Raw genomic sequence first — 115,343 nt, forward strand, 5'->3', positions numbered from 1 at the left:
CTTGGGCGAAGTCGGCGTTTTCGGCGAGGAAGCCGTAGCCGGGGTGGACGGCGTCGGCGCCTGTCTGTTCGGCGATGGTGAGGATCTTGTCGATGTTGAGGTAGGAGTCGGCGGGGGTGTGGCCGCCCAGGGCGTGGGCTTCGTCGGCGACCTTGACGTGCAGCGCGTCCAGGTCCGGCTCAGCGTAGACGGCGACGCTGGTCAGGCCGGCGTCGCGGCAGGCGCGCGCGATCCGTACCGCGATCTCGCCCCGGTTGGCGATCAGAACTTTACGCACGGTCGAAATTCCTCCTGACGGCGTCGGGCGGTTGCTCGCGCCTGATGCTGAAAGTCTAGGTAGAGGGGATGGGCGACGGCTCGTCCGGCGTTCGCGCGGCGGTCGGAGCAGGTGCCGTGGGCGCGTGCCGGGCGACGGCCCGGCGCTCCGGACCGCCCCGCCCGCCGGTCGGCGTCAGCGCAGGCTGGTGCGCCACGCGTCGGGGCCGGGGCGCAGCGGAGCGCGCAGCAGCCGGGACCGGTCCTGCCACGCGGACCGGCGCGGCGCACCTGCGGACTCCGCTGCGGCGCGGGCGGCCCGGGCGCGGGCCGTCAGCACCGCGACCAGCGCGGCGACCTCCTCCGGAGTCGGGTCGCCGCGCACGACGCGCAGGTGCCCCGCCGGCCGGGGTTCCTGCCCGCTCACAGCGGGATGTTCCCGTGCTTCTTCGGCGGCAGCTGGGCGCGCTTGGTCCGCAGCGAGCGCAGCGCCTTGGCGACCGCCGTGCGGGTCTCCGAGGGCAGGATCACGCCGTCCACGTAGCCGCGCTCGGCGGCGGCGTACGGGTTGAGCAGGTGGTCCTCGTACTCCTGGATCAGCCGGCCGCGCTCGGCCTCGACGTCCTCGGCGGCGGCGAGGGCGCGCCGGTGCAGGATGTTGACCGCACCCTGGGCGCCCATGACCGCGATCTGCGCCGTCGGCCACGCCAGGTTGATGTCGGCGCCGAGGTGCTTGGACCCCATGACGTCGTAGGCGCCGCCGAACGCCTTGCGGGTGATCACGGTGATCAGCGGGACGGTGGCCTCGGCGTAGGCGTAGATGAGCTTGGCGCCGCGCCGGATGATGCCGTTCCACTCCTGGTCGGTGCCCGGCAGGAAACCGGGCACGTCCACGAAGGTGAGCACCGGGATGTTGAAGGCGTCGCAGGTGCGGACGAACCGGGCGGCCTTCTCGGAGGCGTGGATGTCAAGGCAGCCCGCGAAACTCATGGGCTGGTTGGCGACCACGCCGACCGCGCGTCCCTCGACCCGCCCGTAGCCGACCACGATGTTCGGCGCGAACTGGGCGTGCACCTCCAGGAACTCGCCGTCGTCCAGGACGTGCTCGATCACCCGGTGCATGTCGTACGGCTGGTTGGCGGAGTCCGGCACGAACGTGTCGAGCTCCAGGTCGGCCTCGGTGATCTCCGGCTCGGCCTCGACGTCGTCGTAGACCGGCGGGTCCTCCAGGTTGTTGGACGGCAGGTAGGAGAGCAGCGTCCGGACGTAGTCCAGCGCGTCCTGCTCGTCGGTGCCCATGTAGTGCGCGACCCCGGACCGGGTGTTGTGCGCCCGCGCGCCGCCCAGGTCCTCCATCGTGACGTCCTCACCCGTGACGGTCTTGATGACGTCCGGCCCGGTGATGAACATCTGCGACGTCTGGTCGACCATGACGATGAAGTCGGTCAGCGCGGGAGAGTAGACGTGCCCGCCGGCTGCCGCGCCCATGATCAGCGAGATCTGCGGGATGACGCCGGAGGCGTGCACGTTGCGCTTGAAGATCTCGGCGTACAGGCCGAGCGCGACGACGCCCTCCTGGATCCGCGCGCCGCCGCCCTCGTTGATGCCGACGACGGGGCACCCGGTCTTCAGCGCGTGGTCGAGGACCTTGACGATCTTCTCGCCGTACACCTCGCCCAGCGAGCCGCCGAAGACGGTGACGTCCTGGCTGAACACCGCGATCGGCCGCCCGTCCACGGTGCCGTAACCGGTGACGACGCCGTCGCTGAAGGGGCGGTTCCGCTGCAACCCGAACTGGGTCGACCGGTGCCGCGCCAGCGCGTCGAACTCGACGAACGATCCGGGGTCGAGCAGGGCGTCGATGCGCTCGCGGGCGGTCATCTTGCCTTTGGCGTGCTGCTTCTCGATGGCTCGCTCGGACCCGGCGTGCACGGCCTCGTACCGGCGGCGCCGCAGGTCGGCGAGCTTGCCCGCGGTGGTGTGGATGTCGATCTCCCCCGGGGGCAGGGGTTCAGGGGCTTCGGTCGCCATGAAACACCAGCGTAGTGCGGGTAATGGCTAGGCCACTCGGATGGCCGGGGGTTACCGGGAGGTATGTGGGGATGGGCACAGGTCGCCGCAGGTCACAGGTGGCCGGTGCGGCCGGGTCGCGCGACGGTCCGGCGCCGGGCCCGGAGGAAGAGCGGGAACGCGCGCAAGAGTTGGCCGTTCTGGCAAATCGGGACTGTCGGATATGGCCACACCGTCCCTATTCTTGGGGGACCCGTCCGCAGCGCCGTGGACGGATGGTCCCGACCGGACAGGGAGACAGCGCATGGGAGAAAAACGAAAAGGGATCAAAGAGGCGTTCAAGGCCAGGTTCAACCCCGACATGCCGGAGATGCCGCAACCGTCGTCCACGTCCGCCCCACTCAGCGGGGATGACGCGCGGAGGGCTGTGCGGGGAGCGCCGGCGAGGAACCTGCAGCAAGCCATCGACAACAGCCTTCAGACCGGAGAGAGCAACATCGAGAGGACCGGCGGAAGGCGCCCGGGGCAGAGCTTCCGGCAGATGCGCCGCAACAACAGCAAGCCACCCACAGCCTGATCTCTGATTGCCGCGGCGGCCGACGGCGCGCTGCACGGCCCATCGACGGTTCCCGCCGTCGGCCGTCCCCCGGCATCCTGCCCGTCGGTCGATGAACACCACGCAAATCCGCCGCCCCACCCCGACCCCGCCCTGGAATGGTCTGAACCAATCTCGCTATCGTGATCAGCATGACAGCGGTAAGTGCGGAACGCGACAGCGCGCGGCATGAGATGCCCGACCAGTTGCGGAGCGACGTCCGCCTGCTGGGCGGGATGCTCGGCACGATCCTGGCGGAGAGCGGCGGCGAGGACCTCCTGGCCGACGTCGAGCGGCTGCGGCACGCCGTCATCGGCGCGCGGGCCGGGTCGGTGTCCGGGGACGAGATCACCCGGCTGGTGGCCTCGTGGCCGCTGGAGCGCGCCACGCAGGTGGCGCGGGCCTTCACCGTCTACTTCCATCTGGCGAACCTCGCCGAGGAGCACCACCGGATGCGGTCGCTGCGCGAGCGCGACGACGCCGACAACCCACCGCGCGAGTCACTCGCCGCGGCCGTCGGCGACATCCGGTCCGAGCTCGGCGACGCCCGGCTGCGCGAGCTCGTGGCCGGGATGGAGTTCCACCCCGTGCTGACCGCGCACCCCACCGAGGCCCGGCGGCGGGCCGTGTCGACCGCGATCCAGCGGGTGAGCGCCCAGCTGGACCGGCTGCGCGGCGCGCACCCGGGGAGCTCGGAGGAGGCGGAGGCGCGCCGTCGGCTGCTGGAGGAGATCGACCTGCTGTGGCGGACCTCCCAGCTGCGGTCCACCCGGCTGGACCCGCTCGACGAGGTGCGCACCGCCATGGCGGCCTTCGACGAGACGATCTTCCGGGTCGTCCCCGAGATCTACCGCGCACTGGACACCGCGATCGACCCCGAGGGCGTGGGGCGGCGGGCCCCGCTCGCCAGGCCCTTCGTCCGCTACGGGAGCTGGATCGGCGGCGACCGCGACGGCAACCCGTTCGTCACTCACGAGATCACCCGCGAAGCGATCGCCATCCAGTCCGAGCACGTGCTGCGCGCCCTGGAGAACGTGTGCGAGCGCATCGGCCGCACCCTGACGGTGTCGGCCGAGCTGACCCCGGCCAGCGCCGACCTGCTCGACACCCTGGCCGCCGCGCAGGCCGGCTACCCGCGGGTCCTCGGCCGGATCGCCAAGCGTTCCCCGGAGGAACCGCACCGCCAGTTGCTGCTCTACGCCGCCGAGCGGCTGCGCGCCACCCGCGAGCGCAACGCCGACCTCGCCTACCCGGCCCCTGACGCGCTGCTGGCCGACCTGCGGGTGGTCCAGGAGTCGCTGGCCGCCGCCGGCGCGGTGCGGCAGGCGTACGGCGAACTTCAGCACCTCATCTGGCAGGTGGAGACGTTCGGTTTCCACCTCGCCGAGCTGGAGGTCCGCCAGCACAGCGCGGTGCACGCCCGCGCGCTCGCCGAGCTGCGCGAGGGGGCGGAGCCGTCCGAGCAGACCGCCGAGGTGCTCGCCACCCTCCGGGTCATCGCCTGGATCCAGGAACGCTTCGGGGTGGACGCCTGCCGCCGCTACGTGGTCAGCTTCACCCAGTCCACCCAGAACGTCGCCGACGTCTACGAGCTGGCCCGCCGCGCGCTGCCGACCGGCCGCGCCCCCGTGCTCGACGTGGTGCCGCTCTTCGAGACCGGCGCCGACCTTGCGGCCGCGCCGCAGGTGCTGGACGGCATGCTGGAGCTGCCCGAGATCCGGCAGCGTCTCGCCGACACCGGGCGGCGGCTGGAGGTCATGCTCGGCTACAGCGACTCCGCCAAGGACGTCGGGCCGGTGAGCGCCACGCTCCGGCTCTACGACGCCCAGGCCCAACTCGCCGGATGGGCGGAACGCCACGACATCCGGCTCACCCTCTTCCACGGCCGGGGCGGCGCGCTCGGGCGCGGCGGCGGGCCGGCCAACCGTGCGGTGCTCGCCCAGGCGCCCGGCTCGGTCGCGGGCCGGTTCAAGGTGACCGAGCAGGGCGAGGTCATCTTCGCCCGCTACGGCCAGCGCGCCATCGCCCGGCGGCACATCGAACAGGTCGGGCACGCCGTCCTCATGGCCTCGACCCCGTCGGTGCAGGACCACGCCTCCGCCGCGGCCGACCGGTTCCGCGGCACGGCCGACCGCATCGCCGACGCCGCGCACGCCGCCTACCGCGCGCTCATCGACACCGACGGCTTCGCCGAGTGGTTCTCCCGCGTCAGCCCCCTGGAGGAGCTGGGCGACCTGCGGCTGGGCTCCCGGCCGTCCCGCCGCTCGGCGGCGCGCGGCCTGGAGGACCTGCGGGCCATTCCGTGGGTGTTCGCCTGGACCCAGACCCGCGTCAACCTGCCGGGCTGGTACGGCCTGGGCAGCGGCCTGGCGGCGGTCCCCGACCTCGACGAGCTGCACGCCGCCTACCGCGAGTGGCCGCTGTTCGCCTCGCTGCTGGACAACGCGGAGATGAGCCTGGCCAAGACCGACCGGGTGATCGCCGAACGTTATCTGGCGCTCGGCGACCGGCCGGAGCTGAGCGAACGGGTCCTCGCCGAGTACGACCGCACCCGCGAACTGGTGCTGCGGGTCACCCGGCACGCGCGGCTGCTGGAGAACCGCACCGTGCTCTCGCGCGCGGTCGACCTGCGCAACCCCTACGTGGACGCGCTCTCCCACCTCCAGCTCCGGGCGCTGGAGGCGCTGCGCACCGAACCCGAGGGACTTTCGGAGGAGGACCGCGAGCTGCTGGAGCGGCTGCTGCTGCTCTCCGTCAACGGCGTGGCGGCCGGGCTGCAGAACACCGGCTGACGGCGCGCACCATCGTGGGACGCGGGGCGGGACGGACGCCCCGCGCCCCCGGTCGTCCCCGCAACGGGGGCGGCCCCGCCCGGCCCGGCCACCACCGGAAACGCGGTTCAATGGAGGTATGGCCCTGGGACCCGATCCGTCGCCCTACACCGACCTCCTCCGGCCGCCGCTGCGGGCGGCCGCGCTGAACCGCGCGCTGGTGCGCCCCGGGGAGCTGTGGAGCGGCATCGAGGTGGTTCCGGCGCTGGCGTCCACGAACACCGAGCTGGCCGCGCGCGCCCGGGCCGGTGCGGCGGACGGGACGGTGCTCGTCACCGAGCACCAGACCGCCGGGCGCGGACGCCTGGACCGCACGTTCCATACCCCGCCGCGCGCGGCGCTCACCTTCTCCGTGCTGGTCCGCCCGCACGTGCCCGCCGGCCGGTTCGGCTGGCTCCCGCTGCTCATGGGCGTGGCGGCGGTGCACGCCGTCCGGCGGGTGGCCGGCATCGAGGCCGGGCTGAAGTGGCCCAACGACGTCCTCGTGGGCGAACGCAAGCTGGCCGGCATCCTGTCCGAGGCGGCGTTCACCGGCGACGGGCCGGCCGTCGTCATCGGCATGGGGCTCAACGTCGGCCAGAACCGCGACGAACTGCCGGTGCCCACGGCCACCTCCCTGGTGCTGGAGGGAGCCGCGCACACCGACCGCGACCCGCTGCTGCGGGCGGTCCTGCGGAACTTCGCCGAACGCTACCGGACCTGGCAGGACGGCGACGGCGACGCCGAGGCCACCGGCCTCGCCGCCGAGTACCGGGCCTGCTGCACCACGCTCGGCCGCGCCGTCCGGGTGCACCTGCCCGGCGACCGCCGCGCCGACGGAACGGCCGACGACGTGGACGCCGACGGGCGGCTGGCGGTGCGCTCACCCTCCGGAGAGCGGACCGCCCTGAGCGCCGGTGATGTCGTGCACGTCCGCCCGGCCGACCCGGCCACCCGGTGAGCCGCCGTCCGGCGGACGCCGCCCCAGGTGGGAGCGCGGTTTCTTGACGCGCCGTGCCCCCACGTACTAAACCGGCAGTCACACGCGCGGGCGTCCGCGCACCACCGGTCACCCGATGGCGGGCGGATCCCAGGTATCCGGCGGCATCGTCCTGACCTCGACCACGAGAGAACGTATGCCGTCGCGTCCCGACCCCAAGGAGATCGAAGCCGCCCTGTTGGGAGGCGAGGCGCGATACACCCGCGCGGAGGCGGTGAGCCGGTCCGGAGCCGACGCGGAGTTCGTGGCCCGCGTCTGGCGGGCGCTCGGGTTCGCCACGGGCGGTGAGGACGCAGTGGTCTTCACCGACAGCGACGTGGAGGCGCTGCGCACCACGTCGGAGCTGCTCCGGCACAAGGTCCTCGACGAGGAGGCCGCGGTGCGGCTCGCCCGCGCCATGGGCCAGACCATGGCGCGGCTGGCCGAGTGGCAGACCAGCATCCTGACCACCCTCTCCTACGCGCCGCAGACCGTCGCCGAGCACGAGCGGCTCGGCCCGCTCGTGGGCCTGACCAAGGAGCTGCTGCCCGACATGGAGCTGCTCCTCACCCACATCTGGCGGCGGCAGCTCGCCGCCGCGGCCACCCGGACGCTCGCCGTGATCGAGAACAGCGAGGACGCCGCGCCGAACTACTTCCCGCTGGTCGTCGGATTCGCCGACCTGGTGTCCTTCACCACGCTCAGCCGTGAACTGGACGAGGTGGGGCTGGCCGAGGTGGTCGAGGGGTTCGAGGCGACCTCGGCGGACATCGTCGCCGCGAGCGGCGGCCGGGTCGTCAAGACCCTCGGCGACGAGATCCTCTACGTCACCGAATCCGCGCGCCAGGCCGCCGAGATCGCGCTGCAGCTCGCCGACGGCGTGAAGACGCATGTGGAGGTGCCCGACGTCCGGGTCGGCCTGGCCTACGGGCCCGTGCTCGCGTTGCTCGGCGACGTGTTCGGCACCACCGTGAACCGGGCCAGCCGGCTCACCTCCTTCGCGCGTCCCGGCACGGTGCTCGTGGACGACGCGCTCGCCGGGCTGCTCACCGATGAGGACCCGTTCCAGGTCGTGCCGGTGCGGGCACGGCACGCCCACGGCCTGGGCCAGCTGCAGCCGCACGCGCTGCGGCGCGCCTTCGAGCCCCGGCCGGGCGGGCCGGGCGCCGGACCGGCCTGACGGAGCGGTCGCCGGGCCGGGTCCGGCCGGAAGCGGCCACCGGTTGTCCACAGCCCTGCGGAAGATCTTCCGTCCGGCCGCGAAGTCGGGCATGTTGGAGGCGGACACGAACCGTAGTCGCCAGCCTCACCAACGAAAGGGTGGGACATGCCGCACGAAGTCCGCGCCGTCGTCTCCCGGGAGAAGAACGCCCCGGTCAGTGTCGAGTCGATCATCGTTCCCGACCCCGGTCCCGGTGAGGCGCTGGTCCGGGTCCAGGCGTGCGGGGTCTGCCACACCGACCTCCACTACCGCGAGGGCGGCATCAACGACGAGTACCCGTTCCTGCTCGGCCACGAGGCCGCGGGCGTGGTGGAGGCGGTCGGCGACGGCGTGACCGAGGTCGAGGAGGGCGATTTCGTCATCCTCAACTGGCGTGCCGTGTGCGGCAATTGCCGCGCCTGCCTGCGCGGCCGGCCGTGGTACTGCTTCGCCACCCACAACGCCCGCCAGAAGATGACGCTGGCCGACGGCACCGAGCTGTCGCCGGCGCTCGGCATCGGAGCGTTCGCGGAGAAGACCCTGGTGGCGGCCGGCCAGTGCACGAAGGTCGACCCGCAGGCGAGCCCGGCGGTGGCCGGGCTGCTCGGCTGCGGGGTCATGGCCGGCATCGGCGCCGCCATCAACACCGGTGGTGTCACCCGCGGCGACTCGGTGGCGGTCCTGGGCTGCGGCGGGGTGGGCGATGCCGCCATCGCGGGCTCCCACCTCGCCGGGGCGAGCACCATCATCGCCGTTGACATCGATGACCGGAAGCTGGAGCTGGCCCGCGGATTCGGTGCCACGCACACCGTGAACTCCCGCGAGGCCGACCCCGTCGAGGCCGTCCGGGAACTCACCGGCGGCAACGGCGCCGACGTCGTCATCGAAGCCGTGGGCCGTCCCGAGACCTACCGGCAGGCGTTCTACGCCCGCGACCTCGCCGGCACGGTCGTGCTGGTGGGGGTGCCCACACCGGAGATGCGCATCGACCTGCCGCTGCTCGACGTGTTCGGCCGTGGGGGAGCGCTCAAGTCGTCGTGGTACGGCGACTGCCTGCCGTCGCGGGACTTCCCGATGCTCATCGACCTGTATCTTCAGGGACGACTCGATCTCGCGAAGTTCGTGACCGAGACGATCGCTCTGGACGACGTCGAGGAGGCGTTCAGCAAGATGCACCACGGAGAGGTGCTGCGTTCGGTGGTGGTGTTCGAGTGACGGATTCGGGCCCGGCCATCCCGGTCGACAAGCTCGTCACCTCGGGCGTGTTCCGCCTTGACGACGGCGAGTGGGACGTCGACAACAACGTCTGGATCGTCGGCGACGAGCGCACGGCCGTCGTCATCGACGCCGCGCACGACCACCAGGCCATCGCCCGCGCGCTCGGCGACCGCGAGCTGATGGCCATCGTCTGCACGCACGCGCACAACGACCACATCAATGCCGCGGCGGCCCTGGCCGACCTCACGGACGCGCCGATCCTGCTGCACCCCGACGACGGGGTGCTGTGGGACATGGTGTACCCGGACCGCGAGCCCGACGCCCCGCTGCTCCAGGGCGAGCTGCTGCAGGCCGGCGGGGTGGAGCTGCAGGTGCTGCACACCCCCGGTCACTCCCCGGGCGCGGTCTGCCTGTACGCGCCGGAGCTGGGGGTGCTGTTCGCGGGCGACACGCTCTTCCGGGGCGGGCCGGGTGCCACCGGCCGGTCGTACTCGGACTTTCCCACCATCATCGCGTCCATCCGCGAGCGGCTGCTCACGTTGCCGGCCGACACCGTAGTGCACCCCGGCCACGGCGAGTCCACCACCATCGGAGCCGAGGCACCGCACCTGGAGGAGTGGCTGGCCCGGGGCCACTGAGCACCGGTCTCCGGGCCGCCGGACATCCGGTCCGGCGGCCCGGCGGCCCGGCTAGACCGGCCCCGTCACTCGCTCCATGCCGCCGGTCGCCGGCGGCAGGAACAGCGCGAACGTCGTCGGGTGGCTCTGCACCAGTTCCACCCGCGCCCCGCCGGACTCCGCGATGTGCCGGGCGAGTGCCAAGCCGAGCCCGGTGCCCTGGCCGCCGGACACCTCGCGCTCGAAGATGCGCGGTGTCAGCTCCTCCGGGACCCCGGCGCCCTCGTCGCTGACCTCGATCCGCACCGTCTGGCCGGTCGCCAGGCGCCGGATGGTGACCGTGCCGGCACCGTGCTGGTAGGCGTTCTCCACCAGGGTGGCCATGATCTGCGAGAGGTCGCTGGGCACGGTCATCGCGGTGAGCCCGTCGGTGCCGGTCATGCGCAGCTCGCGTCCGGCCTGGGCGAACACCGGGGACCACTGCCGGACGAACTGTTCGAGAACATCGTCGATGGCCACCTGTTCGACCTCGGGGTTCTGGCTCTTGCGGGCCCGGCCGAGCAGGCTCTCCACGATCTCGACCAGCCGCTCGGTCTGCGCGAGCGCGGCCTCGCCCTCCTGACGCACCACCGAGGGATCGTTCGCCTCGGCGATGATCTCCTCCAGCCGCATCGTCATGGCGGTCAGCGGGGTGCGCAACTGGTGCGAGGCGTCGGTGGCGAAGTGGCGTTCGGTCGCGATCAGGCTGGCGATGCGCTCGGCGCTGCGGTCCAGCACCTCGGCCACCCGGTCCGCCTCGGGGATGCCGTAGCGGTGTCCCCAGGGGGTGGCCTGCCCCGAGCCCAGCCGTTCGGCGGTCGCGGCGAGGTCGACGAGCGGCAGGGTGAGCCGCCGGGCCTGGAGCATGGCGAGTCCGACCGCCACGCCGATGGCCAGCAGCGAAAGCGAGGCGATCCCCAGCCAGGCGTTGACGATGCTGTCCCGGATGGCCGTGGTGTCCCGCCACACGTGCACGGTGACGTCACGGTTGGAGGTGGCGGTGGCCTCCAGCGTGGGCGTCTGTTTATCGGTGCGGGGGTTGTAGTCCCATCCGCCCGTGGACACCGTGCGGTCGCTGTTGGGCGGCTTGATCTCGATGTGACGCTGGGGGTAGACGCTGGCGAAGTGGTCGGCGTTGATGGTTCCGCTGTGCTGCAACTGCACGTCCGCCTCGGCCCCGATGACCTCGGCCTCGCGTTGCAACTGGTTGACGGTGTCGTCGTAGATCGTCTGGTAGGTGAGCGCGCCCAGAGGCAGGCCGAGCAGCATCACCGCGATGATGGTGACCACCAACGTGGAGAAGAGCATCCGCCTGCGCATGTCACCTCTTGTTCGCGTGACCGCCCGGCGCGCGGCGCGGGGTCACACTGCGGGACCAGCGTCTCCCGCTGTTATTCCCGCTCGAACCGGAATCCGACGCCACGCACCGTGGTGATGTAGGACGGCTGGTTCGCGTCGTCGCCGAGTTTGCGGCGCAGCCACGAGATGTGCATGTCCAGGGTCTTCGTGGAGCCCCACCAGTTCGTGTCCCACACCTCGCGCATGATCTGCTCGCGCGTGACGACCTTGCCGGCGTCGCGGACCAGGACCCGCAGCAGGTCGAACTCCTTGGTGGTGAGCTGGAGCTCGCGGTCGCCGAGCCAGGCCCGGCGGGAGTCGTTGTCGATCCGCACACCGTGCACGACCGGGACCTCCGCTCCGCCGCGGCGCAGCAGGGCGCGTACGCGGGCCAGCAGTTCGGCGAGCCGGAACGGCTTGGTGACGTAGTCATCCGCGCCCGCGTCGAGCCCGACCACGGTGTCGACCTCGTCGACCCGGGCCGTGAGGATGAGTATGGGCGTGCCATGACCTTCGGCTCGGAGCCGCCGCGCGACCTCCAGGCCGTCCATTTCGGGCAGTCCGAGATCGAGGACGAGCAGGTCGACGTCCCCCGCTCGGGCACGGTCCAGGGTCTCAACGCCGTCGACGGTCACGTCGACCGAGTACCCCTCCCGGCGAAGCGCACGGGCCAGTGGCTCGGAGATCGAGCTGTCGTCTTCGGCCAGCAAAACGCAGGTCATGCCACTGATCGTAAGTCGAGTTAGCGGGTTTTCCCTATTATGCGCGCCGCTTGGCGAAGGGTTGACCGAAAATGCGCAAGTCTCATAACCGACATAGTTCCCTAACGTCGCGGGGTGTCCGATCGCGCGCGGAGAGTAGCCGAGAAAGCGCAGGTCACAGCGGCTTTGCCGTCTCGTTGGCCGGCGCCTCGGCCACGGCCGCCACGGCCGGATCGTCCGCCGCCGGAGCGGGGAAGACCCAGGTGCGGTACGACCAGAACCGGAACAGCGACCCCAGGCCGACTCCGACCACGTTGCCGGCGATGTTGCGCGCCAGCGGGCCGTCCAGCCCGAGCACGTCGACGCTGAACCACAGGCAGCCCAGCTGGATCAGCAGCCCCACCCCGTTCATGACGAAGAACAGGGCGTACTCGCGCACCAGGCCGGTGCGCGCCCGGTGGCCGAACGTCCAGTACCGGTTGCCGAGGAACGCCACCACGGTCGCGCACAGCGTGCCGAGCGCCTGCCCGGCCAGCGGCGGCATGCTCAGAACGCTCCAGAAGAGGTTCGTGGTGGCGATCTGCACCACGTAGGCCACCGCGCCCACGGTGCCGAACTTCGCCACCTCGCGGAGCAGGAGGGAGAAACGCTGGTAGAGCGTCCGTACCAATCGCACGAGCCGTTCCGATCCGTCGCCGTGATGGTCACTAGACTTCCTGGGGGCCACGTCCGTGCGCGCGGCGCCGACTGCCGCGGCCGACGCCCCCTGCCAAGACGTGTTGAGAATGAGGAACTGTGAGCGAGCGTAATCGGTTCGTCCCGTCGGTCGGAATGGTCGGCGGCGGCCAGCTGGCCCGGATGACGCACCAGGCCGGGATCGCGCTGGGCGTGGACTTCCGGGTGCTGGCGGCCTCGGCCGACGACAGCGCCGCCCGCGTCTGCGGCGACGTGCACCTCGGCGACGACCGCGGACTCGCCGACCTGACGGCCTTCGCCAAGTCCTGCGACGTGCTGACGTTCGACCACGAGCACGTGCCCGAGCCGGTGCTGCGCGAGCTGGAGCGCGCCGGCGTGACCCTGCGGCCGGGACGCGCGGCGCTGCGGTACGCACAGGACAAGCTGCGGATGCGGGTCCGCGCCGAGGAGCTGGGGGTGCCGTGCCCGCGCTGGCGCCCCGTCACCGCGCCGGAGCAGGTCGAGGCGTTCGCCGCCGAGTGCGGCTGGCCCGTGGTGCTCAAGGCCGCGCGCGGCGGGTACGACGGCAAGGGCGTGTGGATGGCCGGCACCGCGGAGGAGGCGGCCGAGGTGGTCCGGCGGGCCGCCGAGAGTGACGTACCGCTGCTGGTGGAGGAACGGGTCGACTTCGTCCGCGAGCTCGCCGTGCAGGTGGCCCGGTCGCCGTACGGCCAGCTCGCGGTGTACCCGGTCGTGGAGACGGTGCAGCGCGACGGCATCTGCCACGAGGTGATCGCCCCGGCACCCGGCCTGGACGACGAGAAGGCCACCCACGCCCAGGAGCTGGCCATCGAGCTGGCGCACGCGCTGGACGTGGTCGGCATGCTCGCGGTCGAGCTGTTCGAGACCCCGTCGGGTGTGGTGGTCAACGAGCTCGCCATGCGCCCGCACAACTCGGGACACTGGACGATCGACGGCGCCCGCACCTCCCAGTTCGAGCAGCACCTGCGGGCCGTCCTGGACCTTCCGCTCGGCTCGCCGCGGACCACCGCCCCGGTCACGGTGATGGCGAACGTGCTCGGCGGCGCCGACCCCGATGTCTACAACCGCTACTTCCACGTCATGGCCAGGGACCCCGAGATCAAGGTGCACTTCTACGGCAAGGCGGTCCGGCCGGGCCGCAAGATCGGCCACGTCACGGTGTCCGGCACCGACCACCACGACCTCCTCGCCCGCGCCCGTGACGCCGCGGCGTACCTCAAGGGAGACCCGCAGTGACAGACCCCACCGGATCCGCCGAGAGCGCGGCCGCCGTCGGCATCGTGATGGGCAGCGACTCCGACTGGCCCTTCATGAAGGAGGCGGCCACGGCCCTGACGGAGTTCGGCGTCGGTTTCGAGGCCGATGTCGTGTCCGCGCACCGCATGCCGCACGAGATGATCGAGTACGGCGTACGCGCCGAGGAGCGTGGCCTGAAGGTGATCATCGCGGGCGCCGGCGGCGCCGCGCACCTGCCGGGGATGCTCGCCTCGGTCACCCCGCTCCCGGTCATCGGCGTGCCGGTGCCCCTCAAGTACCTGGACGGGCTCGACTCGCTGCTGTCCATCGTGCAGATGCCGGCCGGGGTCCCGGTGGCGACGGTGGCGGTGGGAGCGGCCCGCAACGCCGGTCTGCTCGCGGTCCGGATGCTGGCGGCGCACGACGCCGGGCTCCGGGAGCGGATGAAGAAGTTCCAGGACGACCTCAAGGCGCAGGCGCAGGCCAAGGGCGAGCGGCTGCGCCGTCAGGTCCGTGAGGGGTCCTCGCCGGTCGGGTTCGGGCTGGGCGGCCGGTAGCCGAGCAGGTCGCCGGGCTGGCAGTTCAGCACCTCGCAGAGCCGGGCCAGGGTGGAGAAGCGGATCGCCCTCGCCCGGCCGTTCTTCAGCACCGACAGGTTGACCACGGTCACATCGACCCGCCGGGAGAGCTCGGCCAGCGTCATCCCGCGCTCGGCCAGGAGTTCGTCCAGACGCACCGCGATGGGAGGCGGTGTGTCGTCGGCGGGGTTCTGGTCGGGGGGCACGGTCAGACGGTCCCCTCGACGTCCTCACGCAGCGTGACGCCGTGTGCGACGATCTCGGCGACCACGAGCACCCCGAGGCCGCACGCGATGGGAACCAGCGGGAACTGCCACGACAGGGCGAATCCCGAGGCGAGCACGGCGTGGGTGAAGGGCAGGTCCGCGACCAGGGACACCACCGAGGCGCCGAGCGCTCCGAGCACGGTGAGAACGCCGAGGCCGCGCAGCCGGGCGGCGACGGCGGCGGTGAACGGCCCGTCGGCCAGCACCATGCGGACGATGCGGCGCAGCATGATGATGCCGATCAGCAGCAGGACCGGTGGCAGCCCGGCGGCGACCATCGCGAGCAGTGTCTGCCACACGTTCGGCTCGGCGAGGGTCACCCCGACGTCGCCGGAGAACTCCACGCCGGGCCGAAGCACCCCGGGGTCGGCCCGGAGCCCGTCGAGCCGGTCGGCCGGGATCGTGACCTCGTACGGCAGCCGCGCGTGACCGGAGGTCAGCAGCGCGACGATGGGGTCGGCGACCACCGCGGCCACGCCCACGGCGGTGAACACGCCGACGACGGCGAGCAGGCGGTCCAGCGGTTTCAGCCAGGATTCGGTTCGGGGGGACATGGTGGCGCTCCTCAATGGCATATCGTTCATCGATGTTATCGAAAAACGATACGTATCGAAAATCGATATGTCAATGCGGTCGCTGGCCGAGGGAGGCCGGGCTCCTCGGCGGGCGGGGCATGCGCGTGACCAATGCCCGTGCGTGGGGGTGGGCGGTGCGCGATCGGTACGCCGGGGAGCCATCTGGGACGCGCGACGGGGACGCGGGGCGGGCGGCCCCGGAACCCCGCTCCGGCGTCCCGATCGACGGCCGGGGCCGGCCGGCGAGCGTGCTTCGGCGGCGATGAACGGCCCGTCGGCCAGCGGCATGCGGATGGTGCGCGCCGCATCGTTTGCGGCGATCCCCAGAATCAATGGATCGTCCGGCCGGGGGCGACGTGATACCTGTGGGCGGCAGAGTCCGCCTTCACCTGAGGCGACTCTGGCCGGCCATCGCCGTGCGGAGGAGCGGCATGACGATGTCGTCGATGATCCCGGTCACCGTATCGGCTGGTAGCGGTCCGCGTGACATCAGGTACTCATTGCGCAGCAGGTCGATGGGCAGCCTGAGGATGCGCGCGGTCGGCAGGCCGGATTCGACCTGGCCCCGGTCGGCCGCGCGCCGCAGGATCACCCGGGTGACGTCGTGCACCCCCTCGCCCATCACATAGGCCCGCATCTCGTCGAAAAGAGCGGGATCGTCATGGGTATCGGTGCTGAGGCCGCTGATGAGGTCCCCGGGGCAGCAGGTGACACCGATGCCTACACCACCATGCGGTTCGAGCGGACCGGACGGCTCCTCACCGTCTTCTTCCGCGACCCGGCCGAAGTGGACGCCCCAGACCTCGCCGTCCATGAGGAAGTCGGCCGCCTCATCCACGACCTTCGCGAGGAGCGCGAATCACGGGCGGCCATCCTGACCGGCTCCGGGCAGGCCTTCTTCACCGGACTGCAAGACCCGGTCGGCTCACTGCTGTGGCAGCGCGAGCAGGGACTGCGGGTGATCGACGCCGGCCGACAGGTGGCCAAGCGGATCGTCTGGGATCTGCTCGACGTCGAGATTCCGATCGTCGCCGCCCTCAACGGCGACGCGACCGGCCTCGGGGCGACGATCGCGCTGTTCTGCGATGCGATCTTCATGGCGGACACCGCGACCATCGCGGACCCGCACGTGCGGATCGGCGTTGTCGCGGGCGACGGTGGCGCGGCCATCTGGCCGATGGCCATGGGACCCGCCTTGGCCAAGCGCTCCCTGCTCACTGGTGACCCCGTCACCGCGTCACAGGCCGCCCACCTGGGCTCATCACGCACGTGTGCCCCGTCGGCGAGGTGCCGCCTGCGGCGACCGCGTTCGCCCAGCGTCTGGCCGCAGGCGCCCCCCTGGCCGTGCGCTACACCAAGATGGCCGTCAACCGGCTGCTCAAAGACACCATGGCAGGGGCCATCGAGCAAGGCCTCGCCCATGAGCTGCTGACGTTCACGAGCGACGACATGGCCGAGGCGCTGACCGCCGCACGCGACGGCCGGACGCCCACCTTCCACGGCGGGTAGCCTGCCGCGACGGTGAACACGTGCCGTGGTCCGCTCCGTGCTCCTCGTGACGGGACGCTCGGGTGCGCGGACCGTGTTCCTGAGGCGCTTCTCGCTGGGCCCGGTCGCCCCGTCACGCCTGCCGCCAGCGCTCCCAGAACGCGTCCGGAATGCCGTCCAGCAGGTCGGCCAGCGCGTCCAGCATCCCCGGGAGACGCCGTGGGCCGCCGCCCTGGTCGGTGCAGATGAGGTGCCGGCCGTCGAGATGGAAGCGGGTCAGGCCGTGCCGGCGGATCGCCGCGCACACCTCCGCCGACAGCAGGTCGAACGCGTAGCGGACCTCCGGGCTCTCGGCGTACACGTCGTGCGCGCCGCCCTCGGGATCGCGGACCTCCACGTAGGGTACCTGTGCGGGCAGCCGTACCGCGCAGACCTGGATGTTCTGCCACGCACCGCTGTCCGGCGCCAGATGCACGTAGTCGAACGCGATGAACGCCCGGCCGCGATGCCTGCCGGAAATCGCGTTGCGGACCCGCCCGAGGGGGCCGGGTGGCAGTACCGGGCGCGGCCAGCCCTGGATGAGCCGCTGGTCGCCGGTGCGGTACTCCCAGCCGTGGGCGGCCGCCAGCGCCCGGCGCCTACCGGCCAGTCCCTCGTCCAGGGGCGGTGGCACCCGCCCGGGCGGCCGGTCCGGGGCGCGCCGCCGGCCGGGCCCGCCGAGGGCCCGCAACAGACTCCTCGCGGCTCGCATACCGCCCCACTACCCCGGTGGGCGGTGCGGAACCGGCGCCGCGCTGACCGGCGCGAACGGCTTCAGAGCGGGCCGAGCAGCCGCGGCCACTCGATCGCGGGGCAGCGGTCCATCACCATGACACGCCCGGCCGCGCGCACCCGCTGCGCGGCGGCCTCGTCGATCACGCCGAGCTGGAACCAGACCGCGGCGACGCCGGGCAGGGCGAGCGCCTCGTCGGCGACCGCTCCGGCGTCCGCCGAGCGCCGGAACACGTCCACGACGTCCACCGGGAACGGGATGTCGGCGAGCGAGGCGTACCCCGGCTCTCCGTGCACGGTCGCCGCGCTGGGATGCACGGGGACGATCCGTTTGCCCCGCGACTGCAGGAAGCGGGACACCCGGTAGGCGGGGCGGTCCGGGTTGTCACCGAGCCCGACCACGGCCCACACCCGGGTCCCGGTGAGGATCCGCCGGATCTCGTCGTCCGTCGGCTCGGGGCCGACGCCGCCCCCGCTCATGGCCGCCCCAGCGCACGGTAGGTCCAGCCGCGTTCCCGCCAGTACTCCGGATCCAGCGCGTTGCGGCCGTCCACGATCCGCTGCTCGGCCACGACCTTGGCGAGCTCGTCGGGGTCGGCGTCGCGGAACTCGGCCCACTCCGTCAGCAGCAGCACGACCTCGGCGTCGCGCACGGCCTCCAGCATGGAGTGCGCGAAGTTCAGTCCCGGGTGGGCGCGCCGGGCGTTCTCCAGCGCCTCGGGGTCGTAGACGGTGACGTGCGCGCCCATCGAGCTGATGGACTGCGCGACGTCGAGGGCGGGCGAGTCGCGGATGTCGTCGGAGTTCGGTTTGAACGCCGCGCCCAGGACGGCGACCGTCCGGTCGGCGAAGCTGCCGCCGATCAGGCCGCGCGCGATGTCGATCGTGCGGGCCCGGCGCCGCTGGTTGATGGCGTCCACCTCGCGCAGGAACGACAGCGCGGGCTCGACGCCCAGTTCGTCGGCCCTGGCCATGAACGCCCGGATGTCCTTGGGCAGGCAGCCGCCCCCGAACCCGAGCCCCGGACCGAGGAACTTGCCGCCGATGCGGTCGTCATAGGACAGCGCCTCGGCCAGCTTGATCACGTCCGCGCCGGCGGCCTCGGACACCTCGGCCATGGCGTTGATGAAGGAGATCTTGGTGGCGAGGAACGCGTTGGCCGAGACCTTGACGAGTTCGGCCGTCTGCAGGTCGGTGACCAGGAAGGGGATGCCCTGAGCGATCTGGTTGGCGGAGATCTCCCGCATCACCCGCTCGACCCGGGGCGAGTCGGTGCCGATGACGATCCGGTTGGGGTGGAGGGTGTCCTGCACCCCGAAGCTCTCCCGCAGGAACTCCGGGCTCCAGCCCAGCTCCACCTCGGCGCCGGCCGGGGCGAGCTCGGCGACGCGGGCCGCCACCCGCGCGGCGGTTCCCACCGGGACGGTGGACTTGCCGATGACCACGGCCGGTCGGGTGAGGAGGGGGGCGAGGCTCTCGACAACGGCGTCGACGTAGCTCAGGTCGGCGGCGTTGGAGTCGGCGCGCTGAGGGGTGCCCACACAGATGAAGTGCACGTCGGCGAACTCGGCGGCCTCGGCGTAGTCGGTCGTGAAACGGAGCCTGCCGGTGGCGAGGTTGCGGACGAGGACCTCCTCCAGGCCGGGTTCGTAGAACGGCACCCGGCCGGCCGACAGGGCGTCGACCTTTGCCCTGTCCACGTCGAGGCCCAGCACGTCGAAGCCCATCTCCGCCATGCAGGCGGCGTGCGTGGCGCCCAGGTACCCGGTGCCGAGTACCGAGAGCTTCAGACGCTGTTTCGCGACCAATGGTTCGTCCTTCCTTCGACCGGCCCTGGCATGCTATCGGCGGGTTGCCGGGTCGATGCGGGCTGGTGATGGGTGCGGAGCTGCCGTCGGAAGGCGGCATGGGGACCACCCCGGCGGCACCACGTGGCCGAGCGCGGCGGCACACCGGGCGGCGAGCCGCGCGCTTCCATGGTGCGCTGCTTCATCGTGCCAGGTCAGGACCTCTGGGGGAGAGATTGCCGAACCCGGACCCGACGCGACCCGGCGGCGGCCACGACCGTCACGGGCCCCGGAAGGGGCGGCTTCTGCTGTTGTGCGGCTCCGTCGCGCAAGGCGGCACAGCGGGGATCACCGGCCGGCATTTCCCGTTCGGCATTCTCTCTGAAACCGTGCGGCGACGCCAGAGCGGGCCGGGCGTGCGATCACGCACCCCCGGCCCGCTCTCGCCCCTGCCCTGAGGGCATGCGCAATGGGTCCCGCCGCTGATCAGCCGTCCGTGCCCGGCGGGCGCGGGGCCCGTTGCGGGTCGGCCGGGGGCTCCGGTATCCGGGGAAGCGGACCGGTGCCGTACAGGTGGGGTTCGTCCGTCGTTCGCCTGTGCCGGGGTTCGGCGGCCGGCGGCATCTGCGGCATCGGGCCGGTCCCGTACAGGTGCGGCACGTCCTCCTCCGGGCGCCGGTGGCCGGCCGGCCTCCCCGTCCACTCGGGAGCCTCGGCGCCGGGCGGCGGGTGGTCCGGCCCGCCCGGCCGTCCGGTGGGCGGCTGCGGACCGGTACCGGCGAGCCCGGTCATGCCGTGCTGCCCGCCCGTCGCCGGGCCGGGCGGGTAGGGCGGCTCGCCGGCCCGCGGCGGCCGGGCCTGCTGCCCGGGATGGTGCACGTGGACGGACGGCGGTGGCCACTCCGTGCGCTCGGGCCGCGTCTGCACCGGTGGCACCCAGGAGTCGGGCAGCGCGTCGTTGTGCACCGGGCCGGTCGGCTGCGGAGCGGGCGCCGCGGGCGCGACCGGAGGTGCCGCGGGCTGCCGCCGGCCGGCCCGTGACGGCCGGCGGCCGGATCGCCAGCGCGACACCGGCAGCGACGCGGCCAGCAGCAGCACGCCGAGCAGCGGATAAATGGTCACCCCGTTCCACCAGAAGTCGAAGGGAATGACCTGGTTGAAGAAGTCATAGCCCGCCGGCTGCGACCCGAAGCCGCCGAGCACGGCGAGCGCGATCCCCGGGATCAGGGACGCGAGCGGCGACATCCGGGAACCCACCGCCAGGCCCAGCACGATGCCGAGGACGAGCAATCCCGCCATCCCGATGAGGAACCCGCCGGCGTAGTCGAACCGCGCCATGGCGAGTTGCAGGTTCCACTGGCTCCAGCCCAGCGCGACCACGGTGACGGGCACCAAGACGAGCCCGACCACCGCGCCGATCACATGCCGTACCGTGTTGGACACGAAAACCCCCTCGGTCCGTCCTGCCAGGGCAGCCGGACACCAACCTAGCCGCGCTGACCTGGCCGGACCAGAAACCGGGCGGCGAAATCGGCCGTGTTGGCACCCCCTGCCCGCGGCGTGCCCTCCGCGGTGGGGATCCGGATCAGCGCGGGTCGTCGCCGAGGGCGCGGGTCGGCGCGTCGTCGCCGGGCGCCTCGGGCCATGGCGCCGGTTCGAACCCGTCGCCGGTGCGCCGGAACGGCGTGGTGGTCTTGGCGTGTTCGTCGAGGTCGGGCTCGGGATAGGCGGGCGCCGTGCGCTGGCCGGGCGCCCGGTCCACGCCGCCCGCCTCGGCCGGTCCGGCCGCCGGGGGCGTCAGGCCCGGATCGGCGGCCCGCCGCCGGGACCGCCAGCGGGACGGCATCAGCGCGGAGATGAACAGCAGGGTGCCCACCACGACGTTGACGGGCAGTGCCGGCCCCAGCGGGTGCAGCATCGACCCCGCAGCGAGCACATCGGGGACCAGACGGTTCATCGACGCGTAGTCGAGCAGTGGCCACACCGAGGCCGCGAGGATCGCCCCGCCGGAGACGAACGCCGCCAGCGGCGAGAGCCGTGACCCCGCGAGCAGCCCCACGACGATGCCCACCACGATGAGGACGGCGACGCTGGTCAGCAGCATGCCGTTGCCGTAGTCGCGCGCGGCCAGCAGCGGCTGGAGTTCGCTCACGGACCACCCGGTGCCGGCCCACAACGCGGGGGTGATCATGATCCCGGCCAGGAGGCCGAGCGGATGTCGGAACACGGCGTCCTCCTCTGGCCTCGCCCCACGCTCCTCATACCACTATGACGGGATATCTAACGTGATAGTGCCCGAGGTGGACGGGGGCGACCGAGGTCAGCGCCGGTGCGGCCCGCGCCGGTGGCGGATCCGGCGGCGGGTCGCGCGGCCGGGGGGTTCCCGGCTCAGACCGGCTGGAGCCGGGCGGCCAGGAAGGGCAGCAGCACGTCGGCCACCTCGTCCGGTACCTCCTCGGCGAGATCGTGGCCGGCGTCGAAGACGTGACCGGTGACATCGCGCGCGAGCAGCCGCATTTGCGCCTCGTTCCGGTCTCCGATGAAGTCGGCGCCGCCGAGGGCAAGTACCGGGATGTCCAGCTTCGTCTTCGCCGCCTCCCGGTTCTGGTCGGCGTCGACGAGCATCGCGCGGTAGATCGCGAGCATGGAGCGGATGCCGCCGGGCATGGAGTAGCAGCGCACGTACTCGTCGACCGCGTCGGCGGTCGCGGTGTCGGGATGGCGGCGTTCGGTCTTGAGCATGTAGCTGATGAGCTCACGCTCGTGGCCGGCGATCAGCATCTCGGGGACGTCCGGCTGGAAGTAGAACCCCAGATGCCACAGGAACATGCCACCTGAGACGTTCTCGCGGGTGAGGGCGGTGTGGTCCTCGAAGCCGAACCCGGGCAGCAGCGCCTCGGCGAACACCAGGGCCTCGACGTGGTCCCGGTGCCGGACGGCGAGTTGGTAACCGACCACCGCTCCCCAGTCCTCACCCATCACGGCGTAGGAGTGGTGCCCGAGGTGGGCCATCAGTGCGGCGATGTCGTCACTCATCGTCGCGCAGTCGAACCCGTCGGCGGGGCGGGCGGAGTCGCCGAGACCGCGCAGGTCCGGCACCACGACCGTGTACCGGGCGGTGAGCCTCGGGACGAGGTGCCGCCAGTGGTGGCCGGTCTTGGGCACGCCGTGCAGCAGGACCACCGCCGGGCCGGACCCGGCCGTTCGGTAGTGCAGGCTGGTCCCGTTGACGGCGGCGCGGCCGGTGCGGACGGGGTCGCCGTGATGGTCGAGGATCATTTCGTCGCCTTTCCGGGGTGCTCGGCGGCGTGGGTCGCCGCACGGGTGTGCATTGATTCGGGACTGAACAGTCCCGAATGTGGGCGTGCGGGAGCCCACGGTTACGGGGAGGTCGGCCGCGGGCCGTGCCGGCGGCTCGCCGTTGGGTGTTGCTGGTCGCGCTCGCCGTCTCGCTTTCTTGCGCTGGCGACGCGGTTGGGCCTTCGGCTTCGGGCGTCGACGGCTTCAGGCGCTCGGCGGCTCGCCGTTGGGTGTTGCTGGTCGCGCTCGCCGCCTCGCTTTCTTGCGCTGGCGACGCGGTTCGGCCTTCGGCTTTGGGCGTCGACAGCTTCAGGCGCTCGGCGGCTCGCCGCTCCGTCAGCCGCTGCTCCCGGCCGCCGGGGCGGTCAGCATCGCCATGACCGCGTCCACCGTTGTGGTGATGCGGTCCTTCTGGTCCGCGCCCGCACGCGACAGCACCTTCAGGCCGTTGTTGAGCGTGGCCAGCATGGTCGCCGCCGACCTCGGGTCGACGCCGGACGCCAGTTCGCCGTCCGCGCGGGCCCGCAGCAGGGCGCCGTACAGTGCCGTCTCCAGGCGGCTGCGGTTGCCCTCCAGCCGCCGGGCTATCTCGGGGTCGGTGTCGCCGTGCTCCACCGCGGCGTTGACCGCGAAACAGCCCTCGGGTGTGCCCGGCTCGGGGGGCGTTGCGCTCGCCACCAGCAGGTCGCGGATGGCCTCCAGGCCGGACTCGCGGGCGGCCAGAGTGTCGGCCGGGCTCGGCACGACGCCGCCGGAGATGAATCGGTCCAGCGCGGCCAGGTACAGGTCGCGTTTGGAACCGAAGGTTCCGTACAGGCTGGCGCGCGCGATGCCCAGTTCGTCCGTCAGGTCGCTGGTGGACGTCGCCTCGTAGCCCTTGCGCCAGAACAGCCGCATGGCGGCGTCCAGCGCGGCCTCCGGGTCGAACTCCTTCGGTCGTGCCATGGCGGCACTCTACGGCGTTCTGGATAGATCGGTCAAATATCGGCCCGGCCGCTCGGCCGCACCGGCCGGACGGCCGGGCCGTACCGGCCGGTCAGACGAGTCCGCCGTTGGCGCGGACGACCTGGCCGTTGACCCAGTGCCCGGCCGGGGAGGTGAGGAAGGCGGCCACCTCGGCGATGTCCGCGGTCGTCCCCAGACGTTCCAGCGGCGGCTGGGCGGCCAGCCGGTCCACAGTCTCCTGATCCTTGCCGTCGAGGAACAAGGCGGTCGCGGTGGGACCGGGTGCGACGGTGTTGACCGTGATGTTCCGGCCGCGCATCTCCCGGGCGAGGATCATCGTGATGGCCTCCACGGCGCCCTTGGTCGCCGTGTACGGCGCGTACCTCGGAAGGGCCGTGCCGATCACGGAGGTGGAGAACAGCAGGATCGCCCCGCCGTCGCGAGTGCGGCGGGCCGCCTGCTGGGCGACGACGAAGGTGCCACGGATGTTCGTGCGGTGCAGCGCGTCCAGCTCGGCCAGGTCCACCTCGGCGATCGGGGCCAGGTACATGCGGCCCGCGGCGTGCACGACCACGTCGACGCCGCCGTAGGTCCGCTCGGCCGTGTCGAAGAGCGCGGCGACGGCCTTCTCGTCGGCGACGTCGGCCTGGACGGCGATCGCCTGCCCGCCGGCCGCGATCGCCTCGTCGACGGCCGCCCGGGCCTCCCCGGCGTTGCCCGCGTAGTTCACCACGATCGCGTGGCCGTCGGCGGCCAGCCGGCGCACGGTCTCCCGGCCGATCCCGCGCGAGCCACCGGTGACGATCGCGACCCGGCGCACGCCGCCGGCAGAGTCGGTGCTCATGGATGGAACGTCCTTTCGGTCCTGGTCGGGCCGACGGCACACCGCCGGCCCTTCGCTCCCCTCTACCCTCGCCGGGACCGCTCCGCGCTGCCACGGCTCTCCCGACCCGGGGGTCGCCACCCCCTGGATAACTCCGTCGCGACGCGCGACCCTGGGGGAATGGATCTCGCAGAGCTCGCCGCGTTCCTCAGGTCGCGCCGTGACCGGCTCCAGCCCGCCGACGTCGGCCTCGCCACGGGCTCCCGCCGCCGGGTGCCCGGGCTGCGGCGCGAGGAGGTCGCCCAGCTGGCGGGGGCCTCGGTGGACTACTACACCGAGCTCGAGCGCGGCCGCAGCGCCCGGCCGTCCGAGCAGATGCTCGCCGCCCTGGCACGCGCGCTGCGCCTGACCGGCGACGAGCGCGACCACCTCCACCATCTGGCGGGCTACCCCCGGCCGCCCGTCCACGGGCCGCTCAGCCACGTCAACCCGGCTCTGCTCGGTCTGCTCGACCGGCTGGAGGGCACCCCCGCCCGGATCATGACCGACCTGCACGAGCCCCTGGCGCAGAACCGGTTCGCCGCCCCGCTCCTCGGCGAGATCCCCTCCGACGGCGACCGGCGGGGCTACCGGACCAGCTTCGCCTACCTCTGGTTCGCCGACCCCCGGGAGACGCGTTCGCGCTACCCGGCCGAGGACCACGCCTACCACTCGCGCACGCTCGCCGCCGACCTGCGCGCGGTCACCGCCCGCCGCGGCGGCGACGCCGACGTCCGCGGCATGGTCGCCGAGCTGCGGCGGTGCAGCGCGGAGTTCGCCGAGCTGTGGGACCGGCGCGACGTCGCCGTGCGCCGCCGCACCCGCAAGCGCCTGGTCCACCCCGCCGTGGGCGTGATCGAGGTGGACTGCACCAACCTGTTCAGCGAGGACGGCCGCCAGCGCCTGATGTGGCTCTCCGCCCCGCCCGGCGACGCCGTCGCCGCCGACCAGCTCCGGCTGCTCGGCATCATCGGCGCCCAGGACCTGGGCACCGAAGGGCATGCGCCCCCGGTCGGCGCCGACGGCCGGCCGCGGACCTACTAGGCGGTGTTCGTTGTACGGGCGAGGTCGGTGCCGCCTCGCTGATGGCAGGGGCCGGTGATGGCCAGGCGGCGCAAGCCGGGCGGGCAGCTGGATCCAACGGTTCAGTGCGCGGCCTGCCCCAGGGGAACGACCGGGCGCTTCGGGTCCGCGCGGCGGCTCTCTCCTTGGCGGTCCCTGGGCCGTAGCGTCGGGCAGGCCGCGCCGGGGGATACCGGCGGAGAGGATGGCGCTGATGACGCGCGGTGGTCGGCCCACCGCTTGCCTCTGCGGCGGTGGGCGGGCATGAGCGGGGCGGGCAGGTCACACTCGAAGGGCCGGTGGGTGCATGCCGCCGGGCCACGTCACCCGGCGATTCCCGATACCGGCCCACCCCACGGACGTTTCAAAAACCACGCCTTAGCCAGTGCCGCGGCCGGCCGGATCGCTAATTCCGGTGCCCGTCGGCAGGGGCCGCCAGTAGCCGGTCCAGCTCGTTCCCGGCCTCGTCGTACCCGGCGTCGGAGATCCGTTGCAGCTCGCGGAGGTCACCGTTCGCGACCGCGCGCCGAGTCAGCAGCGATCCGGCGCGCATGCACCCCTCGTCCAGCAGGTCACTCAGCTCCGCAAGGTCGCCGGCCTCGTCGGCGAGGTCGGCCAGCCTGTCCAGAGCGGCCTCGTTTCCCGCATCGGCCAGCTCGCGCAGGGTCTCCCGATCGATGTTCATGTTCGCCATGACGCCATCCTGCAACCCTGCCCCAGGGGAAAGGTCAAGTGGGACGATGGCCGGGTGATCACCATCGGGCAGCTGGCCGGGTACATCGGAGTGTCGACCAAGACCATTCGCGTCTATCACGACAAGGGGCTGCTCCCCGAGCCCGGCCGCGATGCGTCCGGCTACCGGCGATACGGCGCGAACGACGCCATTGACCTGATCAAGATCCGGACCCTCGCCGAAGCGGGCGTCCCGCTGGCCCGTATCCGGGCCCTGCGATCAGCGACCGGCGAGGAGTTCCAGCAGGCGCTGCGCGAGATCGACGACGACCTCGCCGCCCGTATCCGCCGCCTGCGGAAGACGCAAGGGCGCTTGCGCCGGCTCGCCGCCGGTCAGTTGACACCGCTGCCCCCCGAGGTCGGTGTCCACCTGGAGAACCTGGCCGGCTGGGGATTCACCCCTCGATGGGTCGACCTGCAACGTGACCTGTGGATCCTCGTGTTCGCCACCCACCCCGATCGCGCGGGCGCACTGTTTCAGGACCAGGCCGAGATGCTGGCCGAGCCCGAGCTCCGGCGGCTCTTCCTCGACTACGACCACGCGCACGACCTCGATGCCGACGATCCCCGCATCGACGGCCTCGCCCGCCGGATCGTCGAGGCGACCCGGGAACGCTACGGATCCGGCGAACTTCCCCAGATGGGCGCGGCCACCGAGATCCCCGCTCTCATCCAGAGCACGGTCAACGCCGCGTCCCCGGCATGGCAGCGACTCGACACGCTCATTCGCGCACGCCTGGACGCGTGACCCGGCGGGACGGCACACCGTCCCGGCCGTGTGCGGGAGCCGGTCGGCGCGCCGCGCCGCACAGGGCGATCGTCGCCTGATAGGGCCCTTATTCGCAGACGTTGTCCGCGGCGGTGCTCGTCCGCACGGTGTCGCGGCCGGTGCCGCCCTCCGGCGTGGCCTCGGGCGCGGGCTCCGTGGCGGGGGTCGGGGGCGTCACGCCCTGGTAGTTTGCGCCGACCACGACCTGCATCGGGCCGGTCAGGGCCGGGTCCGCCTCCACCCGCGCGCCCGGGATGGCGGCGGCCACCGTCTCGGCCGCCCGCTCCTGGCCGGGGCCGTACCGGACCAGGGTCTCGGCGACGTCGTGGCTGAACCAGTTCTGTGCCTGGCCGGGCACCTGGAACCCCGCGCCGGCCAGCTCACCGGCCACCCGACCGCCGAGGCCGGACGTCCCGACACCGTTGAACACCTGGACGGAGATCTCACCGGCCGGCACGGGATCCTCCTCGGCATCGGCCGGTCCTTCGGACCGCTCGGCCGGCTCGTCCAGCGGCCGGTCGGCCGCGATGCGCGCGAACACCTCGCGGGCGGCCGACTCGTTCCAGGTGACCGCGACGTCGCCATGCGGGGTCCAGTACTCCATGTTCGCGACCGGCACCTGGGTGAACGCGACATCGGTCAGGCTGATGTCGCGAAGCTGGTTGCCGAGCTGGTTGATGGTCCCCGTGTCCAGCCCCTCGTCCACGGTCAGCGACCGCAGGGCGGTATCCAGGAACCGCGTGAACCGGTCCGGGTCGCTCAGCGTGTCCGTGCTCAGGACCTGGTCCAGCAGCGCGGACATGACCTGCTGCTGGCGGTCGATCCGGTCGAGGTCGCCGTTGCTGGTCTGCCGGGTACGGGCGAACGCCAGCGCCTCGGTGCCGTCGACGTGGTGGGTGCCGGCCTCCATGCTCAGGTGCGCCTTGTCATCGTGGATCGCCTCGGGCAGGCAGACCTCGATGCCGCCGACGGCGTCCACCACGTCGACGAACCCGCCGAAGTCGATCTCGACATAGTGGTCGATCCGCACCCCGGTCGCGGACTCGACCGTCTGCACGGCGAGCTGCGGGCCGCCGAACGCGTACGCCGCGTTGATCTTGTTGCCGCCGTGCCCGGGGATGTCCACCCAGGAGTCGCGCGGGATGCCGACCACCGTGATGGCGTCGCGGTCGCGGTTGAGGTGGACCAGCATCATCGTGTCGGAACGCTGACCCTCCACGTGGCCGACCCCCAGGTCGGACTGCCGGCCCGAGTCCAGCTCACCACGGCTGTCCGAGCCGATGACGAGGAAGTTCAGGGCGCCGCGCGCGCCGGCGTCCGGCCGGTCGGTGAGCCCGCCGAAGACGTCGAACCGGTTGATGAGCCCGGACGCCCACCCGGTGACCGCCCACGCGCCGCCCGAGGCGAGCAGCACGACGATGGACATCGCCCCGGTCAGCAGCAGCATGACCCGCTTGCGCCGGACCCGGCGGCTCGGGAGCGGGAACGGGGGAGCGGCGGCGCGGTTTCGCGAGCCGCGGCGGCCCTGGGGACGGCGGCCGTCATCGGCGGCACGCCGCCGCTTCGGGCGGGGCCGGTGGGCGTCGCGCGGGGCGTCCGCGGGCGGCAACGGCCCGGAGCGCACGCGGCGGAACCCCGACGTGCCGGGCGGTTCGGCGGTGTCGCCGTGCGTCCGGCTGCCGTCCCCGTCCTCGTTCATCGGGTGACCTCCCGCCCCGTGCGGCCGTCTGGCGCAGCTGGTGCGCTCCGAAACTGATGATCCCCAAGGGTCTCAGGAATCCCGACAAGGGGCATCGGATGCCGCGTCACGGCGTGTTGGGGGGCGAGTCGCGCAAGCGGCGCCATACGGGCGGCCCACGAGGGTGACGGGTACCGGCTGCGTCGTCCGAGGTCAACGGACGTACGGGCATGGTGGACCGCCCCGGCCCCAGATGAGGAAAGGCCGGGGCGGCACTTCTGAAGGTACCGCGAATCCCGGCGCCGTAGGCCGCTTTCGGCATCCTTTCGGGGGCCGGATGTGGCCGGGAGTGCAGTACCGTTGGCTGCGCGTTCCGGTGCGGACCCTCGCGACCCCCTCCGGACCGCACGCCGCCCCGCGGGTCCGCTCCTGCCCGGCTCGCCGGTGGCGCTCCCACCCGTCGTCCGCTCACTCCGCGACCCTTGGATATGCCCGTGACCTGGCCGGCCGTATCGGTAGTCATGCCCATCCTGAACGAGGAACGCCATCTCGCCGCCGCCGTCCGGCACGTCCTGAGCCAGGACTACCCCGGCGAGCTGGAGGTGGTGCTCGCGGTGGGCCCGTCGAAGGACCGCACGCAGGAGGTCGCCGACTCGCTGGCGGCGGCCGACCCGCGCGTGAAGGTGGTGGCGAACCCCAGCGGCCGGACCCCGTCCGCGCTGAACGCCGCCATCGCCGCCTCCTCGCACTCGATCGTGGCCCGGATCGACGGGCACGCGATGATGCCGTCGGACTACCTGCGCGTCGCCGTGGAGACCCTGGAGGAGACCGGGGCGGACAACGTCGGCGGCATCATGGCGGCCGAGGGCGAGACGCCGTGGGAACGTGCGGTCGCCGCCGCCATGACCTCCAAGATCGGGGTGGGCAACGCCAGGTTCCACACCGGCGGCGAGGGCGGACCGGCCGACACCGTGTACCTCGGCGTGTTCCGGCGTTCGGCGCTGGACCGGGTGCAGGGGTACGACGAGGCGTTCCTCCGGGCACAGGACTGGGAGATGAACCACCGCATCCGGCAGAGCGGGGGCGTGGTGTGGTTCCAGCCGCGGATGCGGGTCTCCTACCGCCCGCGCCCGAACGTGCGGGCGCTCGCCCGGCAGTACTTTCACTACGGCCGCTGGCGGCGCGTGGTGGCGCGCCAGCACAAGGGCACCATGAACCTCCGCTACCTGGCGCCGCCGGTGGCACTGGTGGCCATCGTGCTGGGGCTGGTGGGCGGCTGCTTCTTCTGGCCGGCCTGGCTCGTCCCGGCGGCGTACGTGCTCGCGGTGGCGGGCGCGTGCGTGCCACTGGGCGGCGGGCTGCCGCTGTCCGCGCGGGCGGCCATCCCGGTGGCACTGGCCACGATGCACATGGCGTGGGGGGCGGGCTTCCTGACCAGCCCGCCCGGTCTCGGGGCCGACTCCCGGACGGCGCGCGCGCAGCGGCAGGCGGCGTGACACGGGCGCGCGGGGGAGTGGGTCAGAGTTCCTCGCGCTGCACGGCGGTGAGGAAGGCGGTCCACTCGGCGCGGGGGAGGAAGAAGGCGCCGGCATCGCGGAGGGCATAGGAGCGGACGCCGTCAAGGGTCGGTCCTGCCTCGACGCACTGGCCACGGCTGTTGACGCTATGGCTGCTGGTGCGCCGAGCGAAATCGCTGAGGGGAGCCCTGTACTCGCTCACGGCGATTCCTTCTCCAAGGCCGCAATGAAGGCGACTGATTCCGTGGGACTCAGGCTGATGGCCTGCAAGCGACCGCACACACGCACCGATCGATCCATGTCGTCCCGTTTGAGATGACGGCCGCCGCTCAGCCCTGCTGCCCGTCCGGCTCCCCGCCCTTCAGCGCGGCCACGACCCCCGGAACGTCGTCCACCACCACCGCGTCCACGCCCGCCTCCGCGAACCGGGCCGCGTCCACCGGGTCCGGGCACCACGAGACGACCTCCAGGCCCGCGCGGTGCGCCACGTCCACCGTGTAGCCGACCGGACGCCGCCCCGGCCGCTCCGGGGCGCCGGTCAGGCCGAACGACCGCGCGTCGATCGCCACGATCGCGCAGCCCATCCCCGCCGCGCCGGCCACCGCCTGGTCCAGTGGGTTGCGCACGAACGGCATCCACGCCGTGGGGACCTCCGGCGCCTCCGCCTGGACGGCGAGCAGCACGGCCGGGTCGAAGGAGCACACGAAGACGCGGCGGCGGCGCGCCTCGCGGCGCAGGTACGGCAGCAGCAGCGCGGCCGTGCGCCGGTCCGGCGCCGCCGTGGCGTCCTCCATCACCGTCTTGACGTCCACGTCCAGCCCGGTCTCCGGCGGGATCACGTCGAGCGCCTCGTCCAGGGTGAGCAGCCCGGCCGCGCGGCTCTCGGCCGCGGGCAGGTCCACGATGACCCGGCCGTCCGGCAGCGCGGCGTCGTGGTGGATGACCAGCACGCCGTCGGCGCTGCGCCGGACGTCGATCTCCACCCATGACGCGCCGTCGGCGACGGCGGCCCGGAAGGACGCCGCCGTGTTCTCCAGGGCGCCGTTCACGGTGCCGCGACCGGCGCCGCGATGGCCGATCACCTCGGGGGCGTGGAAGATCATCGCGCCCCCCGGTCCGGCTGCTCACGGTGGCGCAGCAGCGCCTCGGCGACGCCGAGGTCACCGGGGTGCGTCACCTTGATGTTCGACTCCGCGCCGGGCACCAGCCGGACCGGGACCTCCGGCAGGTAGCGCAGCACCACGCCGCAGTCGTCGGTGGCGACCAGTTCCGGATCGGCGAGCGCCAGCCGGTAGGCGCGGCGGATCACGCCGAGCCGGAACCCCTGCGGGGTCTGCATCCGGCGCAGCGAGGCGCGCGGCGGCACCTGCCGGATGACCTCGCCGCCGGACGTCCCCGGCGCGGCCTCGACCACGGTGTCGCTGGACGGGATGGCCACCCCGATCGCTCCGGCGGTCTCCAGCGCCGCGATGCACGCCCGGATGATGTCCGGCGTCACCAGTGGCCGCACGGCGTCGTGCAGCAGCACGATCTCGTCGTCACCGGCGCCCTCCAGCGCGTGCAGCGCCGCCGCGGAGGTCTCCGTGCGCGTCGCGCCGCCCGGCAGCACCCGGGACACCTTGGTGTGCCCGCCCTCGGCCACGATCTTCTCGACCTCGCCGACGTAGTCGGCGACCATCAGCACGATGACGTCGTCGACCTCCGGCGCCGCGCAGAACGCCGCGATCGCGTGCTCGATGACCGGCCGCCCGGCCAGGGGGAGCAACTGCTTGGGACGCGGTCCGCCCATCCGCGTGCCCACCCCGCCCGCGAGCACCGCGGCGGTCACGCGCGGCCGGGTCCGGGGCGGGGGGCCGGAGTCAGCGGGCATCGGGTTTTCCTCCGGGTGGTTCGGTTCCGGGTGACCGGTCGGCCACGGTCGGGGCCGAGACTAGCGGACCCGCGACCGCGACCGGCGGGGATCCGCTCCCGGGAACCGGCGGGCGCGGACGAAACCGCACGGCGGTCGGTGGCGTACGGCCGTTCCGGCAACAAACTCCGAACAATCGGCTCTCCCGGATCCGCGCGCGTCCCCGCCCCGGTACCCTGAAAGGCGCCTGGATGGGTGTCTGGTGGGCGAATGTGAAAAGATCGGGCGCCGGGCCCCGGGAGCGTCGCCGCGGCGACGACCGAGGCGCACCCCACTTCTCGGACACCCGACCCCGGAGCCTGCCGCCGCCGCTTCCCGACGCGGTGCCGCGCGGGCCCGCGTGAGCACCCGTGTTTCAGGACCGCCGTCGGCGGAGTCGAAGCCCAATCCCGTGTCGTGTCCCAACCGCAGTCGGCGTGGCCGAGGCGACCAGCGGGACACCCCAAGACACGACTGCATCCCCGGAGGAGGTGACGGTGGCGTCCAGGGCGCTGTCCGTCTGGCAGAACCGGCAGGTAGTTAACCTCCTGGTCCGACGTGACCTGAAGGTCAAGTACCAGAAATCCATCCTCGGCTACGCGTGGTCGTTGCTGGACCCGCTGGCACAGGCGGCCATCTATTTCTTCGTGTTCGGCATCCTGTTCAACGCCCGGGTCGCGCCCGGCGGTGCCGACGCGCCGGGCGGGTACGCGCTGTTCCTGCTCTCGGGGATCTTCCCGTGGATGTGGATGAGCACGGCGCTCAACGACGCCAGCCGGGCGCTCATCACGCACGCCAAGCTCATCACCACGATGAAGGTGCCGCGGGAGATCTTCCCGATCGCCGTGGTGCAGACCAAGTTCATCGAGTACGTGCTGACCTGGCCGGTGCTGCTGCTGTTCGTGGTGGGCCTCGGCGGCCAGACGGGATGGACGCTGCTGTGGCTGCCGGTCGCCATCGCGGTGCAGTTCGTCTTCACCCTGGGCATCACGCTGCTGCTCGCGTCACTCAACGTTCTGCTCCGTGACGTCCAGCGGATCGTACGTATCATGAACCGCGTACTGTTCTACTCTTCGCCGATCATCTACCCGATCCACCAGGTGCTGGGCACTGAGGCATTGCCGGGCTGGTTCAAGACGCTGTATGAGATGAACCCGCTGGTCGGCATCTTCCAGATGCACCACGCGGTCTGGTATCCGAGCGAGGCCCCGAACCAGCTCATGCTGTGGTGCACCGTGGGGGGTGCGGTGGCCATGTTCGTCATCGGATACTGGACGTTCCGGCGTCTTGAGACAGCGGTCCTGAAGGAGTTGTAAATGGCGGATCCGGTCATCGAGGCCAAGGGGCTCGGCGTCAAGTTCGCCATGAACCGGCGCCGCAAGCTCACCCTGCGCGAGATGTTCATCCACGGCAAGAAGCGCGACCCCAACAAGGCGGGCAACGACTTCTGGCCGGTGCGCGACGTCTCCTTCGAGATCGCCCGGGGCGAGTGCGTCGGCATCGTCGGCAAGAACGGCACCGGCAAATCGACCCTGCTGAAGCTGATCGCCGGGGTGCTCATCCCGGACGAGGGCACCGTCACCGTGCGCGGCAAGGTGGCGCCGCTGCTGGAGCTGCGGGCCGGTTTCTCCGACGACCTGACCGGCCGGGAGAACGTCCACCTGGTCGGCTCGCTGCACGGCATGACGCCCAAGACGCTGGAGGAGAAGTTCGACGAGATCGTCGACTTCGCCGAGCTGCGCGAGGGCTACATCGACAAGCCGGTACGCCACTACTCCAGCGGCATGAAGGTCCGCCTCGGCTTCGCGCTGATCTCGCAGCTGGAGCACCCGATCATGCTGGTCGACGAGGTGCTCGCGGTCGGCGACAAGGCGTTCCGCCGGAAGTGCTACGACGCCATCGAGAAGATGCTGGCCAACAACCGCACCATGGTGCTCGTCTCGCACAACGAGGGCGATCTCAAGCGGTTCTGCAACCGCGGCCTCTACGTCAAGGACGGCACGCTGGCCATGGACACCGACATCAAGGCCGCGCTGGACGCCTACAACGCCGACACCAAGGCGGAGATCGAGGCGCGGGAGCAGAAGGCGGCCAAGAAGAAGGACGACGGCAAGGCCGCCTGAGCGGCACCACTCGGCACCACCACTACGACACGACGGCGGGAGGCCGTGCGGGGAGCCCGCACGGCCTCCCGCCCGTAAGGTCCCGCGTCGGTCCTTGCCAGGCGCCCCCGGCTGGGCAACGCTGCCGTGGGGTCCAGTCGGGAGGTAGCCTCCGTGGCGAGTGAACGTGACGATGTCGCCTCCGTGGCGCGTGAACGCGGCCAGGTGACGCCCGTGGCGAGTGAACACGGTGAGGTGGCCTCCGGGGCCGGTGCACCGGCCCCGGAGGCCACGGCCGTGCCGGAGACCGGCGTGCTCGCCGCGCGGGCGTTACGGCCGGTGTCCCGGCCGGTGGCGCGCTGGGCGGCCCGGTCGTCGGTGTCGCTGTCGGCGCTCGGCCGGGTGGCGCTGCTGCTCGGGGTCCTGGCCGCGCTGTGGTTCACCGAGGGTGGACCGCGCGGCGCCCTCGTCGGCTCGCTGCTGCTCGGTGCGGTGCTCCTCACCGACGCGGTCGCCGCCGAGCTGGACGTCCGCCGCACCGCGCTGGACGTGTGGCTGGCCGCGCTGCTGGCCCGGCTGCGCGAATACGCGGTCTACGCCGGGCTGGCCGTGGGGGGAACGGCCGCCGGGGTGCCCGGCGTCTGGCCGTGGGCGGCCGGCGCGCTCGTCGCGCACGCGATGCTCGACACCGTCCGGGCCGCCCGGGCCGCCCGGCCCGGCCCCCGTGACCCCGCAGCCGGTCCCGCACCCATGGAGCGGCGTCCCCCGGCGCTGATCGCCACGGTGGACCCGAGCCGGCCGGCCGCCGAACCGCCGTCCGCCGGCGACCCGGGCCTCCTGGACGAGCTGTTCGGTCCGCCCGCCGCCGAGCCCGCACCCCGCCGGTCCGATCCGCACGGCCGCTGGGAGCCGCGCACCCGGCGCGCCGGTCGTTCGGGCGGCGTCCGGGCGGCGCGCCGCCCCGGCCCCAGGGACGGCCGGCCGGCGCCTCGGCCGGAGAGCGCCGACGAACCGCAGCCGCCGCACCTCGCCGGGCGGGGCGCGTTCGCCCGCCGCCGGGCCTCCCGGACCGCGGGGCCGCGGCTCGGTCCCGGTGCGGTGCTGCGCGATCTGGCGGCCTTCGGCACCGCCGAACGGTTCGCGGTGATTGCCGGAACGCTAGCTGTTTGCAACGTTAGGGTGACGTTTCTCGCACTGATCATCGGTCACGCCGTGGCGCTGGCCGCCGCCCTCTCCGCCCCGTCCGATCGCGCCACCGCGAGGTGAACGCCGAGGTGAACGAGCCGCCCATGCCCCGCCCTGGACCGGCGCGGGAGGCTGACCTGCGTGTTCTCCGTGACGACGGCCACCTTGCGACCGCGCTCGGCCGGTTGACCGGCGACGCGTTGCCGCCGCTGCTGCCCACCGTCACGGGCGCGGCCGTCACCCTCGTCCTGCTACTCGCCGGACTCGGGGAAGTATCAGGCATTACCCTGTTCGCACCGGCCGCCGTTCTGCTGCTCTCCGGGGTGGCGGCGGGACACCCCCATGACGGCCGGTTTGATTGGATGGCTCCGCCGGTTCTGCGCGCGACGGAGTACCTTTACCTCCTCGCGCTCGGTCACCAAGCAGGCGTGCCCGGGCCACTGGTGTACGTACTCTTGACGACAGTCGCCCTGCACCACGGCGACGTCGTGCACCGCACGCGATGGGCGGCGGGACCGCCGGCCTGGGTCATGCGGGCCATGCTCGGCTGGGACGGGCGGATGCTGCTCGTCGCCGCCGGAGGGATGCTCGGCTGGCTGCCGTTCACCTACGGCCTGCTCGCGGGCTACCTCACGGTGCTGCTCGTCTGGGAGACCACGACGAGCTGGCTCGCGACCCCGGTCACCACGGCGGGGGAACCGCCGCGAAACGGATGGGGAGGCGTCGCCTCCACACCCCAGACATAGGGAGGAAGGCGCATACATGCTCGGTATGGTTCTTGCCGCGGGAGCGGGCCGCCGGCTGCGCCCATACACCGACACCCTGCCCAAGGCACTGGTGCCGGTCGATGGTGACACCACCATCATGGACATCTCGCTGCGCAACCTGGCCGCCGTCGGCCTGACCGACGTGGTCGTCGTCGTCGGCTACTGCGCGGCCGCGGTCGAGGAGCGCAAGGAGCTTCTGGAGAAGCGCCACGGCGTCAAGCTCACTCTCGTCCACAACGACAAGGCGGAGGAGTGGAACAACGCCTACTCGCTGTGGACGGCGCGGGAGTACTTCTCCGAGGGCGTCCTCCTCGTGAACGGCGACACCGTACACCCGGTGAGTGTGGAAGAGACGCTACTCGCCGCAAGGGGGCCGGAGCTCCTCCTTGCGGTGGACAACGTCAAAACCCTTGCCGACGAAGAGATGAAGGTGACCCTGGACGACTCCGGTCACCTGCGGCGGATCACCAAGCTGATGGACCCGGCCACCGCCGCCGGGGAGTACATCGGGGCGACCCTGATCGAGGGCACGCTGGCCGACGCGCTCACCGACGCCCTGAAGACCACCTGGGAGCGGGACCCGCAGCTCTACTACGAGGACGGCTACCAGGAGCTCGTCGACCGGGGCGGCAAGGTGGCCGTGGCACCGATCGGCAAGGTCGACTGGGTCGAGGTGGACAACCACGACGACCTCAGCCGTGCCCGGGAGATCGCATGCCGCTACTAGCCCGCACGCTCACCTCCCCCCTCGCGATCGACGTGCGGCGCGGCGCCATCGCCGACCTCGGCAAGGTGCTGGCCGATCGCCGGATCGCGAACGAGGGCCGTATCGCCGTCGCGGTCGGCCCGGGCCAGGGCTCCCAGATCGCCGCCGACCTCGACCTTCCGCACTGCGAGGTCTTCCAGGTCGACGGCGGCAGCGTCGACGTCGCCACCGAGCTGGGCAAGCGGCTGCGGGCCGGCGCCTACGAGGCGGTGGCCGGCATCGGCGGCGGCAAGACGATCGACGTCACCAAGTACGCCGCCACGATGGCGGGCATCCCCATGGTGGCGGTCGCCACCAACCTCTCCCATGACGGCATCGCCTCCCCGGTCAGCTCCCTGGAGCACGAGAGCGGCAAGGCGTCGATCGGCGTGACCATGCCGATCGCGGTGGTCGTGGACGTCGACTACGTACGGGCCGCCCCCGAGCGGCTGGTGCGCTCCGGCATCGGCGACGTGGTGAGCAACCTCTCGGCCATCGACGACTGGGAGCTGGCCGGCCGCGAGCAGGGCGAACCGGTGGACGGCATGGCCGTCACCTTCGCCCGGGTCGCGGCCGAGGCGGTGCTGCACCGTCCCGACTCCATCGAGTCGCAGGAGTTCCTGACCGCGCTGGCCGAGGCGCTGGTGCTGTCCGGCATGGCGATGTCGGTAGCCGGCTCCAGCCGGCCGGCCAGCGGCGCCTGCCACGAGGTGCTGCACGCCATCGACCAGCTCTTCCCGGGCACCAGCAACCACGGCGAGCTGGCCGGAATCGGCGCACTGTACGCCTATTTCCTGCGGCACCGTTACCTCGACCACGGAGAGTCGCGGATGGCCGCCATCCGGGAGTGCCTGCTGCGCCACGACCTGCCGATCGTGCCCGGCGACGTCGGGCTGGACGAGGACCGGTTCGCGCGGGCGGTGGCGTTCGCCCCGTCCACGCGTCCGGGGCGCTACACGGTCCTGGAGCACCTCAACCTCTCGGACGACGACATTCGGCGGAGCGTCGGTGAATATGTCAAAACCGTCGGTCGCTGAGGTCCGGGCGGGCGGCCAGCCGCCGGGCATCAAAGAACGCCGCAACGAGGAGCACTGGGCCGGACGGCTGTACATGCGGGACATCTCGCCGTACGTGAGCATGGTGTTCATCCGCCTCGGCGTGCCGCCGAACCCCATCACCTACCTGATGATGGGCTTCGGCGTCCTCGCCGGTTTGGTGCTGGCCTTCGGTGGGCTGTGGTCCGCGGTGCTGGCCGCCGTCCTCGTGCAGATCTACCTGCTGCTCGACTGCTCCGACGGCGAGGTCGCCCGGTTCACCGGGCGGACCAGCGTCGCGGGGATCTACCTGGACCGCATCGGCCACTACCTCGCCGAGATCGCGCTGCTCATCGGTCTCGGTGTCCGCGCCCAGGGCGGATTCGAGGCGGGCGGCTGGGTGATCGCCGGCATGGCCGCGGCGATCGGCGCGGCGCTGATCAAGGTGGAGACCGACAACGTCGTCGTCGCTCGTGCCAAGGCGGGGCTGCCCGAGCAGGTCTCCGAGGCGGCCATGCAGCCGCGCTCGGCGGGGCTCGGCCTGGCGCGCCGCGTGGCCGCGGCGCTGCGCTTCCACCGGGTGATCCAGGCGGTGGAGCTGTCCCTGCTCGTGGTCGTCGTCGCGGTCGTGGACGCGGTCCGCGGCGACCTGATCGCCACCCAGGCGCTCACCGTCGCGTGCGTGGCCGTCGCCGCGCTGCAGACGGTGCTGCACCTGGTCAGCGTGCTGGCCTCGCGCCGGCTGCACTGACCCGCCGGCCGGTCCCGGCACCGGGGCCGGCCGCCGTCCCGCCCGCGCGTCGCGCGACCGCGGCGCCGCCGGGGCTTTACTCTCCCGTTAGCCGGGCTCTGCGAATGTTGGCCACTGTTCCCGGTGTAGTCCATCTGTCGTCACGTCCACGAACGGTTCCCATGACCACTCCAGTTTCTTCGGGCGCCCCCGCGGAGGCCGTCGCACCCCGCGGAACCGAGGTGCCTTCGCGTACCGATGCCGGCGTCGAGCGGCTACCCTCCCGTACCAGCGACCGCGGCGAGGACCGCGTGGACCAGGGAGGTGCGCAGCGAGTGACCGTCTCCTGCGTGCTCCTGACCATGGGAAACCGGCCGGCCGAGCTGCGCCGTGCGATCAACAGCGTGCTGGAGCAGGAGGGGGCGGAGGTCGAGGTCGTCGTCGTCGGCAACGGCGCTGACCTGCCGGAGCTGCCCGACGGGGTCGTCACGCTGCGGCTGCCGGAGAACGTCGGCATCCCCGAGGGGCGCAACCACGGCGTCAAGGTGTGCACGGGCGACATCGTGCTGTTCCTCGACGACGACGGCTGGTACCGCTCGCGCAATCTGGTCCGGCACGTGCGGGAGAAGTTCGCCGCCGACCCGAAGCTGGGCGCCATCTCCTTCCGCATCGCCGACCCCGACGGCGGTCCCGACCAGCGCCGGCACGTGCCGCGGCTGCGGGTCGGCGACCCGCAGCGGTCCAGCCGGGTGACGACCTTCCTCGGCGGCGCCTGCGCGATCCGGCGCGCCGCCTTCGACCAGGGCGGCGGGCTGCCGGGCGCGTTCTTCTACGCCCACGAGGAGACCGACCTCGCCTGGCGCATCCTGGACGCCGGGTACGACATCGAGTACGACGCTGAGGCGGTCATGTACCACCCGGCGGTGGCGCCCACCCGGCACGCAGACTTCTACCGGCTCAACGCCCGTAACCGGGTCTGGCTGGCGCGGCGCAACCTGCCGTGGCCGCTGGCCGCGGCGTACCTGGGCACCTGGATCGGGCTGACCCTGCTGCGCGAGCGCTCCGGCCCCGCGCTGCGGTCCTGGTTCGCGGGGTTCCGTGAGGGCTGGCGTACCGACGCCGGACCGCGCACCCCCATCCGGTGGGCCACGGCGTGGCGGATGACGCGAATGGGCCGCCCGCCCATCATCTGAGCGGCCGGCCGGCGGGGGAACGGTGCCGGCCGGCACCCGGGAGCCCGGCGCGGCCCTGCGGGCACCGGCCGAGAAGGCCGCCGCCTACAGTTCGGTGACGACGTCCTCGTAGCCGAGCCGGGGCAGCCGCTGCGGGAACCAGGCGTTCTCGCCGGGGCGGCCGATGTTGACCACCACGAGCGTCTTCAGCCGGCCGTCGGTGAAGAACTCCTTGTCGATGGCCTCGGCGTCGAACCCGGTCATCGGGCCGGCCGCGAGTCCGGCGGCGCGCACGGCGATGATGAAGTACCCGATCTGCAGCGACGCGCTGAGCTGGCCGACCCGCCTGCGGGCCTCCGGGTCGGTGAACGATTCGCGGATCGCGGCGGCGCGGTCCGGGAAGAACGTGCCGGCCTTCTCCGGGAAGTCGGTGTCGACGGCGAGGATCGCGGTCAGCGGCGCGGTCCGCGTCTTGGCCTGGTTGCCCTCGGCCATGTGCCGCACCAAGCGTTCGCGGCTTTCGGCGGAGCGCAGCAGCACCACGCGCAGCGGCTGGGTGTTCATGGCCGTCGGGCCGTACTTGACGAGGTCGTGGATGGCGCGCACCTGCTCCTCGGTCACCGGTTCGTCGGTGAAGGTGCTGGCGGTACGGGCCTCGCTGAACAGCAGCTCCCGGTCCTGCGGACTCAGGTGCAGCGGCGCGGTGACGTCGGCCATGTCTCTCCCGGATCGTTCGTCCAAGCGTGAACGCTTCCCAGAACTTATTTGACCCGGAAGCTATTCCGGCCCGGTGCCGCGAAACCGGGCAGAGTGACGGACGCCACCCGGACCGGCCGGGTGGCGGCAGCGGAGGTCCGTGGCGGTCGCGCGCCTCACAGCCCGGTGGGCGACCAGACCGGGTCGGGCCCGGCGGTGGGCAGCACCGGCATCCGGCCGCCGAGGTCACGCGGGTCGCGCGGCCGGTCCTGTGTCGGCAGCGCCGCGCCGGTGGGCGCCGAGGCGCCGGCCGCACCGGCCCACTCTTCCAGCTGCCGGACGAAGGCGCGCGCCTGCACCGGCCAGTGGTAGCGGGCGCGGGCGATCGCGTGCCCGGTACGCGCGTACTCCTCGCGGAGCCGCGCGTCGTCGCGTAGCCGCAGCACCGCGTCGGCGGCGGCCGCCGGGTCGCCGAACGGGACCACCATGCCGCAGGGCCCCTGCGGCTGACCGGTCACGAGGGAGACGGCGGCCGGGTTCGGCGAGGTCACCACCGGCAGGCCGTGCGCCATGTACTCGACCACCTTGGTGGGCATCGAGTGCCGGTAGTTCGGCGTGTCGTGCAGCAGGCAGATGCCGGCCATAGCGCCGCTGACCATCCGCAGCGCCTGGTCGTTCGGCACGAACCCGTACCAGCGGATCGCGTCGTCGAGCTGGGCGTCCCGCAGCAGTTGCTTGGTCTGCGGGTCGGCCGCGCCGATGATCTCCACCCGCACCCCGTGCGGGCGCAGCAGCCGGCCCAGTTCGACCAGCTCGGCGGCGCCGCGCGCCCGGGAGATCTGGCCGAGGTAGACGACGCGGTCCGCGCCCGGCGGGCGGCTCGGCTCATCCGGCACGTTCGTGGTGTTGGGCACCACCGGGTGCGGCAGCGCGAACCGGTCGCGGTACCCCTCCTCGGCGAGCAGCAGGTGCATACGGCGCTCGGCCCGCCGCTCGACCGAGCGCACGATCGGGGCGAGCGGGCGGCGCAGCGGACGCGGCAGCCACGGCTTGGTGAGCAGCGCGGCGGCGGTGTCCTCGTGCACGTCCCAGACCGTGGGCGGGCGGTGCCGCGGCAGGGCGAGATGCAGTTCGGGGTCGTGGAAGAGGAGGAGGTCGGCCTGCGGGGCGTGCTCGGCCAGCGCGGTGCGGGCGGCGCGCAGGGCCGCGAGCCGACGGCGGCCGGCCGCGCGTGGGACGTCGATCGCGGTGAGTTCGGGCCAGGGCGTGACGTTGCGGGCGGTGAACGGCGCCAGGTAGGTGACGCGGTGCCCGGCGTCGAGGAGCGCACGGATCTGGCGGTGCAGGATGCGCGCGTCCTCGGGATGGTGGACCACGGTGGCCACGAGTGCGTGCATGGGGCTCCTCACCTGCCTCCTCCGGTTGCCGCCCAGGCCGGGCGGCGCGCCTCCCGCCACGCTAGGTAGCCGGGGAAACAGCGGGTGAAAACGGGGGTTACGGCAAGGCGTGACCGGGGTGAATCCCCGGATCACGGATGCGGTCGGCGTGTCCGCCCACAACCGGCGACACTACGCGAGAACCCTCGGGAACGCGCGAAAATCCGCGGGAACCCGTAAAACCGTCCGCACCCGCCGAACGGGCTCGACCAGCCGAAACCCGCGAGTGGACCGCCGCCCGGCGGCCGGGGCGGCCGGACGGCGGTCGGGGAGGACGGCGTGCTCGACGGCGGGGGGAGCCGTCAGAGCACCTGCACGCCCTCGCGGGTGATGGTGGCCGTGGTCCGCAGGTCGCCGGTGCCGTCGGCACCGAGGCGGCGCAGCACCCCGCGGGTGTCCAGCAGCAAGCGCGCGTGCTCGGTGAGCAGCGCGGGCCGGTACTCGCGGTGGTCGGTCAGCAGGATGGTCAGGTCGGCCTCGGCGAGCGCCCGCTCCAGGTCGGTGGCGCGCTCGACCGGGGCGCCGTTGACCGACCACTCCGCCACGCGCGGGTCGTGGTAGGTCAGGTGCGCACCCTTGTCGGCGAGCTTGCGGGCGACCGGCCGGGCCGGCGACTCGCGCTGGTCGGCGATGTCGGCCTTGTAGGTGACACCGAGCAGCAGGATCTTGGACCGGGAGAGCGCCAGGCCCGCGTCGTTGAGCATCTCCTGGGCGCGCTGCAGCACGTAGGACGGCATCCGGGCGTTGATCTCCTGGGCCAGCTCCACGAAACGGAACGGGTAGCCCAGCGTCTTCACCTTGTAGGACAGGTAGTTCGGGTCGATCGGGATGCAGTGGCCGCCGACCCCCGGGCCCGGGTAGAACGCCTGGAAGCCGAACGGCTTGGTGGCGGCGCAGGCGATGGCGTCCCACAGATCGACGTCGAGCTCCTGGCAGAAGATCGCCATCTCGTTCACCAGCGCGATGTTCACGTGCCGGTAGGTGTTCTCCAGCAACTTGGCCATCTCGGCCTCGCGGGTCCCGCGCGCCTGCACCACGGTCTGCACGAACTTGCCGTAGAACGCCGCGGCCGTCGCGCCGCAGGTCTCCGTCAGGCCGCCGACCACCTTGGGGGTGTTGGCCACCCCGAACGCCGGGTTGCCCGGGTCGATGCGCTCGGGGGAGAAGGCGAGGTGGAAGTCCTCGCCGGCGACCAGGCCCGACTCCTCCAGGATCGGCCGGACGACCTCCTCGGTGGTGCCCGGGTAGGTGGTCGACTCCAGGATCACCAGGGTGCCGGGCCGCAGGTGGGCGGCGATGGAACGCGCCGCCGCGGTGACGGCCCCGAGGTCGGGGCCGCCCTCGGCGGACAGCGGGGTGGGCACGCAGATGACGATCGTCTGGGCGGCGGCGAGTACCGCGGCGTCCGTCGTGGCCGAAAAGCCCGCCTGGCGCATGGACGCGATGTCGTCCGCGGACAGGTCGTCGATGTGCGACCGCCCCGCGGTCAGCCCCTCGACCACCCGGTCGCTGACGTCCAGCCCGACGACCTTGAGGCCGACCCGGGTGGCCTCGTGTGCCAGCGGAAGACCCACGTAGCCGAGCCCGATGACGGCCAGATCGTGGGTGGAGGTTGCGACGTCCACGGAGGTCCCCCTCGCGTCTTGAGGTCAGGCGGCGGGACGGCCCGTGCGGACGCCGGGCGTGGTCCGGAGCGGTCGCCCGGCCTCACTCCGACGCCGGCTGTCCCATCACGCGGTGGCCTGGTCTGGACAACTGGTCGGAAACTGCGGTGTACGCCGCGATGTAACGGTGCGCCGCCGCGGTCCAGGTCCGATCGCGCCCGACCCGTTCACGTGCGGCTTCGCCGTACGCGGCCCGCAGTTCGGGACTGTAGAACAGGCGTTCCAGACAGTTCGACAGAGCTTCGGACTCGTCCGGAGGAATTAACTCGCCGGTCACTCCGGGTTCCACCACCTCTCGCAAGGCGGGAAGGTCGCTCGCCACGACCGGCAGGCCGCCGGCCATCGCCTCCACCGGCTTGAGCGGGGTCACCAGCCGGCTGACCCGCTCGTCCCGCCGCGGCACCGCGAAGACGTCCATGGCGGCGTGGTGGCCGCGCACCTCCCCGGCCGGCACCCGGCCGGGGAAGAGCGCCGCGTCCCCGAGCCCCGCCTCGTCCGCCCGGCGGCGCAGCGCGGCCAGTTCGGGGCCGTCGCCGACCACCAGCGCGAACGCGGGCACGCCCCGCCCGCGCAGCAGCGCGACGGCGTCGACCAGCGTGGTCAGTCCCTCGTACCCGTAGCAGCTCGTCGTGGTGCCCACCACGAAGGCGCCGGCCGGAATCCCGATCCGCGCCCGCTGCTCGGCGCCGTCGGGCAGCGGCTCCAGGAACGCCTCGTCGACGGCGTTGGGCACCACGATCACCCGGTCCTCGGGCACCCCGCGCGCCACGATGTCGGCCCGCATGGTCTCGCCCAGCGTCACCACCAGGTCGGCGGCCAGCATGCAGGCCGTCTCACGTTCGCGCTCGGCCCGGTAGAACGCGTCCGCCGTGCTGCGGGACGGGTCGCGTGACAGCCACGATTCCTCCAGAAAGCCGCGCACCTCGTACACCACCGGCAGGCCGTACCGGCGGCCCAGCTCCAGCGCCAGCCGTCCGTTGCGGTGGTTGCTCGCCGCGTGCAGCACCTGCGGGCGCAGCCGCTCCACCAGCCGCCCGGCCATGCGCAGCGAGGTGCGCAGCTCCGCGGCGGTGTCCCGGGGCGCGGTCCACGGCAGCATCCGGTGGTAGGCCACGCCGTCCACCTCCACCCGCGGGCGCGGGTCGGGCACCCCCTTGGTGAGGGGGTAGCCGAGGCGGGTCAGCACCTGCGGGTCCAGCCCGGCGGCCCGCTGGCCCAGGGCGATCCGGTGCGTGCGCTGGGTGTATCCGGCGTTGGTGTGCGGCAGCGCGTTCGTGACCACGTGCAGTACCCGACCGTTCACCACGTCGTCGCGCGGCGTTCGCTCCGGCACGGTTACGCTGACGGCGTTAGCGTTCCACTGGTCAGGTGGGTCGTTCGGGGCGACGCGTCCCGTTCTGACCGCCAATCGGTGCGCCAGTCCGGCTCGGCGCCGCCCTTCGGGCAGCCTCGCCAGAAGTTCGGCCGTGAGCTCGGGCTGTTCGACGGCTATGGTGAACGCGGCCAGCTGGGCCAGGTGTCGGGGGGAAGCGTCATGAGCGGCGCGGCGGACGGTCTCCAGGACTTCCGCGCGACGACCCGCGTCCCACAGCGCGTAGGCCCGGGGCAGCCCGCCGAGGCGACCGCCCATGCCGCGGGCGCCACGGCGCAGCGGGCCCGGCAGCAGCCGGAAGGCCAGCAGCGGCAGCCGCGCGGGCTCGTCCCGCAGGTGCCGCCAGGTCAGGGTCGCGGTGAAAGTGCCCGCTTTCACGAAGTTGCGCACGGCCAGGAATGAAACCACGCCAGGGTGACCTCCCGGTGACGCCACGGCGTCGCGCACGGGACGTCGGAGGATGTTCGTGAAGGGAAACCGATAACCGATGGCGTCTGCACCGAGCCGCCCCGCGGAGGCCGCGACGGCCGAGGTCGTGCACATCGTTGGAGCACGTCCCAACTTCGTCAAGGCGGCGCCCGTGGTGGCCGCGCTGGCGGAGCGGGGTGTCCAGCAGGCCGTGGTGCACACCGGCCAGCACTACGACGACCGGATGTCGGCGGTCTTCTTCCGCGAACTGGGGCTGCCCCGGCCCGACGTCGACCTGGGTGTCGGCTCGGGTTCGCACGCCGAGCAGACCGCCGCGCTGATGGTCGGGCTTGAGCGGGAGTTCATCGAACGTTCACCCGGCTTCGTCATCGTGTACGGCGACGTGAACTCCACCCTCGCCGCCGCCCTGGTCGCCGCCAAACTGCACATCCCCGTCGCCCACGTGGAGGCGGGGCTGCGGTCGTTCGACATGACCATGCCCGAAGAGGTCAACCGCCGGGTCACCGACCAGCTCTCCGACCTGTGCTTCGCCACCAGCCCCGAGGCGGTCGGCCACCTCGCCAACGAGGGCGTCGACGTCGAGCGGGTGCACCTCGTCGGCAACCCGATGATCGACACGCTGCTCGCGCACCTCGATCGGTTCGACGTCGACGCGCTGCGCTCCCGGCTCGACCTGCCCGGCACCTACCTGACCGCGACGCTGCACCGGCCCGCCAACGTGGACGACCCCGCGATCGTGGCGCGCCTGGTGGCGCGGCTGCACGAGGTGGCCGACGACGTCGACATCGTGATGCCGGTGCACCCCCGCGGACGCGCCGCCTTCGAGGCCGCCGGGCTCGGCCGGCACGAGCGGGTGCGGCTGCTGGAGCCGCTGGGCTACATCGACTTCGTGACGCTGGTGCGTGGCGCCGCCGCCGTCGTCACCGACTCCGGAGGGGTGCAGGAGGAGACCACCATCCTCGGCGTCCCCTGCCTCACGCTGCGGCCGAACACCGAACGGCCGGTCACCATCACGCACGGCACCAACCGTCTCGTGGTGGACTCCGAACTGCCGGGCCTCGTCGCCAAGATCCTGGCCGGAGACGGCTTGGGGGGCACCTCGATCTCCGACGTGCCCCCGCTGTGGGACGGGCAGGCCGGCCGGCGCATCGCCGCGGTCCTCGCCAGCGAACTGGTGTGATGCCGATGGACACCACTCCCGTCGGCAGACCGCCGACGGAGAGCGGGGGCACGGTACCTCTCATCCCCCGTCGAACCTCGCGAAGTAGGGAAACCCCGTGAAACGGCGTGAACAGAGCCAGACCGAACAGCTCCGTCGGGCGCTCTCGGAGCGGGAGGCACAGCTCCAGGAGGCGCAGGCCCGCCTGGCCGCCCTGGAGGCGTCCACCTCGCTCCAGGTCGGCCGGGCGCTCGCCGAGGCCGCCAAACGGCCCGGCCGCGGCCTCGTCCGGCTGCCCCGCGACCTGTTCCGGCTCTGGCGCGGCGCCACTCGCACCACCCAGGCCGGCGGCGCCCGGCGCCGCCGCTCCGCCCAACCGGTCCGCTCCTACGACGCCGAGCGGCAGGAGACCCGGCTGCTGTCCGGCACCGCCGGTGCCCACGGAGACCGGCTGGTCGTCGCCGGCGTGCTCTCCCCCGAGGCGCACGCCGCCATCGAGCCCTACGTCCGGGTGGTGCCGCTGCGGCCGCACGACGCCCAGGTCGTGTTCGACACGATCGACGCCGACGTGGTCCTGGTGAGCGCCTCCGCGGCGTCGCCCGGCTCACCGTGGGCGCACGTGGGCGACCCCGCCGCCGCCGACCGCACCCGGGCGCTGCACTGGGTGGTCTCGGCCGCGGCGTCCCGCGGCGTTCCCGCCGTGCTGGTCCGCGACGCCCCCGCGCCACCGGGACTCGCGACCGTCGGCTTCGACCACGTCCACGACGGCGACCTCGGCGTTCCGCTGCACCGCTTCAACCCCATCGCCACCGAGCCGGAGCGGGAGACGGCGCCCAGCTACCTGCCCGCCGCCGCCCGCCCGCGTCCCGCGGTGGCCGCGCTGCTCGACCAGCTCACCGCGGACGGCCTCGGCCAGCGCACCCCCGACTGGCGGACGCTCCCGGAGGCGCTGCGCGGCGCCGCCGGGGTCGTGGTGGCCGACCCCGGGCTCGCCCAGCGGGCCCTGGCCTGCGGCACCCGCGCGCTGCTGCTCGACACCCCCAACTCCGATGCGGACGCCGGGCTGCCGGACGGGGTGCTGCGCACCGCCGCCGTGCACGCCGGGTCGCTGCGTTCCGGCGAGACGCAACGTGAGCTGTCGGTACTGCGCACCTCCGGCGCGCTCACCCCGGAAGAGGTGCGGGCGACCCTGCGCACCCTCTTCCTCGAACGCGCCACCCCGGCCCGGCTCGCCGACATCCTCGGCAGGGTCGAACTCGCCCCCGGCGCCGGCGGCGCGGCCCGCACGCTCCGGCACCGTTCCGTGGCGCTGCTCGCCCACCCCACCGACGACGTCGCGTCGCTGGCCCTCGCGGACGACGTGCTCAACCAGCTGCACGCGCCGGCGGAGGTCGTGGTCCCGCGTGGGGCCGAACACCTCACCGGCATCGAGCGGCTGCGCTCGCACGGCGTGCCGCTGCGCACCGCCGACGTCGAGCCGACGGCGGAGCCCACCCCCGCCCACTGGGCCGGACTGGCTGCCGCGGCCGACGCGCCGTGGACCGCGCTGTGGCGCGCCTCCAGCGGAGCCGGATACCTCGCCGACCTGCTGTGCGCCGCGGAGTGCTCCGGCGCCGACGCGGTCGGGCCGGCGATCGCGCCGTGGAGCGTGGCCGCCGACGACGGTTCCGCAATGAACTGGGCCGACCAGGACTACGTGTTCGTCAGCGCGATCGAGCCGGAGCTGGCCCGCCGCGAGCTCGTGCTGCGCGGCCTGCACCCGGGGGTGTGGAACCGGCACGGCGCCCGGCTGCTGGCGCTCGGCCCCGCCCGCGAGTCCGGACGCGATGCGGAACACGGCCGGGTGCACAGCGCCCCGAGCACGGGGTGACGGGCGTGGGTGGGTCACCGGACGCACTCGCCTCCGGCGTGCGGCGGCGCCGGTTGCGTTCGCTCGTCGGCTCACCGTTGGGTGGTGCTGGTCGCGTTCGCCTTCTCGCTTGCTGCACCGGCCCCGTGGGAATGGCCTCCGGCGCGGGGCGGCGCCGGTTGCGTTCGCTCGTCGGCTCACCGTTGGGTGGTGCTGGTCGCGTTCGCCTTCTCGCTTGCTGCACCGGCCCCGTGGGAATGGCCTCCGGCGCGGGGCGGCGCCGGTTCCGCTCGCTCGTCGGCTCACCGCTCCGTCCACAGGCAGTCCGCTTCCATCCGCGGTCGCCGCTTCCCCGAGCGGCGGCGCCCGCGTACAGTTCACCGTGCTCCTTTCGCGGTGGATCGGTTTCGAAGGGAAACACGTGACCATTCGCGCACTCGTCTACGGGGACGTCGACCTCAATATCATCGACGGCTCGGCGATCTGGGCGCAGTCGATGACCCAGGGCCTGGCGGCTGCCGGGTGTGAGGTCACCCTGCTGCTGAAGGCGCCCGTGAAGACCGACCGGCTGGTGGCGCCGCTCACCGGCGTGCCCGGGGTCACGGTGCGCCGGCCCTACGAGGAGTCGCTGCTCTCCGACCTCGGGCCGCGCGGCCTCACGCCGGAGCAGGCGGTGGGCCTGATCAACCGGCTGGACGGCGAGGCCCGGTTCGACCTCGTCGTGGTGCGCGGGCGGCGGGCGGCCATCGCGGCGGCCCAGGCCGAGGAGCTGGCCGGGCGGCTGTGGACCTACCTCACCGACGTGCCGCAGAACGTCGCCGAGCTGACCTCCGCCGCGGTCTCCGAGCTGACCGACATCGCCGTGGCCTCCCGGTTCCTGCTCTGCCAGACCGAGGAGCTGCGCGACTTCCTGGAATCCTCCGTCCCGGCCGCGTGCGGCAAGAGCGTGCTGTTCCCGCCGGTGGTCGTGGTGCCAGAGGGCGTCGCCGGTTCCGGCGTGCCGCACGAGCCGCTGAAGCTCGTCTACACCGGCAAGTTCGCGCCACGGTGGAACACGCTGGAGATGACCGAGCTGCCCGCCGCGCTCGCCGCGCAGGGGATCCCGGCCGAACTGCACATGATCGGCGACAAGATCCACCGGGACTCCCCGGACTGGGCCAAACGCATGGCCAAAGCGCTGGAGGACACCCCCGATCTGGTCTGGCACGGCGGGCAGTCCCGCGCCGAGGCGCTGCGGCTCTCCGCGCAGTGCGACATCGGCCTGTCCTGGCGCGACCCCGAGATGGACGCCAGCCTGGAACTGTCCACCAAGGTGCTGGAGCTGGGCGCCCTCGGCCTGCCGGTCGTGCTCAACCGCACGCCGATGCACGAGGAACTGCTCGGCGCCGACTACCCGCTCTACGCCGGTGAGGACATCGAGTCCGTCGCCGACGTGCTCGCGCTGGCGGCCGACCCCGACGTCTACCGGCGGGCCGCCGAGCGGTGCGCCGCCGCCTCGGCCAAGTTCACGCTGGAGCGCGCCGCCGAGCGGCTGCGCGGCTACCTCGATCTCGCCTTCCCGGCCGCACCAGCCGGCATCAGCACCGAGCGCCCGCTGCGCGTCGTGGTCGCCGGCCACGACCTGAAGTTCTTCACCCGGCTGGCCGACCACCTCATGTCGCTGCCCGGCCTGGAGGTACGGCTGGACGAGTGGGAGGCGCTGCGCACCCACGACCAGTACCGCAGCAAGGAACTCGCCGCCTGGGCCGACGTCGTCATCTGTGAGTGGTGCGGGCCGAACGCGCTGTTCTACGCCCAGCACAAGCGGCCCGGCCAACGGCTGCTCGTGCGGCTGCACCGATTCGAGCTGTACGCGGAGTGGCCGCGCAAGCTCGACATCGACAAGATCGACGCGGTCATCTGCGTCAGCCCCTACTACGCCGACCTCACCCGCGAGCGGGTCGGCTGGCCGGCCGACAAGATCGTCGTGCTGCCGAACTGGGTCGACGACGAGCAGCTGTACCGCCCCAAGCTCCCCGGCGCCGAGTACACACTCGGGATGATCGGCATCGCGCCGTCGCGCAAGCGGATCGACCGCGGCCTGGACGTGCTCGCCGAACTCCGCCGCCGCGACCCGCGCTACACCATGGTCGTCAAGACCAAGCAGCCGTGGGACTACTGGTGGATCTGGAACCGGCCGGAGGAGCGCGAGTACTACGAGCGCACCTACCGCCGGATCCAGCGCAGCGACCTGCTGGCCGACGGAGTCATCTTCGACCCGTTCGGCCCCGACGTCGCCGCGTGGCTGCGCCGGGTGGGCTTCGTGATCTCCACCAGCGACGACGAGAGCTTCCACCTGGCCCCGGCGGAGGGCGCCGCCTCCGGCGGAGTCCCGGCCGTCCTGGCGTGGCCCGGCGCGGACACCATCTACTCGCGGCGGTGGGTGCACGAGGACACCGACGCGATGGCCGACGCCATCCACCGCGTTGTGAGCGAGGGCCGGTTCGACGCGGTCCGTGCCTCCGCGCGGGCGGAGATCACCGGGCACTACGCGCTGCGCCGGGTCTGCCAGATGTGGACCGACCTCGTGGTCGACGGCACCGCGCCGCAACGGATCCAGCTCGACCGGTTCGCCACGGTGGGCCAGCCGGCCTCCTGACCCGGAAACCGCCGACGGCCCGGCGCGGGAACTCCCGCGCCGGGCCGTCGATGCATTCGGGGGCTCCCGGGCCGCGATCAGCCGCAGGCGTTCTCCGTCTCCTCCGCGGTCCGCGCCGACTCCGCTCCGGGCAGCTCCGCCGCGCCGGACCCGCCGGCGTCCCCGGCGAGGACCAGGAGCACCGTCTCACCGAGCGTGGCGTCCTCCTCGATGCGAGCGCCGTCCACGTGCTCGGCCACCGCCGCGGCGTGCGACTCCTGGCCGGGGGCGTAGTAGACGGTCGTCGCACTCGGCGTCTCGCCGGACGGGTTTCCGGTCCCCGCCACCTGGAAGCCCGCGGCGGTCAGCTCCGCACCCGTGTCGGCGCCGAGCCCGTCCACGTCGGTGGCGTTGAGCACCTCCACGGCGACCGCCGACGGGTCGGCCGGAGTGACCTCGGCCTCGGCGTCCTCCTGTGGCGCGTCGCCCGAGTCCGGCTCCGACCCGGAGTCCTCCGGCTCGGACAGCTCCACATCGGTGGCGATCGCCTCGAACAGCTGCGAGGCGTCCGGCTCCCGCCACGCGATGCGGTTGGTGTCCAGCGGATGCTGGCCGTTGGGCACGGTGACGAACCGCACGCTGGCCATGTCGACCTCGCGCATGGCGATGGCGACATCGGCCATGGCGTCGACGGTGAACTCGTCGTCGGTGGTGATGGAGTCGGTGACCGAGCCGAGGAAGGCGTACAGGTTGCCGGGACTGGCCAGCACGTCGCTGCTCATCACCTTGCGGAGCATGGCGCCCATGAACTCCTGCTGGCGGTCGATCCGCGAGATGTCGGTGCCGTCGCCCTGGGCATAGCGGGAACGCACGTAGGCCAGCGCCGTCTCGCCATCAAGGGTCTGCTCGCCGGCCTCGATGTCGAGCTTGGCCTTCTCGTCCTGCACGGCCGCCGGGACGCACATCTCCACGCCGCCGATCGCGTCGACCATCCCCTTGAAGCCGGTGAAGTCGACGCTGACGAAGTGGTCGATGTGGATGCCGGTCAGCTGCTCCACCGTGGTCCACAGGCAGCCGACCCCGCCGAGGCTCATGGCCTCGCCGATCATGCCGAGGTGCGGGTCGTAGCCGGGTTTGTCGTCGGTGGCCGCGCAGGCCGGCAGATCCAGATAGCTGTCGCGGGGGATGTTCACCAGTGTCGCGCCGTCATGGTCCGGGGAGACGTGCGCGATGATCAGCGTGTCCGGGCGCTCGCCCTCGGCGGCGCCGTAGTCGGCGTTCTCGCCGGTGCGCACGTCGGAGCCGATCAGCAGGATGTTCACCGCCCCCTCCACCTTGGTGGGGCGGTCGCCGAAGGCGTCGGTGTCGACGCTCTCAGCGTTGATGTTGCCGTAGATGTCGTAGTACGCACCGTAGGCGGTCAGGCTGCTGGCGATGACCAGGGCCGTCGTGCCGATCGCCACCCAGCCGCCCCGGGTGAGCTGCTCCCAGGGCCGAGCCGGAGCGTCGGGCGCCGACCTGCGGCGCCCCCGGTCATTCGCCATGGGAGGCTCCTCCACTCGCGACGGGAGGCTGTGCTTTCCCGTGCACTCGCCACGGAGAGCGCGCTTTCCCGTGCACTCGCCACGGAGACCGTGCTTTCCCGTGCACTCGCCACGGAGACCGTGCTTTCCCGTGCACTCGCCACGGAGGCTCCACACATGCGGGCATTCGGCACCAACGATCTGGTCAGAGGGGGACGAAAACCGCGCCGGCGCGGGAAACGCCGACGCGGTGATACGCGGGATGTTACGCCGAAAACGCGGCCAGGTGATCAGTGTGGTGCGGGCCGGCCGGGGTCAGCCGGCCCGCGGTACGCATCAGCCGCACTGGGTCTGCTCCTCCTCGGCGCTGCGCGCGTTGTCGCGCACCGAGTCGGGGACGCCGGCCGAACCCTGCATGCCGTTCCAGTCGGCGCCCAGTACGAGCTGGACCGTGGTGCCCAGGGCGGGGTTCTCCGCCGTGGTGGCGCTGGCGAGCTGATCGGCCACTGCGGTGGCGTGCGACTCCTGGCCGGGGCCGTAGTAGACGGTGGTCGTGTCCGATGGGCCGTCGGCGGGGTTGCCGGTGCCGGCGACCACGAAGCCCTCGGCGCCCAGCAGTTCGGAGACCTGACCGGCCAGCCCGCTGATGTCGGTGCCGTTGAGGATCTCCACGGAGACGTCACCGGGCGAGACCTCCGGAGTCTCCGCCGCCGCTCCGCCGCCGGAGCCGCCTTCCTCGCTCTGGCCGCCTCCGCCGCCACCGCCTCCGCCGCCGCCCTCGTCCTCGCCGGACAGGTCGACGTCCTGGGCGATCGCCTGGAACAGTTCGCCGGCCTCCGGCTCGGTCCAGGCGATGCGGTTCTCGTCCATCGGGTGCGGGCCGTTCGGCACCGTCATGAACCGCACGCTGGCCATGTCGACCTCGCGCATGGCGATCGCGATGTCGGCCATGGCGTCGACGGTGAACTCGTCGTCGGTGGTGATGGAGTCGGTGACCGAGCCGAGGAAGGCGTACAGGTTGCTCGGGCTGGCCAGGACCTCGCTGCTCATCACCTGGCGCAGCATGGCGCCCATGAACTCCTGCTGGCGTTCGATGCGGCCGATGTCGCTGCCATCACCTTGGGCGTAGCGCGACCGCACGTATCCCAGCGCCTGCTCACCGTTCAGCGTCTGCTCGCCGGCCTCCAGATCCAGATGGGCCTTGTCGTCCTGGATGGCCTGCGGGATGCACATGTCGACACCGCCGATCGCGTCGACCATCCCCTTGAAGCCGGTGAAGTCGACGCTGACGAAGTGGTCGATGTGGATGCCGGTCAGCTGTTCGACGGTCGTCCACAGGCAGCTCACGCCGCCGAGGCTCATGGCCTCGCCGATCATGCCGGTGTGCGCGTCGTAGCCGGGTTTGTCGTCGGTGGCCGCGCAGGCGGGCAGATCCAGATAGCTGTCGCGCGGGAGGTTGACGAGGGTCGCGCTGTTCTGGTCGGGTGAAATGTGCGCGATGACGAGGGTGTCGGGACGCTCACCTTCGGCTTCGCCGTAGTCGGCGTTCTCGCCGGTGCGCACGTCGGAGCCGATCACCAGGATGTTCACCGCGCCGTCCACCTTGGTGGGGCGGTCACCGAAGGCGTCGGTGTCGACGCTCTCCTGGTTGATGTTGCCGTAGATGTCGTAGTAGGCGCCGTAGGCGGTCAGGCTGGAGCAGATGACCAGCGCCGTGGTGATGACCGCGACCCAGCCGCCGGTGGTGAGGCTGTTCCGGACGGAGCGGAACGAGGGGAGGGGGGAGGCTTTCTGGGCTCTCCGCGCGGACCTTCGGGACGAGGAGCGGGATCTGGGCATTGCGCACCAAAGGGTCGGTGTCAGGTCAACGGCCTGATGGAGCCCGAGAGCGAGGGGGATTCGGGCGGGGGGCCGGCGATCGCCGTGACACGCTCCATGCCAAGCCGTGCTTGCAGGTTAGCCGAATCGGCACCGGGCGTTAGCACCAGAGAGGACGCGGGGGCGATCAGTGCCAGAAATCCCGACAGATCGGGACCGAACGCGGTGGGGAGATTCGGCGCGGAAGCGATCATAGCCACCCGGTCCGCCGCTGTCAGCCGCCAGTCCGCGGCCCGGCGATCGGCCCGCTCCGCGAGTTCGGCCCCGGTGAGCCGCACCGGGCCGTCCAGTGCGACGGCGGCCGGATCGACCGGCACGGGGGAGTGGAACCGGTCCGCGAACCCGCGCACCTCCACCGCGTAATCCAGGACCGTGGGCGGGCAGTCCGCGAGCGGGGCGCCGAGCGGATGCAGCGAGGCGCCGACGACCTCCCGGGCCCCGCTGTCCAGGGCGGCGGCCAGGCGCGGGGCGTCGGCCACCACGATCTCGCCCTCCGGCAGATCGCCGGAGCCCTCCGCCGCCTGCGGCGTTCCCCCGGCCGGGACCACCGCCACCCCCGCCGACCAGCAGGCGAGCACCCAGACGAGGCTCTGCCAGTGCACGGGAAGGGCGAGCACGACCCGTTCCCCCGGCTCGGCGCCGAGGCCGTCGACGATCAGGTTCGCGGTCTTGGCGACCCAGTTGTCGAACGTCGCGTAGGAGAGCTCGACGCGGCCGTGATCGTCGTAGGCGGTGACGAAGGGCCGCGCCCCGTCCACCGCGGCGGCGGCCCGCCACATCTCCTCAGGGGTCCGCGCTGGCACGTGCGCTCCTTCCGGACGGGCGGGACGGCGGGCTGACGGGAGGTCACATGCTACTCGGCCGCTGTCGCGTGCGCGGGCGGCCCGGCAGACCAGTGCGTTATGTCGGGTCTGCCTGATGTGTCGGGATGGTCAGGGGAGCGGAGGCCCGCCGCGTCCCGACCGCCGCGCGGAGCTGGCATCGTGGCTGCATGCGCCTGACACCCGGACGCCTCCTCGCCCGCCTCACCGTCGCGCCCGTCGTCGTACTCGGTGCCTGGCTGCTGGTCGCGTTCCCGCTCCTCGTGGCCGGCCAGTTCACGCCGCTCGCCGGCGCCGTATTGGGCCTGCCGGCGGTGGCCGCCGCGGTCGCGATCGTCCCCCGCTGGGTGCCCGACCTGCCAAGCCACCCGGGGCGTGTGAACGGGCAGGAGCGGGAGACCCCGTGGTGGCCGGTCGTCGCCGTGGTGCTGATCACGCTGGCGTTCGCCGCCGTGCAGATCCTGTACCACTCCGAGCAGATCGTCATCCGCCGCGACCCGGCCTCCTACGCGCAGTTCACCGCGTGGATCGCCCAGCACGGATCGCTGCCGATCCCGCAGCAGCGCGACCTCATCGCCGGGGACGACCCCGCCCTCTCCTACGACAGCGCCGCCTTCTACCAGGTCGGCGATGTCATCTGGCCGCAGTTCCTGGCCGGGATGCCGCTCATCCTCTCGGTCGGGTACTGGATCGGCGGACTCGACGGAATGCTCGTCACGGCGCCGCTGATCGGCGCGCTCGGGGTGCTCACCTTCGCCGGCCTGGCCGCGCGGCTCATCGGGCCGCGCTGGGCGCCGCTGGCCGCGCTCGCGCTCGCCGTCTGCCTGCCCGAGCAGTGGGTCAGCCGCTCCACCTACAGCGAACCGGCCGCCCAGGTCCTGCTCGTCGGCGCGCTCGTCCTGGCCTACGACGCCCTGGCCTATCGAGGAGCCTCCGTGGCGAGTGAACGGGCTTGTGGGGGAGCCTCCGTGGCGAGTGAACGGCCGTTCGTGGCGGCACGGGAGAGATGGGGCGTGCCGCACGCCCTGGCCGCGTCCGCCGGCCTGGCGTTCGGGCTCGGACTGGTGGTGCGTATCGACGCGCTGCGCGACGTGCTGCCGGTGATCGCGTTCGCCGCGCTGCTGCTGCTCGCCCGCCGGGCCCAGGCGGTGCCACTGCTCGCCGGACTCGCCGCCGGGCTCGGGTACGGCCTGGTCGCCGGGTTCGGGCTCTCCCGGCCCTACCTGGAGTACCTGTCCGACTCGCTGCGCCCCCTGCTGCTGATCTGCGGCCTGGTGGTGGCCGCCGTGGCGCTGGGCACCGCCCTGCTGTGGCGGCGCGGGCTGCCGCGGCTGAGCGGACCGCGGCGGGCGTTCGTGTCCAACGCGGCGGCGGTCCTGGTGGTGCTGGTGATGGCCGGCTTCGCCGTGCGCCCGCTCCTCTACGTCCAGCGCGGACACGGCGACGACGCCACGGGCATCTTCGTCGGCCAGGTACAGCAGTACGAGGGGCTGGCGGTGGACCCGGACCGCACCTACGAGGAGATGACCCTGTACTGGGTCGGCTGGTACGTCGGGCTCGCCACCGTCCTGCTGGCCACGCTCGGGGCCGCGCTGCTGCTGCGCCGCGTCCTGCGCGGCCGGGACCCGCAGTGGGTGCTGCCGCTGATGCTGCTCGTCTGGACGGTGGCGGCCACGCTGCTGCGTCCCGCCATCACCCCCGACCACCCGTGGGCCGCCCGCCGGCTGGTCGTGCTGGTACTGCCGGCGTTCGTGCTGCTCGCCGTGTGGTTCCTGGCCTACGCCGTGCGGTGGCTGCGGACCCATCCCGTCCGCCCGCCCACGTGGCTGTCCGGCGCGGTCGCCGCGGTGGGCGCCGCGGCGGTCCTGGTGCCCACCGCGGTCACCGCGGGCGGCATCATGTCCTACCGGATGGACGTCGGCACGGTGGCGGACACCGCGTCGAGGTGCGGCGGTTCGGTGGCCGCCGACGACGCGTTCGGGCAGCTGCTCCGCAACGTGTGCGGCGTGTTCATGACCTATCGCACCGGCGACGGTTCGGTGGCCGGGGCCGAGCGGTTGTGCGCGGCCATCCCCGAGGACGGCAGCGTGCTCATCGTGGACGCCGCCACCAACAGCAAGTTCGCGCAGCTGATCCGCGGCATGTGCGGCGCACCGACCGCGCACGTGGAGCCGGCCGACCCCGAGACCGTGCGGCGCGTGGCGGCCGAGGTGCGCGAACGCGGCCGCACGCCGGTCCTGGCCGGCGACTCCCACGAGAGGCTGCTCGGCCACCTCCCTGAGCCGGTCCGCGTCGAGCACGCCTTCGACGTGCACACCGACCAGGACCCCAGCACCCTCATGCGCCCGCCGGCCGGTCCGTGGGCGTTCAACGGCGACGTGTGGGTGGCCGTGGTCCCCGCCGATGACGCCGCCCGCGCGGACCGCTGAGGACCGCGCGCCGCCACTACGATGGCAGCACCCCCGCCCCCGTGACCGACCCCCAGGGAAGGCGAGTCGTGGCCGACGACGTGACCTCCGACGACGCCCCGTACGTCACCATCGTCCTGCCCTGCTACAACGAGCAGGACCACGTGGTCACCGAGGTGGAGCGCATCTGCGCGGCGATGGACGGCTCCGGCTACTCCTACGAGCTGCTGGCCGTGGACGACGCCTCCACCGACGAGACGCTGTTGCGGCTGCGCGATGCCGAGCCGCGGTTCCCCCGGCTGCGGGTGATGTCGTTCGAGCACAACGGCGGTGCCGGAACGGTGCGCCGCATCGGCAGCCAGCGGGCTCGCGGCGAGATCGTCGTGTGGACGGACGCCGACATGAGCTACCCCAACGAGCGGATCCCCGAACTCGTCGCCATCCTGGACAAGGACCCCGACATCGACCAGGTGGTGGGCGCCCGCACCCAGGAGGCCGGCACGCACAAGCTGCTGCGCGTCCCCACCAAGTGGCTGATCCGCAAGCTCGCCGAACGGCTCACGAACACCCGGATTCCCGACCTCAACTCCGGACTGCGGGCGTTCCGCCGTGACGTCGCCCGGCCGTACCTGCGGCTGCTCCCGCCGGGGTTCTCGTGCGTCACCACGATCACCCTGGCGTTCCTTTCCAACCAGCACCCCGTGCGGTACGTGCCCATCGAGTACGCCACCCGCTCCGGCAGCTCCAAGTTCCACTTCGTGCGCGACGCCTACCGTTACATCCTGCAGGTGCTGCGCATGGTCATGTACTTCAACCCGCTGAACGTGCTGATGCCGCCCGCGCTGTGGCTGCTCGGCATCGGCGCGCTCAAGGGCGTCTATGACGTGGTCAGCGACCCGGTGTACATCCGCAACAACACCATCATGCTGGTGCTCACCGGACTGATGATCGCCTCCATGGCGCTGCTCGCCGACCTCATCGTGCGCTCGCGGAACAACGGAACATGACGCACTCCGGGCCCGGCGGCGGCCGGCGGGTGGTGCTGGTCGGCCCGGCGCACCCGTACAAGGGCGGCGGCGCCCGGCACACCACCGAGCTGGCGCACCGGCTGGCCGCGGCCGGGCACGACGTCGTGATCGAGTCGTGGCGGGCCCAGTACCCGGCGTTCCTGTACCCGGGTCGCCAGACCATCGACACCCCGGAGGGCGCCCCCTACCCGCGCACGCGGCGGCGGCTGGCCTGGTACCGGCCCGACGGCTGGTGGCGGACCGGCCGTGAGCTGCGGCGCGCAGCCGACCTGCTCGTCCTCACCGTGCTGTCGCCGGTACAGGTCCCGCCCTACTTGGGGCTGCTGGCCGGTGCCGGGCGGGGGGTGCGCACGGTGGCGCTCTGCCACAACGTGCTGCCGCACGAGCGGCGCGCCGCCGATGTCGCGCTGGTCCGCCGGCTGCTGCGCCGAGTGGACGCCGTCCTCACCCACGCGCCGGGGCAGGCTGATCTGGCGCGTGGACTGCTCGCCGGGCGCGACGCCGACGTGCGCACCGCCGAACTGCCCCCGCACCTGCCGCGGACGCCGGCCCCGGCGGCCGGTGCGGCGCCGGAACAGCGGGTGCGCCGGCACCTGCTGTTCTTCGGCCTCGTGCGGCCCTACAAGGGGGTCGACGTGCTGCTGCGCGCCCTCGCCGCGGGTCCGCCCGACGTCACGCTGACCGTCGCGGGGGAGTTCTGGGGCGGCCCGGAGGCACTGCGCGGCCTGGCCGAAAAGCTCGGCATCGCCGACCGGGTCGAGCTGCGCGACGGTTACGTGCCGGCCGCCGGGATCGCCGACCTGATGGCGGACGCCGACGCCCTGGTGTTGCCGTACCGCTCGGCGACGGCGTCGCAGAACGTGTGGCTGGCCCATGAGCACGGCCTCCCGGTCATCGCCACCCGCACCGGCACGCTGCCGGACCACGTGCGCGACGGCGTCGACGGCCTGTTGTGCGCGCCGGATGATGTGGCGGATCTCGCCCGGGCGCTGGCCGCCTTCTACGCGCCGGGAGCGGCGCTGCGGTTGCGCGCCGGAGTCCGTCCGGTCGATCCCGAACCGTACTGGCGCGGTTATCTGGCGGAGCTGCTGAGGTAGCACCGGCCCGGTCCGCCACCTGCGCGGCACCGGCCGAGGTGAGATCTTCGGCACAGGGGATGGCCCGGCCCCGCCACGCCTCCCGCGCCCCTGGGACCGCGAAGTCGATCACCGTCGGTGATCTTGGTCGGGCGGCCCCCGGGCGCGGAACCGGACCGAATCGGCGGAGGGGTCCGCGCGTGGCGCCGTCTCCCCGTGCCCGCGCCGTGGCGGCGGTGCGCCACAGGGCGCCGAGTGAGACCCGTGTCACTCCCTCCGCGGCGGATCCGCGCGGCCGGAACCCGGGACGCCCGTACGGATACACCCCGGTTGACCTGCGCATTCGCCGCGCCGATTCGTGGCAGGCGATGTTCGGCGGGCGGCGAGTCGCCATGAGAGCGCTCCCATATCAGATGAAACTGTGATCTGGAACACATCACAACTGCGCTACCAGCAGCAACATGAACAAGTTTCATAACCCACTCATTCGCGGATTGACGCGGTCACGCGGAGTCGCCAGATTGGTCCGCACTCCCCCCGCTCGAAGGAGAAGCGACATGATCAGCCGAAGAACTCTGCTGGGAACCGCCTCCGCAGCAGCCCTGGGCATCCCCCTGCTCGGCGCCTCCGGGTGCGCGAGCTCCACCAGCGCCGGTCTGACCAGTTCGCAGGCGGCAGCGGGCGCGCTGCCGCTGACCGTGGTGAACAACAGCGGCCGGTTCCCCGACAGCGCGGTCCGGCTCTACATCGTCGGCACCAACCTGGAGACCGGCGAGCAGTCCTACGTCAACCGGGACGGCGCTCTGACCCCGGTCCGGGAGTCCGACAACACCGACGGCGGCTTCACCGACTACGCCATCCCGCTCTCCGAGGCCGGCGATCTCGCCCTGCCCTTCATGTCCGGGCGGATCTACGTCGCCCTGGAGGACAAACTCCGGTTCAAGGTGGTCACCGGCGGCGACGGGCGCGCCGCGCTGCAGTACCCGGCCGGCTGGGTGAGCAGCGACCCCAACTTCGGGGTGCTGCACGACACCGTCGAGTTCACCCACAACGACACCGGGATGTACTGCAACACCACCATGGTCGACCAGTTCAGCGTCCCGCTCGCCATCGAGCTGAACGGGGAGCAGGACCAGACCACCGGCACACTGGTGGAGGGCGGACGGGAGGCCATCTTCGCGGCCATCGCCGCCGACCCGGTCTTCTCCTCGCTCGTCGTCGCCGACGGCCGCCGCATCATCGCTCCCGGCCACGGCCTGGACGCCGGCCTGTTCCCGGCCGACTACTACGCGCCCTACATCGACGAAGTGTGGTCGCACTACGCGAGCAACGACCTGCGGGTCACCACCAACGCGGGCACCTTCACCGGGCGGGTCGACGGCTCGGGGCAGTTCGTCTTCGACGGCGGGGTCGCCCCCATCGGCAAGCCGTCCACCCGCGACGTCTTCTTCTGCGACGGCGCGCTCGCCGCCCCCAACGACGGAATCACGGGCCCGGTCGCCGCCATCCTGGGCGCCGGGTTCAACCGGTCCACCCTGGTGACGGCGAGCGAACAGCCCACGCGGGACCCCGCGACCTTCTACCAGGCCGACGTGACGAACCGCTATTCCAAGGCCTTCCACGACCACACCGAGGACGGCAAGGCCTATGGGTTCGCCTTCGACGACGTGGCCGAGTTCGCGTCCTACATCCAGGACCACGCGCCCGCGTCGTTCACCGTGACCCTCACCCCCTACTAGACCGCGCCGCGCCGAACCCCGGCGCCCGCTCGCCGCGGGCCCGGACGGCGCGCATCCCACGGCGGCGGGCAATCCCCCACCCGCCGCCCCGATCCGGTCCGGCCGCGCGCCTCCCCTCCGCTGCGGCCGGACCGGTGTCGTTCGGCACCGGCCGCCACATCCCCCACGGAAAAGGACCTTCCACCATGGCCACTCGCTGTCCCGCCCCGGTCCCGGTACTCCTCGTGACCGCCCTCACGGCGACCTTGGCCGGCTGCGCCGTCCCCGAGGCCGGCACGGTCTCGGCCACCGCGGCCGACGCCCCGCTCGCCTCGTGCGGGGTCTTCTTCGACGACTTCGCCTACAGCGGCGGCGACGACCCGGAGCTGGCCGGGCACGGCTGGAACGTGCGCGACTACCAGGGCGGCCCCGGAGTCCCCGGCGCCGGGTGGACGGCCGACGCCGTACGGTTCCCCAACGGGCAGGACGCGACGCTGCTCAGGCTGCACGCCGCCACCGACGGCACCCCCGCGGGGACGACCCAGGCGGAGCTGGCCTTCGGTGAACGCAAGTTCTTCGAGGGCACCTACGCCGCGCGCGTCCGCTTCACCGACGCCCCGGTCACCGGCCCGGACGGCGACCGGCTCGTCCAGACCTTCTTCACCATCACCCCGCTGGCCGCGGACAACGATCCGGCCTACAGCGAACTCGACTTCGAGTACCTGCCCAACGGCGGCTGGGGCGAGACCGGCCCGGCGCTGTTCTTCACCTCCTGGGAGACCTACCAGCGCGAACCCTGGCAGGCCGATAACACCCACGACGTGGCGCGCGGCTCGTTCGACGGCTGGCACGACCTCGTCGTCCAGGTGTCCGGCGGGACGGTCCGCTACCACGTCGACGGCGAACTGGTCGCCGAGCACGGCGGCCGGTACTACCCGGACTCACCGATGTCCATCAACTTCAACCAGTGGTTCATCGACCTGGACGCGCACAGCGGCGGTGGACGCAGCGAGTACACCCAGGACGTGGACTACGTGTACTACGCGGGCGACGAGGTGCTGTCCCCGGCCGAGGTCGGCGACCGTGTGGCGGCCCAGCGCGCCGCCGGCACCGAGCGCACCGACACGGTGGACGGCTGCGCGGGCTGACCCCGGGCGGTGCCGGACGGGCCGCCGGTACCCGCCGCACGCGAGCCGGCTCTAGCCTGGGACGACCATGCAGACCGTGCTGAGGATGCTCACCAGGCTGGGCCGGCTCCGCGGCAACCGCTGGCTGCGCGCCGCCATCGTCGCCCTCGTGCTCGCCTGCGCCGCCGTCGCGCTGCGCGCCCGATGGGCCGAGGCGCGCGACGCGCTGCTCGCGCTCCCGCCGTGGGCCCTCGCCGCCTCGCTGGCCGCGGGCCTGGCCGGGCTCGGGGCGCAGATGATGGCGTGGCGGGCGCTGCTCGCCGACCTCGGCTCGCCGCTGCCGGTGCCGGTCGCGGCGCGGATCATGTTCGTCGGCCAGCTCGGCAAGTACGTGCCGGGGTCGGTGTGGGCGTTCGTCGCGCAGGTCGAACTGGCCCGGGACCGCGACGTGGCGCGGCGCCGCGGGGTCACCGCCACGGTGCTCGCGGTGCTGGTGACACTGACGGTCAACCTCGCGGTGGCGGCGGCCACCCTGCCGCTGGCCTCGGGACAGGCGGCACGGCAGTGGTGGTGGGCGCTCGCGCTGGTGCCCGTGCTGCTGGCGATGCTGCACCCGCGGATCGTGACGTGGGCGCTCGGCCTGCTCACCCGGCCGACCCGGCCGGACGACGGCCGCCCTCCCGAGCGGGTCGGCGGCCGGGGCATGGCCGCCGCCGTCGGATGGTCGGCCCTGGCCTGGGTGCCGCTGGCGATCCACGTCTGGGCGCTGGTGGCCGGGACCGGTGGCGGCGGAGCGGCCGCGCTGCCGGTGGCGGCCGGCGCCTACGCCCTCGCCTGGACGCTCGGCGTCCTCGTGGTGGTGGCCCCCGCCGGGCTGGGCGTGCGGGAGGCGGTGCTCGTCGTCGGTCTGGCGCCGGTGCTGGAGCCCGGCGCGGCACTGGTGGTGGCCGCGCTGTCCCGGCTGGTCATGACGGTCGCCGACGTGCTGTGGGCCGGCGCCGCGATGCTGGCCGGTCCCCGCGGACCGTCCCGGCGGTCCGGCGGCGCGGTACCGGCACCGGAGTGCGCGCGGGGACCGGCCGGACGCGGCCGGCAGGGACGGATTTTCCGGGGCGGCCGCCCCGGGCGGCCGGACTCGCTAGGGTGAACCCCGTGCGGATGCCTGACGTCGTCGCCTTCGCCGGCCACCAGATCCACGTGTGCCGTTACCGCGAGGCCGGAACCCTGTTGCGCTGGCTCGGTACGGACCTGCGGGGCCAGGTGGTGCTCGACGTCGCCGGCGGCGACGGGTACTGGGCCGGGCAGGCGCGCCGCCGCGGAGCGCACGCCGTGTCGATCGACCTGGCGCGGCACAAGATGCTGCGCGGGCGGCGGCTCCGCAACGCCCCGGCGCTGCTCGAAGGCGACGCCCTGCGGCTGCCGCTGCGCGACGCCTCCGTGGACAAGGTGATGTCCATCTGCGCCATCGAGCACTTCGACGACGGGCCGGCCGCGCTGCGCGAGATGGCGCGGGTCCTGCGGCCCGGCGGCGACCTCGTCATGTCGGCCGACTGCCTGTCCCGCCGCGGTGAGTGGCCGGCGCTGTTCGAAGCGCACCGGCGCCGGTACCACGTCCAGCGCACCTACACCCACCAGACGCTGACCGCGCTCCTCGGCGAGTGCGGGCTCGACGTCCAGGAGTACCGCTACCAGTTCCGCGCCCGCGCCGCCGAACGCGGCTATCTCACCCTGTCGGCGCGCGGCGGCCGGTTCGGATTCAACGCGGCGGCGCCGCTCATCCCGCTCGTCTCGCTCAGCGACGCCCGCACGCCCAACGACCGGGGCAGCATCGTGCTGCTGAGAGCCCGCAGGCGCGCCGACGGGGAGTGACCCGCGGGGCGGCCCGGCCATCGGCCGTGCCCGGGGGACCGTCCCGCACGGAACCCGCGTGGCCCGGCGCGCGAATACCATACGGGGCGGTAGTGGTCACGCTCCGTGGACATCGCTGCTCCGAATCTTAACTACCCTTTAACCGTGGGGCGATAGCGTGCGCAGTTACATGGGTTACGGACGGTCGGCTGCCCGCCGACCGTCCGGTGTGCCGCAATACAGGACCGTCCCGCTCACGGCCGATGAGTTCACTGAAGCCCGGGCAGTGGTATGACCCCCGATCCAGGTCGGTCACCGCGTGCCCCGGACGCACTGGGGGGACCGTGCAGGCAGAGTTGAGTCGCATCGACTCTCGGAACGTGCTGCGACTGCGATTCCGGGAGTTCGGAACGGACAGATCCGAAGAGGGTGCGCCCCGGCTGGCGTTGCGTTCGCGGGGCGACCGACCCAAGACGGTACACGTGCCGGGGCTGCGGCGTGAGGGCGACCAGATCCGCGCCGACCTCGCCACCGTCTCGCTGCCCGACGGCACCTGGGACGTCATGCTGCTGTCCCGGGACGGCGAGCCCGAGCCGGTGGCCACCCGCGACCCGGGCTTCAGCCTCGCCGAGCGCGCCGCCTACCTGGCCGAACCCCGCGAGCGCGAGCTTCGGGTGATCCGTGGCCCCGAGGGGCGGCTGCGGGTGCGCAGTGCCACCGCGAAGCCCTACGCCGAGGTCGAGTGGGTCGACGTCGCCGACGGCCACGTCGAGCTCTCGGGCGTGCTCGCCTACGTCCCGCGCCGTGCCGGCCGCCAGGAGGCCCGGCTCGTCGCCCGGCAGCGCGAACTCTCCGGCGTGTGCACCGTCGACGCCGAGGTGACCGACGGCGCCTTCCGCGTGCGCGTCCCGCTGGCCGACATGGTGGCCGCCCACGAGCCCGCCCGCGCCCACAACGAGTGGGACCTGTGGCTGTGCACCCCCGAGGGTGAGCTGCGGCTCGCCTCGCTCGCCGACGACATCGTCGGCAAGAAACGGCGGATCAGTTTCCCGGCCACCGTCCTGCCCGGTGCCGGCCGCCGGGTGCGCATCCGGCCGTACTACACGGTGCACGACCACCTGTCGCTGCTCGCCACGCTCGCGGGGGCCGAGCGATGAAGATCGCCCTGGTCATCGCCAACGCCTACGGCATGGGCGGCACGATCCGCACCGTCTTCAACCTGGCCGGCGGCATGGCGGCCCGGCACGACGTCGAGATCGTGTCCCTGATCCAGCACCGGGAGCGGCCCTTCTTCACCGTGCCCGAGGGTGTGACGCTCCGAACGCTCGCCCCCTCGCGCGAGTGGGCCGCCCGCCCGAAGCAGAGCATGATGGCACGCTGGCGCGAGGCGCGAGGCTGCCGGGGCGTCCCCGCCTCGGAGACCTCGCGCAACGGCGCGTTCAACGGGCGCACCGAGTACGAGCTGCGCCGCTACCTGCGCGAGACCGACTCCGACGTGGTCGTGGGCACCCGCCCCGGTGTCAACATGCTCATCGCGCAGTGGGCGCCCGAACGGCTGATCACCATCGGCCAGGAGCACGTCCACCTCCGCGGGCACAAGGCCGACGTCCGGGCCGCGGTGCGCCGGCTGTACCCCAAGCTGGACGGCCTGACCGTGCTCACCGAAGCCGACCGCGCCGCCTACCAGGAGTTCCTGCCGGTCTCGCCCGACTGGCTGTGCACCATGCCCAACGCCCTGCCGCCCGGCGAGTACCCTCGCTCCACCCAGGAGAACCCCATCATCGCGGCCGCCGGCCGGCTCTCGCCGATCAAGCAGTACCCCAAGCTGCTGGAGGCGTTCGCCGAGGTCGCCCGCGAGCACCCGGAGTGGCGGCTGCGGATCTACGGCGGGGGCGGCAACGAGACCGAGCTGAAGGACGAGATCACGCGGCTCGGGCTGCACAACCAGGCCACCGTCATGGGCCGCACCAAGGATCTCACCGGCGAACTGGCCAAGGCGTCCATCCTCGCGGTCAGCTCGCGCACCGAGGGTTTCGGCATGACCATCATCGAGGCGTTCTCGGTGGGCGTGCCGGTGGTGAGCTTCGACTGCCCGCACGGCCCCAGGGAGATCATCACCCACGAGCACGACGGCCTCCTGGTGCCGCACCAGGACGTTGGCGCGCTGGCCGCGGGCCTGCTGCGCCTGGTGCGCGACGGTGATGAGCGCCGCCGCATGGCGGAGGAGGCGCTGCGCTCGGCCCGCCGCTACGATCTCGCGCCGATCATCGAACGCTGGGAGGAGTTCCTGAACGGCCGGCTGGCGGCCCGTTCCCGAGGCCGCCTCGCCGGAAGGGCGGCCTGACCGCCGCCCTTCCAATTGACCTTCAGTTAGGTCGAGGTTGCAGACTCCTCGAACGTGCCGCGGACGAGCCGCGGCGGGATCGAGGGGCAGGGCGACATGCGCGTGGTGCGGGCGACGGCGTTGGGCGGTCCGGAGGTACTGGAGCCGGCGGAACTTCCGGACCCGGTGGCCGGCCCGGGCGAGGTCGTGGTCAAGGTGGCCTACAGCGACACCCTTTTCGTGGAGACGCAGATCCGTGCCGGGGCTCCCGGCTTCCCGGTCGAGCCGCCCTACGTCCCCGGCGGCGGGATCGCCGGCACGGTGCTCGCCACCGGGGACGGGGTGGACCCCTCCTGGAGCGGCCGGCGGGTGGTCACCACCCTCGGCTGGAGCGGCGGATACGCCGAGCAGGCGGTCGCCGCGGCGACCGGCCTGGTCCCCGTCCCCGGCGGCCTCGGCCTGCGCGAGGCCGCCGCGCTCGTGCACGACTCCGCCACCGCGATGGCCCTGACGGACGCCGTGGCCGCCCGCGAGGGGGAGACGGTGCTGATCCTGGGCGCCACCGGCGGCATGGGCGTCCTCCTGGTCCAGCTGGTCCGGGCCACCGGCGCACGGGTCCTGGCGGGTGTGCGTGGCGAGCGCAAGCTGCGTCTGGCGGCCGAGCTGGGTGCGGACCCCGTGGACGTCTCCCGCCCGGATTGGCCCCGGCAGGTGTCCGAGGCCACCGCCGGAGCCGGAGCCGACGCCGTTCTCGACGGAGTGGGCGGCGCCATCGGCCGGGCGGCCTTCGAGGTGACGGCCGACGGCGGCCGCTTCTCCGCCCACGGCACCCCGGCAGGCGGCTTCGCCGGAGTCGCCCCGGAAGAGGCGCGGCGGCGGGGGATCGACCTGTTCGGCATCACCGACGTCCAGTTCGACCGGCCGACCCGCAATCGCTGGACGGCGCTGGGGCTGCGGGCGGCCGCCGAGGGGCGCATCAGGCCGATCATCGGCCAGACATTCCCGCTCGCGCGCGCCGCGGACGCGCACGCGGCCATCGAGGCGCGCACGGTCGTCGGAAAGACGCTCCTAGAGGTGTGACCGAGACCCGGACGGCGCCGGCACCTGCCGACCGACCGGGCACGTCCGCGCGAGCGAAGCCCCGCTGGACCGCCGGGCGACCGACGCACGCGCGGTCCTCCGGAACACCCTGTTCCCCTGGGTGCGCCTGATTCCCGGCGATGCCGGCGGCCGGCTTCTCACGGACCCGTTCACGGACATGGCCCACAGGCTGCACACCCATGCGGGCCGGGCCCCCGCTACGGCCACTACGGCCCGAGTGCGTCGAGGAGGTTCGTGGCCGACGCGGGAGACGGGCGGTGGCGGCACGGGGATTCGCGCGTTCGGCCGGACCGCCACCCCGGCCGTTCCCGTGTCGCCGCGTCGTCCGGAGGGCCGCCGAGGGAACGGCGAAGCGGCCCGGCGCGGCGCTCGCGGTCGCCGGGCGCGCCGCGTCCCGGAACACGGACCGCCGGTCCGGCCCCGGGTGGTGCCCTGTCGATCGTGAGCGCCGCGCCCGTGCGGTGCCGGTGCCGTTGCGGCACCAAAGGATCCGGGCAGCCGCTGCCGTGTGCCGCACGGCCGGTGGACGGCGGGCGTGTCGCGTCCTGGGGTGCGGTCGGCCGATCCGGCTTCAGGCGGTGCCGTGTTGACCGTCGGGCCGTCTGGTGCCGATGCCGGGCGCGGTCGAGATCCTGGGGTAGCCGCCGAGGGAAGGGCGGTGGGTCGGCCCCTGGTCCCGCGCTCGCGGTTGCCCGGCGCGCCGTGTCCCGGGACACGGACACCGGTCCGACCCCGGGTGGTGCCCCGTCGATCGTGAAGGCCGTGCCCGTCCGGTACCGGTGCCTTTTCCGGCATGTTGGCGAAGGCCTGGGGCGGCGCCGGGAGGAGTCGCGGAACGGAAATCCCGCCTGCTGTCCGGCGGTTTCGGCCGGAGCTCCGCCCGGCCGTACCGCAGCGGATGTCCCGCCACCGCCCCGAACGGTGTGCGGGCCGCGCAGCCCGGCTGCCTCCGCCGCGTCCGGCCGCCCTGCCGCCCCCGGGAAGGCCGGTCGACGCCCGCCCTCACCCAGCGACGGTACCCGGCCGCTCCGCGGACTTGGGGTTCTCTTGACCCGGCCGAATGGCGTGGCCGATAGGGCGGACGCGCCCCCGGAACCTAGGCTGGCCTGGTCGGATGCCACCGTCTCGCGCCGGTTCCGGAGGTGGTACATGCGCGTCCAGACGAGCCGGGTCCGGGCCGACGACATTCTCGAACTCGACCTCGCCGAACCCGCCCGCGCGGGCGCGCAGGTGGTGTTGCGGCCGCTCGGCGGACGGGCCACGGTGGTGCGGGGGCGCCGGATGCGGACCTGGGTCGGCGCCCGGCGGGCGTACGTCGACCTGCGGTGGGCGCCGCTCGCCGAGGGGACGTGGGCGGTCCGCTGGGCCGACCCCGGGCGGACGTCCCGGCCCGTGTGGACCGACGACCCGTGCTACGACCTCGCCGCCCGCCGCGAGTACGCGGCCCGGCCGTCCCGGCGGGAGGTCGCCGCGCTGCGCGGCGGTGACGGCCGGCTGCTGATCCGGGTGCGCCGGGTCCGGCCCTACGCCGAAGTACGCGAGGTCACGGTGCGCGACGCGACGGTACGGCTGACGGGGTTCCTCGCCCACGCGGCGCCGCCCCCGCCGGGCGCCCGGGTCGAGCTGCTGGTCCGGCAACGCGAGCGCGTCACGGAGTTCGCCTTCCCCGCCGGGCAGTCCGACGAGGTCTTCCGCTGCGCCGTGCCGCTGCCGCCGCTCGCCCACGCACACGACCACGGCCGGGCGCACAACGAGTGGGACCTGTGGCTGCGGGTGCCCGGCCGGGACCGCGGCTACCGGCTCCGCGGGCTGTGCGACGACATCATCGGGAAGAAGGGCCGCATCGTCTTCCCCGTGACCGCGGTGCGGACCGGCGCCGGACCGGTCGACCTGCGGCCCTACTACACGATCGCAGACGGTCTCTCGCTGCTCGGGACGGCGGCCGAGCCACCGGAGACCGGCGTTCCGGGCGGTCCCGGCGCGGGGGACTGACGTGCGCATCACCTTTCTCGTCGGCGACCTGCACGGCACGGGCGGCACCATCCGCAGCACGGTGACCCTCGCCGGCGGCCTCGCCCGGCGGCACCGGGTACGGATCGTCGGTCTGGTCCGCGGTGCCGCGCGGCCGTTCTTCCCCGTCGACCCCCGGGTGCGGGTGAGCGCCCTGACCGACAGCCGGGCCTGGGCCGACCGGCCGGAGCCGAGCCGGCGGGTCCGCGAACTGGAGCTGCGCCCGGCCACGCTGGTGCCGCGGAGCGAGGCGCGCAGCAGCACGGTGTTCAACGCCGCCACCGAGGAGGCGCTGAGCGCCTTCCTCGCCCGGGCCCGCACCGACGTCGTCATCGCCACCCGGCCCGGGCTCAACTCGCTGCTCGCGCTGCTCGGTTCCGACCACTACCTGCGCATCGGACAGGAGCACCTCAACCTGCGGCAGCGCACCGACGACGTCCTCGACCACGTCCGGCGGCACCACGGGCGGCTGGACGGGCTGACCGTGCTCACCGACGCCGACCGCCGGGACCACGCCGCCCTCCTGGACCGCCCCGACGGCTGGGCGGTCACCATCCCCAACCCGCTGCCGGACGTGCGCTACCCCCGCTCGCGGCTGATCAACCCGATCATCGCGGCGGCCGGCCGGCTCATCCCGGTCAAGCAGTACCCCGTGCTGGTGCGGGCGTTCGCGCGGGTGGCCGCCCGGCACCCGGACTGGCAGCTCCGCGTCTACGGCCACGGGCCCGAACGCGGCGCGATCCGCGCCGCGGCCGGCGAGCTCGGCCTCCTCGACCGGGTGGTGCTCATGGGGCGCACGCGCGACGTCACCGGGGAGTTCGCGAAGGCCTCCCTGGTCGCCCTCAGCTCCCGGCACGAGGGCTTCGGCATCAGCATCGTGGAGGCGTTCGCCGTGGGCGTGCCGGTGGTCGGCTTCGACTGTCCGCACGGGCCTCGCGAGCTGATCACGTCGGGGCGGGACGGCCTGCTCGTACCCGGCCAGGACGCCGACGCGCTGGGCGAGGCGCTGCTGCGGCTGGCCGGCGACGCCGCCGAACGGCAGCGGATGGGCGCGGCGGCGCGGGAGACGGCGCGGCGGTTCCACGTGGACCACGTCGCCCACCGCTGGGAGGAGTACCTGGTCGAGCGGCTCGGCTGACCGCGAGCGGGCCGTCCGAGGCGTGACACCGAGTGTGCGTGCCGCCACGAAAGGCGGCATGCCACCGGGCGTCCGGGTTATCGTGCGCGGTATGACGAGCGCGCGAAACGGTACGACGGAACAGCGCCCGACCCCCTCCGCGATGCGACGCGCACTGGCGCGGGCACGGGACGGGAAGACGCTCGACGCGAGCGAGGCCGAGGTGCTGCTGCACGCCCGCGGCGACGACCTCGACACGCTCCTGGACCACGCCGGGCGGGTACGCGACGCCGGTCTGGAGGCGTCAGGGCTGCCCGGCGTCATCACCTACAGCCGCAGCGTCTTCATCCCGCTGACCCGGCTGTGCCGGGACCGCTGCCACTACTGCACGTTCGCCACCGTCCCCGGCGATCTCCCGGCGCCGTTCCTCTCACCCGACGAGGTACTGGAGATCGCCCGGCAGGGCGCCGCCCTCGGGTGTAAGGAGGCGCTGATCACCCTGGGCGACCGCCCCGAGGACCGCTGGTCGGCGGCCCGCACCTGGCTGGACGAGCGGGGGTACGACGACACGCTCTCCTACGTGCGGGCGGTCTCCGTCATGGTGCTGGAGGAGACCGGGCTGCTTCCGCACCTCAACCCCGGCGCCATGAGCTGGTCGGACCTGCAGCGCCTCAAGCCGGTGGCGCCCTCCATGGGCATGATGCTGGAGACGACCTCCCGGCGGCTGTTCACCGAGCGCGGCCAGGCGCACTACGGCAGCCCCGACAAGGACCCGGCGGTGCGGCTGCGGGTCCTGGAGGACGCCGGACGCAGCAGCGTGCCGTTCACCACCGGGATCCTGGTCGGGATCGGCGAGACCACGGCCGACCGCGCCGAGTCGATCTTCGAGCTGCGCCGGATCGCGCGCGAGTACGGCGGCATTCAGGAGGTCATCGTGCAGAACTTCCGGGCCAAGCCCGGCACCGCGATGATGCACCGCCCCGACACCGATTTGACCGAGCTGGCCGCCACGATCGCCGTCACCCGGCTCGTCCTGGGACCGCGCGCCCGCCTGCAGGCCCCGCCCAACCTGATCGGGGACCAGTACGAGCTGATGCTGCGCGCCGGGATCGACGACTGGGGCGGCGTCTCCCCGGTGACCCTCGACCACGTCAACCCCGAGCGGCCGTGGCCGCGGATCGAGACCCTCGCCGCCCGTACCGAGGCCGCCGGTTTCGAGCTGCGCGAGCGGCTGTGCGTCTATCCCGAGTACGTGCGCCAAGGCGAGCCGTGGCTGGACCCGCGGGTCAGCGGGCACGTGGCCGCGCTCGCCGACCCGGCGACCGGGCTGGCCCGCCCCGACGCGGTGGTGACGGGGCGGCCGTGGCAGGAGCCGGAGACGGCGCCGTCCGCCGCCGGGCGCACCGATCTGCACGTCGCGGTGGACACCGAAGGCCGTACGGGTGACCGGCGCGGCGACTTCGACGCCGTCTACGGCGACTGGGATCGGGTGCGGGAACGCGTCCCCGACCCCGCACCCGGCACCGCGGCGCCGCCCCGATCCGCCCCCGAGGTCCGCGCCGCCCTGCGCCAGGCCGAACGTGATCCGGCGGGGCTGAGCGACGAGCAGGCGCTCGCCCTGCTGCACGCGGACGGCCCGGAGCTGGCCGAGCTCGCCGCCCTGGCGGACGCGGTGCGCCGTGACACGGTGGGCGACGACGTCACCTTCGTGGTCACCCGCAACATCAACTTCACCAACGTCTGCTACACGGGCTGCCGGTTCTGCGCCTTCGCGCAGCGGCGCACCGACGCCGACGCCTACACGCTCTCCCTCGGCCAGGTCGCCGACCGCGCCGCCGAGGCCTGGCAGGCCGGCGCCACCGAGGTGTGCATGCAGGGCGGCATCCACCCCGACCTGTCCGGAACCGCCTACTTCGACATCGCGCGGGCGGTGAAGGAACGCGTCCCCGGCATCCACGTGCACGCCTTCAGCCCCATGGAAGTCGCCAACGGCGCGGCACGCACCGACCTGCCCGTCCGCGAATGGCTGATCCGCGCCCGCGAGGCCGGGCTGGACTCCCTGCCCGGAACCGCCGCGGAGATCCTGGACGACGACGTGCGCTGGGTGCTCACCAAGGGCAAGCTGCCCACCCGCGCGTGGGTGGAGGTCGTCACCACCGCGCACGACCTGGGGATCCCCACGACGTCCACCATGATGTACGGCCACGTGGACACCCCGCAGCACTGGGTCGCCCACATCCGGCTGATCCGGTCGCTACAGCAGCGCGCCCTCGAACGCAACGGCCGGCCGGGGTTCACCGAGTTCGTGCTGCTGCCCTTCGTGCACACCAACGCCCCGATCTACCTGGCCGGTCTGGCGCGGACCGGTCCGACGGTCCGCGAGAACCGGGCCGTCCACGCGCTGGCGCGGCTGCTGCTGCACGGCCACATCGACAACATCCAGTGCTCCTGGGTGAAGCTCACCGACGCTACCTGCCGCCAACTGCTCGCGGGCGGCGTCAACGACGTGGGCGGCACCCTCATGGAGGAGACCATCAGCCGGATGGCCGGCTCGGCGAACGGCTCGTTCCGCACGATCAGCGACATCGAGGCCCTGGTCGGTCCGACCGGCCGCCCGGTGCGGCAGCGCACCACCCTCTACGGCGAGGTGCCGGCCGAACGCCGCGCGGCGGCCGCGGCCAGCGACGGGGTGGCCGAGAGCGTCCGCCGGACGCGGCGCATGCTGCCGCTGGCCGGGAACGCGGCCGGCGGGTGCCAGTCGTGACCGGCCGGCCCGGGGGTCACATCGTCCAGGGCACGTTGAGCCACGGGCTCTGCGGGTTGGTCATGAGCGCGTGGTGGGCGGCGACCGTGTCGGTGTAGTAGGGGCCGTACTCGCCCTCGTCGAATCGCAGCACCCGCCCCATCAGGTAGCTGGTGGACAGGTCCAGCCAGGAGGTGAAGTACCGCAGGCACTGTTCCCCGGCCCGCATCACGTACCACTCGGCGATGCGCGGGTCGGTGAACTCGGCGTGCACGCCCCAGCGGGCCATGTTGACCGCGCGGCCGAAGTCGTAGCCGATCATGTGGGTGACGAACGCGCCGGGCGGCAGCACGCCGTCGGCCGTCATGCGCTTCTCGTAGTCGAGGATCATGCCGGCCACGCCAAGCAGTCGCTGGTAGACGTCACCGCCGCGGTTGTTGTGCGTGCACCAGCGCTCGATGGCCGAGCGCCACGTGCCGGCGTCGACCGGGCCGCCGTACTGGTGGGCGAGCTGGCGGCGCATGCCCAGCAGCAGGGTGGCCGCGTCGTCACTGCTGGTGTCGTCGAGCAGCCGTTCGAGCGTCCGCCGCCACTCCTCGACGTTGGTGACGCCCCAGCTTTCGCGCAGCATGTTCCGCTTCTGCTCGGGTCCGCAGCAGGAGCACGACTTGACGATGGTGTTCCACGGTGCCTCGTTGTTGACGGCCATCTGCGCACCGCACGCGAAGGCGTGCGCCATGGGACCGTGGAAGTAGCCGTAGGGCTCGGCCAGGACGGCCGGAAGCTGTTCACCCTGTCTGGACGCGTCGCGTCGGAACGAAAACGGCACGGCTCCCCCGTAGAGCTGGGCCGCCGGCGCGCGGCTCCGGCGGCGGTGGCGAGCACCGAGGGTACAGCACCGGACGCATCGGTCCGGACCGCCGGAATCCGGCGCGGATCCTCCCGTTCCGGGGTCGGCGAAAGCGGCGGCTCAGCGCGGGCGGTGCGGCTCCTGCAGGTCGAGTTCGCGCTGCAGCGCCTGGTACACCTCGTGGCTGATCTCGCCCTTGCGGTACAGCTTCGACAGCGCTGCGCGCTGCGCGGCGGCCAGTTCGTGCTTCAGGAACACCGTGCCCTTCACGTGGTGCAGGGCCGAGCGGTCGCCGCCGGTCATCTCCAGCATCGCCCGGGACTGCCGCACCCGCAGCTTGTACATCTGGCGGTAGGTCTCGGCGGCCAGCGAGTCGACCTGGTCGTCGGCCAGCAGTTCGTCGATGCGGGTCAGCGCGGCCCGGCCCATGGCGACCTCGGCGAGCGCGATCTCGTGCCGCGCGCGGCTGTCCTGGGTGATCCGCAGCCGTCGCAGTACCAGGGGCAGCGTCATGCCCTGGCCGACCAGCGTCGCCAGGACCACGCCGGCGGCGAGGAAGATCAGCACGTTGCGGTCGGCGAAGGGCGCGTCGCCGATCGTCAGTGGCAGGGACAGCGCGATGGCCAGCGAGATCGCGCCGCGCATCCCGCTCCACCCGATGATGATCCGGTGCCGGATCGGACCGGGGTCCAGGCGCAGCCGATCCGGGAGGTGCCGCGCCACCGGTGTCACCACGACCTCCCACAGCAGCCGGAACGCCACGGCGGTGCCGATGACCGCGACCGACGTGACCGCCAGCTCGGCCATCGACCGGCCCACGACCTCGTCCAGCACCTCGTGCAACTGCAGCCCGAGCAGGACGAAGAGGATCGACTCCAGCAGCATCACGAGTCCCTGCCAGACGGTCCGTCCGGTCACCCGCACCCGGGGCGGCAGGATGCCCTCGCCGCGGGTGCCCAGCAGGAAACCGGCGACCACGGCCGAGAGCACGCCGGAGAACCCCAGCAGTTCGGCCGGGATGTAGGCGACGAACGGGGTGACCAGCGACACCACGAGCTGGGTGTTGCCGTCGTGCAGCCGGCCGCGCGACCACATCACCAGCTTGGCGATGACCAGGCCGAAGGCGACGCCGCCGAGCACCACCTTGACCAGCTCCAGCAGGCTGTCCCCGAAGGTGAGCTCGGCCGTCATGGCGGTGATGGCCAGGCTGAACAGGGTGAGGGCCACCCCGTCGTTGATGAGACTCTCGCCCTCCAGGATGGTGACGACGCGGCGGGGCGCGCCCACCCGCCGCAGGACCGCCGAGGCGGCCACGGCGTCGGTGGGCGCGACGGCGGCGCCGAGCGCGATCGCCGCGGGCCAGTCGGTGTTCGGCAGCAGCATGAACGTGACCGCGGCGACGGCGAACGCCGTCATCAGGGTCATGCCCACGGCGAGCGTCACGATGGGGCGCGCCTCGGCCCGCATCTCGCGCGGCGACGAGAAGAACGCGGCGTTGTAGATGAGCGGCGGGAGGAAGACCAGCAGCACGACCTCCGGCGATACGTGCAGGCCGCGCATCCCCGGCAGGAAGCTCACCGCGAAGCCGAGCAGGACGAGCACCACCGCGTCCGGCAGCCGCAGCCGCGGCGCGAGCAGCCGTCCGACGAGCACCACGAGGATGACGAGCAGGCCGGCCAGGATGTACTCGTCTTCGGTCAAGCGTGCCTCCCCGACGCCGGAGCCGCGCCCCGCCCCCGTGCAGCCTCTACTCCTTGACTCTATGCGGATCGCCAGGTCACCGGGCACGGGATCCGGCCCGGGCCGCCGAAGTGGCGCGGGCGGCGCCTCCCGCGAACCGTGCCGCGGACCGGACCCGTCCGGCCGCTCTCTTGCCCGGATCGGCCATTCGCGGACGGGGGGGGGCGGTGCGTGCCGCGCCGTTGGCGACTTCCATGGGGCTGAAGGCGTGGACGTGGATGCCGGGGACGCGTTCGTTCAGCGCCCGCGCGATGCCGCATCCGCCGGGGCGGCCCGAGGGGCGCCCCGCGCCGACCCGGCGGGGGCCGCTCCCATGGCGAGGTGACGGGCGCGGAGCCGGTTACGCGATGGCGGATCACGGCGGGCGGCCGGTCCCGCCCGGCCGAACGCCCCGATCGCCGACGGCGCCGGACTCACCCGGCTACCGCACCTCGATGAACGCCTCCGGGTCACGGGGCGGGCGTTCCCCCGGGGGCGCGGCCGGGTGGCCGACCGCGACGGCGCCCATCGGCCGCCAGTCGGCCGGCAGTGCCAGCGTCTCGCGAACCGTGCCCGGGCAGAACAGCGTCGAGGAGACCCAGGCCGAGCCCAGCCCCTCCATCGCCAGGCCGACCAGCAGGTTCTGCACGCCCGCCCCCATGGCCACCAGGAACATGGCCTCCTCGGCTGCGGCCCGCCGCTCGTCGGGGTAGGCGTGGGCGCCGTCGGCCACCAGGCACGGGACCACGAGGTAGGGCGCGCGGCGCAGCACATCGCCGCGCCGGGTCCGCCGGGCGACGGCCGCCTCGTCCCACCCGTCGGCCCGCAGGTCGGCCTGCCAGGCGGCCAGCATGGCGTCGAGCAGCCGTTTGCGCGTCTCGGCGGACTCCACCAGGATGAACCGCCACGGCACCGTGTGGTGCGGCGCGGGCGCGGTCAGCGCCGCGGCCACCGCCCGGCGCACCGCCTCTGGGTCGACCGGGTCGGCGGTGAACTCCCGGACCGTCCGCCGCGCGGCCATGACGTCGCGCGAGCCGTACCGGAACATGTCCTTGTCGGCGGTGCGCACCAGCGCCGCGGCCCCCGGGCCGTCCTCCTCGGTCACCAGGTGCGCCAGGCCGCGCAGCACCGCCACCGGCACCCCGCTGAGCTTGCCCTTGACCAGTTCACCGGCGGCGGCGATCTCATCGGCGACCGCGTTCACGGTGACGTCGAGCACGTTGCCGAACGCGTCGGCGCGGCCACGCAGGTCCTCCAGCGGGTTCAGCCCGGCGGCGCCGATGGCGATGTCAGTCTGCCCGACCCGCCACGGCCGACCGAAGGTGTCCGACACCACGACCGCGACGCGCACGCCCAGCCGGTCGCGCAGCTCGGCGCGGAGCCGGCGGGCCGAGGCGTCGGGATCCTCGGGCAGCAGCAGCACATGACCGGGCGGGACGTTGGAGGCGTCCACCCCCGCGGCGGCCATCACCAGGCCGTGCCGGGTCTGCACGATGCGGGTGCGCCCGCGCCGGGCCACCACCCGTACCGCCTCGGCGTCCACCGCGGCGGCGCGCTCCATGCGGCGCAGCCGCCCCTCGGCCTTGCTGACCACCTTGGAGGTGACCACCAGGATGTCGCCGTCACGCGGCTGCGCCGCCGCGGCGACCATGCCGGCGAGGTCGTCGCCCGGTCCGATCTCGGGCAGCCCGGTCACTCCGTGGACGCTGACTTCGGTCACGCGCGGCGCTCCTTCAGCTCGACCGCGAGGTCCAGGGCCGCCCGGGCGATCGCGGCGGTCGCCTCGGGGCCGGTCATGTACAGCGGGCGGGACCGCACGGCGATGCCCGCCACCTCGGTCCCGGCGTCGGCATCGTCCACCAGCCAGCCGTCCAGCAGGTCCGCGCCGTAGTGCCCGGCGACCGCCCCGGCGGTGCTGGCCACGCCGATCGCGGACAGGCAGGCGTCGGCCATGCCGCGCACCGGCGCGCCGCCGATGATGGGGGAGACACCGACGACCGTCTTGGCGGCCACCGCGTCGCGGATCCCGGGCACGCCGAGGATCGAGCCGACGCTGACCACCGGGTTGGACGGCGGCAGCAGCACGACGTCGGCCTCCGCGATCGCCTCCAGCACCCCGGGGGCGGGCTTGGCGTCGGCCGCGCCCACGCTGACGATCTCCCGGGCCGGGATCGCGGCGCGGTGCCGCACCCACCATTCCTGGAAGTGGATGGCCCGCCGGCCCTCCTCGTCATCGACCACCACGTGCGTCTCGACCCGGTCGTCGGTCATCGGCAGTAGCCGGACCCCGGGCCGCCAGCGGTCGCACAGCGCTTCGGTGACCGCCGAGAGCGGGTAACCGGCCGCCATCATCTGCGTGCGCACGATGTGCGTCGCCACGTCACGGTCGCCCAGGCCGAACCACTGCGGCCGCATGCCGTAGGCGGCGAGTTCTTCCCGGACGGTGAAGGTCTCGTCGGAACGGCCCCAGCCCTGTTCCTCGTTGATCCCGCCACCGAGCGTGTACATGACGGTGTCGAGGTCGGGGCAGATGCGCAGGCCGAACAGGGTGATGTCGTCACCCGTGTTGCCGATGACCGTTATGATCCCGCTGCCCGGGTTGTTCGTCTCCTCGGCCAGGGTCGACCGGAGGCCGCGCAGGAAACGCGCCCCTCCGATACCGCCTGCCAGCACGACTATCCGCATGGGCACAAGTCTGGCAGGGTGGAGCGGTGTATGTGCCGTGCCCCCTGAGGCCGGTGCCGGTGATGCCGCTCCTCCCACCGGAGTCACGCGGGCGGCATCGTGGGGCGCACGGCGGACACCCGGCGCCGTGGTTCCACGGCCGCCCGGCCGCCGATCCGCCGCTCCCGCGGCAGGGACGATCCCACGGGTCCGGGCCGGACCGGCGCCGTCGCCCTTTTTCCGCGTCTCCCGCCCGATTCACTGACAACCTGACGATATGCAAAGCTTCCACCGACGCGACAGCGAAGCAGCGGAGGGGAACCCTCTCTTGAACAACGACACCATCCAACGGTTGCGAGAGCCCGCCGCGTGGGTGCTGCTCGGCGCCGTGGCCGTGCAGATGCTCGCCGGCCTTATCTTCGTGTTCGGGTCCGCCGGTGCCTACGGCGGGACGAACATCCCCGGCCAACTCGTCTCCCAGCGCGAGACCTTCCTCGGCGTGGTCACGGTCGCCATGATCCTCGGGGCCGTGGCCCTCGTGGTCACCCAGCGCGAGAAGTCCCCGCGCGTGTTCGGGATCGTGCTCACCGCCCTCATCCTGCTGGGCGTGGGCGCCGTCTTCGGGCTCATCACCCTGATCATGGGATTCGTCGCCAACGTCGACGCCATCGCCGTCGGCTTCGGTCACTTCTTCCGCACCGGCGCCCAGCTGGGCGTGCTCGCCTTCGCCGGCCTGGTGCTGCTGCGGGTCTTCGGCGACCAGAACCTGGTCCCGCGGGTGCCGCAGCAGGCGGCCGGTCCGTACGGGCAGAGCGGCCCCCAGGTGGGGTACGGGCCGCCGACCGGCGCCCAGGGTTCGTTCGCGCAGCCCAACCCCAACCAGACCGGCCAGGGCTTCCAGGTCGGCGCGCAGGGGTACCAGCAGCCGGGCTACGGCGACCCGAACCAGACGGGCGCCGGCCGCCAGGGCTGGCCGCAGGAGGGCTACGCCCAGCCGAGCGGGGCCCAGCCGTCGTACGCGGCCCAGCAGCAGGAGGCCGCCGCCGACCCGCAGCAGAGCCAGCCCGGCTACCCCCAGACCGGGGCCCAGCCGTCCTACGGGCAGCAGTACGCGCAGGCCGCCGGCTACCCGCAGACGGGCGGGCAGCAGCAGGGCCAGGACTGGAGTTCCGCCTCCTCCGCGGAGTCTCAGCAGTCGCAGGGCTGGTCCGCCCAGCAGCCGCCCTACGCCGGCCAGCCCGGTTACACCGGCGCGGAGGCCGGGTACGGCGGCTACGGATCGGCGCCCGGCTACACCGCCCCGTCCGGCGAACAGCGCGGCTACGGCGACCAGCCGTACACCGGGCAGCAGCCGGCGGACGCCTCCGGCACGTCCGGAACGGGCGGCGCGGGTTACGGCACCGCCGATTCCGAGGCCACCATGGTGCAGTCGCCGTTGGCCGGGAACACCGGCGCCTTCCCGGAACAGCCGCCCGGCTCCTCCGGCGAGCGCGCCGCGCAGGACGCCATCCAGTACGGCTGGTACCAGCAGGGCGCCCCCGGCGGCGGTCAGGCGCAGCCCGGCGGCCAGCAGGGCGACCAGGCCGACTCCGAGGCCACCATGCGGGTCGACCCCGGCTACGGTGCGCAGTACGGCGCCGCCGGGTCGTACCCGGGCCAGCAGCCGCACGAGACCCCCGCCCCCTACGGCGGCGAGCAGGGCGGCTACGGTGGTGACCAGCAGCGACGCCCGGGTGCGGAGCGGGACGACCGTCCTCAGGGCTGGTACCGCGACGACGACCGGCGCTGACCCGGTCGGCCCTCGACACGCCACGGAAAACGTGTGGTAATCCGCTGAGTCGCCGCGCGCGAACGAGATCCATTGTTTGTTACGTGATATTCAGGGGATTACCACGCAACGTGCTTGACGTATAGCGAGACACGCGCGTGTAATTTCATGGTGTGATTCCACCCTCCCGGGGGCCGAATGGGAGGGTACATCGAGGGGGGCAATAGGAGGTGCGCATGAGCGAGGTTATCCCGCTGGCGCACGGCGCAGATGAAGATCTGGGCTGGCAGGAACGTGCCCTGTGCGCGCAGACCGATCCCGAGGCGTTCTTCCCCGAGAAGGGCGGCTCGACACGGGAGGCGAAGAAGGTCTGCCAGTCGTGCGAGGTACGGGCGGAGTGCCTGGAATACGCGCTGGAGCACGATGAGCGCTTCGGCATCTGGGGGGGACTCTCCGAACGCGAGCGCCGCAGGCTGAAGAAAGCGGCCGGTCAGGATTTCGATTTTCTGACGGACATGCTGTAGCCGGCGGGGGACGCAGCCCGCGTTCCGGACGTTTTGTCCGGGACGCGGGTCTTTTTTTGGCCGCTCTTTACCGGAATGAATGGTGATGCGGCATCCCGAAACGGCCGCCGACCTCGGATGATCACCGGATCGCCGCTCCGCGCTTCCGTCCGCCTTCCGCGCGGCTTGCGTGCCGGTTCCGGCCGGGTTCCGGAACGGTTCCGGTTCGGCCGTGGCGCCGACGGACCCGGAGGAGCAGCCACGGGGACACGCGCGGTGGCGTATCGTGATCTGCCGTTAGCGTCATGACCGCAATGGTCGTTTCGTCCACACACTGATCCCGAGAGCCGAACACCCGACGTGCTACCCCAGGACCCCGCCCGTCACATCGTCACGGCCGTCGTGGTCACGCATGACGGCGCCCGCTGGTTGCCCGAGACACTGGAGGCCGTACGCGGACAGTCGCGGCCGGTGCAGCGGGTGGTGGGAGTCGACACCGGCAGCCGTGACCGCAGCGGCGCCATCCTCGCCGAGTACATCGCCCCCGAGGCCATCCTCACCCTCCCCCGGGACACCGGTTTCGGGGAGGCCGTGCGCGCCGCCCTGGAGCACCCGCGGTCCCGGACGGAGTACCCGGCGGCGGAGGGGGCCACCGAGTGGGTCTGGCTCGTCCACGACGACTGCACCCCCGAGCCCGACGCCCTGCGTCACCTGCTCGCCGCGGCCGACGACGACCCCCGAGCCGCCATCCTCGGCCCCAAACTTCGCGACTGGTTCGACCGGCGGGTGCTCGTGGAGGCCGGCGTCACCATCGACGGCGCCGGCCGGCGCGAGACCGGCCTGGAGCCGCGGGAGTACGACCAGGGCCAGCACGACGGCACCCGCCAGGTGCTCGCCGTCTCCAGCGCCGGCATGCTGGTGCGCCGCGACGTCTGGGAGACGCTCGACGGGTTCGATCCCGGCCTGCCGCTCTTCCGGGACGACATCGACCTGTGCTGGCGGGCCGGCGGCGCCGGGCACCGGGTGCTCGTCGTCACCGACGCGGTCGCCTACCACGCCGAGGCCGCCGCCCGCCGGCGCCGCCGCCTCAGCGCCACCAGCGACCACCCGCGCCGGATCGACCGCCGCAACGCGCTCTTCGTCCTGCTGGCCAACATGCCGTTCGGCGCGATGGTCGGCGCGCTGCTGCGCAACTCCGTCGCCTCACTGCTCCGGGTGCTGATGTACCTGGTCGCCAAACAGCCGGCCAACGCGCTGGACGAGGCGGTCGCGATCACGCTGGTGTACCTGACGCCGTTCCGGCTGGTCCGCGCGCGGTTCCGGCGGCGCCGCAACCGGCGGCGCACCTACAGCGCCATCCAGCCGTTCCTCGCCCACGGCATCGCCATGCGGCAGTTCGCCGACCTCGTCGGCAACGTGCTCTCCGGCTCACCGGCGCTGGACACACCGGGCCGGCACCAGGCCGTCACCACCGGCCCGCCGGAGGAGGACGACCCGCTGCGCGACGACCAGAGCCTGCTGCGCCGCGTCATCACCCACCCCGGCGTGCTGCTCGTCACCGGCCTCGTCGTCGTCTCGCTGGTGGCCGAGCGCTCGCTGCTGCTCGGCGGCCGGCTGGCCGGCGGCGCGCTGCCGCCGGTGACCGGCGACGCCGGCGACCTGTGGAGCATGTACTTCGCGAGCTGGCACGACGTCGGGCTCGGCTCCGCCGCGGTCGCGCCCCCGTACGTGGGCATGCTGGCGGTCCTGTCCACCATCGCCCTCGGTCAGCCGCAGCTCGCCGTCACCGTGATCCTGCTCGGCTGCGTGCCGCTGGCCGGCTTCACCGCCTACCTGCTGGCCCGCCGGGTGCTGCACGTCCGCGCCGCGCAACTGTGGATGGCCGGGTCCTACGCCCTGCTGCCGGTAGCCACCGGCGCGGTCGCCCAGGGCCGGCTCGGAACCGCGCTCGTGCACGCGATCTTCCCGGTGCTCGGCATCCTGATCACCCGCATGATCACGCTGCCGCCACGCCAGTCGCGGCGGTCGGCATGGGCGCTCGCCCTCTTCCTCTCCGTGGCCATGGCGTTCGTGCCGCTGGTGTGGGTGCTGGCCCTGGTCACCGGCGCGCTCATCGCCGTGGCGTTCGGGCACGTGGGCCGCCGGCTGCTCGTCAGCCTGGCCATCGCGCTGCTCGCCCCGCTGGTGCTGCTGCTGCCCTGGACCCTCGACCTGTTCCGGCACCCCTCGCTGTGGCTGCTGGAGGCCGGGCTGCACCGCCCGGACCTGTCCGATGCCGGGCTCTCGGCGTCGGCGCTGCTGCTGCTGTCGCCCGGCGGCCCCGGCCTGCCGCCGATCTGGATCACCGGCGGGTTCATCGCGGCCGCGCTGTGCGCCCTGCTGCTGCTTCGCCGGCGCATGCTCGTCGCCGTCGGCTGGAGCGTCGCGCTGTTCGGCGTCCTGGTGGCGATCGTGGTCAGCAGGATCACGCTCGCCCCGCCGCAGGGCGGCCCGGTCGCCGCCGCGTGGCCGGGCGTGGCCATCGCGTTCGCCGCCACCGCCATGCTGCTGTCCGCGGCCATCGCCGCGCAGTCCTTCGGCGATCTGTACCGGCTGGGCGGCCTGCGCCGGATCTTCTCGCTGGCGCTCGCGGCGCTCGCCCTCACCACGCCGGTGGCGGCGGCCGGGGTGTGGATGTGGAACGGCGTGCAGGGGCCGCTCACCGGCGACGCCCGCCCGGCCATCCCGCCGTTCCTGGCGTCCCTCAGCGACGACGGCACCCAGGCGCGCACCCTCGTGGTGGCTCCCGCCGCCGACGGGACCGTGCAGTACAGCGTGCTGCGCGGCAGGGAACCCCGGATGGGCGAACCGCAGATCCCCACCGATGAGAACGTGCGGGCCCACCTCGACTCCGTGGTGGCGGCCCTCAGCGCCGGCCGCGGCGGCGACGAGGCCGGGACCCTCGCGCAGTTCGGCATCCGCTACGTGCTGGTTCCCGCGCCACAGGTCGACGACGGCGTGGACGTCACGCTGGTGGACACCATGGACGGCACGCCCGGCCTCAGCCGGTTGCAGCTCAACACCGACTTCGCCCTGTGGCGGCTGGACGAGCCGACCGGGCGCCTGCGGATCCTCGACACCGGGACCGAAGGCGCACCGGACGTGCTGGCCGGTGACGGTGCGGACACACCGGAGGCGGCCGAGGCCGCCGAGCCGGTCGTGCTGGAATCCGGAGCGGTCGACGCCGCGGCCGAGGTTCCCGCGGGGGACGGGCCGCGCACCCTCGTCCTCGCCGAACCCGCCGACGGCGGCTGGCGCGCCACCCTGGACGGAGCCGAACTGAGCGGAGCGGCGTCTCCGCTGGGATTGCAGACCTTCGAACTCCCCGAGTCCGGTGGGCAGCTGGAGATCACCCGCACCGGTGCGGCCCGGCAGGTCTGGCTCGTGGTGCAGGGAGTGCTCTTCCTCGCCGTCGTGGTGCTCGCGCTCCCGGGCGCGCGCACCGAAGAGGAGACGCGGCAGCAGGCGGAACACCAGCGCCCCCGGCCCCGCCGGCCGCGGCGCCGGCGTGCCGCGGGAGGCACCAAGTGGTGGACGCGGGGACGCGGCGGCAGGGGACGCCGCGCGGTACAGCGAGGGAGCAGGAGCGCAGTCAGGTGAGGCTGATCGTCGAGAACCGGTTCGCGCTGCTCGCGCTGGTCATGGTCGCGCTCGCGGCGCTGTTCGGGGTCGCCGCGCTGACCGCACCGTCGGCGGCCGACCGCGCCGCCGAGGAGCGGTCGGGAGTCGTCACCCGGGTGGAGTCGGCGGTGCGCGCCTGCCCGGCGCCGCGTGGCGGTGACGGCGCGCGGAGCGAGACCGCCGCATTCGCTCCCGTCGGCGACGGCGAAGACGGCGGCAGCCTGGTGGCGGTCCGCAATGAGGCGGCCGCCACGCCCGAAGGAAGCGACGGCGCGGCCGGGCGGCCGTGGAACAGTGCGGCCGACGACGACCGGCACACCGTGCTGCGCGCCGACGGCGGCGCCGCGGCCGGACTGGAGGTCGTGCAGACGACGGTCGGCCACGGGGACGACCCGTTCGCCACCGAGGTGCGCTGCCCCGAGCCGTCCGTCAGCACCTGGTTCACCGCGCCCGGCGGCGAGGAGCTGGACGATCTGCGGCTGTTCCTCGCCAACGTGGACGACACCGCCGCCACCGTCAACGTCGACGTCTACGCCACCGACGGCCCGGCGTTCTCCGACGACACCCGAGGCGTGACCGTCGCCGCCCACGACGAGCTCGAACTCCCGCTCAACGACCTCGTGGAGGTCACCAACGCGGTCGCCGTCCACGTGCGCACCAGCTCCGGCCGGGTCGCGGCCTCGTTGTTCGCCGAGCGCGGCGACACCGGCGCGGACTGGGTTCCGGCCACCACGCCGCCCGCCGAACGGCACGTCATCACCGGCATCCCGTCCGGCGAGGCCGACAAGCAGCTCATCGCGGCCACCCTCGGCGACGATCCCGCCACCGCCACGGTGCGGGTGATCACCGACGAGGGCGAGGTCACGGACGCCGTACAGCGGCTGGAGATCCCGCCGGCCGCCTCCAGCACGCTCGTCATCGAGGGGCCGCTCGGCCGGCGGCCCGGCACGCTCGTCGTGGAGTCCGACCGGCCGGTGGTGGTCGGAGTCGCCTACCAGCGCTCCGGCGACACCGCCTACACGGCGGCCACCCCGCCGCTCGCCGGCCCGCTCGACGGCCGGGCCGTCGTCCCCGCCACGCCGGACGGCACCGCCACGCAACTGGTCTTCGGGGCCCCTGGCCGGGGCGGCAGGGTCGTCGTCACGCCGGTCTCGGCCCGCGGTCAGCAGGGCACCCCGCAGGAGGTGGAGATCGCGGACGGTCACACGGTGGCGCCCGAACTCGACCTGCCGGGCGCCACGCGGGTGCTGCTCGTGGAGGTGGCCGACGGCTCCGGCGACGTCCACGCCGCGCGGGTGCTCCGCCAGGGCTCCGGAGACGGGCAGGCCACGGCCGTGCAGCCGCTGTGGCCGGCGCCGTCGGCGGTGCGGCTGCCCTCGACCTCGGACAGCCTGATCAGCGTGGTGCGGTGACCGGAGGGAACGGGCGCGGGTCGTGCGGGGAGAGCCGGGACGCCCGCCGCCTCGGCTCCGGCGGCGCCCGGGGTGAGCCCGGACCGCTTCGGTCGGCTCACGGTGTCACACCACGCCGGTCATTCAGCCGGATCACCACCGGCCATAAGACCCTTGTGTCAGCCGAGCCCTAGGCTTCGGGATCGACCGTCTCGGGCTCCAGGCCGAGCAGGTTGGCGACCTCCTCGACCACGGTGTCGTACACCAGGAGCGCCATTTCCTCGGGGTCCTTGGTGCGGATCTCGACCGGGCGGCGGTAGACGACGATGCGGGCCTGGCCGGACCTGGCCGTCTCCAGACGGGAGAACGGGATGCCGTCCTCGGCCGTCACTCCGGGAGGCACGCGCGGAACGTCCTCGACAAGGAACTCCACGTTGGCCAGCTCGCGGGCCCACACCCGCTCCAGTCGTTCGACGGCGTCGAGCACGAGGTCGTCGAACATCTGGGCCCTGCTCCGCGACATGGGGAGCTCGGGCGGCGTCATCGGGCCGCGGATCCCGCGTCCACGGCGGTCTCTGCGTCGCACTGGGTTGGCTTGAGGCCGGTGAAGGCGCACTCGTCGCACATATACGAGCGTAAGCCATCGGCGCCCCCTCGTGCAGCCCCTGCGCCGATCCAACGTGTCGGTCGCGGAACGGGTGTGGTCCGGGCTCCGGACACAGCCGGTGGATGCTGGCGCACCGGACGGTAAAGGCATACAGTCTGTGCCCGTGAGCGTTGTACGACGCTGCTCACGCACCGCGTGCAGGCAGCCAGCCGTCTTCACGCTCACCTATGTCTACGCCGACTCCACCGCCGTCCTCGGCCCGCTCGCCGCCTACGTCGAGCCGCACTGCTACGACCTGTGCGCCATGCACGCCGAGCGCCTCACCGCCCCGCGCGGCTGGGAGGTGGTCCGGCTGCCCGCCGACAACACCGGGGGCGGGCCGGGCAGCGACGATCTGGAGGCGCTGGCCAACGCCGTCCGTGAGGCCGCGCGTCCGCCGAAGGGCGCCGAGCCGGTGGGCCAGGGGGTCGAGACGCACCGCCGCGGCCATCTGCGGATGGTGAAGTCCGAGACGGCCCGGCCCGAGCGCGACCACCGCGACCAGCACCGTCCGCAGCGCGACGCCTGAGCCGGACCGGCGGCACCCGCGCGCGAGGCGGCCTCCGCCCGGTCTTGTACGTTGGACTACTGCGGGCCGCCGCCCGCACTTCGGTCCGTCCATCGACCCGTCCGGAGCAGCTGTGGGTGACCTCGGTCAGATCTTCAAGGCATATGACATCCGGGGGGTGGTCCCCGACACCCTGGACGCCGACACGGCGCGGGTCATCGGCGCCGCCTTCGCCCGGGTCGCCGGCGCGGACCGCGTCGTGGTGGCCCACGACATGCGCCCCTCCTCGCCCGGTCTCGCGGCCGCCTTCGCCGAGGGCGTGACGGGACAGGGCGTCGATGTCGTCGCGGCCGGTCTGGCCTCCACGGACCAGCTGTACTTCGCCGCCGGCAGCCTCGGCATCCCCGGCGCCATGTTCACCGCGAGCCACAACCCCGCGCAGTACAACGGCATCAAGATGTGCCGCGCGGGCGCGGCGCCGATCGGTTCCGACAGCGGGCTGGCCGAGATCCGGGCGCTGGCCGAGGAAGGCGTCCCGCCGCACGACGGACCGCGCGGAACCGTCACCGAGCAGGACCTGCTGGCCGACTACGCCGCCCACCTGCGCTCGCTGGCCGACCTCTCCGGCATCCGGCCGCTCAAGGTCGTGGTGGACGCCGGCAACGGTATGGGCGGCCACACCGTGCCGGCCGTGCTCGGCGACCAGCTGCTGCCGGGCCTGCCGCTGGAGATCGTGCCGCTGTACTTCGAGCTGGACGGCACCTTCCCCAACCACCCGGCCAACCCGCTGGATCCCGACAACATCGTGGACCTGCAGGCGGCCGTGCGGGAGACCGGCGCCGACATCGGGGTGGCCTTCGACGGCGACGCCGACCGCTGCTTCGTCGTCGACGAGCGCGGCGAGCCCGTTCCCCCGTCGGCGATCACCGCCCTGGTGGCCGTGCAGGAGCTGGCCAAGGAGCCGGGCGCGACCGTCATCCACAACCTGATCACCTCCCGGGCCGTCTCCGAGATCGTGCGCGAGCACGGTGGGAACCCGGTGCGCACCCGGGTCGGCCACTCGTTCATCAAGACGACGATGGCCGAGACCGGCGCGGTGTTCGGTGGCGAGCACTCCGCGCACTACTACTTCCGCGACTTCTGGCGGGCCGACACCGGCATGCTCGCGGCCATGCACGTCCTGCGGGTCCTGGGCGGCGACACCCGGCCGCTCTCGGAGATCACCGCCGAGTACTCCCGGTACGCCGGGTCCGGCGAGATCAACTCCGAGGTCGATGACCAGGCCGGCCGCATGGCCGCGGTCGAGAACGCCTACGCCGGCACCGCCGGGGCCTCCGTCGACCACCTCGACGGGCTGACGGTCGAGTTCGCCGACGGCAGCTGGTTCAACCTGCGCGCCTCCAACACCGAGCCGCTGCTGCGGCTCAACGTGGAGGCGCCGGACCCGGCCGCCATGGCCAAGCTCCGTGACGACGTGCTCGGCATCATCCGCGGCTGACCCGCCGCATCCGTCTCGGAGACCGCTCCGAGATCCACCACGAACCGGGAAGCACAGGGACTCCGACCCATGACCACCAAGATCGACGCCTGGCTGCTCGACATCCTGGCCTGCCCCAAGAGCAAGGCCCCGCTCCGCCTGGACGAGGAGGCCGGGGAGCTCGTCTGCGACGAGAGCGGGCTGGCGTACCCGATCCGCGACGGCATCCCCGTGCTCCTCGTCGACGAGGCCCGCAGCATCCGGTAGCCGCTGGGCGTCCGGCCGCCCGGAGGCGGGCGGGCGCCCCGCCGGTCCGGGGCCGGTTCCCGGCCGCCCGGGGCCGTCGAGGTGTGTCAATCCCGGCTTCTGGGGCAAACTGGGAGAACCGAAAACCGCGCCCCCGCGGATTCGCCGGTCGACGTGAGTGAGGGGGAGGCCGATGCCTCCGGAATTCGACGAGTCCCGTCTCGACGACCTCTCCGCGGAGACCACGCACGGCGCGGGCGGACTGCTGCGCCAGGCCGCCTCGGCCGCGGCGCAGGTCCGGGTCGCCCGGTCCGCCGCGCTGGAGGCGCCGCTGCACGTGCTCGCCGACGACGGCCGCCCGCGGTCGATCGTCGTCGTCGGCAGCGGGCCGGCCGCGTTCGCCGGCGAGATGCTCGACGTGCTGCTCGGCCCCGGTTGCCCCGTCGCCGTGCACACCGTGCGCGACCACCCGCTGCCCGGCTGGGTCGGCGGTCACGACCTGGTCATCGCGGTCGCCGCCGGCGGGAGCGACCCCACCGAACAGACCGTCCGGCTGGCCGCCGAGGCGATCCGCCGCGGCTGCCGGCTCGCGGTCGTCGGGCCGGCCGATGAGCGGCTGGCCGCCCTCGCCGACCAGGGACGCGCGCCGCGTGTGGTCGTCCCCGAGAGCGGCGAGGAACGGATGTCGCTGTGGGCGCTCGCCGTGCCGCTGCTCACCGCCGCCGCGCACGTCACGGGCGGCGCGGTGCCGGGCGAGACCTACGAGGCCACCGCCCGGCAGCTGGAGCGCATCGCGCACGAGTGCCGGCCGACCGCCGAGACGTTCGAGAACCCGGCCAAGAGCCTCGCCCTCGAACTCGCCGGGACGCTGCCGCTGGCGTGGGGCGGCGGCCCGGTCGCCGAACTCGCCGCCCGCCGGTTCGCCGCCCAGCTGGCCGCCAACGCGCGCTACCCGGCGCTGAGCGGCCGGGTGCCCGGGGTCGAGCACGACCAGCTCGCCGCCCTCGACGGGCCGCTCGGCGGCACCGGACCGCGCAGCATCTTCGACGACCCCGTCGAGGAGGGGCCGGTCCGGCTCCGCGCCGTCCTGCTGCGCGATCCCGTCCACGCGGAGGGCTCCGAGGAGACCGCCCGCGCCCTGAGCGCCGTCGAGCAGGCGGCGGCCGAACGCGGGGTGCCGGTCAGCACGGTTTCCACGGAAGGACGCCATCCGATGGAACGGCTGGCCGGTTTGATCGCTCTAACGGATTACGCCACTCTGTATCTTGCTGTGGCATATGGCGTTGATCCGCTGACACGTACGCTGGTCGTGCGCTAGGGAGTGTTCGTCGGAGGCTTCCGGGCCCGGAACGCCGCGAAGGCCACGTCCAGCGTCGCCCACCACCGCTCTGGAGGAGATTGATGCCCGGTCCCGAATCGCTGTCGCCGAACGACCCCACGGCGTTCGGCGACTACAGCGTGGTCGGACGCCTGGGGCGTGGCGGTCAGGGAATCGTGTACCTCGCCCGCGACCGCGACGGCGATGAGTACGCCGTCAAGGTGCTCAACGAGGAGTGGTCCCAGGACACCGACCTGCGCAAGCGGTTCGAGAAGGAGGTGCGCGCCGCCCAGAAGGTCGCGTCATTCTGCACCGCCGCCATCCACGAGGCCAACCTCGACGCCGAGCCGCCGTACGTGGTCAGCGAGTACGTCGCGGGGCCCTCGCTCCAGGAGGCCGTGGCGAAGGAGGGGCCGCGCAAGGGCGCCGGGCTGCAGCGGCTCGCGGTGTCGACCGCCACCGCCCTGGTCGCCATCCATCAGGCCGGCATCGTGCATCGCGACTTCAAGCCCGGCAACGTGCTGCTCGGCCCGGACGGGCCGCGGGTGATCGACTTCGGCATCGCCCGGGTCGTGGACGGCACCGCCACCATGACCAACTCGATCGTCGGCACGCCCTCCTACATGGCCCCGGAGCAGATCGAGGGCCGCGGGATCACCGACAAGGTCGACGTGTTCGCCTGGGGCTGCGTCATGGCGTACGCCTCCACCGGCAACGCGCCCTTCGGCACCGACAGCGTCCCGGCGGTCGTCCACCGCGTCGTGTCCGCTCCGCCGGACCTCACCGGAGTCACCGGACCGCTGCGCGCCATCATCGAGGACTGCCTCAACAAGGACCCCGGCCGGCGCCCCACGGCCCAGCAGCTGCTCATGCGGCTGCTCGGCCACGAGGACCCCGCCGCGGCCCCCTCCACCGACGAGGTGGTGGCGGAAGGCGAGCGCATCGCCGAGTCCGGCGGTGTCAGCGGCCCGCAGTACCCGCCCTACGGGCCGGCCACCCCCAGCGGACCGCAGACCCCCTTCCCCTACGGCACCCCGCCGCACGGCGGCATGGGCATGGGACCCCGGCCCATGACCGGCCCGCAGACGCCGCCGCAGAACGGCTACGGCCCGCCGCACGCGCAGCCCCCGCTGGGTCAGCCGATGCCGGGCCCGGTGAACCCCGGCGTCACCGGGCGGATGGGCATGGCGCCGCCGCCCATGACGGGGCCGAACGCGCCCTACCCGAACCAGCCGATGCACACCCAGGCGCCCCGCCCGCCGATGCGGCCACCGGCCAAGCCGGCCCCGCGGCCGCAGGCCCGGCCGACCGAGGATCCGGTGCTGAGCCAGGGCTGGGTCATCCCGGCGGTGCTCATCGCCATCATCATCCTGCTCCTGCTGCTGTTCCTGGTGGCGCTGAGCGGCTGACGCCATTCGGCCGTGCCACCGACTCGTGGTCGGCGGCACGGCCGACCGCGTTCAGCGCATCGTTCAGCGCATCGCCTGGGTCAGGCTGTGCACGGCCTGGGAGACGGCGTCATCGACGAACTCCGCCACGTCCGGCCACCGCTCGTCGGCGCCGTCGGTGGGGATGAGCGTCACGCAGTCGGTACACGCCAGGTCCAGTGCGTCGCCCTGACTCCCGGCCGTGCGCAGCAGCGCGTCGGCGGTCACCGCGAGAACCCCGGTCGCCGGATTCCCGACGTCCTGCACCGCGATCAGCAGCCGCAGGGTGCCGTCGGTGACGGTCAGGTCCAGCGCCGCCCACCAGCAGCCGGGCCCACGGGTGAACAGCGCGCGCTCGGCGGCGGCGTCCAGCCGCTCCTCCAGGACCGGGTCCCCCTCCGGAACCCCCGCGCTCACCGCGAACCGTGCTGCTGAGTCCAGCTCCCGCAGCACCAGCGCCAGCGAGGCGGCCTGGTGGCGCAGATGCTCCACGACGCGGCGCTGGATGGCGGTGGCCAGCGGGGCCGTGTTCACCGGCGGCTGGTCCCGCTGCTGGGCGCTCCAGCTCAGCTCGCCGCGCAGGGAGGCCGTCTCCAGGTCGGCGAGCAGCAACGTCAGCTCCACCAGGCGCTCCCACTCACCGGCCTGGAACCGGGCCCGCTCGTGCTGCCCGGCCAGCCGGTGGTCCATGACGAGCGGCGGATAGTTCGACCGCATCAGCGCCAGCGACGCCATCGCCCACGGCAACGGCCGCCGGTGCGCCGGAGGCCCCGGAGCGGGCCCGGCCGTGACGGCCGGCTCCAGGGCGGTCTCGCAGATGAGCTGGATGTGCGCCGCGCGGATGACGGGGTGCGTCTCCACCGACGCCGCCTCGGCGAGCGAGGCACCGGCCAGCTCGGTGGGGGAGGGCGGCCCGTCGAAGTCGGGGATCTCGCGGGCGAGCGCCTCCAGATAGTCCGCCGTGAGCGGCTGACCCGCGGTGCACTCCGAGGCCATGCGCACCAGGGCCTCTTCCTCCTGGCTCAGCCGCTCCCGCAGCTCCGGGCTGACGTCCAGCCGCTCCCAACCCCGCGAAAGCCGCTCCGCCCGAGCCACCTTCGCATCCAGCAGCCCGGCGAGCGCCCGCAGTTCGACGACATGCCGACGGAAGAATCGCCGCCGATCCTCCGCCCACCGATGCCGAGGCCGACGGGTCTGGTGTTCCGCCCAGATCTCCCGAAGCCGATCCAACGCCGCGAGCCTACGGCGCACATTGTCGGGGAACCGGCTCAGAGCAAGGTCAAGGCCGCGTGGGGTGTTCACGCCTGGAACCGTAACCCGCGAAACGCCCCGGAAACCTGAACGGCCGGAACCGGCAGCGGGACGGGAGGAATGGGAGTGGGCGGCGCGGACGGGCGCTAGGGTGAGCGGGTGGCAAAGTTGCGGGAATGGGCTTTCCCGGGTGAAGGAGCAGCAGGTCAACGAGAGTGCGCCCCGCACGCGCGGGGATGATCCCCAGGGCCTCGCCAGGAAGCCGCACTCGGCGTGGTGCGCCCCGCACGCGCGGGGATGAACCCGGCTTCACACGCCGCTGCCACTGGTCCGGGTCGTGCGCCCCGCACGCGCGGGGATTAACCCCTCGATCTGCTGGCGGACGGCCCGAGCATCCCCGTGCGCTCGCGTATGCGGTGGAGAGGCCAGCGATCGAGGCCATTGGCCAGACGGTCGCGATAACCGCGAGCGTCGCTGCCACGCGATGGGTGTTCCCTCGGGGCTGACTTCGCGGTGGCTCGGACTCCCGGGCTTCGCCGCGAGGTCGTGACCGGCCGTCCACCGTGGGATCCGGGCCGTGCGTGACAAGTGGGACCAGCACCCGGCACGCGGCGGGTCGGTGAGCCGGGCGCGGGGCCTCTCGGTGGCCCGCCTTCGTTGCTTATCGGGGGTCCGCCGTTCACCCCGTCACCCAGCGCATACCGCGCCACGCCGTCCGGCGATGCCCCGCATCCCGTCATCCTTCCGTGACCGCACATTCACCACTGGTTGGCGCTGTACACCCCGATATGTCATGGTTCTCGCGCATCATGGTCGGCCGACATGGACGCGGTTCCGGCCGGGTTTCCCCACCCGCCGCCGTGTTCTGGTGCCTCTCGCCGTGCCCTCCGTGCGGCGTCTCCCGTCCACGAAGGTGATCCGCCGCAGTGGTGCAATCCCCGTCGAGTACGTCGAGTACCTCGTCCGAGACCGGCCCGGCGCGGCCGTCCGAGTCGCCGAGGCCGGTTCCGTCGGCGGCGCAGGGCGGGTACCGGCCCGAGATTCAGGGGCTGCGGGCCGTCGCGGTGCTGCTGGTGGCCGTCTACCACATCTGGCTGGGGCGCGTCTCCGGCGGGGTGGACGTGTTCCTGCTGCTCACCGGCTTCCTCATCACCGGTTCGCTGGTGCGCATGGTGGAGCGGCGCGGCCGGATCGACGTGGTCGCGTTCTGGACGAAGCTGGTCCGCCGGCTCACCCCGGCCGCGGCGGTGGTGCTCGGTGGTGTGCTGGTCGCCACTTTCCTGTTCCTGCCGCCGGACCGGTGGCGGGCCGCGATCGCGGAGGTGGTCGCGGCCGGGCTGTACTACGAGAACTGGAAGCTGGCCCTCGACGCCGTCGACTACCTCGCGCAGAGCAACTCCGCCAGCCCGGTGCAGCACTTCTGGTCGCTCGCCATCCAGGGGCAGTTCTATCTGCTGTGGCCGCTGGTCATCGGGGTCGCGGCGTTCGTGGCCGCCCGGGCCGGGCGGTCGCCGCGGCTGGCGGTGGGGATCGCGCTCTCCCTGGTGTTCGTGGTGTCCCTCGGCTACTCCGTCGTCTCGACCGAGCTGAACCAGCGGTGGGCCTACTTCGACACCGGCGCCCGGCTGTGGGAGCTGGCCCTCGGCGGGCTGCTCGCTCTCGCGCTGCCGTACCTGCGGGTGCCGGCGTGGCTGCGGGTGATCTTCGGCTGGGCGGGCCTGGCGCTGCTGCTGTCCTGCGGGCTGCTGCTCCAGGTCTCCACGATGTTCCCCGGCTACATCGCCTTGTGGCCGACCGGCGCCGCCGTGCTGGTGATCGTCGCCGGGACCACCGGCAGCCGGGTGGGTGCCGACCAGCTGCTCCGGCTGCGTCCGCTGCACTACGTCGGCGACATCTCCTACGCGCTGTACCTGTGGCACTGGCCGGTGCTCGTCTGCTACCTCGCCGTCACCGGGCGGACGACGCCGAGCCTGACCGGAGGCGCCGCCGTCCTCGCGCTGTCGTTCGCGCTCGCCGCGGCGACCACGTGGCTGGTGGACGCCGGGGTCGGCCGGCTCGTCCGGGACCGGGCCACCCCGCTGCGCTCGCTCGCGATCGGGCTGGCCTGCCTGCTGCCGGTCCTCGCCGGTGCCGGGGGCTGGTCCTGGCGACTCGCCGAGGAACAGCGGGAGCGGGAGGCGTTCGTCGCCGACGTCGGCAACTACCCCGGCGCGCAGATCCTCACCGACGCCGGAGCGGACGCACCGCTCCGCGACCTCCCGGTCTACCCGGACCCGGCCACGGCCGCCGACGACGTCCCCGCCACCTACCCGGACGGCTGCAACCAGGGCACCCAGTCGGCGGAGGTGCTCACCTGCGCGTACGGGGCGGACGACCCGGAGCGGACGATCGCGCTCGTGGGCGGCTCGCACGCCGCGCACTGGTTCCCCGCGCTGGAACGGATCGCCGACGACAACGACTGGCGGATCGTCAATATCATCAAGGGCGCCTGCCTGTTCACCCCGGCCGAGCAGCGCTACCGCGGCGAGGTGTACACCACCTGCCACGAATGGAACGACGGGGTGATGGCCGAGCTGGCGGAGCTGCGCCCGGACGCGGTCTTCACCACGGCGACCAGCACGAGCATCGACACCGACGCCGGGTTCGGCGGCGAGGTGGTGGTCGACGGCTACCTGGAGCGGTGGGCGGAACTGGACCGGCTCGGCATCGACGTGCTGGCGATCCGGGACACGCCCCGTTTCGACTTCCAGGCCCCGGAGTGCGTCGCGACGCGCGGTCCCGACGAGTGCGTCGGGTCGCCGGCACCGTCGATGGCCGAGACGTCGCCGCTGGAGTCGGTGCGCGGCGTCCCGGAGAACGTTACGTTCCTCGACCTCAGCCGCTACCTGTGCACCGGTGACCGCTGCCCGGTCGTGATCGGCAACGTCCTGGTGTACTGGGACAACGCCCACTTCACCGCGACGTTCGCCCGGACCCTGGCACCCATGCTGGAGCGCGACATCCAGCAGGCCACCGGCTGGTGAGCCGCGCCGTGCCTCCGGCGCCGCTAGTGCCGGCCGAGCAGCCGGAGCGCCTTCTGCTGGTCGAAGTCCAGCGCACGGGCCGGCGGCGGTGCGAGCCGGCCGAGGCGCTCGCCGTAGCCGCGCACCCGCGCCATGGTGGCCGGTTCGGCGAGCACCCGCAGGGCGAAGGCCAGGGCGGCCGGGGTGACGTCGTACTGCCGCTCCAGCTCCAGGCCGGCTGAGACGGTGCGCAGGTCGGCCTCGGAGAAGCGGCGGTGCCGGTGACCACGCCCGGACGGCGGCTCCTTGGTGACCGGGAGCAGGCCGAGGCTCTCCCGGTAGCGCAGCATTCGGGGGGTCATGTCCAGCCGCTCGGCCGCTGCGGAGATCGGGATGTCACGCTCCATGGCGCGAAGCTAGTCAATCTGACAAAGCACTGTCAATCTCGTGCCCGGGCGCGTGCCGGATCGCCGGATCCGGGCCTAGACTCGGGACGCACCCAGAGGAGGAGTACAGACGCATGGCATTCGACTTCAAGGTCGCCGACCTGTCCCTGGCCGAGTTCGGCCGTAAGGAGATCCGGCTCGCCGAACACGAGATGCCCGGACTCATGGCCACCCGCGCCGAGTACGGCCCCTCCCAGCCGCTCCGGGGCGCCAAGATCATGGGCTCGCTGCACATGACCGTGCAGACCGCCGTCCTCATCGAGACGCTCGTGGCGCTCGGCGCCGAGGTGCGCTGGGTGAGCTGCAACATCTTCTCCACCCAGGACCACGCCGCCGCCGCCGTGGTGGTCGGCCCGGACGGCACCCCCGACGACCCCAAGGGCGTGCCGGTGTTCGCCTGGAAGGGCGAGACCCTGGAGGAGTACTGGTGGTGCACCGAGCAGGCGCTCACCTGGCCCGGCGGTGACGGCCCCAACATGATCCTCGACGACGGCGGCGACGCCACGCTGCTCGTCCACAAGGGCGCGGAGTACGAGAAGGCCGGCGCCGTCCCCGCCCCTGAGAGCGCCGACAGCGAGGAGTTCGCGGTCGTGCTGCGGCTGCTGGGCGCGAGCCTGGCCGCCGACCCGCAGAAGTGGACCAACATCGCGGCGCGCATCAAGGGCGTCACCGAGGAGACCACCACCGGCGTGCACCGGCTGTACGAGATGCAGCGCGACGGCAAGCTGCTCTTCCCGGCCATCAACGTCAACGACTCGGTCACCAAGAGCAAGTTCGACAACAAGTACGGCATCCGGCACTCGCTGCCCGACGGCATCATGCGCGGCACCGACGTCCTCATCGGCGGCAAGGTCGCGGTCGTCTGCGGCTACGGCGACGTCGGCAAGGGCGCGGCCGAGGCGCTGCGCGGTCAGGGCGCCCGAGTGGTCGTCACCGAGATCGACCCCATCAACGCGCTGCAGGCCGCCATGGACGGCTACCAGGTGACCGTCCTTGAGGACGTCGTCGAGACCGCCGACATCTTCATCACCACCACCGGCAACTTCAACATCATCACCGCCGACCACATGACCCGGATGAAGCACCAGGCCATCGTCGGCAACGTCGGCCACTTCGACAACGAGATCGACATGGCCGGGCTCGCCAAGGTGCCGGGGATCCAGAAGATCGAGATCAAGCCGCAGGTCCACGAGTGGCGGTTCGAGGACGGCCACTCGATCATCGTGCTGTCCGAGGGCCGGCTGCTCAACCTGGGCAACGCCACCGGCCACCCCAGCTTCGTCATGTCGAACAGCTTCACCAACCAGGTGATCGCGCAGATCGAGCTGTTCACCAAGCCCGCCGAGTACCCGACCGGCGTCTACGTTCTCCCCAAGATCCTGGACGAGAAGGTCGCCCGGCTGCACCTCGACGCCCTCGGCGTCAAGCTCACCACGCTCACCAAGGAGCAGGCCGCCTACATCGGCGTGGACGTCGCCGGGCCGTACAAGTCCGACCAGTACCGGTACTGACGGGCGGACGCCGGCCGCATGGCACTCCCTTCGCATGACGTCGCGGACCTCGGCCTCGCGCAGGCCGGGGTCCGCCGCGTGGAATGGGCCGAGCACACGATGCCGGCGCTGCGCAGCATCCGCGAGCGGTTCGACCGCGAGCGCCCGCTGGCGGGGCTGCGCATCGCGGCGTGCATGCACGTCACGGCCGAGACCGCCAACCTGCTGCGCGCGCTGCGCGCCGGCGGGGCCGAGGTGGCGCTCGCCGCCTCCAACCCGCTCTCGACCCAGGACGACACCGCCGCGGCGCTCGTGGCCGAGTACGGCGTCATGGTGCACGCCCGCGCCGGCATGGACGTCGCCACCTACGACCGCAACCTGGTCACCGTGCTGGAACACCGCCCGCACCTGCTGCTGGACGACGGCTGCGACCTGGTCAACACCGCCCACCTGCGCCGCCCCGACCTGATCGCCGAGACCGTGGGCGGCTGTGAGCAGACCACTACCGGCGTGATCCGGCTGCACCGGATGAGCGCCGAGAGCGCGCTGCGGCTGCCGATGGTGGCGGTGAACGACACCGCGACCAAGCGGATGTTCGACAACCGGTTCGGCACCGGGCAGTCCACCCTCGACGGCATCATGCGCGCCACCAACGCCCTGCTCGCCGGGCGCACGATGGTGGTCGCCGGGTTCGGCTACTGCGGCCGCGGCCTGGCCGAGCGCGCCCGTGGCATGGGGGCGCGGGTGGTCGTCACCGAGGTCGACCCGGTCAAGGCGCTGGACGCGGTGATGCAGGGGTACACCGTGCTGCCGATGGCCGAGGCGGCGCGGATCGGCGACGTGATCGTCACCGTCACCGGCAACCGCGACGTGCTGCGCGCCGAGCACATGGCCGAGCTCAAGGACGGCGTGATCCTGGCCAACTCCGGCCACTTCGACATCGAGATCGACCTGCCGGCCCTGGAGGCCCTCGCGGTCGAGATCCGCCGCGAGGTGCGCCCGCAGGCCGATGAGTACGTGCTCGCCGACGGCCGCCGGATCGTCCTGCTCGCCGAGGGCCGCCTCGTCAACCTGGGCGCCGCCGAGGGCCACCCGGCGGCGGTGATGGACATGTCGTTCGCGGTGCAGGCCCTCACTGTGGAGTGGCTGGCCGCCCACCACGCCGAGCTGTCACCCGGCGTGCTCGACGTTCCGGCCGAGATCGACACCGAGGTCGCCCGTCTGGAGCTGTCCGCGCTGGGGGTGCGCATCGACGAGCTGACCCCGGAGCAGGTCGACTACCTGGGGTCGTGGCGTGCTTAGGGCTTGTAGGGGTGGACGAACTGCCGATGACTGCCACGCATGCGATCCAGGTACCAGCCATCCGCTTCGATCCACTTGATGATCTCACCTGCTTTGAGGGGCATGCCGGTAACGTAGCGTAATTGATCGATTTTTTTGTGTGCAGACCAGATGGGGAGATGCCTCCTCACCCCCGCTGCCGTGCCAGCCGTTCCTCCTCGCGGCGGCGGCGCTCCGCCAGGACCGCGGCGAGGTACTCGTACGGCGCGGCCCCCGGCGGCGGAGGCGGGCTCACCGTCCGGGCCACCGCGTTGGCCACCTCGGCGCCCATCGTGCGGCGCGCCTCCTCGGTCAGTTCGTGGTAACGCTGCACGTACTGGCGCGCCATCTGCGCCGTCTCCGGATCCAGCCGCGACAGTTCCGCGGTGCTCGCCCAGCCCGTCAGGTGCGGCGGCATCGGGATCGGGGCGGTGTCGGCGCGGCGGGCGCGCTCCTGGACCACGAGGGTCCCGGCCAGGAAGTCGCCGACCCGGCGGCCGTCGCGGTTGACCAGCGCGACGATGAGCGCCACCACGCCGCTGGTCAGCCAGAGCTCCACGAATCCGCAGAGGGCGCGTGTCAGGGCCTGGCGGAAGCGTTCGGGCGACCCGTCCGTCCCTACCACCCGCAGGCCCAGCGCGAGCTTGCCGAGCGAGCGGCCGCGCGTCAGCGTCTCGACGGCCACCGGGTAGCCGACGATGACGAGCACCACCAGCAGGATCTGCAGCGCCGCCCAGGTGGCGCTGTCCAGCAGGCCGCTGACCTGGTCGAGGAGCAGCGAGAGACCCACCAGGACCAGCGCCTGGGCGAGGACGTCGAGGAACAGCGCGACCATGCGCGTGGCGAAACCGGCCGGCCGCAGGTCCAGGACGACCGCGTCCCCGGTCACCAGATCGGTCTGCTGGTAGTAACCGCCGCTGGGATGTGCCAATGCCGCCTCTCCCGTCCCACGGTCCGGCTGTCACCTCCCAGTCTGGCAGCGCCCGGACGGCCAGGCGAACCGGGTGTCCCGGCGTCAGTAGAGTCGGGGGCGTGGATCTCGACGTCTTCGCAGCCGCGCACCGCCCCGACTGGGACCGCCTGGAGCGGCTGGTCCGCCGGCGCCGCCGGCTGACCGGCCCCGAGATCGACGAGCTGGTGGAGTTGTACCAGCGGGTGTCCACCCACCTGTCGGTGGTGCGCTCCTCCGGGCAGGACCCCACTCTCACCGGCTGGCTGTCCGGCCTGGTCGCCCGGGCGCGCTCGGCGGTCACCGGGGCGCACACCCCGGCCTGGCAGGACGTCACCCGGTTCTTCACCCGCACGTTCCCGGCCGTGGTGTACCGGCTGCGGTGGTGGTGGATCGTGGCATCGCTCGGCACCGTGGCGTTCTCGGCGGCGCTCACCGTGTGGATCGCCACGGACCCGGCCGCCTACGACGCCCTGGGCACCCCCGAGGAGATTCGCGCCTACGTCGAGCACGACTTCGCCAACTACTACGTCGAGTACCCGGGGGCGTCGTTCGCCGCCCGGGTGTGGACCAACAACGCCTGGGCCGCCGCGCAGGCCCTCATCTTCGGCGTGTTCCTCTGCGTGCCCACCGTCTATGTGCTGGCGCTGAACGGCGCCAACCTCGGCGTGGCCGGCGGCATGATGTTCGCCAACGGCAAGGGCGACGTGTTCCTCGGCCTGATCATTCCGCACGGCCTGCTGGAGCTGACCGCGGTGTTCGTGGCCGCGGGCGTCGGCATCAAACTCGGCTGGACGATCATCGACCCCGGCCCCCGTCCCCGGCTGCGCGCCCTGGGCGAGGAGGCGCGTGCGGCCGTGGCGGTGGCGCTCGGGCTGGTGGTCGTGCTCTTCGTCTCCGGCCTCATCGAGGGCTTCGTCACCGGGTGGGTGCACACCACGTGGCTGCGGATCGGCATCGGCGTGGTCGCCGAGGCGCTCTTCCTGACCTATGTCTTCACCCTGGGCCGCCGTGCGGCGCGCGAGGGGGAGACGGGGGACATCGCGGAGCGGCCGGAGTCCGTGCCGATGGTCGGCTGACCACCGCGCTCTGCGATCACAACTCTTCGGGAACCAGCGTGAACGCGTCCGTATGGTTCGGCCGGACCGTGGTGAAATGGCGCCTGTCCAGCGTCGCGATTCTGGTGATATCCAGCCGCTGTGCGACAGCTATGACGGAGGCGTCGACGAAGCCGATTCGCAGTGATGCGTACTGCCGGATGATACTGGACGCGCACACGAGGTCGTGCCTGTCCAATTCCACGATCTCTATGTCGCTCTGTACGAGGAAATCCAAAAGATCGGACTCGGCCTTTGGGCCCAGTTTGTTCTCAAGGCAGAGCGCCGTCTCGGTGACGACCGGTGAAGGCAGCAGTATCTGGCCTGGCATGGTGGTCAGGAGTTCGGCGCAGACGGCATGGTACTTGTCCGAATTATCGAGAGCGGCCCACAGGACGCCGGTGTCCAGCAGAGTTACGATCACTCTGAAAAGCGTAGCTGTCGACGAACGACCTCGTCGTGCCTGATGGAAATGTCCGGCTCTCCTGACGAGAACCTGCCGATAAAAGGCATATTCCGGCGCGGCTGCTCGCCCTCACTCAGGAAGTGAGACAGTTCTTGGTCGGATGCGATGAGGGAACGTAGGCGCCGTATGCCGGATGGCGTAAGCTTATCTACCAGTTCGTGAAGTTCCCGGTAGTTGTGCTCTGGACTCATATCAGTAGTGTAACCTCTGCGGCCGCCGGAGCCCCTTCGCGTTCGAAGCTCCCCTCACAACCGCCCCTGCGCCTTCAGCGCGATGTAGGCGTCCGCCAGCGCCGGTGCGATCGTCTCCGGCGGGGCGTCCACCACCTCCACGCCGTGGCGGCGCAACTCCGCCGTGACCCGGCGGCGGGCGGCCAGGGTGCGTTCGGCCGCCGCGGCCTGGTAGACCGCGCGGGTGTCGCCACGGCCCGCCGCCATCTCGTGGACGCGCGGATCGCTCACCGCCGCCACCAGCACCATGTGCCGGCTGGTCAGGGCGGGCAGCCGGGGGAGCAGGCCGGATTCCAGGGCGGCGGCGTCCAGATCGGTGAACAGGACCACCAGCCGGCGGCCGCGGTCGCGTCCGCCGAGCACGGTGGCGACCAGCCCGGCCGGGTCGGACTCGACGAGCTCGGACTCCAGCGGCGCCATCGCCTGGACGATCGCGGGCAGCGCGCTCGCCCGGCCGTGGCCGCGGACCCGGGCGCGCACCCGGCGGTCGTAGGCCAGCAGCTCCACCCGGTCGCCGGCCTTCGCCGCCAGCGCGGCCAGCAGCAGCGCGGCGTCCATCGAGTGGTCCAGCCGTGGCGTATCGCCCACCCGGCCGGCCGACGTCCGCCCGGTGTCCAGGACCAGCAGGATGCGGCGGTCGCGCTCCGGCCGCCACGTGCGGACCACGACCGCGTCGCGGCGCGCGGTCGCCCGCCAGTCGATGGACCGGACGTCGTCGCCCGGCACGTACTCGCGCAGTGAATCGAACTCGCTGCCCTGCCCGCGCACCAAGGCGACGTGCTGGCCGTCCAGCTCCCGCAGCCGGGACAGCTTGCCCGGCAGGTGCCGGCGGCTGGCGAACGGCGGCAGCGCCCGCACGGCCCACGGCACCCGGTGCGTGCACTGGCGCGCGGCCAGCCCGAGAGGGCCGAAGGAGCGCACGGTCACCCCGGCCGCGTACTGGTCGCCGCGGCGCGTCGGGGTGAGAACGGTGCTGATCCGGCGCCGTTCCCCGGCCGGGATCGCGACCCGCCGCACCCGCGGTGCCGCCCCGGCGCTCGGCGGCCAGGCGTCACGGACGCGGGCGCGCATCGGGCGGCGGCCCGGGTTGGCCACCAGCAGGCCGACGGTCGCGGACTCGCCGAGCCGGATCGCGGTGTCGCCGTCGCGCTCGAACTCCAGCCGACGGGCGCTGGGAGCCAGCAGCAGGTCGAGCAGCACCGCCGCGACCACCAGCCCGGCGTACCCCCAGAGCACCCAGTCACCGGCGTTCCCGGCGATGAGCACCACCGGTACCCCGGCGAACGCCAGGAGGACCGCCCGTCCCGTGACCGCCATCGCCTGTTCCCGTCTCCCTGATTCGCTGGTCTCGTCCGGCGTCACCCGTGCCGCGTGGCCGCGTGGGTCAGCGCGGCACCTGCACCGACGCCAGCACGCCGTCCAGCAGGCCGTCCGTGGTGGCGCCCTCCAGCTCGGCCTCGGGGCGCATGGCGATGCGGTGCCGCAGCGTGGCCTTGGCGAGCGCCTTGACGTCATCGGGCGCCACGTAGTCCCGTCCCGAGAGCCACGCCCACGCCCGGCTGGTGCGCAGCAGCGCGGTGGCGCCGCGCGGCGACGCGCCGAGCTGCAGGGACGGCGACCGGCGGGTGGCCCGGCACAGGTCCACGATGTAGCCGAGCACCTCGGGCGCGACCCGCACCGCCTGCACCGCCGCGCGGGCCGCCCGGAGTTCGGCCGGACCCGCCACCGCGCGCACGCCGGCCGCGGCGAGGTCGCTCGGGTCGAAGCCGTCGGCGTGCCGGGTCAGCATGTCCACCTCGTGCTCGCGCTGCGGCAGCGGCACGACGAGCTTCAGCAGGAACCGGTCGAGCTGCGCCTCGGGCAGCGGGTAGGTGCCCTCGTACTCCACCGGGTTCTGGGTCGCGGCCACGACGAACGGATCCGGCAGCTCCCGTGGCCGGCCCTCCACCGTCACCTGCCGTTCCTCCATGGCCTCCAGCAGCGCCGCCTGCGTCTTGGGCGGGGTGCGGTTGATCTCGTCGGCCAGGAACAGGTTGGTGAACACCGGCCCGTCGTGGAACTCGAACTTCGCGGTACGCGCGTCGTACACCAGCGAACCTGTGACGTCGCCCGGCATGAGGTCCGGCGTGAACTGGACGCGCTTGTGGTCCAGACTCAGGGCGGCCGCCACGGTCCGGATCAGGAGGGTCTTGGCCACGCCGGGGACGCCCTCCAGCAGCACGTGGCCCCGGCACAGCAGGGCGACGACCAGGCCGGTGACCGTCTCCTCCTGACCGACCACGGCCTTGGCGACCTCGTCGCGCAGCGCGGTCAGCGCCGCGCGCGCCTCGTCGGCGGACGGTCCGTCGGGCGGCTGTCCGTACGTGGTGAAGGCGGTCACGGCGGGAGTCACCTTTCTCTGGGGTCGGTGGAGTCGGGTACGGAGCCGGGCCCGGCGTTCCGCCCGATTCGACGGTCGTGGCGGGGTGCGGGCCGTCCCGGGGAGTGGCGGGTCCGGCTCACCGGAGTTCGCCTTCCAGCCGGTCGAGTTCGTCGGCGAGCCGCACCAGGCCGGCGTCGTCGGCGTCGAACGGATCGGGGACGTCCGTGCCGCCCGGACCGTACAGCAGGGCGCGCACCCGCTGAGGGTCCGCGGCCGTGCGGGCGGCCACCGCCTGGACCACGGTATCGGCGTCGGCGTCCGGGCCGAGCCCCAGCAGCGGGCGGTTGCGGCCGAGGAAGCCGTCGCGCAGCGCGGCGGCGGCCCGGTCGCGGGCCCGGCGCTCGGCGTAGAGCCCGGCGCGCCCCTCGGTGGTCTCGGCGGCGCGCACCACGCTGGGGATCCGCTCGGCCACGAGCGGGCCGAGCCGACGGCCGCGCCACAGGGCCAGCAGCAGCACGGCCACGGCGAGCTGCCCGGCGGCCAGGTACACCGCGCGGGGCAGCACCTCCCACAGCGATGCCTCACCGGGCGGCTGGGGGGTGTCGGGGTCGAACCACACCACGTCGCGGTCGGCGACCAGGTTCAGGGTGAGCGCGGCGTTGCCGAGCCGGGACAGCCGCCCGTTGCGCAGCGGCTCCCCGGTGCCCAGGACGGTGACGGTGGCCGAGCCGTCGGGCACCTGCACCAGCGCGTGCCCGGAGTCGGCGGGGTAGCAGGCCGTGCCGCCGCGGCCATCGCCGGCCGGGGCGGTGTAGACCTCGCCCCCGGTGTCGGCGCTGCCGGCGGCGACCGCGGCCGGCAGCGGGCAGCCGGGCCGCAGCGGGCCGGCGTCGACCCGGCCGGACATCCGCACCCCGGGTGCGAGCGCGGAGAGCACCTGGGTGGTGGGCTGGACCAGCAGCCGGTCGCCAGGGGCGCCGGCCAGCCGGTCCACCTCCTCGGGCAGCAGCCGGTGCGACTGGACGAGGACCAGCAGGGAGTCCGGCCCGGCGGCGGCCAGCGCGGTGTCGAGGTCGCGGGCCACGGTGACCTCGGTCCTGCGGTCGCGCAGCACCTGCACCACGGCGCGCGAGCCGTCGGGGCCCGGCGCCTCGGGGTCGAGGTCGCCGGTGGGCAGTTGCCGGCTGCCCAGCGAGAGCACCACCGCGACCACGAGCAGCAGTGCGACGAACGCCAGCGGGCCGCGCGCGCGGCGCCAGAGATCGCCGGGGGACCGCGATACGGGGAGGGCGCCGGAGGCGCCGGGCGCCGGGGCGGAAGTGCCGGTCGGGGCAGGCGTGGGGCTCATCCGGTCCGCTCCGTGCGCCGGTGGGGGGTGCCGGCGCGCAGCCGCTCGTCGAGGTCGCACAGGACGGCGTAACCCTCGGCGGTGGCGGCGCGGTCGCCGTACCAGACGTCGTTGAACACCCGGGCCGCGGCGTCCAGCGCCGCGCGGTGGCCGGGGAGCGCGGCGGCGGTCTCGGCGGCCAGTTCGGTCGCCGTGCGGCCGGCGCGCGGCACGATGACGGCGCGGTCCTCCAGGTCGCGGGAGACGGCGCGCAGGCGTTCGCGGATGGCATCGGCGTACCCACCGGCCGCCGCGTGCCGTTCGGCGAGCGCCCGGTGGTCGGCGGCGGATTGCGGGACACCGGCGTCGACCACCGCACCGCGCCGCCGGGAGCGCCGGGCGGGCCGGGTGTACCAGACCAGGCCGGCGAGCAGCAGCACGAGCACGGCGAGCAGCGGGCCGAGGACCCACCAGCCGCCGGGCAGCGCGCCGCCCAGGCTGTCCAGCAGCTCGGACACCCGGTCCACGACCCAGGCATAGATCCGCTCGACGACGGTCGGCTCGGACTGCCCGTAGACCGGGTCGGCCAGTTCCTCCCGGGCCAGCCGGGCGGCCTCCTCCCGGCTGATCTCGGCGCCCGGCGCGAGGGCGGGCACAGCCGTCAAGCGGGGCCTCCCGGGCCGCCGGGAGCGGGACCGTCGCCGGGCGGGCCGGGCCACTGGCCCGCGGCAGGCGGGTAGCCCGGCGGTGCCGGGGCCGCGGTGGTGCGGTAGACGTCGACGTCGACCTGCCGCCCCGACGCGGCGGCGCCGCGTAGCCGCAGGTCCAGGCCCTCACGGCGCATGCGCATGTCGACGTAGAGCAGGGTGGTGACACCGGCGGCGAACGGGCTGGTCACCGCGCCGGAGATCACCGAACCGAGGTAGACGCTCGCGGCGTTGGCGACCGGCACCCAAGGGGCGTCGGCGCCGATGAACGGCGTCACCGCGCTCACCAGGGAGAACGGCGTCACGAGCAGGTTGGCGACCACTCCGGCGATGATCTGCGCGAGCAGCAGAATGCCGAATACCCGCCACCAGCTGCGCCGCACGAGCGTCCAGGACCGCCCGATGGCGTGAAACGGGCCGACCCGCTCCAGCACCACGGCCGGCATCGCCAGGGCCAGCTTGATGTACACCCAGGCGGCGAGCACCGTGGCGAGGACCAGGCCGACGACGAGCACCAGCACGCCGGACACCGGTTCCACGGCGGTCAGCAGCAGCCCTCCGGTCAGCACGGCCATCAGCAGGACGAACCACAACAGCGACAGCAGCACCGTGATGGCGCCGAGCCCGAACACGGCGCCGATCCGGCCGCGCACCGCCCGAACGGCCTCGCCCAGCGTCACCCGACGGCCGAGTACCGCGAGTCCCACCACGCCCGCCAGCAGGCCGGAGAGGATGGTGCCGGCGGCGAAGCTGATCAGCGAGCCGCCGAGCATGCTCACGGTGCTGAAGGTCGAGAACGGGAACAGCTCCTCCGGCGCCACCGCGGTCTGGTCGCTGAGCTGTTCCTCGAAGGTGAGCAGGTCGTTGGTGAGCGACCCGTAGCCGAGCGCCGGCAGCAGGCTGGCCACGGCCATCACGATGACGGCGAGCCCCAGCGACGCCCTGGGGTTGTGCCGGATGTAGCTGAACGCCCCGTTGAAGATGTCGCCGAGCGTGAGCGGGCGCAGCGCGACGACGCCGGGCCGCGGGGGGAGCGGCGGGCCGGCGGCGGGCCACTCAGGCCCGCCGTGCCCGGGCGGATCGCCACCCGGTGGACCCCAGCCGCCGTGCCCGGGCGGGCCGCCGTGCGGCGGCTGCCCCGCTCCGTACGGCGCTCCGCCTCCGGTGGGCGCCTCCCAGGGCGGCGTGGGGCCGCCCGGGGCGGCCCAGGAGCCGGGCTGCCGCGTGCCCGGATCGGGGTGCGGTGCTTCGTGCGGCTCGCCTTCCGGGGCGGCCGGCCGCTGCTCCGGCCGTCCCGACGGCGCGTCCGGTCGGCTCCCAGGGGCTCGCCAGAGCGGGCCGCCGTCCTGGGTCATCGGTCCCTCCGCTTCCGCTGCTGCCCCGTCGGGGTCTCTTCCGGGCGTGGCGTCACCCACGTTATGCGACCTCAACCTACTGCGGGACGAACCCCGACGTTGCGGTTATTTGTCGCTTATCGGCCAGCCAATACTGTTCACTCTTTTTGTATGCTTTCGTTATCTGGCCACCGTGTCGCCCACGGCCAGGGTGCGACTCCACTCTGGACGAGGCAATGGGTCAGGCGGCAAGGTGTTCGGGGGATCGGCCGGGGGACTGCTCTCGGCGTGTACGGGGAGTGACCACCGCGCCCGTGGCCATCCGGCCAACCACCCGCGGTGCCGACTGAATGATGGCAAGGTTGGGTGGCGGATGGCCGCTTCTGTGCGGGGATCCCGGCAGCAGGGTTCGAAGAAGTGCCGCTTGAGTGTCCAGAAAGGAGTAGGCGTTCGCGTCGCCGCCCCTCCACGGGGCGTCACGAGCGCCGGGTAACCGATGAAGGGACGCGTTCTGGTCGTCGACGACGACCTCGCTCTCGCCGAGATGTTGGGCATCGTCCTCAGAGGAGAGGGCTTCGAGCCCTCCTTCGTCCACGACGGGGACAAGGCCCTGGAGGCATTCCGCGAGACCAAACCCGACCTGGTGCTGCTGGACCTCATGCTTCCGGGGGCGGATGGAATCGACGTCTGCCGGCAGATCCGGGCCGAATCCGGCGTGCCGATCGTCATGCTCACCGCCAAGACGGACACGGTCGACGTCGTTCTGGGGCTGGAGTCCGGCGCCGACGACTACGTCGTCAAGCCGTTCAAGCCCAAGGAACTGGTGGCCCGCGTCCGCGTGCGGCTGCGCCGCACCGAGGAACCGGCCCCCGAGGTACTGCAGATCGGGGACATCACCATCGACGTCGCCGGCCACTCCGTGCGCCGTGACGGCCAGCCCATCAGCCTCACCCCCCTGGAGTTCGACCTGCTGGTGGCGCTCGCCCGCAAGCCGCGCCAGGTCTTCACCCGCGAGGTGCTGCTCGAACAGGTGTGGGGGTACCGGCACGCCGCCGACACCCGGCTGGTCAACGTGCACGTCCAGCGGCTGCGCGCCAAGATCGAGAAGGATCCGGAACACCCCGAGGTGGTCGTCACCGTCCGCGGTGTCGGCTACAAGGCCGGCACGGCCTGATCCGGCCGGAGACGGGGTAGATGAGCGGGAACCGCGCCGGACTGGACCCGCCCGGGCAGCGGCCGGAGGGCGAGGCCGTCGCGCTGACGCGCTGGCAGCAGGCCGGCGGTCTGCTGCTGCGCGGCTACCTCGTCGCGCAGCGTGCCGCCCGGGCGCTGGTGCGAGGCGTGCACACCCGGTGGCGCAGGTCCCTGCAGTTGCAGGTGGTGACCACCACGCTGGTGCTCTCGGCGCTGGTCACGGCGGTGCTCGGGTTCTTCCTCATGCAGCAGGTCCGCACCGGCCTGCTGGACGCCAAGGAGAGCGCGGCGCTGAGCGACCACCACGCCGGCCTCACCTACGCGCTCAACGTCATGCAGGACAGCGACCAGTCCGACCGCGACCGGCAGCTCGACCAGATCACCGACGACCTCGGGGCGCGCAGCGGATCCACCGGGCTGTACGAGGTGATCATCCTGCCCACGGTGGGCGGCATGACCGGCCGGGCCAGCGGTGACGTCTCCGAGACCAGCGTGCCCGTTCAGCTCCGTGAGCAGGTGCAGAACTCCACGGAGCTGGAACGCCAGTACTACCGCTACACCGAGATCGTCCGCGGCCACACCCGCGAGCCGGGCCTGGCCGTCGGCGCCCAGCTCTCCAGCGCGTTCGAGCTGTACTACCTGTTCCCGCTCGACCACGAGCAGGAGATGCTCGACCTGGTGCAGCAGACGCTCTTCCTGGTCGCCACGGCGCTCATTCTCCTGCTGGCCGCCATCGCCTACGTCGTCACCCGGCAGGTGGTGATCCCGGTCCGCCAGGCCGCGAGCTCCGCCGAGCGGCTCTCCTCGGGGGATCTCTCGGAACGCATGCGGGTACGGGGTGAGGACGATCTCGCGCGGCTGGCCATGTCCTTCAACGACATGGCGGGCAGCCTGCAGGAGAAGATCCGCGAACTGGAGGAGCTGTCCAAGGTGCAGCGCCAGTTCGTCTCCGACGTCTCCCACGAACTGCGCACCCCCCTGACCACCATCCGCATGGCCGGGGACCTGCTGTACGACGACCGCGACGACCTCGACCCGACCATGCGCCGCTCGGTCGAACTGCTCCAGAGCCAGCTGGAGCGCTTCGAGGAACTGCTGGGCGACCTGCTGGAGATCAGCCGGCACGACGCGGGCGCCGCCACGCTCGCGGTGGAGTCGGTGGACATCCGCGATGCCGTCATGCGGGCGGTGGGCGACGCCGAGCAGATCGCGGAGCGGCGCGGCATCAAGGTCGTCCTGCGGCTGCCGGCCGAGCCGTGCGTCGCCGAGTACGACGTGCGGCGCATCAACCGCATCCTGCGCAACCTCGTCGTCAACGCCATCGAGCACAGCGAGGGCAAGGACGTCATCGTGACCGCCGCCGGCGACCGCGACGCCGTGGCGGTCGCCGTGCGCGACTTCGGGGTCGGGCTCAAGGAGGGGGAGGAGCACCTGTGCTTCGACCGCTTCTGGCGCGCCGACCCGGCGCGGGCCCGCACCACCGGCGGCACCGGCCTCGGCCTGTCCATCGCCCGTGAGGACGCCCTCCTGCACGGCGGCTGGCTGCAGGCGTGGGGCATGCCCGGCAAGGGGGCCCAGTTCCGGCTCTCGCTGCCGCGCAAGGCCGGCGCCGAACTGCGCGGTTCCCCGCTGCCGCTGGCGCCGCCGGAGATGGCCATCGGCCGGGTCCGCCCCGCCTATCCGGCTCCTGCCGCCACCGGCGTCGAACGTGCCGCCGGCTGGTCGCCCGCCCTCGGGGAGGAGGCATGACCCCCGTGATCTCCGTCATCCGCACCCGCCGGCTCGCCGCCTTGGGCGCCGCGGCCTCCACCTGCCTGCTCGCCGCGCTGTCCGGCTGCGCGACCGTGCCGACCGGCGGGCCGGTGGTGCAGAACGCGGGCGGCGAGAACGCCGCCGAGCAGGACGGCACCTACGTCCGGCTGCTCCCCGCCGGCCCGCAGCCCGGCGTGGGCGAGATCGGGCTGATCCGCGGCTTCCTCAAGGACATGGGCAGCTTCGAGGAGAACCACCGTGCCGCCCGGTTGTACATGACCTCCGCGGAACAGTCCGCGTGGTCGCCGGACGGCACCGTGCTGGTCTACGGCGAACTCGACTCGGTCGGCCTGGACGTCACCCCCGACGAGAGCGGGCAGCGCGCCACCGTGCACATGCGCACCCCGCAGGTGGCCACCATCGAGCCCAGCGGGCAGTACGTGCCGGCCGGCGCCGGAGAAGTGATCGACATCACCTTCGAACTGGCCCGGGTCAACGGCGAGTGGCGCATCTCCGACCTTCCGAGCGACCTCGTGCTGAGCCGCCGGGACGTGGACCGGGTGTTCCGCCCCCTCAACCTGTACTACTTCAACCGTGACATGAGCACGCTGGTGCCCGACCCGGTGTTCCTGCCGGCCAACACCAGCCAGCTGCCCACCCAGCTGGTGAAGATGCTGGTGAGCGGCCCGACGGACTGGCTGCGTCCCGCCGTGCGCTCGTCCTTCCCGGCGGGTACCTCCGTGGCGGCGGCCTTCGACTCCGGCCGGGTCACCGTCGAGCTGACCACCGGCTCCGGGTCCGTGACGGACGCCGAGTTCGGGATGGGCGCACAGCTGGTGTGGACGCTCAAACAGCTGCCCGAGGTGCAGGAGCTGGTGCTGCGGGTCAACGGGGAGGAGGTCGAGCTGCCGGGCGAGGAGGACGAGAACGTGCAGACCGGCCTCGCCGCGTGGAACTCGGTGAACCCGGCGGGCGTGACCGACGACGTCCGCGGCTACTTCATCCGGGACGGCCAGCTGTGGTCCCTGGACGGTGAGCAGCAGGAGGCACGCGCCCTGGGCGCGGCCGGGCGCGGCGACTCCCCACTGGAGCTGTACGCGGTGTCGCTCGACGAGGACCGGGTCGCCGGGGTCACGGGGGACACCGTCCAGGCCGCGGACCTGGTCGAGAACAGCGACTACCGCACCGTGCTGCACGACGGCGACTACACCGGGGTCTCCTGGGACGGTTACGGCAACCTGTGGGTGGTCGAGGACACCACCCGGGAGCGGGAGGACGAGCCCGAAGCCGGATCGACCGCCGACGACACCGAGCGCGGCAACGCCTCCCCCTCCCCTCAGCCGAGCACACCGCCCCGGGGCGGCACCCGTGTCTGGCTCGCGCCGGACGGCGCCGACCCCGTCGAGGTGAGCGCGCCGGAGCTGGCGGACCGCGAGGTCGTGCAGCTGCGCGCCTCCCGCGACGGCACCCGGGTGGCGGTGCTCACCCGCGACGGCGACGACACCCAGGTGTGGGTGGGGCGCGTCGTGCACGGCGACGACGGCGTGGCGGTGCAGGAGTTCATCCCGCTGGCCTCGGACCTGAACCAGGTGGCCGACATCACATGGCGGGGAGCCGACCAGCTCGCCGTCCTGGGACAGAAGGACCGCGGCGCGATGCAGGCGTACCTGGTACCGCTGGACGGGAGTACCGAGTCCACCAGCGCCGGGGCCACCCCGGGCGCCGACATGCGCACCATCGCCGCGGCTCCGGGGGCACCGCTGCTCTCGGGGGTCGAGAACGACAACGTGTGGCTCACCAATGACCGGCTGATGTGGCAGCGGGTGACGGACGGGACGAACCCGGTCTATCCGGGCTGAGCGGCAGATCGCGTCCGGGACTCCGGGAAGCGGGCGCGGAGTTTTCCACAGCCCGGAGATCGCGCTGGCGGCCGGGCCGCCCGGACGCCGAGCCTGGGGACATGCGACGATTCCGCCTTGCCGCCCTCCCGCCCGCCGTCCTCGAACGTCTCGCCAGCGTGCCCCCGGCGTGGCATCGGCTCGCCGCCCGCACCGGAGTCACCGGCCTGTTCGACCTGGCACTCGGGGAACCCTGCGCAGGCTGCGCTCGCCCCGGCGGGCCCGTGTGCTCGCGCTGTGCCGATCTGATGGACCGCCGGCCCCGCCCATGCCGGCCGCGTCCGGGCTGCCCACCGGCCTGGGCCGCCGGGCCGCACTCCGGGCGCGATCGGGCGGTGCTGATCGCCTACAAGGAGCACGGCCGGCGGGCCCTGGCCGGGTTCCTCGGCCGCCGGCTGGCCGGTGTCGCCGTCGCGGCCGGGCACGCCGGGCCCGGCACCGTTTTCGTCCCGGTCCCCGCGAGCCGCGCTTCGGTGCGCCGTCGTGGCGCGGATCCGTTGCGGCTCCTCACGGCGGTGCTCGCCGCCGAGCTGGCCGCGAGCGGGCCGCCGGTGCCGGTCGCGGTGCGGGCGCTGCGGCACGTTCGGCCGGTGGCCGACCAAGCCGGTCTCGATGCCGCCGCCCGGCGGGCCAACCTCGCCGGGGCGCTCGCGGTCCGTCCCCGGGCCGCCCCGCTGCTGGCCGGGCGGCGGGTGGTCGTCGTGGACGACGTGCTCACCACGGGCGCCACTCTCGCCGAGGCCGCCCGCGCGCTGCGCCGCAGCGGTGCGCCGCCCGCCGGAGCGGTGCTGCTCGCCGAGCGCGACTGATCCGGCCCGGCCGGATCGAGTCCGTGGGACGGGCCGTAGGCGGAGATCGTCAAGAAGCCTTTACCTTCCTGTGTGGTTTGCGGCTTCTGGGACGGTTTGCGGGTGATGTGGGGGTGCCGTCGGCAGCCGAAGGTGAAATTGGCACCTGACATCTGGGGGATCTCGGGCTAGCGTTCCAGACATGGCACCCGTCCGGGTCCGTGGTTGCGTCGGACACGACGCCGTCCGAAGGGCGGCGTCCGTCCGGCAAGCCGATGCCAGCCGCAGGCGAAACGGCCCACGTAAGGCGACTTTTCGTCGACCGATCACGGTGCGGCTTAGAGGTAAGCCCTGCCTCGCCGGAGGTCCCGATGTCCTCCGGAACCGGGAGAAGGACAGTAGTGGCGCTCAAGCGCCGCGAGCTCCTCAGCAGGCGGATGTGGGGACGAAGACCAGGTCGGCCGGACGGGTGGCATATCTCTTCCCGCATGCCCGGGGCACCGGCCCCCGGCGTTCCCCGGCCCGTGCGCGCCGCGCCCGCCGGCCGGCGTGGCGCACGGCGGGCGCGCGGCCCGGCCACCATGCGAGCTCCCCGCGGCCGGCGGCGGGCGGTGGCCCCGGATTCACGGGTGAGGACGCGGACTCCATGGGTATACCTACCGCTCCCAGAGCATGTACCGGCGACCGCCCGGAGCCGCAGGGCATCCGGAGCACGACCACCAGGTACTGACTGCCGTCCGTCGGACGGCGACGGCGGAGAGGAGGACGGCACACGACGCCCTCCGCGCGGGCGCGAGGGCGACCACACAGCACCGAGCAGGGTTGCCGCCGCAGCGCGGCAGTCAGGCGACGAAGGGGGTCACGTGGACATCATCGTCAAGGGTCGACGCACCAATGTCAGCGAGCGCTTCCGGCAGCAGGTCGATGCCAAGCTGGCGAAGCTCGCCAAGTGGGAGAACAAAGGCATGAGCGTCGATGTGGAGGTGTCCAAGGAACGCAACCCGAAACTCGCGGACAGCCGCGAACGGGTTGAACTCACGATCCACTCCAGCGGCCCCGTGATCCGGGGCGAGGCGTCCGCCCACGACCGCTACACCGCGCTCGACATGGCCATCAGCCGCATCGAGGCGCGGCTGCGCAAGGTCGCGGACCGCCAGAAGGTGCACAAGGGCAGTAACCGCGCCCCCGTCTCGGTCGCCGCCGCGACCGCCGATCTGGCCGGAGCGCTGCAGTCGCCGGCCCCCGTCGCGGTCCAGACCGAACCCGCGCCCCGACCCGGGGCGGAACAGGCGCCCACTCCGGCGCCCACACCCAACCGGCCGGCCCGGGCCGCCGCCGGCACACCCGACGAGAACGTCGTCGAACTCGACACCCAGGGGGCGGCGCCGGTCATCGTCCGAGAGAAGTTCCACTACGCCAAACCCATGACCATCGACCAGGCGCTGATGGAAATGGAACTCGTCGGCCACGATTTCTACCTGTTCCGGGACGAGGAGCGCGACGCCCCCAGCGTCGTCTACCGCCGCAAGGGCTTCAACTACGGGGTTCTGCGCCTCATGGAATAGGCTGACAGCCAGCTGATCCGGGCGTCCGGCCCGCGATCTCCGGCCTTTCTCCGGAGAGTCGCGGGCCGCGCGATGTGGTACGGCACCCGCCGGGCGAATTCTCGTTTCGCTCGAATTCCGGGAAAACCAGCGAAAACCGGTGAAGCGGCGTCGGTCGCGTGTGCGTCGCGGCCACCCGCGATCCCGCGCGCCGCAGGCGCCGCGGGGGAGGAAGGGACACAGGTCGTGAGCGGGACTCCCCCCACCCGTTGCGAGCCCATCCGGGTCCTCGTCGTGGACGATCACGCGTTCTTCCGGCGCGGGCTGGTGTCCGTGCTCGCGGAGGAGGCCGACATCGACGTCGTGGGCGAGGCGGGCGACGGGGAGCAGGCCATCC

General features: G+C 72.9%; 99 protein-coding genes (1 of these 99 running past the window's edge). 55 read left to right on the forward strand and 44 right to left on the reverse strand.

Features of this window, described 5'->3' with window-relative positions:
• The 3 genes from ACFQRF_RS06815 to ACFQRF_RS06825 all read right to left on the reverse strand — a co-directional run.
• The coding region (locus ACFQRF_RS06815; RefSeq protein ID WP_379869790.1) for a biotin carboxylase N-terminal domain-containing protein at positions 1-277 on the reverse strand (277 nt) is incomplete at its 3' end.
• Between the two features lie 174 nt (positions 278-451).
• Positions 452-682 (reverse strand): acyl-CoA carboxylase subunit epsilon, encoded by a 231-nt coding sequence (locus ACFQRF_RS06820; RefSeq protein ID WP_379869792.1) that lies wholly within the window; start codon positions 680-682, stop codon positions 452-454.
• Positions 679-2,286, reverse strand: coding sequence for an acyl-CoA carboxylase subunit beta (locus tag ACFQRF_RS06825; RefSeq protein ID WP_379869794.1), 1,608 nt, complete (start codon positions 2,284-2,286; stop codon positions 679-681). The genes ACFQRF_RS06820 and ACFQRF_RS06825 overlap by 4 nt, the downstream gene beginning before the upstream one ends.
• Before the next feature lie 283 nt (positions 2,287-2,569).
• Here ACFQRF_RS06825 and ACFQRF_RS06830 point away from each other — a divergent pair, with 283 nt between their 5' ends.
• The 6 genes from ACFQRF_RS06830 (at position 2,570) to ACFQRF_RS06855 (ending at position 9,706) form a co-directional block, all read left to right on the forward strand.
• On the forward strand, positions 2,570-2,842 hold the full coding sequence (locus ACFQRF_RS06830; RefSeq protein ID WP_379869795.1) for a hypothetical protein: 273 nt from the start codon (positions 2,570-2,572) through the stop codon (positions 2,840-2,842).
• Positions 2,843-3,054: 212 nt separating this feature from the next.
• Positions 3,055-5,652 (forward strand): phosphoenolpyruvate carboxylase, encoded by a 2,598-nt coding sequence (locus ACFQRF_RS06835; protein ID WP_379870403.1) that lies wholly within the window; start codon positions 3,055-3,057, stop codon positions 5,650-5,652.
• A 118-nt stretch (positions 5,653-5,770) separates the two neighbouring features.
• Positions 5,771-6,631 (forward strand): biotin--[acetyl-CoA-carboxylase] ligase, encoded by an 861-nt coding sequence (locus ACFQRF_RS06840; RefSeq protein WP_379869796.1) that lies wholly within the window; start codon positions 5,771-5,773, stop codon positions 6,629-6,631.
• 175 nt (positions 6,632-6,806) lie between these two features.
• Positions 6,807-7,829: an adenylate/guanylate cyclase domain-containing protein gene (locus ACFQRF_RS06845; RefSeq protein ID WP_379869798.1), complete on the forward strand. Its 1,023-nt coding sequence runs from the start codon at positions 6,807-6,809 to the stop codon at positions 7,827-7,829.
• 147 nt (positions 7,830-7,976) lie between these two features.
• Entirely contained in the window at positions 7,977-9,065 is a 1,089-nt protein-coding gene (locus ACFQRF_RS06850) for an S-(hydroxymethyl)mycothiol dehydrogenase (RefSeq protein ID WP_379869800.1), read from the forward strand.
• Positions 9,062-9,706 carry an MBL fold metallo-hydrolase gene (locus tag ACFQRF_RS06855; protein WP_379869802.1) on the forward strand — a complete coding sequence of 215 codons (645 nt, stop codon included), beginning with the start codon at positions 9,062-9,064 and terminating at the stop codon, positions 9,704-9,706. Before ACFQRF_RS06850 ends, ACFQRF_RS06855 begins: the two co-directional genes overlap by 4 nt.
• A gap of 51 nt (positions 9,707-9,757) precedes the next feature.
• Here ACFQRF_RS06855 and ACFQRF_RS06860 read toward each other — a convergent pair whose 3' ends face one another.
• From ACFQRF_RS06860 to ACFQRF_RS06870, 3 genes are all read right to left on the reverse strand, one after another.
• Entirely contained in the window at positions 9,758-11,044 is a 1,287-nt protein-coding gene (locus ACFQRF_RS06860) for a sensor histidine kinase (protein WP_379869803.1), read from the reverse strand.
• A 71-nt stretch (positions 11,045-11,115) separates the two neighbouring features.
• A complete protein-coding gene (locus ACFQRF_RS06865; protein ID WP_114396619.1) occupies positions 11,116-11,784 on the reverse strand; it encodes a response regulator transcription factor in 669 nt (222 codons plus the stop codon).
• 154 nt (positions 11,785-11,938) lie between these two features.
• Entirely contained in the window at positions 11,939-12,439 is a 501-nt protein-coding gene (locus tag ACFQRF_RS06870; RefSeq protein ID WP_379869805.1) for a GtrA family protein, read from the reverse strand.
• Positions 12,440-12,558: 119 nt separating this feature from the next.
• Here ACFQRF_RS06870 and ACFQRF_RS06875 point away from each other — a divergent pair, with 119 nt between their 5' ends.
• Together ACFQRF_RS06875 and purE are read left to right on the forward strand one after the other, a co-directional pair.
• A complete protein-coding gene (locus ACFQRF_RS06875) occupies positions 12,559-13,716 on the forward strand; it encodes a 5-(carboxyamino)imidazole ribonucleotide synthase (protein ID WP_379869806.1) in 1,158 nt (385 codons plus the stop codon).
• A gap of 47 nt (positions 13,717-13,763) precedes the next feature.
• Positions 13,764-14,273: a 5-(carboxyamino)imidazole ribonucleotide mutase gene (gene purE, locus ACFQRF_RS06880; protein WP_379870404.1), complete on the forward strand. Its 510-nt coding sequence runs from the start codon at positions 13,764-13,766 to the stop codon at positions 14,271-14,273.
• On the opposite strand, the gene ACFQRF_RS06885 is transcribed toward purE, so the two are convergent.
• From ACFQRF_RS06885 to ACFQRF_RS06895, 3 genes are all read right to left on the reverse strand, one after another.
• Complete coding sequence (locus ACFQRF_RS06885; protein WP_379869807.1) at positions 14,222-14,500, reverse strand: helix-turn-helix domain-containing protein; 279 nt, start codon at positions 14,498-14,500, stop codon at positions 14,222-14,224. The genes purE and ACFQRF_RS06885 overlap by 52 nt on opposite strands.
• Before the next feature lie 2 nt (positions 14,501-14,502).
• Positions 14,503-15,114 carry a DUF2975 domain-containing protein gene (locus ACFQRF_RS06890; protein ID WP_379869808.1) on the reverse strand — a complete coding sequence of 204 codons (612 nt, stop codon included), beginning with the start codon at positions 15,112-15,114 and terminating at the stop codon, positions 14,503-14,505.
• Positions 15,115-15,520: 406 nt separating this feature from the next.
• Positions 15,521-15,949, reverse strand: a complete 429-nt coding sequence (locus tag ACFQRF_RS06895) for a TetR-like C-terminal domain-containing protein (RefSeq protein WP_379869809.1) — start codon at positions 15,947-15,949, stop codon at positions 15,521-15,523.
• On the opposite strand from ACFQRF_RS06895, the gene ACFQRF_RS06900 reads away from it, so the two are divergent.
• A complete protein-coding gene (locus ACFQRF_RS06900; RefSeq protein WP_379869811.1) occupies positions 15,923-16,567 on the forward strand; it encodes an enoyl-CoA hydratase/isomerase family protein in 645 nt (214 codons plus the stop codon). The genes ACFQRF_RS06895 and ACFQRF_RS06900 overlap by 27 nt on opposite strands.
• A 189-nt stretch (positions 16,568-16,756) precedes the next feature.
• On the opposite strand, the gene ACFQRF_RS06905 is transcribed toward ACFQRF_RS06900, so the two are convergent.
• The 8 genes from ACFQRF_RS06905 to ACFQRF_RS06940 all read right to left on the reverse strand — a co-directional run bounded on the left by ACFQRF_RS06905 (position 16,757) and on the right by ACFQRF_RS06940 (position 24,270).
• Entirely contained in the window at positions 16,757-17,353 is a 597-nt protein-coding gene (locus ACFQRF_RS06905) for a type III secretion system chaperone family protein (protein ID WP_379869813.1), read from the reverse strand.
• Between the two features lie 83 nt (positions 17,354-17,436).
• Complete coding sequence (locus ACFQRF_RS06910) at positions 17,437-17,874, reverse strand: CoA-binding protein (RefSeq protein ID WP_379869814.1); 438 nt, start codon at positions 17,872-17,874, stop codon at positions 17,437-17,439.
• A complete protein-coding gene (locus tag ACFQRF_RS06915) occupies positions 17,871-19,130 on the reverse strand; it encodes a UDP-glucose dehydrogenase family protein (protein WP_379870406.1) in 1,260 nt (419 codons plus the stop codon). Before ACFQRF_RS06915 ends, ACFQRF_RS06910 begins: the two co-directional genes overlap by 4 nt.
• A gap of 537 nt (positions 19,131-19,667) precedes the next feature.
• Positions 19,668-20,624, reverse strand: coding sequence for a hypothetical protein (locus ACFQRF_RS06920; protein WP_379869816.1), 957 nt, complete (start codon positions 20,622-20,624; stop codon positions 19,668-19,670).
• 142 nt (positions 20,625-20,766) lie between these two features.
• Complete coding sequence (locus ACFQRF_RS06925) at positions 20,767-21,408, reverse strand: hypothetical protein (RefSeq protein ID WP_379869817.1); 642 nt, start codon at positions 21,406-21,408, stop codon at positions 20,767-20,769.
• A gap of 161 nt (positions 21,409-21,569) precedes the next feature.
• On the reverse strand, positions 21,570-22,460 hold the full coding sequence (locus tag ACFQRF_RS06930; protein ID WP_379869819.1) for an alpha/beta fold hydrolase: 891 nt from the start codon (positions 22,458-22,460) through the stop codon (positions 21,570-21,572).
• Between the two features lie 357 nt (positions 22,461-22,817).
• Positions 22,818-23,426: a TetR/AcrR family transcriptional regulator gene (locus ACFQRF_RS06935; protein WP_379869820.1), complete on the reverse strand. Its 609-nt coding sequence runs from the start codon at positions 23,424-23,426 to the stop codon at positions 22,818-22,820.
• A 91-nt stretch (positions 23,427-23,517) separates the two neighbouring features.
• On the reverse strand, positions 23,518-24,270 hold the full coding sequence (locus ACFQRF_RS06940) for an SDR family oxidoreductase (protein WP_379869822.1): 753 nt from the start codon (positions 24,268-24,270) through the stop codon (positions 23,518-23,520).
• Positions 24,271-24,429: 159 nt separating this feature from the next.
• Here ACFQRF_RS06940 and ACFQRF_RS06945 point away from each other — a divergent pair, with 159 nt between their 5' ends.
• Positions 24,430-25,332 carry a helix-turn-helix transcriptional regulator gene (locus ACFQRF_RS06945; protein WP_379869823.1) on the forward strand — a complete coding sequence of 301 codons (903 nt, stop codon included), beginning with the start codon at positions 24,430-24,432 and terminating at the stop codon, positions 25,330-25,332.
• A gap of 424 nt (positions 25,333-25,756) precedes the next feature.
• On the opposite strand, the gene ACFQRF_RS06950 is transcribed toward ACFQRF_RS06945, so the two are convergent.
• Positions 25,757-26,044, reverse strand: coding sequence for a hypothetical protein (locus ACFQRF_RS06950; RefSeq protein ID WP_379869825.1), 288 nt, complete (start codon positions 26,042-26,044; stop codon positions 25,757-25,759).
• A gap of 54 nt (positions 26,045-26,098) precedes the next feature.
• On the opposite strand from ACFQRF_RS06950, the gene ACFQRF_RS06955 reads away from it, so the two are divergent.
• Positions 26,099-26,830, forward strand: a complete 732-nt coding sequence (locus ACFQRF_RS06955; RefSeq protein ID WP_379869826.1) for a MerR family transcriptional regulator — start codon at positions 26,099-26,101, stop codon at positions 26,828-26,830.
• Positions 26,831-26,918: 88 nt separating this feature from the next.
• Here the strand turns inward: ACFQRF_RS06955 and ACFQRF_RS06960 are convergent, their stop codons facing one another.
• Positions 26,919-28,550, reverse strand: coding sequence for an LCP family protein (locus tag ACFQRF_RS06960; protein ID WP_379869828.1), 1,632 nt, complete (start codon positions 28,548-28,550; stop codon positions 26,919-26,921).
• Positions 28,551-29,017: 467 nt separating this feature from the next.
• Between ACFQRF_RS06960 and ACFQRF_RS06965 the strand changes: the two genes are divergently transcribed.
• Entirely contained in the window at positions 29,018-30,025 is a 1,008-nt protein-coding gene (locus ACFQRF_RS06965; protein WP_379869829.1) for a glycosyltransferase family 2 protein, read from the forward strand.
• Between the two features lie 22 nt (positions 30,026-30,047).
• On the opposite strand, the gene ACFQRF_RS06970 is transcribed toward ACFQRF_RS06965, so the two are convergent.
• The 3 genes from ACFQRF_RS06970 to ACFQRF_RS06980 all read right to left on the reverse strand — a co-directional run bounded on the left by ACFQRF_RS06970 (position 30,048) and on the right by ACFQRF_RS06980 (position 31,916).
• On the reverse strand, positions 30,048-30,248 hold the full coding sequence (locus ACFQRF_RS06970; protein ID WP_379869831.1) for a DUF397 domain-containing protein: 201 nt from the start codon (positions 30,246-30,248) through the stop codon (positions 30,048-30,050).
• 127 nt (positions 30,249-30,375) lie between these two features.
• On the reverse strand, positions 30,376-31,149 hold the full coding sequence (locus tag ACFQRF_RS06975) for a glycerophosphodiester phosphodiesterase (RefSeq protein WP_379869832.1): 774 nt from the start codon (positions 31,147-31,149) through the stop codon (positions 30,376-30,378).
• Positions 31,146-31,916, reverse strand: coding sequence for an IspD/TarI family cytidylyltransferase (locus tag ACFQRF_RS06980; protein ID WP_379869834.1), 771 nt, complete (start codon positions 31,914-31,916; stop codon positions 31,146-31,148). Before ACFQRF_RS06980 ends, ACFQRF_RS06975 begins: the two co-directional genes overlap by 4 nt.
• A 515-nt stretch (positions 31,917-32,431) precedes the next feature.
• Here ACFQRF_RS06980 and ACFQRF_RS06985 point away from each other — a divergent pair.
• From ACFQRF_RS06985 to ACFQRF_RS07020, 8 genes are all read left to right on the forward strand, one after another.
• Positions 32,432-33,250 carry an ABC transporter permease gene (locus ACFQRF_RS06985; RefSeq protein ID WP_379869835.1) on the forward strand — a complete coding sequence of 273 codons (819 nt, stop codon included), beginning with the start codon at positions 32,432-32,434 and terminating at the stop codon, positions 33,248-33,250.
• Positions 33,251-34,057, forward strand: coding sequence for an ABC transporter ATP-binding protein (locus ACFQRF_RS06990; protein WP_379869837.1), 807 nt, complete (start codon positions 33,251-33,253; stop codon positions 34,055-34,057).
• Between the two features lie 153 nt (positions 34,058-34,210).
• Positions 34,211-35,302 (forward strand): hypothetical protein, encoded by a 1,092-nt coding sequence (locus ACFQRF_RS06995; RefSeq protein ID WP_379869838.1) that lies wholly within the window; start codon positions 34,211-34,213, stop codon positions 35,300-35,302.
• A gap of 23 nt (positions 35,303-35,325) precedes the next feature.
• Positions 35,326-35,967 (forward strand): DUF5941 domain-containing protein, encoded by a 642-nt coding sequence (locus ACFQRF_RS07000; protein WP_379869840.1) that lies wholly within the window; start codon positions 35,326-35,328, stop codon positions 35,965-35,967.
• A gap of 16 nt (positions 35,968-35,983) precedes the next feature.
• Positions 35,984-36,715 carry a phosphocholine cytidylyltransferase family protein gene (locus ACFQRF_RS07005; protein ID WP_379869841.1) on the forward strand — a complete coding sequence of 244 codons (732 nt, stop codon included), beginning with the start codon at positions 35,984-35,986 and terminating at the stop codon, positions 36,713-36,715.
• Positions 36,703-37,770 carry an iron-containing alcohol dehydrogenase family protein gene (locus ACFQRF_RS07010; RefSeq protein ID WP_379869842.1) on the forward strand — a complete coding sequence of 356 codons (1,068 nt, stop codon included), beginning with the start codon at positions 36,703-36,705 and terminating at the stop codon, positions 37,768-37,770. Before ACFQRF_RS07005 ends, ACFQRF_RS07010 begins: the two co-directional genes overlap by 13 nt.
• Positions 37,748-38,518: a CDP-alcohol phosphatidyltransferase family protein gene (locus ACFQRF_RS07015; RefSeq protein WP_379869843.1), complete on the forward strand. Its 771-nt coding sequence runs from the start codon at positions 37,748-37,750 to the stop codon at positions 38,516-38,518. The genes ACFQRF_RS07010 and ACFQRF_RS07015 overlap by 23 nt, the downstream gene beginning before the upstream one ends.
• A gap of 341 nt (positions 38,519-38,859) precedes the next feature.
• The gene (locus ACFQRF_RS07020) at positions 38,860-39,690 is read left to right on the forward strand and encodes a glycosyltransferase family 2 protein (protein ID WP_379870407.1); all 831 of its coding nucleotides are present in this window, start codon (positions 38,860-38,862) and stop codon (positions 39,688-39,690) included.
• An 84-nt stretch (positions 39,691-39,774) separates the two neighbouring features.
• Here the strand turns inward: ACFQRF_RS07020 and ACFQRF_RS07025 are convergent, their stop codons facing one another.
• From ACFQRF_RS07025 to ACFQRF_RS07040, 4 genes are all read right to left on the reverse strand, one after another.
• Complete coding sequence (locus tag ACFQRF_RS07025) at positions 39,775-40,386, reverse strand: malonic semialdehyde reductase (RefSeq protein ID WP_379869844.1); 612 nt, start codon at positions 40,384-40,386, stop codon at positions 39,775-39,777.
• Positions 40,387-40,541: 155 nt separating this feature from the next.
• Positions 40,542-41,762, reverse strand: a complete 1,221-nt coding sequence (locus ACFQRF_RS07030) for a glycosyltransferase family 4 protein (RefSeq protein WP_379869846.1) — start codon at positions 41,760-41,762, stop codon at positions 40,542-40,544.
• A 341-nt stretch (positions 41,763-42,103) separates the two neighbouring features.
• On the reverse strand, positions 42,104-43,426 hold the full coding sequence (locus ACFQRF_RS07035) for a nucleotide sugar dehydrogenase (RefSeq protein ID WP_379869847.1): 1,323 nt from the start codon (positions 43,424-43,426) through the stop codon (positions 42,104-42,106).
• Positions 43,427-43,508: 82 nt separating this feature from the next.
• Positions 43,509-45,245, reverse strand: coding sequence for a glycosyltransferase family 4 protein (locus ACFQRF_RS07040; protein ID WP_379869848.1), 1,737 nt, complete (start codon positions 45,243-45,245; stop codon positions 43,509-43,511).
• 79 nt (positions 45,246-45,324) lie between these two features.
• Between ACFQRF_RS07040 and wecB the strand changes: the two genes are divergently transcribed.
• The 3 genes from wecB to ACFQRF_RS07055 all read left to right on the forward strand — a co-directional run bounded on the left by wecB (position 45,325) and on the right by ACFQRF_RS07055 (position 50,912).
• The gene (gene wecB, locus ACFQRF_RS07045; RefSeq protein WP_379869849.1) at positions 45,325-46,446 is read left to right on the forward strand and encodes a non-hydrolyzing UDP-N-acetylglucosamine 2-epimerase; all 1,122 of its coding nucleotides are present in this window, start codon (positions 45,325-45,327) and stop codon (positions 46,444-46,446) included.
• 97 nt (positions 46,447-46,543) lie between these two features.
• Positions 46,544-48,295 (forward strand): hypothetical protein, encoded by a 1,752-nt coding sequence (locus ACFQRF_RS07050; protein WP_379869850.1) that lies wholly within the window; start codon positions 46,544-46,546, stop codon positions 48,293-48,295.
• Between the two features lie 475 nt (positions 48,296-48,770).
• Positions 48,771-50,912 (forward strand): glycosyltransferase, encoded by a 2,142-nt coding sequence (locus ACFQRF_RS07055; protein ID WP_379870408.1) that lies wholly within the window; start codon positions 48,771-48,773, stop codon positions 50,910-50,912.
• Between the two features lie 77 nt (positions 50,913-50,989).
• Here the strand turns inward: ACFQRF_RS07055 and ACFQRF_RS07060 are convergent, their stop codons facing one another.
• From ACFQRF_RS07060 to ACFQRF_RS07070, 3 genes are all read right to left on the reverse strand, one after another.
• Positions 50,990-52,435, reverse strand: a complete 1,446-nt coding sequence (locus ACFQRF_RS07060; RefSeq protein WP_379869852.1) for an LCP family protein — start codon at positions 52,433-52,435, stop codon at positions 50,990-50,992.
• A gap of 315 nt (positions 52,436-52,750) precedes the next feature.
• Positions 52,751-54,253, reverse strand: a complete 1,503-nt coding sequence (locus tag ACFQRF_RS07065) for an LCP family protein (protein WP_379869854.1) — start codon at positions 54,251-54,253, stop codon at positions 52,751-52,753.
• A 20-nt stretch (positions 54,254-54,273) separates the two neighbouring features.
• The gene (locus ACFQRF_RS07070; protein ID WP_379869855.1) at positions 54,274-55,095 is read right to left on the reverse strand and encodes a TIGR03089 family protein; all 822 of its coding nucleotides are present in this window, start codon (positions 55,093-55,095) and stop codon (positions 54,274-54,276) included.
• A gap of 188 nt (positions 55,096-55,283) precedes the next feature.
• Here ACFQRF_RS07070 and ACFQRF_RS07075 point away from each other — a divergent pair, with 188 nt between their 5' ends.
• The 13 genes from ACFQRF_RS07075 to ACFQRF_RS07135 all read left to right on the forward strand — a co-directional run bounded on the left by ACFQRF_RS07075 (position 55,284) and on the right by ACFQRF_RS07135 (position 73,633).
• On the forward strand, positions 55,284-57,542 hold the full coding sequence (locus ACFQRF_RS07075; protein ID WP_379869857.1) for a hypothetical protein: 2,259 nt from the start codon (positions 55,284-55,286) through the stop codon (positions 57,540-57,542).
• Positions 57,543-57,610: 68 nt separating this feature from the next.
• Complete coding sequence (locus ACFQRF_RS07080) at positions 57,611-58,528, forward strand: glycosyltransferase family 2 protein (RefSeq protein ID WP_379869858.1); 918 nt, start codon at positions 57,611-57,613, stop codon at positions 58,526-58,528.
• Positions 58,525-59,646, forward strand: a complete 1,122-nt coding sequence (locus tag ACFQRF_RS07085) for a glycosyltransferase family 4 protein (RefSeq protein WP_379869860.1) — start codon at positions 58,525-58,527, stop codon at positions 59,644-59,646. Before ACFQRF_RS07080 ends, ACFQRF_RS07085 begins: the two co-directional genes overlap by 4 nt.
• Positions 59,647-60,182: 536 nt before the next feature.
• Positions 60,183-61,364, forward strand: a complete 1,182-nt coding sequence (locus ACFQRF_RS07090; protein WP_379869862.1) for a glycoside hydrolase family 64 protein — start codon at positions 60,183-60,185, stop codon at positions 61,362-61,364.
• A gap of 185 nt (positions 61,365-61,549) precedes the next feature.
• Positions 61,550-62,491, forward strand: a complete 942-nt coding sequence (locus ACFQRF_RS07095) for a glycoside hydrolase family 16 protein (protein WP_379869863.1) — start codon at positions 61,550-61,552, stop codon at positions 62,489-62,491.
• Between the two features lie 85 nt (positions 62,492-62,576).
• On the forward strand, positions 62,577-63,617 hold the full coding sequence (locus ACFQRF_RS07100; RefSeq protein ID WP_379870410.1) for a lysylphosphatidylglycerol synthase domain-containing protein: 1,041 nt from the start codon (positions 62,577-62,579) through the stop codon (positions 63,615-63,617).
• Between the two features lie 11 nt (positions 63,618-63,628).
• Positions 63,629-64,339: a class I SAM-dependent methyltransferase gene (locus ACFQRF_RS07105; RefSeq protein ID WP_379870411.1), complete on the forward strand. Its 711-nt coding sequence runs from the start codon at positions 63,629-63,631 to the stop codon at positions 64,337-64,339.
• A gap of 359 nt (positions 64,340-64,698) precedes the next feature.
• Entirely contained in the window at positions 64,699-65,475 is a 777-nt protein-coding gene (locus ACFQRF_RS07110; RefSeq protein WP_379869865.1) for a hypothetical protein, read from the forward strand.
• Positions 65,472-66,662, forward strand: a complete 1,191-nt coding sequence (locus tag ACFQRF_RS07115) for a glycosyltransferase family 4 protein (protein ID WP_379869866.1) — start codon at positions 65,472-65,474, stop codon at positions 66,660-66,662. The genes ACFQRF_RS07110 and ACFQRF_RS07115 overlap by 4 nt, the downstream gene beginning before the upstream one ends.
• A gap of 54 nt (positions 66,663-66,716) precedes the next feature.
• Positions 66,717-67,721 (forward strand): zinc-binding dehydrogenase, encoded by a 1,005-nt coding sequence (locus ACFQRF_RS07120; protein WP_379869868.1) that lies wholly within the window; start codon positions 66,717-66,719, stop codon positions 67,719-67,721.
• Positions 67,722-68,891: 1,170 nt separating this feature from the next.
• Entirely contained in the window at positions 68,892-69,734 is an 843-nt protein-coding gene (locus ACFQRF_RS07125; RefSeq protein ID WP_379869869.1) for a hypothetical protein, read from the forward strand.
• Position 69,735: 1 nt separating this feature from the next.
• Complete coding sequence (locus ACFQRF_RS07130; RefSeq protein WP_379869871.1) at positions 69,736-70,890, forward strand: glycosyltransferase family 4 protein; 1,155 nt, start codon at positions 69,736-69,738, stop codon at positions 70,888-70,890.
• Positions 70,891-70,981: 91 nt separating this feature from the next.
• Positions 70,982-73,633 (forward strand): bifunctional FO biosynthesis protein CofGH, encoded by a 2,652-nt coding sequence (locus ACFQRF_RS07135; protein WP_379869872.1) that lies wholly within the window; start codon positions 70,982-70,984, stop codon positions 73,631-73,633.
• Between the two features lie 16 nt (positions 73,634-73,649).
• Here the strand turns inward: ACFQRF_RS07135 and ACFQRF_RS07140 are convergent, their stop codons facing one another.
• The 4 genes from ACFQRF_RS07140 to cofD form a co-directional block, all read right to left on the reverse strand.
• Positions 73,650-74,441, reverse strand: a complete 792-nt coding sequence (locus tag ACFQRF_RS07140; protein WP_379869873.1) for a DUF1266 domain-containing protein — start codon at positions 74,439-74,441, stop codon at positions 73,650-73,652.
• Positions 74,442-74,582: 141 nt separating this feature from the next.
• Positions 74,583-76,163, reverse strand: coding sequence for a Na+/H+ antiporter (locus tag ACFQRF_RS07145; RefSeq protein ID WP_379869875.1), 1,581 nt, complete (start codon positions 76,161-76,163; stop codon positions 74,583-74,585).
• A gap of 460 nt (positions 76,164-76,623) precedes the next feature.
• Positions 76,624-77,901, reverse strand: coding sequence for a coenzyme F420-0:L-glutamate ligase (locus ACFQRF_RS07150; protein WP_379869876.1), 1,278 nt, complete (start codon positions 77,899-77,901; stop codon positions 76,624-76,626).
• A complete protein-coding gene (cofD, locus tag ACFQRF_RS07155; RefSeq protein WP_379869878.1) occupies positions 77,898-78,866 on the reverse strand; it encodes a 2-phospho-L-lactate transferase in 969 nt (322 codons plus the stop codon). Before cofD ends, ACFQRF_RS07150 begins: the two co-directional genes overlap by 4 nt.
• Positions 78,867-79,173: 307 nt before the next feature.
• On the opposite strand from cofD, the gene ACFQRF_RS07160 reads away from it, so the two are divergent.
• The 4 genes from ACFQRF_RS07160 to ACFQRF_RS07175 all read left to right on the forward strand — a co-directional run bounded on the left by ACFQRF_RS07160 (position 79,174) and on the right by ACFQRF_RS07175 (position 86,188).
• Positions 79,174-80,634 (forward strand): hypothetical protein, encoded by a 1,461-nt coding sequence (locus tag ACFQRF_RS07160; protein WP_379869879.1) that lies wholly within the window; start codon positions 79,174-79,176, stop codon positions 80,632-80,634.
• 215 nt (positions 80,635-80,849) lie between these two features.
• A complete protein-coding gene (locus ACFQRF_RS07165) occupies positions 80,850-81,137 on the forward strand; it encodes a WhiB family transcriptional regulator (protein WP_114397873.1) in 288 nt (95 codons plus the stop codon).
• A gap of 339 nt (positions 81,138-81,476) precedes the next feature.
• Positions 81,477-84,755 carry a glycosyltransferase gene (locus ACFQRF_RS07170; RefSeq protein WP_379869881.1) on the forward strand — a complete coding sequence of 1,093 codons (3,279 nt, stop codon included), beginning with the start codon at positions 81,477-81,479 and terminating at the stop codon, positions 84,753-84,755.
• Positions 84,752-86,188: a DUF5719 family protein gene (locus ACFQRF_RS07175; protein WP_379869882.1), complete on the forward strand. Its 1,437-nt coding sequence runs from the start codon at positions 84,752-84,754 to the stop codon at positions 86,186-86,188. The genes ACFQRF_RS07170 and ACFQRF_RS07175 overlap by 4 nt, the downstream gene beginning before the upstream one ends.
• A gap of 169 nt (positions 86,189-86,357) precedes the next feature.
• Here the strand turns inward: ACFQRF_RS07175 and ACFQRF_RS07180 are convergent, their stop codons facing one another.
• Positions 86,358-86,753 (reverse strand): metallopeptidase family protein, encoded by a 396-nt coding sequence (locus ACFQRF_RS07180; protein WP_379869884.1) that lies wholly within the window; start codon positions 86,751-86,753, stop codon positions 86,358-86,360.
• Between the two features lie 184 nt (positions 86,754-86,937).
• On the opposite strand from ACFQRF_RS07180, the gene ACFQRF_RS07185 reads away from it, so the two are divergent.
• The 5 genes from ACFQRF_RS07185 (at position 86,938) to ACFQRF_RS07205 (ending at position 91,771) form a co-directional block, all read left to right on the forward strand.
• Positions 86,938-87,342, forward strand: a complete 405-nt coding sequence (locus ACFQRF_RS07185) for a DUF3499 domain-containing protein (protein ID WP_379869885.1) — start codon at positions 86,938-86,940, stop codon at positions 87,340-87,342.
• Between the two features lie 112 nt (positions 87,343-87,454).
• A complete protein-coding gene (locus tag ACFQRF_RS07190; protein ID WP_379869886.1) occupies positions 87,455-88,819 on the forward strand; it encodes a phosphomannomutase/phosphoglucomutase in 1,365 nt (454 codons plus the stop codon).
• 69 nt (positions 88,820-88,888) lie between these two features.
• Entirely contained in the window at positions 88,889-89,065 is a 177-nt protein-coding gene (locus tag ACFQRF_RS07195) for a Trm112 family protein (RefSeq protein WP_379869887.1), read from the forward strand.
• Positions 89,066-89,237: 172 nt separating this feature from the next.
• Entirely contained in the window at positions 89,238-90,362 is a 1,125-nt protein-coding gene (locus tag ACFQRF_RS07200) for an SIS domain-containing protein (protein ID WP_379869889.1), read from the forward strand.
• Between the two features lie 83 nt (positions 90,363-90,445).
• A complete protein-coding gene (locus tag ACFQRF_RS07205) occupies positions 90,446-91,771 on the forward strand; it encodes a serine/threonine-protein kinase (protein WP_379869890.1) in 1,326 nt (441 codons plus the stop codon).
• A gap of 63 nt (positions 91,772-91,834) precedes the next feature.
• On the opposite strand, the gene ACFQRF_RS07210 is transcribed toward ACFQRF_RS07205, so the two are convergent.
• Positions 91,835-93,091: a hypothetical protein gene (locus ACFQRF_RS07210; RefSeq protein ID WP_379869891.1), complete on the reverse strand. Its 1,257-nt coding sequence runs from the start codon at positions 93,089-93,091 to the stop codon at positions 91,835-91,837.
• A gap of 878 nt (positions 93,092-93,969) precedes the next feature.
• On the opposite strand from ACFQRF_RS07210, the gene ACFQRF_RS07215 reads away from it, so the two are divergent.
• Positions 93,970-96,063, forward strand: coding sequence for an acyltransferase family protein (locus tag ACFQRF_RS07215; RefSeq protein WP_379870413.1), 2,094 nt, complete (start codon positions 93,970-93,972; stop codon positions 96,061-96,063).
• A 23-nt stretch (positions 96,064-96,086) separates the two neighbouring features.
• Here the strand turns inward: ACFQRF_RS07215 and ACFQRF_RS07220 are convergent, their stop codons facing one another.
• Positions 96,087-96,449: a MerR family transcriptional regulator gene (locus ACFQRF_RS07220; RefSeq protein ID WP_379869893.1), complete on the reverse strand. Its 363-nt coding sequence runs from the start codon at positions 96,447-96,449 to the stop codon at positions 96,087-96,089.
• A gap of 113 nt (positions 96,450-96,562) precedes the next feature.
• Here ACFQRF_RS07220 and ahcY (ACFQRF_RS07225) point away from each other — a divergent pair, with 113 nt between their 5' ends.
• Both ahcY (ACFQRF_RS07225) and ahcY (ACFQRF_RS07230) read left to right on the forward strand, forming a co-directional pair.
• The gene (gene ahcY, locus ACFQRF_RS07225) at positions 96,563-97,999 is read left to right on the forward strand and encodes an adenosylhomocysteinase (RefSeq protein ID WP_379869894.1); all 1,437 of its coding nucleotides are present in this window, start codon (positions 96,563-96,565) and stop codon (positions 97,997-97,999) included.
• 18 nt (positions 98,000-98,017) lie between these two features.
• Entirely contained in the window at positions 98,018-99,280 is a 1,263-nt protein-coding gene (gene ahcY / locus ACFQRF_RS07230; protein ID WP_379869896.1) for an adenosylhomocysteinase, read from the forward strand.
• Here the strand turns inward: ahcY (ACFQRF_RS07230) and ACFQRF_RS07235 are convergent.
• On the reverse strand, positions 99,277-99,384 hold the full coding sequence (locus ACFQRF_RS07235; protein ID WP_379869897.1) for a type II toxin-antitoxin system HicA family toxin: 108 nt from the start codon (positions 99,382-99,384) through the stop codon (positions 99,277-99,279). The two genes, ahcY (ACFQRF_RS07230) and ACFQRF_RS07235, sit on opposite strands and share 4 nt — an antisense overlap.
• Positions 99,385-99,446: 62 nt before the next feature.
• The gene (locus ACFQRF_RS07240; protein WP_379869899.1) at positions 99,447-100,229 is read right to left on the reverse strand and encodes an RDD family protein; all 783 of its coding nucleotides are present in this window, start codon (positions 100,227-100,229) and stop codon (positions 99,447-99,449) included.
• Between the two features lie 101 nt (positions 100,230-100,330).
• Between ACFQRF_RS07240 and ACFQRF_RS07245 the strand changes: the two genes are divergently transcribed.
• Positions 100,331-101,326 carry a stage II sporulation protein M gene (locus tag ACFQRF_RS07245; RefSeq protein WP_379869900.1) on the forward strand — a complete coding sequence of 332 codons (996 nt, stop codon included), beginning with the start codon at positions 100,331-100,333 and terminating at the stop codon, positions 101,324-101,326.
• Between the two features lie 16 nt (positions 101,327-101,342).
• Here the strand turns inward: ACFQRF_RS07245 and ACFQRF_RS07250 are convergent, their stop codons facing one another.
• The 6 genes from ACFQRF_RS07250 to ACFQRF_RS07275 form a co-directional block, all read right to left on the reverse strand.
• Positions 101,343-101,768: a type II toxin-antitoxin system VapC family toxin gene (locus ACFQRF_RS07250; protein ID WP_379869902.1), complete on the reverse strand. Its 426-nt coding sequence runs from the start codon at positions 101,766-101,768 to the stop codon at positions 101,343-101,345.
• A 287-nt stretch (positions 101,769-102,055) separates the two neighbouring features.
• On the reverse strand, positions 102,056-103,357 hold the full coding sequence (locus ACFQRF_RS07255; protein WP_379869904.1) for a DUF58 domain-containing protein: 1,302 nt from the start codon (positions 103,355-103,357) through the stop codon (positions 102,056-102,058).
• A 67-nt stretch (positions 103,358-103,424) separates the two neighbouring features.
• Positions 103,425-104,420, reverse strand: a complete 996-nt coding sequence (locus ACFQRF_RS07260) for an AAA family ATPase (protein ID WP_379869905.1) — start codon at positions 104,418-104,420, stop codon at positions 103,425-103,427.
• Between the two features lie 118 nt (positions 104,421-104,538).
• The gene (locus ACFQRF_RS07265) at positions 104,539-105,750 is read right to left on the reverse strand and encodes a DUF4350 domain-containing protein (RefSeq protein WP_379869907.1); all 1,212 of its coding nucleotides are present in this window, start codon (positions 105,748-105,750) and stop codon (positions 104,539-104,541) included.
• A complete protein-coding gene (locus ACFQRF_RS07270; RefSeq protein WP_379869909.1) occupies positions 105,747-106,394 on the reverse strand; it encodes a DUF4129 domain-containing protein in 648 nt (215 codons plus the stop codon). The genes ACFQRF_RS07265 and ACFQRF_RS07270 overlap by 4 nt, the downstream gene beginning before the upstream one ends.
• Positions 106,391-107,791 carry a DUF7847 domain-containing protein gene (locus tag ACFQRF_RS07275; RefSeq protein ID WP_379869911.1) on the reverse strand — a complete coding sequence of 467 codons (1,401 nt, stop codon included), beginning with the start codon at positions 107,789-107,791 and terminating at the stop codon, positions 106,391-106,393. The genes ACFQRF_RS07270 and ACFQRF_RS07275 overlap by 4 nt, the downstream gene beginning before the upstream one ends.
• Positions 107,792-108,266: 475 nt before the next feature.
• On the opposite strand from ACFQRF_RS07275, the gene mtrA reads away from it, so the two are divergent.
• The 6 genes from mtrA to ACFQRF_RS07305 form a co-directional block, all read left to right on the forward strand.
• Complete coding sequence (mtrA, locus tag ACFQRF_RS07280) at positions 108,267-108,944, forward strand: MtrAB system response regulator MtrA (protein ID WP_114398240.1); 678 nt, start codon at positions 108,267-108,269, stop codon at positions 108,942-108,944.
• Positions 108,945-108,964: 20 nt separating this feature from the next.
• On the forward strand, positions 108,965-110,713 hold the full coding sequence (gene mtrB / locus ACFQRF_RS07285; RefSeq protein WP_379869913.1) for an MtrAB system histidine kinase MtrB: 1,749 nt from the start codon (positions 108,965-108,967) through the stop codon (positions 110,711-110,713).
• Positions 110,710-112,575 (forward strand): LpqB family beta-propeller domain-containing protein, encoded by a 1,866-nt coding sequence (locus ACFQRF_RS07290; protein WP_379869914.1) that lies wholly within the window; start codon positions 110,710-110,712, stop codon positions 112,573-112,575. The genes mtrB and ACFQRF_RS07290 overlap by 4 nt, the downstream gene beginning before the upstream one ends.
• Before the next feature lie 374 nt (positions 112,576-112,949).
• The gene (locus ACFQRF_RS07295) at positions 112,950-113,423 is read left to right on the forward strand and encodes a ComF family protein (protein ID WP_379869915.1); all 474 of its coding nucleotides are present in this window, start codon (positions 112,950-112,952) and stop codon (positions 113,421-113,423) included.
• A gap of 842 nt (positions 113,424-114,265) precedes the next feature.
• Complete coding sequence (hpf, locus tag ACFQRF_RS07300) at positions 114,266-114,967, forward strand: ribosome hibernation-promoting factor, HPF/YfiA family (protein WP_379869916.1); 702 nt, start codon at positions 114,266-114,268, stop codon at positions 114,965-114,967.
• Between the two features lie 225 nt (positions 114,968-115,192).
• Positions 115,193-115,343: the 5' end (the start) of a response regulator gene (locus ACFQRF_RS07305; RefSeq protein ID WP_379869917.1), read on the forward strand. The gene runs 539 nt beyond the window's last position; only the first 151 of its 690 coding nucleotides appear in the window; its start codon is at positions 115,193-115,195; its stop codon lies beyond the right edge, outside the window.

The organism is Marinactinospora rubrisoli, assembly GCF_042664915.1.
Classification (GTDB): Bacteria; Actinomycetota; Actinomycetes; order Streptosporangiales; family Streptosporangiaceae; genus Marinitenerispora; species Marinitenerispora rubrisoli.

Coding starts and splice junctions, on each gene's coding strand:
- ACFQRF_RS06825 (WP_379869794.1), bottom strand. CDS start 2,286: ATGGCGACCGAAGCCCCTGAACCCCTGCCCCCGGGGGAGATCGACATC.
- ACFQRF_RS06830 (WP_379869795.1), top strand. CDS start 2,570: ATGGGAGAAAAACGAAAAGGGATCAAAGAGGCGTTCAAGGCCAGGTTC.
- ACFQRF_RS06835 (WP_379870403.1), top strand. CDS start 3,055: ATGCCCGACCAGTTGCGGAGCGACGTCCGCCTGCTGGGCGGGATGCTC.
- ACFQRF_RS06840 (WP_379869796.1), top strand. CDS start 5,771: ATGGCCCTGGGACCCGATCCGTCGCCCTACACCGACCTCCTCCGGCCG.
- ACFQRF_RS06845 (WP_379869798.1), top strand. CDS start 6,807: ATGCCGTCGCGTCCCGACCCCAAGGAGATCGAAGCCGCCCTGTTGGGA.
- ACFQRF_RS06850 (WP_379869800.1), top strand. CDS start 7,977: ATGCCGCACGAAGTCCGCGCCGTCGTCTCCCGGGAGAAGAACGCCCCG.
- ACFQRF_RS06860 (WP_379869803.1), bottom strand. CDS start 11,044: ATGCGCAGGCGGATGCTCTTCTCCACGTTGGTGGTCACCATCATCGCG.
- ACFQRF_RS06865 (WP_114396619.1), bottom strand. CDS start 11,784: ATGACCTGCGTTTTGCTGGCCGAAGACGACAGCTCGATCTCCGAGCCA.
- purE (WP_379870404.1), top strand. CDS start 13,764: ATGGGCAGCGACTCCGACTGGCCCTTCATGAAGGAGGCGGCCACGGCC.
- ACFQRF_RS06890 (WP_379869808.1), bottom strand. CDS start 15,114: ATGTCCCCCCGAACCGAATCCTGGCTGAAACCGCTGGACCGCCTGCTC.
- ACFQRF_RS06895 (WP_379869809.1), bottom strand. CDS start 15,949: ATGGACGGCGAGGTCTGGGGCGTCCACTTCGGCCGGGTCGCGGAAGAA.
- ACFQRF_RS06910 (WP_379869814.1), bottom strand. CDS start 17,874: ATGAGCGGGGGCGGCGTCGGCCCCGAGCCGACGGACGACGAGATCCGG.
- ACFQRF_RS06915 (WP_379870406.1), bottom strand. CDS start 19,130: ATGGCGGAGATGGGCTTCGACGTGCTGGGCCTCGACGTGGACAGGGCA.
- ACFQRF_RS06930 (WP_379869819.1), bottom strand. CDS start 22,460: ATGATCCTCGACCATCACGGCGACCCCGTCCGCACCGGCCGCGCCGCC.
- ACFQRF_RS06935 (WP_379869820.1), bottom strand. CDS start 23,426: ATGGCACGACCGAAGGAGTTCGACCCGGAGGCCGCGCTGGACGCCGCC.
- ACFQRF_RS06940 (WP_379869822.1), bottom strand. CDS start 24,270: ATGAGCACCGACTCTGCCGGCGGCGTGCGCCGGGTCGCGATCGTCACC.
- ACFQRF_RS06945 (WP_379869823.1), top strand. CDS start 24,430: ATGGATCTCGCAGAGCTCGCCGCGTTCCTCAGGTCGCGCCGTGACCGG.
- ACFQRF_RS06950 (WP_379869825.1), bottom strand. CDS start 26,044: ATGGCGAACATGAACATCGATCGGGAGACCCTGCGCGAGCTGGCCGAT.
- ACFQRF_RS06960 (WP_379869828.1), bottom strand. CDS start 28,550: ATGAACGAGGACGGGGACGGCAGCCGGACGCACGGCGACACCGCCGAA.
- ACFQRF_RS06965 (WP_379869829.1), top strand. CDS start 29,018: ATGCCCGTGACCTGGCCGGCCGTATCGGTAGTCATGCCCATCCTGAAC.
- ACFQRF_RS06975 (WP_379869832.1), bottom strand. CDS start 31,149: ATGATCTTCCACGCCCCCGAGGTGATCGGCCATCGCGGCGCCGGTCGC.
- ACFQRF_RS06980 (WP_379869834.1), bottom strand. CDS start 31,916: ATGCCCGCTGACTCCGGCCCCCCGCCCCGGACCCGGCCGCGCGTGACC.
- ACFQRF_RS06990 (WP_379869837.1), top strand. CDS start 33,251: ATGGCGGATCCGGTCATCGAGGCCAAGGGGCTCGGCGTCAAGTTCGCC.
- ACFQRF_RS07000 (WP_379869840.1), top strand. CDS start 35,326: ATGCCCCGCCCTGGACCGGCGCGGGAGGCTGACCTGCGTGTTCTCCGT.
- ACFQRF_RS07005 (WP_379869841.1), top strand. CDS start 35,984: ATGCTCGGTATGGTTCTTGCCGCGGGAGCGGGCCGCCGGCTGCGCCCA.
- ACFQRF_RS07010 (WP_379869842.1), top strand. CDS start 36,703: ATGCCGCTACTAGCCCGCACGCTCACCTCCCCCCTCGCGATCGACGTG.
- ACFQRF_RS07015 (WP_379869843.1), top strand. CDS start 37,748: ATGTCAAAACCGTCGGTCGCTGAGGTCCGGGCGGGCGGCCAGCCGCCG.
- ACFQRF_RS07020 (WP_379870407.1), top strand. CDS start 38,860: ATGGGAAACCGGCCGGCCGAGCTGCGCCGTGCGATCAACAGCGTGCTG.
- ACFQRF_RS07025 (WP_379869844.1), bottom strand. CDS start 40,386: ATGGCCGACGTCACCGCGCCGCTGCACCTGAGTCCGCAGGACCGGGAG.
- ACFQRF_RS07030 (WP_379869846.1), bottom strand. CDS start 41,762: ATGCACGCACTCGTGGCCACCGTGGTCCACCATCCCGAGGACGCGCGC.
- wecB (WP_379869849.1), top strand. CDS start 45,325: ATGGCGTCTGCACCGAGCCGCCCCGCGGAGGCCGCGACGGCCGAGGTC.
- ACFQRF_RS07055 (WP_379870408.1), top strand. CDS start 48,771: ATGACCCAGGGCCTGGCGGCTGCCGGGTGTGAGGTCACCCTGCTGCTG.
- ACFQRF_RS07060 (WP_379869852.1), bottom strand. CDS start 52,435: ATGGCGAATGACCGGGGGCGCCGCAGGTCGGCGCCCGACGCTCCGGCT.
- ACFQRF_RS07065 (WP_379869854.1), bottom strand. CDS start 54,253: ATGCCCAGATCCCGCTCCTCGTCCCGAAGGTCCGCGCGGAGAGCCCAG.
- ACFQRF_RS07075 (WP_379869857.1), top strand. CDS start 55,284: ATGCGCCTGACACCCGGACGCCTCCTCGCCCGCCTCACCGTCGCGCCC.
- ACFQRF_RS07085 (WP_379869860.1), top strand. CDS start 58,525: ATGACGCACTCCGGGCCCGGCGGCGGCCGGCGGGTGGTGCTGGTCGGC.
- ACFQRF_RS07090 (WP_379869862.1), top strand. CDS start 60,183: ATGATCAGCCGAAGAACTCTGCTGGGAACCGCCTCCGCAGCAGCCCTG.
- ACFQRF_RS07095 (WP_379869863.1), top strand. CDS start 61,550: ATGGCCACTCGCTGTCCCGCCCCGGTCCCGGTACTCCTCGTGACCGCC.
- ACFQRF_RS07100 (WP_379870410.1), top strand. CDS start 62,577: ATGCTCACCAGGCTGGGCCGGCTCCGCGGCAACCGCTGGCTGCGCGCC.
- ACFQRF_RS07105 (WP_379870411.1), top strand. CDS start 63,629: ATGCCTGACGTCGTCGCCTTCGCCGGCCACCAGATCCACGTGTGCCGT.
- ACFQRF_RS07115 (WP_379869866.1), top strand. CDS start 65,472: ATGAAGATCGCCCTGGTCATCGCCAACGCCTACGGCATGGGCGGCACG.
- ACFQRF_RS07125 (WP_379869869.1), top strand. CDS start 68,892: ATGCGCGTCCAGACGAGCCGGGTCCGGGCCGACGACATTCTCGAACTC.
- ACFQRF_RS07135 (WP_379869872.1), top strand. CDS start 70,982: ATGACGAGCGCGCGAAACGGTACGACGGAACAGCGCCCGACCCCCTCC.
- cofD (WP_379869878.1), bottom strand. CDS start 78,866: ATGCGGATAGTCGTGCTGGCAGGCGGTATCGGAGGGGCGCGTTTCCTG.
- ACFQRF_RS07165 (WP_114397873.1), top strand. CDS start 80,850: ATGAGCGAGGTTATCCCGCTGGCGCACGGCGCAGATGAAGATCTGGGC.
- ACFQRF_RS07195 (WP_379869887.1), top strand. CDS start 88,889: ATGACCACCAAGATCGACGCCTGGCTGCTCGACATCCTGGCCTGCCCC.
- ACFQRF_RS07200 (WP_379869889.1), top strand. CDS start 89,238: ATGCCTCCGGAATTCGACGAGTCCCGTCTCGACGACCTCTCCGCGGAG.
- ACFQRF_RS07205 (WP_379869890.1), top strand. CDS start 90,446: ATGCCCGGTCCCGAATCGCTGTCGCCGAACGACCCCACGGCGTTCGGC.
- ACFQRF_RS07220 (WP_379869893.1), bottom strand. CDS start 96,449: ATGGAGCGTGACATCCCGATCTCCGCAGCGGCCGAGCGGCTGGACATG.
- ahcY (WP_379869894.1), top strand. CDS start 96,563: ATGGCATTCGACTTCAAGGTCGCCGACCTGTCCCTGGCCGAGTTCGGC.
- ahcY (WP_379869896.1), top strand. CDS start 98,018: ATGGCACTCCCTTCGCATGACGTCGCGGACCTCGGCCTCGCGCAGGCC.
- ACFQRF_RS07235 (WP_379869897.1), bottom strand. CDS start 99,384: ATGCCCCTCAAAGCAGGTGAGATCATCAAGTGGATCGAAGCGGATGGC.
- ACFQRF_RS07255 (WP_379869904.1), bottom strand. CDS start 103,357: ATGGCGGTCACGGGACGGGCGGTCCTCCTGGCGTTCGCCGGGGTACCG.
- ACFQRF_RS07265 (WP_379869907.1), bottom strand. CDS start 105,750: ATGAGCCCCACGCCTGCCCCGACCGGCACTTCCGCCCCGGCGCCCGGC.
- ACFQRF_RS07275 (WP_379869911.1), bottom strand. CDS start 107,791: ATGACCCAGGACGGCGGCCCGCTCTGGCGAGCCCCTGGGAGCCGACCG.
- mtrA (WP_114398240.1), top strand. CDS start 108,267: ATGAAGGGACGCGTTCTGGTCGTCGACGACGACCTCGCTCTCGCCGAG.
- mtrB (WP_379869913.1), top strand. CDS start 108,965: ATGAGCGGGAACCGCGCCGGACTGGACCCGCCCGGGCAGCGGCCGGAG.
- ACFQRF_RS07290 (WP_379869914.1), top strand. CDS start 110,710: ATGACCCCCGTGATCTCCGTCATCCGCACCCGCCGGCTCGCCGCCTTG.